General features: G+C 61.3%; 97 protein-coding genes, 1 tRNA gene and 3 pseudogenes (1 of these 101 running past the window's edge). 56 read left to right on the top strand and 45 right to left on the bottom strand.

Annotated elements, in window-relative coordinates:
- Positions 1-77: transfer RNA gene (locus OE747_RS14095), tRNA-Met, on the top strand.
- A gap of 244 nt (positions 78-321) precedes the next feature.
- Here OE747_RS14095 and OE747_RS14090 read toward each other — a convergent pair.
- Positions 322-924, bottom strand: a complete 603-nt coding sequence (locus OE747_RS14090; protein ID WP_263829209.1) for a helix-turn-helix domain-containing protein — start codon at positions 922-924, stop codon at positions 322-324.
- Between the two features lie 99 nt (positions 925-1023).
- Between OE747_RS14090 and OE747_RS14085 the strand changes: the two genes are divergently transcribed.
- From OE747_RS14085 to cls, 10 genes are all read left to right on the top strand, one after another.
- Positions 1024-2166, top strand: coding sequence for an NAD(P)/FAD-dependent oxidoreductase (locus OE747_RS14085; protein ID WP_234164026.1), 1143 nt, complete (start codon positions 1024-1026; stop codon positions 2164-2166).
- The gene (locus OE747_RS14080; RefSeq protein ID WP_234164024.1) at positions 2163-3446 is read left to right on the top strand and encodes a TRAP transporter large permease; all 1284 of its coding nucleotides are present in this window, start codon (positions 2163-2165) and stop codon (positions 3444-3446) included. The genes OE747_RS14085 and OE747_RS14080 overlap by 4 nt, the downstream gene beginning before the upstream one ends.
- Before the next feature lie 45 nt (positions 3447-3491).
- Positions 3492-4466: a TRAP transporter substrate-binding protein gene (locus tag OE747_RS14075; protein ID WP_234164023.1), complete on the top strand. Its 975-nt coding sequence runs from the start codon at positions 3492-3494 to the stop codon at positions 4464-4466.
- Between the two features lie 4 nt (positions 4467-4470).
- A complete protein-coding gene (locus OE747_RS14070) occupies positions 4471-4992 on the top strand; it encodes a TRAP transporter small permease (RefSeq protein ID WP_234164020.1) in 522 nt (173 codons plus the stop codon).
- A 1-nt stretch (position 4993) separates the two neighbouring features.
- The gene (locus OE747_RS14065; RefSeq protein ID WP_263829208.1) at positions 4994-6442 is read left to right on the top strand and encodes a M81 family metallopeptidase; all 1449 of its coding nucleotides are present in this window, start codon (positions 4994-4996) and stop codon (positions 6440-6442) included.
- 31 nt (positions 6443-6473) lie between these two features.
- Positions 6474-7922, top strand: coding sequence for a M81 family metallopeptidase (locus OE747_RS14060; RefSeq protein ID WP_263829207.1), 1449 nt, complete (start codon positions 6474-6476; stop codon positions 7920-7922).
- A gap of 11 nt (positions 7923-7933) precedes the next feature.
- Positions 7934-8338, top strand: coding sequence for a RidA family protein (locus tag OE747_RS14055; protein WP_263829206.1), 405 nt, complete (start codon positions 7934-7936; stop codon positions 8336-8338).
- A gap of 3 nt (positions 8339-8341) precedes the next feature.
- Positions 8342-9727 carry an FAD-binding oxidoreductase gene (locus tag OE747_RS14050; RefSeq protein ID WP_263829205.1) on the top strand — a complete coding sequence of 462 codons (1386 nt, stop codon included), beginning with the start codon at positions 8342-8344 and terminating at the stop codon, positions 9725-9727.
- 151 nt (positions 9728-9878) lie between these two features.
- Positions 9879-13334, top strand: a complete 3456-nt coding sequence (locus tag OE747_RS14045; protein WP_263829204.1) for an indolepyruvate ferredoxin oxidoreductase family protein — start codon at positions 9879-9881, stop codon at positions 13332-13334.
- A gap of 205 nt (positions 13335-13539) precedes the next feature.
- Entirely contained in the window at positions 13540-14970 is a 1431-nt protein-coding gene (gene cls / locus OE747_RS14040) for a cardiolipin synthase (protein WP_263829203.1), read from the top strand.
- Between the two features lie 435 nt (positions 14971-15405).
- Here cls and OE747_RS14035 read toward each other — a convergent pair whose 3' ends face one another.
- Entirely contained in the window at positions 15406-16407 is a 1002-nt protein-coding gene (locus OE747_RS14035) for an AraC family transcriptional regulator (protein WP_263829202.1), read from the bottom strand.
- A gap of 199 nt (positions 16408-16606) precedes the next feature.
- Here OE747_RS14035 and OE747_RS14030 point away from each other — a divergent pair, with 199 nt between their 5' ends.
- The 10 genes from OE747_RS14030 to OE747_RS13985 all read left to right on the top strand — a co-directional run bounded on the left by OE747_RS14030 (position 16607) and on the right by OE747_RS13985 (position 27137).
- Positions 16607-18160, top strand: a complete 1554-nt coding sequence (locus tag OE747_RS14030) for an amidohydrolase family protein (protein WP_263829201.1) — start codon at positions 16607-16609, stop codon at positions 18158-18160.
- Entirely contained in the window at positions 18157-19512 is a 1356-nt protein-coding gene (locus OE747_RS14025; protein ID WP_263829200.1) for a metal-dependent hydrolase family protein, read from the top strand. Before OE747_RS14030 ends, OE747_RS14025 begins: the two co-directional genes overlap by 4 nt.
- Positions 19513-19588: 76 nt before the next feature.
- A complete protein-coding gene (locus OE747_RS14020; RefSeq protein ID WP_263829199.1) occupies positions 19589-19768 on the top strand; it encodes a hypothetical protein in 180 nt (59 codons plus the stop codon).
- Positions 19765-20643 (top strand): hypothetical protein, encoded by an 879-nt coding sequence (locus OE747_RS14015; protein WP_263829198.1) that lies wholly within the window; start codon positions 19765-19767, stop codon positions 20641-20643. Before OE747_RS14020 ends, OE747_RS14015 begins: the two co-directional genes overlap by 4 nt.
- A gap of 5 nt (positions 20644-20648) precedes the next feature.
- Positions 20649-22349 (top strand): amidohydrolase family protein, encoded by a 1701-nt coding sequence (locus OE747_RS14010; protein WP_263829197.1) that lies wholly within the window; start codon positions 20649-20651, stop codon positions 22347-22349.
- Between the two features lie 29 nt (positions 22350-22378).
- The gene (locus tag OE747_RS14005; RefSeq protein ID WP_263829196.1) at positions 22379-23113 is read left to right on the top strand and encodes a DUF3299 domain-containing protein; all 735 of its coding nucleotides are present in this window, start codon (positions 22379-22381) and stop codon (positions 23111-23113) included.
- Positions 23110-24429 carry a carbohydrate porin gene (locus tag OE747_RS14000; protein WP_263829195.1) on the top strand — a complete coding sequence of 440 codons (1320 nt, stop codon included), beginning with the start codon at positions 23110-23112 and terminating at the stop codon, positions 24427-24429. The genes OE747_RS14005 and OE747_RS14000 overlap by 4 nt, the downstream gene beginning before the upstream one ends.
- 40 nt (positions 24430-24469) lie before the next feature.
- On the top strand, positions 24470-25156 hold the full coding sequence (locus OE747_RS13995) for an ABC transporter ATP-binding protein (protein ID WP_234221938.1): 687 nt from the start codon (positions 24470-24472) through the stop codon (positions 25154-25156).
- On the top strand, positions 25156-26460 hold the full coding sequence (locus OE747_RS13990; protein ID WP_263829194.1) for an ABC transporter permease: 1305 nt from the start codon (positions 25156-25158) through the stop codon (positions 26458-26460). The genes OE747_RS13995 and OE747_RS13990 overlap by 1 nt, the downstream gene beginning before the upstream one ends.
- 20 nt (positions 26461-26480) lie before the next feature.
- Positions 26481-27137, top strand: a complete 657-nt coding sequence (locus OE747_RS13985; protein ID WP_263829193.1) for a DUF3299 domain-containing protein — start codon at positions 26481-26483, stop codon at positions 27135-27137.
- A 164-nt stretch (positions 27138-27301) separates the two neighbouring features.
- Here the strand turns inward: OE747_RS13985 and OE747_RS13975 are convergent, their stop codons facing one another.
- On the bottom strand, positions 27302-27793 hold the full coding sequence (locus OE747_RS13975) for a hypothetical protein (RefSeq protein WP_263829192.1): 492 nt from the start codon (positions 27791-27793) through the stop codon (positions 27302-27304).
- Positions 27794-27910: 117 nt separating this feature from the next.
- Between OE747_RS13975 and OE747_RS13970 the strand changes: the two genes are divergently transcribed.
- Both OE747_RS13970 and OE747_RS13965 read left to right on the top strand, forming a co-directional pair.
- Positions 27911-28141: a hypothetical protein gene (locus OE747_RS13970; protein ID WP_263829214.1), complete on the top strand. Its 231-nt coding sequence runs from the start codon at positions 27911-27913 to the stop codon at positions 28139-28141.
- 91 nt (positions 28142-28232) lie between these two features.
- Positions 28233-28802 (top strand): DUF3489 domain-containing protein, encoded by a 570-nt coding sequence (locus OE747_RS13965; protein ID WP_263829191.1) that lies wholly within the window; start codon positions 28233-28235, stop codon positions 28800-28802.
- A gap of 56 nt (positions 28803-28858) precedes the next feature.
- On the opposite strand, the gene OE747_RS13960 is transcribed toward OE747_RS13965, so the two are convergent.
- On the bottom strand, positions 28859-30130 hold the full coding sequence (locus OE747_RS13960) for a site-specific DNA-methyltransferase (RefSeq protein WP_263829190.1): 1272 nt from the start codon (positions 30128-30130) through the stop codon (positions 28859-28861).
- A 673-nt stretch (positions 30131-30803) separates the two neighbouring features.
- On the opposite strand from OE747_RS13960, the gene OE747_RS13955 reads away from it, so the two are divergent.
- Complete coding sequence (locus tag OE747_RS13955) at positions 30804-32180, top strand: MvaI/BcnI family restriction endonuclease (RefSeq protein ID WP_263829189.1); 1377 nt, start codon at positions 30804-30806, stop codon at positions 32178-32180.
- 5 nt (positions 32181-32185) lie between these two features.
- Here the strand turns inward: OE747_RS13955 and OE747_RS13950 are convergent, their stop codons facing one another.
- From OE747_RS13950 to OE747_RS13920, 7 genes are all read right to left on the bottom strand, one after another.
- On the bottom strand, positions 32186-32713 hold the full coding sequence (locus OE747_RS13950) for a very short patch repair endonuclease (protein WP_263829188.1): 528 nt from the start codon (positions 32711-32713) through the stop codon (positions 32186-32188).
- Positions 32706-33950, bottom strand: a complete 1245-nt coding sequence (gene dcm, locus OE747_RS13945; RefSeq protein WP_263829187.1) for a DNA (cytosine-5-)-methyltransferase — start codon at positions 33948-33950, stop codon at positions 32706-32708. Before dcm ends, OE747_RS13950 begins: the two co-directional genes overlap by 8 nt.
- 86 nt (positions 33951-34036) lie before the next feature.
- Positions 34037-34699, bottom strand: coding sequence for a hypothetical protein (locus OE747_RS13940; protein WP_263829186.1), 663 nt, complete (start codon positions 34697-34699; stop codon positions 34037-34039).
- Positions 34700-34725: 26 nt separating this feature from the next.
- Complete coding sequence (locus OE747_RS13935) at positions 34726-35736, bottom strand: helix-turn-helix domain-containing protein (RefSeq protein ID WP_263829185.1); 1011 nt, start codon at positions 35734-35736, stop codon at positions 34726-34728.
- Positions 35733-36128 carry a VRR-NUC domain-containing protein gene (locus tag OE747_RS13930; protein WP_263829184.1) on the bottom strand — a complete coding sequence of 132 codons (396 nt, stop codon included), beginning with the start codon at positions 36126-36128 and terminating at the stop codon, positions 35733-35735. Before OE747_RS13930 ends, OE747_RS13935 begins: the two co-directional genes overlap by 4 nt.
- Entirely contained in the window at positions 36125-36364 is a 240-nt protein-coding gene (locus tag OE747_RS13925) for a hypothetical protein (protein WP_263829183.1), read from the bottom strand. The genes OE747_RS13930 and OE747_RS13925 overlap by 4 nt, the downstream gene beginning before the upstream one ends.
- Positions 36361-36609, bottom strand: coding sequence for a helix-turn-helix transcriptional regulator (locus OE747_RS13920; protein WP_263829182.1), 249 nt, complete (start codon positions 36607-36609; stop codon positions 36361-36363). The genes OE747_RS13925 and OE747_RS13920 overlap by 4 nt, the downstream gene beginning before the upstream one ends.
- Positions 36610-37235: 626 nt before the next feature.
- Between OE747_RS13920 and OE747_RS13915 the strand changes: the two genes are divergently transcribed.
- A complete protein-coding gene (locus OE747_RS13915; RefSeq protein WP_263829181.1) occupies positions 37236-37838 on the top strand; it encodes a hypothetical protein in 603 nt (200 codons plus the stop codon).
- A gap of 3 nt (positions 37839-37841) precedes the next feature.
- Here OE747_RS13915 and OE747_RS13910 read toward each other — a convergent pair whose 3' ends face one another.
- From OE747_RS13910 to OE747_RS13900, 3 genes are all read right to left on the bottom strand, one after another.
- The gene (locus OE747_RS13910) at positions 37842-39113 is read right to left on the bottom strand and encodes a tyrosine-type recombinase/integrase (protein WP_263829180.1); all 1272 of its coding nucleotides are present in this window, start codon (positions 39111-39113) and stop codon (positions 37842-37844) included.
- Between the two features lie 293 nt (positions 39114-39406).
- Positions 39407-40012, bottom strand: a complete 606-nt coding sequence (locus OE747_RS13905; protein ID WP_263829179.1) for an MAE_28990/MAE_18760 family HEPN-like nuclease — start codon at positions 40010-40012, stop codon at positions 39407-39409.
- Positions 40013-40058: 46 nt separating this feature from the next.
- On the bottom strand, positions 40059-41165 hold the full coding sequence (locus OE747_RS13900) for a DUF262 domain-containing protein (RefSeq protein WP_263829178.1): 1107 nt from the start codon (positions 41163-41165) through the stop codon (positions 40059-40061).
- A 732-nt stretch (positions 41166-41897) separates the two neighbouring features.
- Between OE747_RS13900 and OE747_RS13895 the strand changes: the two genes are divergently transcribed.
- The 3 genes from OE747_RS13895 to OE747_RS13885 all read left to right on the top strand — a co-directional run bounded on the left by OE747_RS13895 (position 41898) and on the right by OE747_RS13885 (position 45402).
- A complete protein-coding gene (locus tag OE747_RS13895; protein WP_234142299.1) occupies positions 41898-42080 on the top strand; it encodes a hypothetical protein in 183 nt (60 codons plus the stop codon).
- Positions 42081-42253: 173 nt separating this feature from the next.
- The gene (locus tag OE747_RS13890) at positions 42254-44695 is read left to right on the top strand and encodes a Lon protease family protein (RefSeq protein WP_263829177.1); all 2442 of its coding nucleotides are present in this window, start codon (positions 42254-42256) and stop codon (positions 44693-44695) included.
- A 41-nt stretch (positions 44696-44736) separates the two neighbouring features.
- A complete protein-coding gene (locus OE747_RS13885; RefSeq protein WP_263829176.1) occupies positions 44737-45402 on the top strand; it encodes a hypothetical protein in 666 nt (221 codons plus the stop codon).
- Positions 45403-45445: 43 nt separating this feature from the next.
- Here OE747_RS13885 and OE747_RS13880 read toward each other — a convergent pair whose 3' ends face one another.
- Positions 45446-47023: an oleate hydratase gene (locus tag OE747_RS13880; RefSeq protein WP_263829175.1), complete on the bottom strand. Its 1578-nt coding sequence runs from the start codon at positions 47021-47023 to the stop codon at positions 45446-45448.
- Between the two features lie 126 nt (positions 47024-47149).
- On the opposite strand from OE747_RS13880, the gene OE747_RS13875 reads away from it, so the two are divergent.
- Positions 47150-49834 carry a cation-translocating P-type ATPase gene (locus OE747_RS13875; RefSeq protein WP_263829174.1) on the top strand — a complete coding sequence of 895 codons (2685 nt, stop codon included), beginning with the start codon at positions 47150-47152 and terminating at the stop codon, positions 49832-49834.
- A 23-nt stretch (positions 49835-49857) separates the two neighbouring features.
- On the opposite strand, the gene OE747_RS13870 is transcribed toward OE747_RS13875, so the two are convergent.
- From OE747_RS13870 to acsA, 4 genes are read right to left on the bottom strand one after another with little or no spacing between them, the layout of a single operon-like run.
- On the bottom strand, positions 49858-50112 hold the full coding sequence (locus OE747_RS13870) for a phosphopantetheine-binding protein (protein WP_263829173.1): 255 nt from the start codon (positions 50110-50112) through the stop codon (positions 49858-49860).
- Positions 50109-51305, bottom strand: coding sequence for a dihydrolipoamide acetyltransferase family protein (locus tag OE747_RS13865; RefSeq protein WP_263829172.1), 1197 nt, complete (start codon positions 51303-51305; stop codon positions 50109-50111). Before OE747_RS13865 ends, OE747_RS13870 begins: the two co-directional genes overlap by 4 nt.
- A gap of 1 nt (position 51306) precedes the next feature.
- Positions 51307-53304 (bottom strand): pyruvate dehydrogenase (acetyl-transferring) E1 component subunit alpha, encoded by a 1998-nt coding sequence (pdhA, locus tag OE747_RS13860; RefSeq protein ID WP_263829171.1) that lies wholly within the window; start codon positions 53302-53304, stop codon positions 51307-51309.
- Positions 53301-55046, bottom strand: a complete 1746-nt coding sequence (gene acsA, locus OE747_RS13855; RefSeq protein ID WP_263829170.1) for an acetate--CoA ligase — start codon at positions 55044-55046, stop codon at positions 53301-53303. Before acsA ends, pdhA begins: the two co-directional genes overlap by 4 nt.
- A 46-nt stretch (positions 55047-55092) precedes the next feature.
- Between acsA and OE747_RS13850 the strand changes: the two genes are divergently transcribed.
- Positions 55093-55437 carry a DDE-type integrase/transposase/recombinase gene (locus tag OE747_RS13850; RefSeq protein WP_263829169.1) on the top strand — a complete coding sequence of 115 codons (345 nt, stop codon included), beginning with the start codon at positions 55093-55095 and terminating at the stop codon, positions 55435-55437.
- Positions 55438-55852: 415 nt separating this feature from the next.
- Complete coding sequence (locus OE747_RS13845) at positions 55853-56833, top strand: ribose-phosphate diphosphokinase (protein WP_263829168.1); 981 nt, start codon at positions 55853-55855, stop codon at positions 56831-56833.
- Here the strand turns inward: OE747_RS13845 and OE747_RS13840 are convergent.
- Entirely contained in the window at positions 56775-57851 is a 1077-nt protein-coding gene (locus OE747_RS13840; protein ID WP_263829167.1) for a hypothetical protein, read from the bottom strand. The two genes, OE747_RS13845 and OE747_RS13840, sit on opposite strands and share 59 nt — an antisense overlap.
- Positions 57852-58389: 538 nt before the next feature.
- On the opposite strand from OE747_RS13840, the gene OE747_RS13830 reads away from it, so the two are divergent.
- A complete protein-coding gene (locus tag OE747_RS13830) occupies positions 58390-58803 on the top strand; it encodes a GtrA family protein (protein ID WP_263829166.1) in 414 nt (137 codons plus the stop codon).
- Here the strand turns inward: OE747_RS13830 and OE747_RS13825 are convergent.
- Positions 58789-60222 (bottom strand): UbiA family prenyltransferase, encoded by a 1434-nt coding sequence (locus tag OE747_RS13825; protein WP_263829165.1) that lies wholly within the window; start codon positions 60220-60222, stop codon positions 58789-58791. The two genes, OE747_RS13830 and OE747_RS13825, sit on opposite strands and share 15 nt — an antisense overlap.
- A 212-nt stretch (positions 60223-60434) precedes the next feature.
- Between OE747_RS13825 and OE747_RS13820 the strand changes: the two genes are divergently transcribed.
- Genes OE747_RS13820 through OE747_RS13810 form a run of 3 tightly spaced genes read left to right on the top strand, consistent with a single transcriptional unit; the run spans position 60435 to position 64233 of the window.
- Positions 60435-61469, top strand: coding sequence for an NAD-dependent epimerase/dehydratase family protein (locus tag OE747_RS13820; protein WP_263829164.1), 1035 nt, complete (start codon positions 60435-60437; stop codon positions 61467-61469).
- 23 nt (positions 61470-61492) lie between these two features.
- Positions 61493-63253, top strand: coding sequence for a hypothetical protein (locus OE747_RS13815; protein WP_263829163.1), 1761 nt, complete (start codon positions 61493-61495; stop codon positions 63251-63253).
- A complete protein-coding gene (locus tag OE747_RS13810) occupies positions 63250-64233 on the top strand; it encodes a formylglycine-generating enzyme family protein (RefSeq protein WP_263829162.1) in 984 nt (327 codons plus the stop codon). Before OE747_RS13815 ends, OE747_RS13810 begins: the two co-directional genes overlap by 4 nt.
- Positions 64234-64238: 5 nt before the next feature.
- On the opposite strand, the gene OE747_RS13805 is transcribed toward OE747_RS13810, so the two are convergent.
- The 13 genes and pseudogenes from OE747_RS13805 to OE747_RS13745 all read right to left on the bottom strand — a co-directional run bounded on the left by OE747_RS13805 (position 64239) and on the right by OE747_RS13745 (position 72333).
- Positions 64239-64976 carry a hypothetical protein gene (locus tag OE747_RS13805; protein WP_263829161.1) on the bottom strand — a complete coding sequence of 246 codons (738 nt, stop codon included), beginning with the start codon at positions 64974-64976 and terminating at the stop codon, positions 64239-64241.
- Between the two features lie 273 nt (positions 64977-65249).
- Positions 65250-65780, bottom strand: a pseudogene (locus OE747_RS13800) (phage terminase large subunit family protein); the annotation flags it as partial.
- Positions 65728-66015: pseudogene (locus tag OE747_RS13795) on the bottom strand (hypothetical protein); the annotation flags it as partial. The pseudogenes OE747_RS13795 and OE747_RS13800, both read right to left, overlap by 53 nt.
- Positions 66014-66250 (bottom strand): annotated as a pseudogene (locus OE747_RS13790) (transposase); the annotation flags it as partial. The pseudogenes OE747_RS13790 and OE747_RS13795, both read right to left, overlap by 2 nt.
- Positions 66251-66307: 57 nt before the next feature.
- Positions 66308-66586: an AfsR/SARP family transcriptional regulator gene (locus tag OE747_RS13785; RefSeq protein ID WP_263829160.1), complete on the bottom strand. Its 279-nt coding sequence runs from the start codon at positions 66584-66586 to the stop codon at positions 66308-66310.
- Between the two features lie 469 nt (positions 66587-67055).
- Entirely contained in the window at positions 67056-67529 is a 474-nt protein-coding gene (locus OE747_RS13780) for a YHS domain-containing (seleno)protein (RefSeq protein ID WP_263829213.1), read from the bottom strand.
- 194 nt (positions 67530-67723) lie between these two features.
- Entirely contained in the window at positions 67724-67981 is a 258-nt protein-coding gene (locus OE747_RS13775; RefSeq protein ID WP_404818319.1) for a hypothetical protein, read from the bottom strand.
- Positions 67978-68589, bottom strand: coding sequence for a glycerol-3-phosphate 1-O-acyltransferase PlsY (gene plsY / locus OE747_RS13770; RefSeq protein ID WP_263829159.1), 612 nt, complete (start codon positions 68587-68589; stop codon positions 67978-67980). The genes OE747_RS13775 and plsY overlap by 4 nt, the downstream gene beginning before the upstream one ends.
- Positions 68589-69869 (bottom strand): dihydroorotase, encoded by a 1281-nt coding sequence (gene pyrC / locus OE747_RS13765; RefSeq protein ID WP_263829158.1) that lies wholly within the window; start codon positions 69867-69869, stop codon positions 68589-68591. Before pyrC ends, plsY begins: the two co-directional genes overlap by 1 nt.
- Complete coding sequence (locus OE747_RS13760) at positions 69866-70252, bottom strand: hypothetical protein (protein WP_263829157.1); 387 nt, start codon at positions 70250-70252, stop codon at positions 69866-69868. The genes pyrC and OE747_RS13760 overlap by 4 nt, the downstream gene beginning before the upstream one ends.
- Positions 70253-70370: 118 nt before the next feature.
- Complete coding sequence (locus OE747_RS13755) at positions 70371-70895, bottom strand: hypothetical protein (protein WP_263829156.1); 525 nt, start codon at positions 70893-70895, stop codon at positions 70371-70373.
- The gene (locus OE747_RS13750; RefSeq protein ID WP_263829155.1) at positions 70892-71827 is read right to left on the bottom strand and encodes an aspartate carbamoyltransferase catalytic subunit; all 936 of its coding nucleotides are present in this window, start codon (positions 71825-71827) and stop codon (positions 70892-70894) included. Before OE747_RS13750 ends, OE747_RS13755 begins: the two co-directional genes overlap by 4 nt.
- 71 nt (positions 71828-71898) lie before the next feature.
- The gene (locus OE747_RS13745) at positions 71899-72333 is read right to left on the bottom strand and encodes a hypothetical protein (RefSeq protein WP_263829154.1); all 435 of its coding nucleotides are present in this window, start codon (positions 72331-72333) and stop codon (positions 71899-71901) included.
- 231 nt (positions 72334-72564) lie between these two features.
- Between OE747_RS13745 and OE747_RS13740 the strand changes: the two genes are divergently transcribed.
- The 6 genes from OE747_RS13740 (at position 72565) to OE747_RS13715 (ending at position 80066) form a co-directional block, all read left to right on the top strand.
- Positions 72565-73341 (top strand): uracil-DNA glycosylase, encoded by a 777-nt coding sequence (locus OE747_RS13740; protein WP_263829153.1) that lies wholly within the window; start codon positions 72565-72567, stop codon positions 73339-73341.
- A complete protein-coding gene (locus OE747_RS13735; protein WP_263829152.1) occupies positions 73341-73940 on the top strand; it encodes a metallophosphoesterase family protein in 600 nt (199 codons plus the stop codon). The genes OE747_RS13740 and OE747_RS13735 overlap by 1 nt, the downstream gene beginning before the upstream one ends.
- Positions 73937-74557 carry a LysE family translocator gene (locus OE747_RS13730; RefSeq protein WP_263829151.1) on the top strand — a complete coding sequence of 207 codons (621 nt, stop codon included), beginning with the start codon at positions 73937-73939 and terminating at the stop codon, positions 74555-74557. Before OE747_RS13735 ends, OE747_RS13730 begins: the two co-directional genes overlap by 4 nt.
- Positions 74558-74563: 6 nt before the next feature.
- Entirely contained in the window at positions 74564-75106 is a 543-nt protein-coding gene (moaB, locus tag OE747_RS13725) for a molybdenum cofactor biosynthesis protein B (RefSeq protein ID WP_263829150.1), read from the top strand.
- Between the two features lie 95 nt (positions 75107-75201).
- Positions 75202-76659, top strand: a complete 1458-nt coding sequence (locus tag OE747_RS13720; protein ID WP_263829149.1) for an efflux RND transporter periplasmic adaptor subunit — start codon at positions 75202-75204, stop codon at positions 76657-76659.
- A 5-nt stretch (positions 76660-76664) separates the two neighbouring features.
- Positions 76665-80066 carry an efflux RND transporter permease subunit gene (locus OE747_RS13715; RefSeq protein WP_263829148.1) on the top strand — a complete coding sequence of 1134 codons (3402 nt, stop codon included), beginning with the start codon at positions 76665-76667 and terminating at the stop codon, positions 80064-80066.
- Positions 80067-80076: 10 nt separating this feature from the next.
- On the opposite strand, the gene OE747_RS13710 is transcribed toward OE747_RS13715, so the two are convergent.
- Complete coding sequence (locus OE747_RS13710) at positions 80077-80496, bottom strand: NUDIX hydrolase (protein WP_263829147.1); 420 nt, start codon at positions 80494-80496, stop codon at positions 80077-80079.
- A 3-nt stretch (positions 80497-80499) separates the two neighbouring features.
- Positions 80500-81312 carry a protein-disulfide reductase DsbD domain-containing protein gene (locus tag OE747_RS13705; RefSeq protein WP_263829146.1) on the bottom strand — a complete coding sequence of 271 codons (813 nt, stop codon included), beginning with the start codon at positions 81310-81312 and terminating at the stop codon, positions 80500-80502.
- A gap of 144 nt (positions 81313-81456) precedes the next feature.
- Here OE747_RS13705 and OE747_RS13700 point away from each other — a divergent pair, with 144 nt between their 5' ends.
- Positions 81457-82011 carry a YqgE/AlgH family protein gene (locus OE747_RS13700; protein ID WP_263829211.1) on the top strand — a complete coding sequence of 185 codons (555 nt, stop codon included), beginning with the start codon at positions 81457-81459 and terminating at the stop codon, positions 82009-82011.
- A gap of 4 nt (positions 82012-82015) precedes the next feature.
- Here OE747_RS13700 and OE747_RS13695 read toward each other — a convergent pair whose 3' ends face one another.
- Positions 82016-82762 carry an aspartate/glutamate racemase family protein gene (locus OE747_RS13695; protein ID WP_263829145.1) on the bottom strand — a complete coding sequence of 249 codons (747 nt, stop codon included), beginning with the start codon at positions 82760-82762 and terminating at the stop codon, positions 82016-82018.
- A gap of 70 nt (positions 82763-82832) precedes the next feature.
- Positions 82833-83414 (bottom strand): FMN-dependent NADH-azoreductase, encoded by a 582-nt coding sequence (locus tag OE747_RS13690; RefSeq protein WP_263829144.1) that lies wholly within the window; start codon positions 83412-83414, stop codon positions 82833-82835.
- Between the two features lie 116 nt (positions 83415-83530).
- Between OE747_RS13690 and OE747_RS13685 the strand changes: the two genes are divergently transcribed.
- Both OE747_RS13685 and OE747_RS13680 read left to right on the top strand, forming a co-directional pair.
- A complete protein-coding gene (locus OE747_RS13685) occupies positions 83531-84409 on the top strand; it encodes a LysR family transcriptional regulator (protein WP_263829143.1) in 879 nt (292 codons plus the stop codon).
- Complete coding sequence (locus tag OE747_RS13680; protein WP_263829142.1) at positions 84397-85302, top strand: DMT family transporter; 906 nt, start codon at positions 84397-84399, stop codon at positions 85300-85302. Before OE747_RS13685 ends, OE747_RS13680 begins: the two co-directional genes overlap by 13 nt.
- A gap of 12 nt (positions 85303-85314) precedes the next feature.
- Here OE747_RS13680 and OE747_RS13675 read toward each other — a convergent pair whose 3' ends face one another.
- Positions 85315-85656: an ArsR/SmtB family transcription factor gene (locus tag OE747_RS13675; protein ID WP_164127497.1), complete on the bottom strand. Its 342-nt coding sequence runs from the start codon at positions 85654-85656 to the stop codon at positions 85315-85317.
- Positions 85657-85885: 229 nt separating this feature from the next.
- On the opposite strand from OE747_RS13675, the gene OE747_RS13670 reads away from it, so the two are divergent.
- From OE747_RS13670 to OE747_RS13650, 5 genes are all read left to right on the top strand, one after another.
- On the top strand, positions 85886-86230 hold the full coding sequence (locus OE747_RS13670) for an AtpZ/AtpI family protein (RefSeq protein ID WP_263829141.1): 345 nt from the start codon (positions 85886-85888) through the stop codon (positions 86228-86230).
- A 77-nt stretch (positions 86231-86307) separates the two neighbouring features.
- Entirely contained in the window at positions 86308-87015 is a 708-nt protein-coding gene (locus OE747_RS13665; RefSeq protein ID WP_235776025.1) for a F0F1 ATP synthase subunit A, read from the top strand.
- A gap of 77 nt (positions 87016-87092) precedes the next feature.
- Positions 87093-87317 (top strand): F0F1 ATP synthase subunit C, encoded by a 225-nt coding sequence (locus OE747_RS13660; protein WP_011048925.1) that lies wholly within the window; start codon positions 87093-87095, stop codon positions 87315-87317.
- 86 nt (positions 87318-87403) lie between these two features.
- Complete coding sequence (locus tag OE747_RS13655) at positions 87404-87949, top strand: F0F1 ATP synthase subunit B' (protein WP_263829140.1); 546 nt, start codon at positions 87404-87406, stop codon at positions 87947-87949.
- Between the two features lie 5 nt (positions 87950-87954).
- Positions 87955-88515, top strand: coding sequence for a F0F1 ATP synthase subunit B (locus OE747_RS13650; protein ID WP_263829139.1), 561 nt, complete (start codon positions 87955-87957; stop codon positions 88513-88515).
- A gap of 67 nt (positions 88516-88582) precedes the next feature.
- On the opposite strand, the gene OE747_RS13645 is transcribed toward OE747_RS13650, so the two are convergent.
- Entirely contained in the window at positions 88583-89353 is a 771-nt protein-coding gene (locus tag OE747_RS13645; RefSeq protein ID WP_263829138.1) for a FadR/GntR family transcriptional regulator, read from the bottom strand.
- Positions 89354-89498: 145 nt separating this feature from the next.
- Here OE747_RS13645 and OE747_RS13640 point away from each other — a divergent pair, with 145 nt between their 5' ends.
- From OE747_RS13640 to OE747_RS13630, 3 genes are all read left to right on the top strand, one after another.
- Positions 89499-90719: an aminotransferase-like domain-containing protein gene (locus OE747_RS13640; RefSeq protein WP_263829137.1), complete on the top strand. Its 1221-nt coding sequence runs from the start codon at positions 89499-89501 to the stop codon at positions 90717-90719.
- A gap of 171 nt (positions 90720-90890) precedes the next feature.
- Positions 90891-94346, top strand: coding sequence for a chromosome segregation SMC family protein (locus OE747_RS13635; protein WP_263829136.1), 3456 nt, complete (start codon positions 90891-90893; stop codon positions 94344-94346).
- A 56-nt stretch (positions 94347-94402) separates the two neighbouring features.
- On the top strand, positions 94403-94765 hold the full coding sequence (locus tag OE747_RS13630) for a hypothetical protein (protein WP_263829135.1): 363 nt from the start codon (positions 94403-94405) through the stop codon (positions 94763-94765).
- Positions 94766-94774: 9 nt separating this feature from the next.
- Here the strand turns inward: OE747_RS13630 and OE747_RS13625 are convergent, their stop codons facing one another.
- From OE747_RS13625 to cobD, 3 genes are read right to left on the bottom strand one after another with little or no spacing between them, the layout of a single operon-like run.
- Complete coding sequence (locus OE747_RS13625; RefSeq protein WP_263829134.1) at positions 94775-95938, bottom strand: lytic murein transglycosylase; 1164 nt, start codon at positions 95936-95938, stop codon at positions 94775-94777.
- 31 nt (positions 95939-95969) lie between these two features.
- Positions 95970-96890: an adenosylcobinamide-phosphate synthase CbiB gene (gene cbiB, locus OE747_RS13620; RefSeq protein WP_263829133.1), complete on the bottom strand. Its 921-nt coding sequence runs from the start codon at positions 96888-96890 to the stop codon at positions 95970-95972.
- The gene (gene cobD / locus OE747_RS13615; protein ID WP_263829132.1) at positions 96887-97876 is read right to left on the bottom strand and encodes a threonine-phosphate decarboxylase CobD; all 990 of its coding nucleotides are present in this window, start codon (positions 97874-97876) and stop codon (positions 96887-96889) included. Before cobD ends, cbiB begins: the two co-directional genes overlap by 4 nt.
- A gap of 181 nt (positions 97877-98057) precedes the next feature.
- Between cobD and OE747_RS13610 the strand changes: the two genes are divergently transcribed.
- A complete protein-coding gene (locus OE747_RS13610) occupies positions 98058-98420 on the top strand; it encodes a response regulator transcription factor (protein ID WP_263829210.1) in 363 nt (120 codons plus the stop codon).
- Here OE747_RS13610 and OE747_RS13605 read toward each other — a convergent pair.
- Complete coding sequence (locus OE747_RS13605) at positions 98402-99391, bottom strand: glutathione S-transferase family protein (RefSeq protein ID WP_263829131.1); 990 nt, start codon at positions 99389-99391, stop codon at positions 98402-98404. The genes OE747_RS13610 and OE747_RS13605 overlap by 19 nt on opposite strands.
- 204 nt (positions 99392-99595) lie before the next feature.
- On the opposite strand from OE747_RS13605, the gene OE747_RS13600 reads away from it, so the two are divergent.
- Complete coding sequence (locus tag OE747_RS13600) at positions 99596-99946, top strand: hypothetical protein (protein ID WP_263829130.1); 351 nt, start codon at positions 99596-99598, stop codon at positions 99944-99946.
- 50 nt (positions 99947-99996) lie between these two features.
- On the opposite strand, the gene OE747_RS13595 is transcribed toward OE747_RS13600, so the two are convergent.
- Entirely contained in the window at positions 99997-101169 is a 1173-nt protein-coding gene (locus OE747_RS13595; protein ID WP_263829129.1) for a MalY/PatB family protein, read from the bottom strand.
- 99 nt (positions 101170-101268) lie between these two features.
- Here OE747_RS13595 and def (OE747_RS13590) point away from each other — a divergent pair, with 99 nt between their 5' ends.
- Together def (OE747_RS13590) and def (OE747_RS13585) are read left to right on the top strand one after the other, a co-directional pair.
- Positions 101269-101787, top strand: coding sequence for a peptide deformylase (def, locus tag OE747_RS13590; protein ID WP_263829128.1), 519 nt, complete (start codon positions 101269-101271; stop codon positions 101785-101787).
- Positions 101784-102093 carry the 5' portion of a peptide deformylase gene (gene def / locus OE747_RS13585; protein ID WP_263829127.1) on the top strand. The gene runs 188 nt beyond the window's last position, so only the first 310 of its 498 coding nucleotides appear in the window; its start codon is at positions 101784-101786; its stop codon lies beyond the right edge, outside the window. The genes def (OE747_RS13590) and def (OE747_RS13585) overlap by 4 nt, the downstream gene beginning before the upstream one ends.

Below are 102093 nucleotides of genomic sequence, written 5' to 3'. Positions count from 1 at the left end.
CGCGGGATGGAGCAGCCAGGTAGCTCGTCAGGCTCATAACCTGAAGGTCGCAGGTTCAAATCCTGCTCCCGCAACCAAATCACAAAATTTATCAATGCGTTACGAGGCGATCAACCGTTCAGCCTCCACCATCACCAATTCTTGTCAACGCTCAGTCAACATTCGGCGAGGCCGCCCTTCGGGCTCGCGGCGACGAAATATCGGGCCGCACAAGAAAGCCGGTTATCCGTCAGCAATCGTGATCGCCGAACCAGACCCAATCAGGCAATTGCGATCAGGCGGGGGCTATATTCGTCCGCAAGTGACACCTTTCCCGTTGGTTCACGTCGGCTTCCAACACACCCCCAAAACCATCGCATCCTGATCTCCGGCCGAGACATAGGCATGGCCGATACCGCTGTCGAAATAGATGCTGTCGCCTCGCCCGAGGGTAATCGCATCGCGCCCCTTGAGGAAAACGGTGACCTCTCCTGCGAGTACATAGATGAACTCTTCGCCTGGGTGAGAGATGAAGTCTTCGAAGGCCGCGAAACTATGCGCCTTGATTCGCCCGACCATGGGCACCATGTGCTTGCCGCTCACGTCCGACGCCAGCATGTCATAGTCGTAAGTGGCGGAACGATGGATCGGTGCTTCGCCCGCGCGTGTGACCGTGATTGTCCCATGTGCGAAACCTTCCGCCTCGGCATCGAAAAGCTCGCCCACGTCCAGCCCGAGCCCTTGGGCGAGCCGCATGAAGCGATCATAAGTCAATGAAATCTCGCCACGTTCCATCTTGGAAATCGTCGAAATCGCAAGGCCGGTTCGATCGGACAGTTCTTTCAAGGTCCACTTCCGCGTCTTCCTGATTTGCCGGACACGCGCTCCCAGACTGGTTTCGGTCGCGGTGGGACTGGGCTCGAGATCGTTCAGAATTTTCTGCATTTTTTCCTATTGGAAAATTTCCGTTGTTTTCCTATTGGAAAATATTGTAGCGTCTTGATACCGAAATTGAAAATGAAACCGACCCTGGGACTGTGAAGCGTGCCGAATTCGTCATCAGATTGTGATTTTGCCGTCATTGGCGCGGGCATCGCCGGGGCCTCGGTCGCGGCGGAACTCGCCGCATCGGGGCGGGTCGTTCTTATCGAACAGGAAAGCCAGCCGGGGTACCACACGACCGGCCGATCCGCGGCGGTCTACGCGCCCATCTATGGTCCGCAGCCGATCCGCGCGCTGACGCGGGCATCGCTGGATTTTTTCCAGAACCCGCCGCAGGGGTTCACCGACCAGGACCTTCTCAAGCCGATCGCCGCGGCCTTTGTGGCACGCGAAGATCAGAAGAACAGTCTCGACGCGATGCAGCACGAACTGGTCGATGCATCCACCGTCACGCGCATCGACGCCGAGGACCTTCAAGCCCGCCTTCCGCTTCTGCGCGAAGGTTACGCAATAGGGGCCTTGTGGGACCACGGGACCTCAGAGATCGACGTGGCCGCATTACATCAGGGCTACCTGCGGCGCTTCAAGGCCAGCGGAGGCACCTTGCTGACCCGTGCTCCGGTCACTGCGCTTGGGAAAACCGGGGACGGCTGGAAGATCCAGACCGGGAGCTCCGAAGTAACGGCGCGTGTCGTCATCAATGCCGCCGGGGCATGGGTCGACGAAGTGGGCAGGCTGGCCGGGGCCGAGCGTATCGGCCTTGTCCCCAAACGTCGCTCGGCCTTGATGATCGCGGCACCCCAAGGGTGCGACGTGCATGGATTGCCCCTTGTGGTTGATGTCGACGAGCAGTTCTACCTGAAACCGGACGCAGGCAAACTTCTGGTTTCGCCTGCGAACGAAGACCCCGAACCGCCTTGCGATGTGCAGCCTGACGAGATGGACATCGCGATCTGCGTCGACCGGATCGAACGCGCCTTTGAAATTTCGGTGCGACGGATCGAGAACTCCTGGGCCGGGTTGCGCAGCTTCGTGGCGGACAAATGCCCGGTCGTCGGTTTTTCGCGCCAGGTCGACGGCTTCTACTGGCTGGCCGGGCAGGGCGGATATGGGATCCAGTCCGCTCCCGCCCTGGCGCAACTGGCCGCGGCCGAGGTTATGGGGCTGGAAATTCCCGGACACATTCAAGCTGAAAACCTGAAACCGGATAGCATCCGGCCCGGGCGCAAAGGGATCGGAGCATGATCTGGTTGGTTCCGATATTGCTTGCAGTCCTGCTCGCATCGGGATTGGGGCTGGCCTATGTGGTCGGGGCCACGGCGGTCGTCTCGTTCCTGATGACCGAAAACGCCCGCTACCTTGCCATTCTGCCGCAAAAGGTCTTTTCGCAGATCAGCGTTTTCGCATTGTTGTCGATGCCACTTTTCATCCTCGCAGGCGAGTTGATGAACCGAGGCGGCGTGACCAAGGCGCTGATCGATGTCTCCATGGCCATGGTCGGGCGCATTCGCGGGGGACTGGGGCACGTAAACATCATGACCTCGGTATTCTTTGCCGGGATCAGCGGTTCGGCGGTTGCCGACGCCGCCTCGCTGTCGAACACCCTTGTGCCTGCAATGGAACAACGCGGCTATACACGCCTCTATGCCGGGGCGATCACCGCGGCCTCTTCGATCATTGGCCCGATCGTTCCCCCGTCGATCATCCTGATCTTCTATGGCGCGATCATGCAGACCTCGGTGGCCGCCCTGTTCGTGGCCGGCATCCTTCCCGGCCTTTTGCTTGCCTGCGCTCTGTTTGCCCTCAACGGGTACTACGCGGTGCGCGATGACCATCCCCGTATCGAAAAGGGAGAGGCGCCGCCGATCCTGCCTGCAATCGCCCGGGCCTTGCCCGCGCTCTTGCTGCCCCTGATCATCGTGGGCGGGATCGTTCTGGGCTGGATGACGCCGACAGAGGCCGCCGCCGTCGCCGTCATCGTCGCTGCCCTGGCCGCCATCTTCTACGAGGGGCTGAAACTCGAGGACGTGGTCGAAAGTCTTCGCCGCACCGCGATGCTGACCGGCTCCATTTTTGTGGTTCTGTGCGCCATCGCCGCTTTTGGCCATCTGGCATCGCTGGAAAAGGTGCCGCAGGCGATCTCGGCCCTGATCACCGATCTGGGACTGGGACCTGTCGGCTTCATGCTGGCGATGAATCTGCTCTTCATCTTGGCGGGCATGTTTCTGGACATCCCCATGGCGCTGGCCCTGCTGGTTCCACTTGTAGCGCCGGTCGCCTTGGCCAACGGGGCAGACCCGGTGCACTTGGGTATCGTGATCTGCTTCAACCTGACCATTGGCCTGGTGTCGCCACCGATGGGCGGCTGCCTGCTGATCGTCTCGACGGTCACGGGGCTGAACTACTGGACCCTGGCCCGCGCTGTCATCCCGTTCGTGCTGGTCGAAATTCTGGTGCTGGGGGTGTTGGTCTTCGTCCCCGAGATCAGCCTCTACCTGCCGCGCGCGTTTGGATTGTGGAACTGAAAACAAATTCCCCGAAAGCAGGGGGAAAAAAGAGGAGGAACTAGAATGTCGTTCATGAAGCTTGTGGGGCCCGCCTGCCTCACGCTGACCCTGGCAATCGCCGGCCCCGTATCGGCAGAGATCAAGATCGCGCTCGATTCAGCCAAGGACCTGGAAAACTCCGGATCCTATGTCTGGGCGAATGCGTTCTCGGAATACCTCAATGCCAACGGCATGGAAGCCGTGGAATACGAACGCGGCGCGCTAGGTGGCGAGGCCGAGAAGATGGACCAGGTGCAGCAAGGGCTGCTCGAAGTGTCCCTGTCCGACACCAAGGGCGTCGGCGCCCTGGACGGGCACCTCATTCCGACCACGCTGCCCTATCTCTTCCCGGATTGGCAAAGCCTGGATCGCGGTCTTGCCAACGGCATGATGGACAAGATCAACGCAGGCACAGTTCCGCAAGGCGTGCGCGTCATCGGCATGGCCGCGCTGGGGTCTGCCGCCGGGATCTTCAACACCAAGCACCCTGTCGAAAAAGCGGCTGATCTCGCCGATCTGCGGATGCGGGCTCTGGATGAAAACCAGATCGGCGTCTACAAGCTCTGGGGCACCAACGGCACCATCGTGGCATGGGACGAAGTGCCCAACGCTCTTCAGACCGGCATCGCGGATGGCTACATCAACCCTCCGATGGTTCCGATCATGTTCGGGCATACCGGGTTCATCAAGTATTTCACCAACGCCAAGGTCGGATTGGGAAGCCGCACCATCATCGTGTCCGAGGACTGGTACCAGGGGCTTTCGGCCGAACAGCAGGCGATCGTAATGGACGCTGCCAAGGCCGCCACCGAGGCTAACCGCGCGTGGCTCGCGACCCGGTCGGCCGAGATGGACAAGCTGCGCGAAGCCGGCATCGAGGTGACCGAACTGACCCCTGAAGCCTGGGCCGAATTCAAGGCACTGAGCGCGCCCCTGCACAACATGGTGCCCCTGCCCGAAGGCGCGTTGGCCGCCTGGCAGGCTGCGATCGGAGAATAATACGATGCGCGCGGCGGTTTCCTGGCTTGATCGCTTTTCGGCTTTCCTGAACCGCGTTGCCCTTTGGGGCGCGGTGCTGGCGGTGGCTTCGCTGGTGCTGATCGCGGGATGGCAGGCCGCCGCGCGCTATCTTCTCGATCAACCGCCGGCCTGGACAGAGGAGCTTGCACGCTACCTCATGGTCTGGGCCGGATTGCTCGGCGCATCCTGTGCCTTCCGGTTCCGGGTCGATCCGTCGCTGTTCCCCGCCGCGCGCGAGCGTACTGACGGGGTGGGCCGCGTCTATGCGGTGGTGCGTGCGATCGGCGCGTTCATCTTTGTCGCGCCGATCCTTTGGTACAGCCTCTACGGGCTGAACGGAAAGATTGCCTCAGGGTATATCGCCCGAAACGCGCGGGTCACGGCGGAAACCCTCGACGTACCGATGTCCGTTTTCGCAATGGCCATTCCAATCGGCTTTGGCCTGATCATGCTTCACTTGCTGGCAAATCTTTCGACAGCACTGATGCAGCCGAAAGAGACATGACATGAAGCTGATGATTGCGGCGCTGACCACGGAAACCAACAGTTTCTCGCCGATCCCGACCGGACGGCTTGCCTTCGAAGCACAGCTTCTTACGCGGGAGGGAAGCACGGCAGAGCCACGCATGCACAATGTGTCGCTGCATGTCTGGCGCCGCATGGCGCAGGAACGGGGCTGGGACGTCGCCGAAAGTCTGACCGCGGCGGCGCAGCCCGCGGGGCTGACGACCCGCGCGGTCTACGAAGAGTTTCGCGACGAGATTCTGCGCGACCTCGAAGCGCAAAGACCGGACATCTTCCTGATCAACATGCACGGGGCGATGATCGCGGACGGCTATGACGATTGCGAAGGTGACATGATGCAGCGCGCGCGGACCATCATGGGCAGGGACAAGGTGATCGGGCTTGAACTCGATCCGCACAACCACCTGACCCAGGCCATGCTCGACAACGCGACCCTGATCGTCAACTACAAGGAATATCCCCATATCGACCCTGCGGACCGCGCGGTCGAACTGTTCAACATGGCTGCTGACGCCGCCGAAGGACAGACGCGTCCGGTGATGCGCGCGCATGACTGTCGAATGCTGACCATCATCCGAACCCTGACGGAACCGGGCAAATCCTTTGTGCAGGCGATGAAAGACGCCGAGGGTAAGGGTGGCATCCTGTCGGTTTCCCTCACGCATGGATTTCCCTGGGGGGACGTGGCCGATGTCGGGGCCAAGACACTGGTGATCGCCGACGGTGATGCGGACAAGGCGGCAAGTGTCGCCGAAGAATTCGCCGCCCGGCTTTGGGATATCCGCGATGGCTTGCGTCTGGACTACCCTGATGTTTCCACCGCGCTCGACATGGCCGAAGCAGCCAACGAGTTTCCCGTCACATTGGCGGACATGGGTGACAATGCCGGAGGCGGCGCGCCCTCGGATTCCACCTATTTTCTTAAGGAAATTCTCAGGCGCGGGATAAAGGATGTCGGCCTCGCACAGTTCTGGGATCCCGTGCTTGTGGCCATGTGCCAGGACGCGGGCGTCGGCGCCCAAATGCGGGTTCGGATCGGTGGCAAGATATGCGCCGAGTCGGGCGAGGCGATAGATCTCGACGTTACCGTGCGCGGCATTCGCGAGAACATGTTTCAGACGGTAAATGAAATGTCGATGTCGATGGGCACGGGCGTTTGGCTGGAGGCCGATGGTGTTCACCTGATCCTGTCGTCCAAGCGCGCACAGTGTTATTCGCCATCGGTCTTCTCAGATCTCGGGTTGGATATCGGGCGCCTGCGGATCATGATCCCGAAGTCCACGAACCATTTCTACCAGAATTTCGACCGCGTCAGCGCGCAGGTAATCCATGTCGGATCGCCCGGAGCAGTTACGCCGGACATCCCGAATATTCCTTTCACCAAGCGTGACGGAAACTTCTGGCCCAGGGTCGAAAACCCCTTCGCCTGATCGCATCGCATAAGACCGAGGACCGACTGCCGTGAAACTGCTCATTGCCTGCCTGGCAACCGAAACCAATACGTTTTCACCGATGCCGACTGGCCTGCTCGCTTTCGAGGCCGGCATGGTCTCGCGCGAGGCGACGCGCCAGCCCGCCATGCTGTTCAGCGCGCCCCTGCACGAATGGTGCCGTATGGCAGAGGAAAAAGGCTGGGAGGTCATCGAAAGCCTGACCGCTGCGGCGCAGCCGGCGGGCCCGACTGTGCGCGCGGTCTACGAAGGTTTCCGCGACGAGATCCTCGCCGATATTGAACGGTATCAACCCGATGTCCTGTTGATGTCGATGCACGGCGCTATGGTCGCCGACGGTTATGACGATTGCGAAGGAGACATGATGGCGCGCGCCCGCGCGATCATGGGGCCGGACAAGGTGATCGGGCTGGAGCTTGACCCGCACAACCACCTGACTCAGACGATGCTGGACAACGCGACGTTGATCATCAACTTCAAGGAATACCCGCATGTCGATGCGCCCGAGCGCGCGCGCGAGCTGTTCGTGATGGCCGCCGACGCCGCCGAGGGCAAGACCAAGCCGGTGATGCGGGCGCAGGACTGCCGGATGCTGACGATCATCGAGACCATGAAAGAGCCTGCCAAGACCTATGTGCAGGCCATGAAGGACGCCGAGGGCAAGGATGGTATCCTATCGGTCTCACTGACCCATGGGTTTCCCTGGGCCGATGTGGCAGACGTCGGTGCAAAAACGCTGGTTATCGCAGATGGAGATGCAGACAAGGCCGCGCGCGTTGCCAAGGAGTTTGCGGACAAGCTTTGGAATATCCGCGATGGGTTGCGGATGAACTATCCCGATATTTCGGCGGCGCTCGATATCGTATCTGCGGCAAATCACGGCCCGATCGCGCTGGCGGACATGGGGGACAATGCCGGCGGTGGCGCGCCTGCGGATTCCACCTTCTTCCTGCAAGAGATCCTCCGGCGCGGGATGAAGGATATTGCCCACGGCATCTTCTGGGATCCTGTGCTGGTGACCATGTGCCAGGATGCCGGTGTCGGTGCGCGCTTGCGGGTGCGCCTTGGCGGCAAGATCTGCAAGGAATCGGGTGATGCGGTGGATCTGGATGTGACCGTCCGCGCCATCCGCGAGAACATGACACAGAAACTGGGCGAAACCGATATGCCCATGGGCACCGGTGTCTGGCTTGATGCCGACGGCGTGCACCTGATCGTGTCCTCGCTGCGCACGCAGAATTTCTCGCCCTCGGTCTATACCGATCTGGGCATCGACATCACCCAGATGCGCGCCCTGATCCCGAAATCGACCAACCATTTCTATCAGAATTTCGAGCGGATCAGCCCGCAGGTGGTCCATGTGCGCACCCCCGGCACCGTGACACCCGACATGACCATCATTCCCTTTACCAAGCGCGATGGCAACTTCTGGCCCAAGGTCGAAAACCCGTTCAACTGAAGGATCAAGCAATGACAGTTCACCGCATCGGTCTCCCCCCCGTCCTGCAGAACGGAGCCAAGGTTCCACTGGTTCCGGCAACCCGCGTCGGAAACCTGATCTTCTGCTCGGGTGCGCTGGGTGTTGATGCCAGTTTCAAACCTGTCGATGGCGGCGTCGGGGCGCAGACCCGCCAAGCCATCGCCAATCTCAAAGCCGTTCTGGCCGAGGCAGGAGCGACCCTGGCCGACGTCGCCAAGACAACCGTCTGGCTGACCGACCTAGCAAACTTCGCGGAATTCAACACGGCCTATGCCGAAGCGTTCGGAGATGCCTTCCCCGCGCGTTCGACAGTGACTTCTGCCCTGGCTATCCCCGGTGCATTGGTCGAGATCGAAGCTGTCGCAGCGATCCCAGAGACTGACAAGAAAAGCTGACCCATGTGGACAACGGTTTGCGAAACCATTTCGAAACAAATTGGCAAAGACCGCATAGTTAGGCCTGAAGATGCGGAGGGTCGTCTGATCTCGGTCACTGGCGAGGCAATGCCACCTGTCCCTATCCTGCGTCCGCGCGATACCGAGGAATTGGCCAAGGCCCTCGAAATCTGCTCGGCCCACAAGACGCCTGTCATCCCGATGGGCGGCAGCACGGGGCTGGTCGGCGGCCTTCGCCATACGGGCAAGGAATTGTACCTGTCGCTGGAACTGATGAACCAGATCGAAAGCATCGATCCCGTCAACCGCGTGGCGACGGTTCAGGCCGGGGTGGTTTTGCAGAACCTGCAACAGGCCGCAGAAGACGCAGGCCTCTCTTTCCCGATGGACCTTGGTTCCCGAGGCAGCGCAACGGTCGGCGGGTTGATCTCGACCGATGCCGGGGGAGAAAAAGCGTTTCGCTTTGGCATGATGCGCGAGCAGGTCCTGGGCTTGGAGGTTGTCACCGCCTCGGGTCAGATCCTCGATCTGTCCAACGCCATGATCAAGAACAATACCGGCTACGACCTCAAGCATCTGTTCATCGGTGCCGAAGGGACGCTTGGCATCGTTACCCGCGCTCAATTGCGGCTTCGCCCGCAACTGCCGAATGTCAACACCGCTTTTGCACTGGTTCCCGATTTTGCCTCGGCCCTTGAGGTGCGGCATCGGGTCGAAGCGGCGTTGGGCAACGATCTGACCGCGTTCGAGGTGATGTGGCCGGAATTCTATGAAATAGCGACACGTCACAGGACCGGGCGGCTTCCGCTCCCGGTTGCCTCTGGCATCTATCTTCTGTTCGAAAGCGAAGCAGGGACCGCCCGCGATCCGGAAGCCTTTGAAACCGCGATGGCCGCGCTGTATCAAGATGGCCTTGTCGAGGATATGGCCATCGCCGCGTCCGAAGCGGATCGACGGGACATGTGGGCAATCCGCAACGACATAGATGCTATCATTCGAAACTTGTCTCCTTTTCTGGCTTTTGATGTTTCGCTGCCGGTTTCAAAGATGGAGCTTTGTGTCCAGGAACTGGAGACGACACTGACCACTCGATGGCCGAAAACCCGATTTGCGCGCTTCGGGCACATGGGCGACAACAACCTGCATATCGTCGTGAGTATCGGTCAGGATACGATCTCCCATAAGGCCGACATCAGTAATATCGTCTATAATAGGGTCACGGTGATGAATGGAAGCATCTCGGCTGAGCACGGCATAGGGATGGACAAGTTGCCCTGGTTCGAAATGGGGAAAACCTCGTCGGCCATCTCCCTCATGCAAACCATCCGCAACGTGCTGGATCCGGATAGTATCCTGAACCCGGGCAAGACGATTGAACCGGTCGGATGAGATGGCTCGGAATGGTATTCTGGAACCCTGAAAAACTGAGACACACGGTCAAATGGTTTGGCCCAATCTGAAGCCGTGGATGAATCTTCCGGTTCGTCGAATTGCTATCACGGAACTTGTCACGTGACCCGGCTGCGAAAGGAACGCACCAATGAACAAGCACCTCTCCGTAAAACGCCTTGAAATGACGCTGGAGGACCGGCTGCATCAGGAGGAGGGTTGGGTTTACATGACCGGCATGCAGGCCCTGGTGCGGTTGCCGATCCAGCAGCGAAAGCGGGATGTGGCCGCGGGCCTGAACACGGGCGGCTACATTTCGGGCTATCGCGGCTCTCCGGTTGGCACTTATGACATGAGCCTCTGGCAGGCGGCCAAGGTGCTGAAGGAAAACAACATCTACTTCCAACCCGGTGTGAACGAAGACCTTGCCGCCACGGCGACATGGGGGTCCCAGATGGTCGGGCTGTTCCCCGGAGCCAAGGTCGATGGGGTCTTTTCGATCTGGTACGGCAAGGCGCCGGGTATGGATCGTTCGATGGATCCGTTGCGACACGCCAACCTGGCCGGAACCAACCCGAAGGGTGGCTCGCTCTTGCTGGTGGGGGATGACCACGGGGCCAAGTCTTCGACGGTGGCCTGCTATTCGGACATGAATTTCGCCTCGCTCGGCATGCCGCTGCTGGCGCCGGCGAATGCGCAGGATGTGCTGGATTTCGGCCTGCACGGGATCGCGATGAGCCGGTTCAGCTCGACCATCGTGGGCATGAAGCTGGTGACCGACGTGGTCGAGGGCGGTGGTTCGGTTCATGTGGCGCCCGACAGCCCGAAGATCACCTTGCCCGAAGACAGCGGCCCGGATACCGCGATCAAGCCCTTCGTGCCGATTCTCGATCAGGAGCGGCTTCTGTGGGACGTCAAGCTGGGCAAGGTGCTGGCCTATGCCCGGGCCAATGGCCTGAACCGGCATGATGGTCCGGCGACGGCGCGGATCGGGATCGTGGCGGCGGGCAAGGCCTGGCAGGATCTGAACCAGGCGCTGGCAGGGCTTGGCTACCGCAATGGCAAGATTGGCAACATGGAAGTGCGCCGGTTGAAACTGGGCATGGTCTGGCCACTGGATGACGCGGAAATCCGCCAGTTTGCCGAAGGGCTGCAAACCATCCTCGTCGTCGAGGAAAAGCGCCCGCTGCTCGAAGACCAGATCCGGTCGATCCTATACGGTTCGGGCCTGAACCCGCGCATCGTGGGCAAGACCTTCCATGGCCATGCCTACACGGCGGCGGTAGAGGATTGCGCCTTTCCAAAGACCGGTGAAATCGATCCCAACCTTGTGACGCGGGTTCTGGTGCGCGTCGCCAATGAAGCCGACCCCGAATGCGGCATCTCGATGCCGAACCGCCCGGATGCGCCACCCGCCCTTGGCGGCGGCACGATCCGCCCGCCTTCCTTCTGCGCGGGTTGCCCGCATGGACGCTCGACCCAGGTCGTGGCGGGAAGCCGGGCGCTGGCAGGGATCGGCTGTCATACGATGGCGGTCATGCGCGATCCGACGACCACCAACTCAATTAGCCACATGGGCGGCGAAGGCGCGCTCTGGCTGGGACAATTCCCGTTCACCGACGAGCAGCATGTCTTTGCCAACATGGGCGACGGCACCTATTTCCACTCCGGGATGATGGCGATCCGGGCGGCCGTCGCGGCCAAGGCCACGATGACCTACAAGCTCTTGCACAACGGGTTCGTGTCGATGACCGGCGGGCAGCCGCATGATGGCGACCTCTCGCCCCTGCAGATGATCGATCAGGTCCGCGCCGAAGGAGTGGAGCGCATCGCGCTGGTCACCGACGAGCCCGAGAAATATGAAGGCAAGTCGCTGGGCGTCGGGGTCACGCTGCATCCGCGCGCCGAACTGGAGATGGTTCAGAAGGACATCCGCACCCACAAGGGCGTTTCGGTGATCATCTACGATCAGCCCTGCGCCACCGAGCGCCGCCGCCTGCGCAGGCGCGGCAAATGGGTGGACCCGGACAAGCGGGTGTTCATCAACCCCGAAGTCTGCGAGGGATGCGGCGACTGTTCGACCGTGTCGGGCTGCATGGCGATCGAACCGCTGGAAACCGAGTTCGGGCGCAAGCGCGTGATCAACCAGTCCTCGTGCAACAAGGACTTCTCCTGCGTCGAGGGGTTCTGCCCGTCCTTCGTGACGGTCTCAGGGGCCACGCCGCGCAAGGCGAAAAAGGCCGACTTCGCGATTGATGTGAGCCACCTGCCGATGCCCGCCCAGCGTGATATCGACGGGTCCTGGTCGATCCTCGTTTCCGGTATCGGCGGGGCAGGGGTGGTGACCATCGGTCAGACGCTGGCCGTGGCCGCCCATGCGGATGGCTATTTCTCGTCCAATCTCGACATCACCGGGCTGGCGCAGAAATACGGCGCGGTGCACAGCCATATCAAGCTGGCGGTCAGCCCCGACCAGATGCGCGCGACTCGGATCGCGATGGGCGAAGCGGATGCGCTGATCGGCTGTGACCTCGTGGTCGCGGCGGGGGACGAGGCCCTCTCCAAGCTGACGCCGGGCAAGTCCGTGGCGGTAACGGATGCCAGCCTGGTGCCGACGGCCGAGTTCTCCAGGAACCCTGACTGGCATCTGAACGGCAGCGAGCAGTTCGAGCGGCTGCACCGGGTTCTGGGCGAGCGAGCGCACGGGATGAACGCACAGGACCTCGCCGAACGGGTCGTGGGCGACCGGGTGTTTGCCAACATGCTGCTGATGGGCGCCTCGTGGCAGCAGGGTGGCATCCCGCTGTCGCTGGCCGCAATTCACCGGGCAATCGAACTCAACGGTGTCTCAGTCGCGCGCAACAAGCAGGCGTTCGACCTTGGCCGCCTTGCCTTTGCCGATCCGGAGGCGGTGCGCGCCCTTGCCGGCGAGACCGCGCCGATCCTGCTGGAGGCACACCGGGCGCCGACGTTGCAGGAGGTTGTGGTCCGACGTGTCGAAGAATTGACCGCTTACAAGGATGCGGAATTCGCCCGCAGTTACAGCGATACGGTCGAAAAGGTCAGGGCAGCGGGCCTTGGCGACACGGCGGTTATGGCGGTTGCGCGCGGTCTTTACAAGCTGATGGCGGTAAAGGACGAGTGGGAGGTCGCGCGCCTCTACGGCAAGCCTTCGTTCAAGAACGCCCTGTCGCAGACCTTTGATGGCGATCTGGACCTGACCTTCTACTTTGGCGCCTGGCCCTATGGCGGGCGCGACGAGAAGACCGGAAAGATGGTCAAGGGCGCGGTCAGGGGCAAGACGGCCATACGCTTCTTCAACCTGATGAACCGGATGCGCGGACTGCGCGGCACGCTTCTGGATCCCTTCCGCAACTCGGAAGAGGCGCGGCTTGCCCGCAGGCTGCTGGCCGACTACCGCGAAGATATCGAATTCGCGTTGGCCAATTCCTCACCGGCTTCGGCTGACCAGATCACCGAATTGCTGGACCTGCCCGAGCATATCCGAGGTTACGGCCACGTGCGCGAGCGCCACGCCGCCGCGGCCAGGAAGCGCCGCACCGCGTTGAAGGCCGCGGTCACCAACCCGACCGCAAATGCAGCGTGACAATAACACTGTATGCAACGTAGGTTAGACAAGGTCACACCCGGCAAGACAAACATCGGTGCGCGGGCGTTGCGGTCGGCTACCGGCACCCAACCGGAAGAGTTCGGCCACTGGCAGCGTCAGACTGATTTCGGCTGGGAGAAGTTTCGCATTCGCGCACGGGCGGCATTTGCAGCATCTGGCGCAAGCGAGGAGGCACGAGCCTATGATCTGGATCGCCCTGCACTATGCCATGGTACTTGCCTGCGCGGCGCGCGTTCTTCTGCGGCCGCACCGTGACCCGTCTGCGCGCGTCGCATGGTTGGCGGTGCTTTTCGCGCTGCCGGTCGCGGGCGTTGTCGCTTACCTGCTCCTTGGCGAAACGAGCATTGGCCGAAAGCGTGTAGAGCGACTGAGACAAGTTCTTCGGGAACTTCCGAAGCCACCGGGACCCGAACCGGCGCAAAACGAGGTTCTCGCGACCCCTGTCCCGGACCGATACGCGCAGCTATTCAACATTGGCCGCTCGATCAGCGGATACGACCCTGTTGGCGGAAACCGGGCGAGGTTGATGAAAGATTCCGATGCTGCGATCGACGAGATGATCGCCGATATCGACGGGGCTCAGGACCACGTCCATCTGATGTTCTACATCTGGCTACCTGACGGTAACGGCGGCAAGATGGTCGAGGCCCTGAAGCGCGCGGCGGCGCGCGGTGTGACCTGCCGCGCCATGGTTGACGATCTCGGCTCGCGGGACCTGATCCGAAGTCCGCATTGGGAGGCGATGGGCTATGCGGGTGTGAAGTTGGCCCGTGCCTTGAAGATAGGCAATCCGCTCTGGCGGGTTTTCGACGGCCGGGTCGATCTTCGAGACCATCGCAAGATCCTGGTGATCGACAACCGCGTCACCTACTGCGGCAGCCAGAACTGCGCCGACCCCGCCTTTCGCCCCAAGGCGAAATACGCGCCTTGGGTTGATGCGGTCATGCGGTTCGAGGGGCCAGTGGTGCGACAGGCGCAGCACCTCTTCGCCAGCGACTGGATGGCCAACTTCGACGAGGATATCAGCGATGTCCTCGACGCGCCGTTGGGCCCGCAAACGCCTGGCTTCACCGCACAGGTGGTGGCGACGGGGCCGACAGTACGAAATTCTGCGATGCCCGAGATGTTCGAGAGCATCATGTACACGGCACGGCGACAGCTTGTCATCACGACGCCCTACTATGTGCCGACCGAGGCAATTCAGGCGGCTCTCTGTGCCGCGGCCAACCGGGGTGTCGATGTCACCATCGTGTTCCCGGCACGCAACGACGATTTCGCGGTTGGCGCGACGAGCCGGTCCTATTACGAGGATCTGCTGACCGCAGGCGTAAAGATCTACGAATTTCAACCCGGCCTTCTGCACACGAAATCCATGACCGTGGACGGCGAGATAACGCTGATCGGGTCGGCGAACATGGACCGGCGCAGCTTCGACCTGAACTACGAAAACAACATCCTTTTCCATGACACTAGGCTGACCGCTGACATGCTTGCGCGCCAGAAGCTATACATAGCCGCAAGCATGGCGGTCACCCTGGAGCAGGTACAGGGCTGGCCTTGGCACGAACGGCTTTGGAACAACGCTTTGGCAACCGTCGGGCCAGTTCTTTGACCACCGACCCTTAACTGCCGCGGGTTGAGAGATCAGGTCACCGATCTGCAACGCGAAGCTTCCTTCGGGCATCGGAAACTGAGCGGACTGTAGATCAACCGTTTGGCGGTCATGATCTACATCCGTTGGTGTTGTGAGAACAAATCGGCCTGCCACGCTCCTCAATCGTTATCTCAGCGCCGGTCGCCTTCGCCTGCTTGGATTGAGCCAAGGTCAGGAAGGCTCGTGCAGCAGTATTGCAGATCGGGGCAAAGGAATAATCGTGTCCTATTTGCTGTGACAGGGGCTTAGAAAGCCATCGGGGCTCGCAGCGAGAATGTATCAGGCCGCGCCTAGAAGGCGGATATACGTTGGCAAGCTTGATCACCGAACCAAGTCCAACCAGGCCGTTGCAATCAGGCGGGGTCCATATACGTCTTCAAATGGCAGCTCCGATCACAGCTTTAACCGAAACTCGGTAGGTGTGACGCCGGTCCATCTCTTGAATGCTCTAGAAAAACCTGCAGCGTTGGAAAAACCGAGCATTTCGGCGATTTCCTCGTTTTTCATGGATCGCTCGCGGCCAAGGACCTCTAGTGCCTTCTGTTTTCGAACATTGTCTCGAACCTTCTGGAACGACGTCCCCAGCCAAGTGAAGGTGCGCTGCAAACTCTTTGGATGCACATCGAGGCGATGGGCAAGGTCTTCCATGCCAAAGGATCCTTCGCTGATCCCTTTGTGACAAACGATTTCCAACCAAACTTTTATGGCCTCGCGTCGCGATTTATCATCGAACTCTCCACGCCTGGTAGACGGGATTTTCCAGTTCAATTCCAATGGCAGCTGTAACCATTCCGTGGGAAATCGGATCTTTACGCCGTTCCATTTTTGTTTGACGATCGAATGCTTTGGTACGAGGTCTGGTGGAATGCCGGCGTCTTCCTGCACTACGATCAAGATCCGCGAGGAGTCGAACTCTTGGGCGACCGCCAATCTCAGTAAGGTTACCCAACTACTCACGAATGCGGCATCGGCCTGAATGATCGGTGCCGACGGATTGAAAGTTCTCTTGCCCAAGATCACGGTGGAATCGGCATTAATCTTAAGGGAATAGCGGATATTACTGATCTGCCGATCGATTTCGAGGATTGCACGAGGAAGGAACTCGGCCAGCGTGCGTGATGCTTTGAAGCTTTCTCGAACAAAAACTGGACCAGCCTCGACGAACATCGCTGCGGCGCGGGCCGCGAAGTAAGGATCACCGAGCGCATCAGCCATTTCCTGCTCCGCACGGTAAAGCGCATTGCCTGTAATGAGCGTCGCGGGGTCCGAGAGGTCGAAGCTTTCGAGGTGTGCGGCCCTGAGCACTCGATCGGTGTTGCCGCCTAGCCGCTCGAATAGTTCAAGAAACGGCTGCAGCTGCAGTGCACGGTTGAAGGCGATCCCGTCATTGATCATTCGGCTGTCTTCCGTTCGAAAACTCGACCCGGTGATACGCAAGCTTTTGCATTGCTTCTATGTACTTATCTCTTGAGGACAGAAATCAACTGCAACTGTCCATCAGCGGTACGCTTTTTTGTGTCGGCGATATGTATGGTCTAACGCGAGCACCACGACTCCTGAAGCCCATCAACAGTGTCAGATATCGCTTATGTTCTTGAAAAACGCACTCCACTCTAGCTGCACCTTTGCCATCTTGGTCGCCACTGCCAGCGCGGCTCTGGCCAACGACATCGTCATCATGAACGGTCGTGTGATCGACCCTGAGACGGGCTTGGATGCAATTCGCAATGTAGCGATCCAAGATGGCCGTATCTCGGCGATCAGCGAATTCCCGCTTGAGGGCAATATCGTGGTCGATGCCACGGGTCATGTCGTATCTCCCGGTTTCATCGACCTGCATGCACATGGGCAGAGCATTGGCGACTACCGCATGCAGGCCATGCAGGGTGTGACGACAGCGCTCGAGCTTGAATCCGGCGTGTTGCCAATCGGCGACTGGTACGACGGACAGGCTTCCAAGAAACTGCCGATCAACTACGGTGCGGCGGCGGGCTGGACCTATGGCCGGATTGCCACCTTCGACAACACTGATCCGCTTGCAACCGTCGAGTTCTTCCAACAGGCGCAGGCAGAAAACAACTGGAAGATGGACGTCGCCGACCCGGCCCAGTCCCAGAGAATCCTGTCCTTGGTCGAACAGGGGTTGAAGGAGGGCGGACTGGGTATCGGGGTCAACGCGGGCTATGCGCCGGGATACGGGCAAAAAGAATATTTCGCGTTGGCCGAACTGGCCAATGAATATGGTGTCGCGACCTACACCCATGTCCGCTATGCCAGCGTCATTGAACCGCAAAGCTCCTTCGAGGCACTCAAGGAACTGATCTCGAATGCCGCAATAACCGGCGCCCACATGCACATCTGCCACATCAACAGCACCTCGATGGCCGATATCGAGGCCACGCTCGCCCTTGTTGAAGAGGCGATGGCCAGGGGCATCAACATCACGGTCGAGGCCTATCCCTACGGCGCAGCCAGCACCGTTGTCGGGGCTGCCATGTTCACCGGCCCGGACTGGCGCGACCGGATGCAGTCGACATCCGAGAACTTTCAACTCGGCCAGGATCGGATGACGGAAGACCAACTGGCGGATTACCAGAAGAACAAGCCCGGTACCTTCATCACCTGGCATTTCCTCGACGAGGAGAAGTCCGAAGACCTGGCGATGCTCGACCGGTCGGTTACCCACCCCGCGACGCTGATCGCCTCGGACGCGACCTTCTGGTCCTATTTTGACGATAGCGGCAATATCCAGACATATACCGGGGACGAATGGCCGCTGCCCGACAACGTGTTTGCGCATCCTCGCTCGGCCGGGTCCTACGCCAAGATCCTGCGCTCCTACGTGCGCGAGCGCGGCGTTCTTTCGATGAGCGAGGCGATCCGCAAGATGTCGCTGATGCCGGCGCAGACGCTGGAGGATTTCGTGCCCCAGATGAAGAAGAAGGGCCGGATCCAGGTGGGAATGGACGCCGACATTGTGGTTTTCGATCCACAGACCGTGTCCGACAAGGCGACTTATGACAACGCCAACCAGCCAGCGGTCGGAGTACAAACGGTTCTGGTGAACGGCGGATTCGTCGTTCGGGACGGTGCACTTGTTTTAGATGCCCCTCACGGCCAGCCGATCCGGCGGGAGCAAATGCAATGAGCAACAGAACACTCAGACCTTTCGCTCTTGCTGCATGGGTCGTCGCAGCGTCCGTGACAGCCCCCGCGGTTCAGGCGCAGGACGCCGATCCGAAGGTGATTTTGTTCACCAACGTCAACGTGTTCGACGGCATCAACGAAGCGTTGATCGAAAACGCCAATGTGGTCGTGACCGACAACCTGATCACCGCCGTCTCGACAGAGCCGTTGATGGTGGCCGGTGGCCGAGTCATCGACGGCGGCGGGCGCACCATGATCCCCGGCCTGATCGACGTACACTGGCATTCCACCTACTGCTGCGTGTCGCAGAACGTATTGTTCACGGGCGATATGTCCGAAGTGGCCATCAGGGGAGCACTTGGAGCCGAATCGACATTGCTACGCGGTTTTACCACTGTGCGTGACATGGGCGGCAACCCGTTCTCTATAAAGAAGATGATCGACGGCGGCGACATCTTGGGGCCTCGCATCCTGCCCTCGGGCCCGCCGATGAGCCAGACTTCGGGGCATTTCGACTATCGTGCGCTTCAGGCCGTCCCGTCAAACCCGGCTGATCCCCTGGACTACTGGAACCGGAACGGGCTGCTCATGCTGGCTGACGGTGTTCCGGAGGTGACCAAGCGCACGCGTGAAATCCTTCGGATGGGGGCTACGCAGATCAAGATCGCGGGCGGAGGTGGCGTTTCGTCCGTATTCGACCCACTGGACGTGCAGGAGTACACATTCGAGGAGATGAAAGCGGTCGTGGATGTTGCCGAAACCTGGAACACCTATGTGGCGGCGCACATCTTCACCGACAAGGCCACCAGAACCGCTCTCGAAGCGGGTGTGAAGTCGATCGAGCACGGCAATCTTCTGAGCCGGGAAACGATCGAACTCATGGCCGAGAAAGGCGCCTGGCTATCGGTGCAGCCGCTGATCGACGACGAGGACGCCTTTACCTTTAATAATCCAGCCAGCGCCGCGAAATGGATCGAGGCGACCGACGGAACCGACAGGGTCATCCCGTTGGCCAAGGAGATCGGCGTCAAGATGGCATTCGGGACCGACATGCTTTTCGACCCGGCGACCGCGGCCAAACAGGGTAAGTTCCTCGCCAAGATGACACGCTGGTTCACCCCTTACGAGGCTCTGAAGATGGCGACGTCAGATAATGCAGAACTGCTCATGCTGGCCGGCCCACGCCACCCGTACCAGGAAGGTGCATTGGGCGTGATCGCGGAAGGGGCCTACGCCGATCTGATCCTGGTCGATGGCAACCCCTTGGAGGACCTGGGTCTTGTCGCCGACCCGAACGCGAATTTCGACGTCATCATGAAGAATGGCGTGATCTACAAGAATTCCCTGGATTGAGCTGATGCCAGGACCTCTGCACAATCGAACCTTGAAAGAACAACTTGTTATGCAACGATATAGGACGTTTGCAACAATGCGTGTCACGGCGACGGTTTTTCTCGCTTCCGGCGCCAGTGCCCAAGACTATGACCTGGTAATTTCAAACGGTCGCCTGATGGATCCGGAAACGCTTTACGGTGCCGTTACCAACGTCGGCGTCACCGATGGCCGCATCGTCGTTATTTCAACCGCGAAGCCGAGGGACATCTCATGAAGGTCAAGCAGACTTTAACGCTAGCAGCCTGCGTAATCACGATGACCACAGCTGTTTTCGCGCAGGATGGGTCCACATACGGAACGCCAACCACCGAACATGAATCCAGTTCGGCAGATGATCTGGCCAAGGAGTTGTCCAATCCGAACACCCCCTTGTCGAGCCTCGTGTTCAAGCAGACCTACACAGCTTTTGACGGCACTCTGCCGGGGGCGGGCGATCAATCCAGCGTTTCGACACTGTTCCAGCCGGTTTTTCCCTTTCCGCTTCAAGAAGGCGGCTCCACAAACCTGTTCGTGCGCCCCGCATTCGCTTATGTGACCCGGCAACCTGTGTTCAACACAGTCACCGGCCAGTTCGAGAAAAAGAGCGGCTGGGCAGATATCGGTTTTGATGTGGCCATCGGGAAGACATACGAATCCGGATTGGTCACCATCGCAGGTATCCAAGGCACGATTCCGACCAATAGCGATGTTTCCGGCGGACAATGGCGCCTCGGGCCAGAAGCTCTGATCGCGCGTATCTACAAGAAAGGATACTGGGCGATCTTTCCATCACACCAATGGGATGTTGGCGGTCGCAACTACGACTACTCGACCACGCAGTTGGAAATTTTCGGTGGGTTCTATCTGCCCAATGCCTGGACAATATATACCGACTCCAAGTTGAGCTATGACTGGGTCAACGATCAGGCCACCATTCCGATCAACCTTTCGGTCAGCAAGGTCACCAAGATCAGCAACCTGCCTGTCAAGTTCAGCGCGGGCGTCGATTACTATGCCAAGTCGAATGACGCCTTTGGCCAGGACTGGTCTATCAACTTTTCGATATCACCGGTTGTGAAGAATTTCATTTACAGCTGGATCCAGGGGTAATCGCGTTGGCCAAGGAAGTCGGCGTCAAGATGATGCCAGCAACTCTGCACAATCCAACCTTGAAAGGGCAAGCTGTTATGCAACGACAAACGAAGTTTGCAACACTGGTGGTCACGGCGACGTTTTTCCTCGCCTCTGGCGCCATTGCCCAAGACTATGATCTGGTAATTTCAAACGGTCGCGTGATGGACCCCGAAACGCTGTATGACAGCGTCGCTAATGTTGGCATCAAGGACGGTCGCATTGTCGAGATTTCCAAGGACGCGCTGACCGGGGCCGAGGAAATCGACGCCACGGGTCACATCGTAGCACCAGGATTCATCGACACGCATTTCCACTGGCAACAACCGATGGGCTATGCGCTTGGCCTTCGTGACGGACTGACGTCGAGCATGGACCTCGAGGAGGGCTGCGCAGGAACATTCATCGCGCGGTGGTACGAAGAACGCGAAGGCAAGAACCAGGCGAATTTCGGGTGCGCTTCCAGCCACGAACAAGCCCGCGCCATCGTGCTCGACGGTTTCGACGACGAGGAAACCCTTCTGCTGGGGCCGGCGGCGGCGCTTACCTCCCGCAAGGGATCGGGTTGGAGTTTGGACAAGGCTGATTACGACGCTGGTAACAAGATTCTGCAGATCATCGATGAAGGCCTTCAGGCTGGCGCGCTCGGTATCGGATCGACATTGGGATACATGCGCGATGGTGTCACCACGCGTGAGTTGTTCGAGGTGCAGAAGGTTGGCGCGCGATATGGTCGCCAAACTGCCGTTCATACGCGTTTCACACCCGATGGCGACGTGTTGGAAAACGTCGGTGCGCAAGAAGTCATTGCCAATGCATTGGCTCTGAACGCGCCCGCAATACTGCAGCACTTCAACAATCCCGGCTGGCGACTCACGCATGAACTCATCGCGCGGCTTCAGGAAAACGGCCATAATATCTGGGGCGAGATCTACCCCTATTCCGCCGGATCTACCACGGTGAACGCTGTCTTCCTCAAGCCCGAAAACTGGGTTGAAAGACAGGGGCATCGCTACGAAGACACGATGCAGGATCCGATTACAGGTGATTTCTATACGCAGGAAAAATACGATCAGGTCCTGAAGGATAATCCGACCCAGGAAATTCTGTTGTTCAAGACTCCGCCAGAGGACTCAGTCAAATGGTTGACTCTCAGGGGGACAACAATGGCCAGCGATGCGATGTTCGCAGAGCCTCTTATGGCGCCTTGGAATACTCCATTTGAGAAGTTGGGCAACATGCATCCGCGCGGCGCCGGGGCGCGCGCTGCAACACTGCGCCTTGGGCGGGAAAACGACATACCGATGATGCAGCTTTTGTCGATCCTCAGCTACAACGCAGCGCACCACCTGGGCCGTACGGGGCTGAAGGCCATGCAGGAGCGGGGCCGAATGCAGGAGGGCATGGTTGCCGATATCGTGGTGTTCGACCCCGAAACCGTTGCCGACAATGCGACCTATGATCAGGGCTCGATCCCCTCGACCGGATTCAAGGCCGTGATCGTAAACGGTGCTGTGACGGTGCGAGATGACGAGCTGCTAGAGGTTTTCGCCGGTCAACCGATCCGCTTCGAGCCTGAAGACAAGCCGCGTTTCGAGCCGGTTTCGGAAGAGGGCTGGAACCGCGATTTCTCGACCGGCATGCCGGATGTGGCGCCCGGCATACCTGCAAAGGGCGGCAATTGAGACTGCCTTTTGCGTTTGAGAGGTGTGGAATGCGGTTCTTTTTGACAACTGTGGCGGCCATTCTGGCCGCCACGCCGATGTTGGCCGATCCTCGCGTCATCGATTTCGACCAACTGCCGGATCCTGCCGCGTTGGCATTTGACGATCCATTCCTCGAGATGGAACTGAAGGACCTCGAAGATCTACGCACTGTCGTGCGCTTGCAAGAGCGACTGGACAGCGAGACGTTTGACGCCAACACGCGAAACAGGCTTGCTGCTCAGGTCAATGAGGCCCGCAAATCGCTGGCGCAAGAAGGCCATGACATTGAGGAACTGCTGGCGGCCCGTTGGGAGGTGGCAATTCAACGAAAACGCGCCAAGCTCGCAACCAATCCTGCTTATGACAGTGCCGAAGTTGTCCTGGATGGGTTCCTGATACCCGCTCAAACCGGCCCGGATGGTGCTTCGGTAGGTTATCTAGTGTCCGAGATCGGGCTATGCAGTCACAAACCGTCACCGCCGCCGAACCAGTTGGTGCGCGTCCGTTATGAGGGAAGTTTTCCAACCAGAAACCTGTATGTGCCAGTCCGCGTTATGGGCACCTTGTCTACGGACCCGAAAGATCAGACAATATTCATGTTGGACGGCACCGTGCGCATGACCAGCATGTGGAATTTGTCTGCTTACAGGATCACCGTGCAGGGACCAGTCGCGGAGACCCAGATCGGCCAAGGCGCGCAGGGCGGTATCGATCCTTTGGCCGTCGTGCAGGGTTCGGAATGAACAGCCTGAAACGAAGCCTTGATGTGTTTCACCAGCTTAATTCCTTTGGGCGCTCACAGATGATCTTTGCGCAACCTGGGTCTTTGCTCGGCCCTCGTCCTTGCCGGAGCAAGGCGGGACTGGTGATTTTCTCCCTTTTGTTGCTTTTCACATATCCGGAGCAGTCGCATGCACAAAGCTTGGACAATCTCGGATTCGAGTCACGCCTCAGTGTAGCTGGAACACTCGCGGCTGAGGCCGAGGGTCAGAGAACTGGTCTCCTTGAGGGGGCAATCGCCCAGAGAAAGAACTTCGAAGCTCGAACCGGCGTCTCCTTCGGTATCGACAATCAAATCCAATACTTGGGCACGAATTCCGGCAAAAAACCTTCTGACGCATCTTCGAATGCGTTTCGCATCTATGGCACATGGAGAGCCGTGGGTCAGAACACGTCGAACGACGGTACATTGGTTTTCAAGGTCGAGAACCGATCCGCCATCGGAAACAGGATGTCCACACAGGCGCTTGGGCCGTCTCTTGGGTATGCCGGTCTGTTCTCATCCACCTTCAGCGATGCGGGCTGGGTCTTGACCAATTTCTATTGGCGCCAGCGCTTTGCGAGCGGTCGCGGCAGTTTCGTGATCGGACAGGTCGATGTCACCGACTATGTGAATGTCGATGGGTTGGCGAACCCCTGGACGGCGTTTACAAATCTTGAGTTTCAGCAGCAATCAACCTTTCCGGCCCCCAGTCAGGGTTTGGGCGCTGCACTCAGGTGGCGGGTCGATAGTAATTGGGTCATTCTGGCTGGTTTCGCACATGCAAATGGTGATCCATCTGACCCAGGTCGAAGCGCAAAAGACCTTTTCGAGACCGGCGAAACCTTCAAGCATTTCGCAATCGGCTGGACCCCTGATTGGGGGGCACTCTTTGATCGGCTCTTGCAGCTTACAGTCTGGCAGGTTGATGAACGCACTGCAGCCGGCGTTCCGGAGGGTCATGGTATCTCATTTGCCGTAAGCGGTCGTTCCGGTTCCTGGCATCGTACGTTCCGCCTCGGATATGCAAACGGTGGTGGTACTGCACTGGATCGTTCGATCAGCTTTGCGACTGCATACGAGGCACGCGGTGGTAAGGACTTAGCCGGCCTTGGATTGAATTGGGGACGTGCACCTGGAAGTTCGCTGAATCAGTACACGCTGGAAGCGTTTTATCGTTATGATCTGAACGATTTCTTCCAGATTACGCCTCAGGTTCAATATGTTGTGAATCCGATCGGCGATCCGAGCGCTGACGCCATCGCGGTCTTCGGAGTACGTTTGAGAGCAGTATTCTAACCCTGTTGGGCTGTGTCAAAATAACCGAGGGGTGTATCGAATGAGGGCGTTGCACGTCGAAAACCTGACTTTCAATTGGCCAGGGTCGGAAAATGCGACGCTGCGCATACCAAACCTGTCGCTAGCTCAGGGTGAGCGGAATTTCTTGTTTGGCCCCAGCGGGTGCGGAAAATCCACGCTCCTCTCAGCTATCGCAGGCGTGGTGGATGTTTCACCGGGGGCTATCCTGGTCGCGAACAACGACATAGGCGCGTTGAATGGCGGTGCGCGGGATCGGTTCCGGGTGGACCATATCGGCATGATCTTTCAGGTGTTCAACCTCATTCCGTGGCTGAGCGCGCTCGAGAACGTCCTTCTGCCCTGTAGATTCTCCAAGCGTCGGCTCGCGCGTGCGGGTGAGGATCCTGCGGGAGCGGCCCGACATCTGCTCGGCGAACTAGGGCTGTCGGATACGTCCCTGGTATCCAAGCCGGCTAGCGAACTCAGCGTGGGCCAGCAACAACGGGTTGCCGCCGCGCGCGCGCTGATCGGCAAGCCGGACCTGATCCTGGCGGACGAGCCGACCTCGGCGCTCGATGAGGCGGCCAAGGCAGCCTTTGTCGACCTGCTGGCAAGGGAATGCGCCGAAGCGGGCAGTGCGCTGCTCTTCGTCAGTCATGACCGCAGCCTGGAGCATCATTTCGACCGCAGTGTTGATTTCCTGGCCCTCAACGGGGGCGCGGCCTGATGCTGGTGTTCAGCCTGCGCAGCCTGTGGAACCGCCGCTTCGTGGCCGGCCTGACCGTGCTGGCCATCAGCCTCAGCGTCGCGCTGATCCTCGGTGTCGAGCGGCTCAGGGACGGCGCGCGCGACAGCTTTGCCAACTCCGCGTCCGGGATCGACCTGATCGTGGCGCCGCGCGGCAATCCGGTGCAGATCCTCATGGCTACCGTCTTCGGCGTCGGCGGCACCGGGACGGGCATGACATGGGACAGCTTCGAGTGGCTGGAAGATCGGCCCGAGGTGGCCTGGGCGGTTCCGATCCAGATGGGCGACAATCATCGCGGCTATCCGGTGATCGGGACGGATGCATCGTATTTTGAGCATTTCCGGCACTCTGGCGGTCAGCCTCTGACCCTCGCCGCAGGCACGATTCTTACCGGTGACGGGGCGGATGCCGCCGTGGTCGGGGCCGAGGTCGCGGCGCGGTTCGACTATGCCCCCGGTGCGTTGATCGTCAACGCCCACGGCTCGGGCGAGGTTTCCTTCGAGCTGCACGACGACGCGCCCTTCACGATATCGGGTGTACTCGAGCCGACGGGTACCGCCGTCGACCGGATGGTCTTTGTCACGCTCGAAGGGTTCGACGCCCTGCATGCGGAAGAAGACGCGCCTGCTGCCGACCCTCTCGATCCGGCCGCCATGCCCACCGACGATCATGACGGGCATGACGATCATGGCGAACACGAGGGCACGGAGGCCAAACACAGTCACGAACCGGACCGGATCAATGCCGTCTACGTTGGGCTGATCGATCGGACGAATGTCCTCGGTCTGCAGCGGGCCGTCAACGAACGCCCCTCCGATGCGTTGAGCGCAGTCCTCCCGGCGGTCGCGCTCGCCGAGCTCTGGGGGATTACCGGGACAGCGGAGCGCGCGATGCAACTGATGGCGTGGGCCGTGGCTTTGGCGGGAATGATCGGTATGGTGGTCATGCTCTCTGCGACCCTCGACACCCGCCGCCGCGAATTCGCGATACTGCGGTCTGTTGGTGCCACGCCCAACCGTATCGTTGCGCTAATCGTTGCCGAGGCCGCCATTCTCACCGCGGCGGGTTTGATCCTTGGCCTTGTTCTGCTCACGGCGGCCACGTTCGTGATTGACCCGATCCTGTCTGCCCGCTTCGGCCTGAGGTCGGGATTGAATGTTTTCGGTATGCGCGAATTGGCCACCCTTTTCCTCATCTTCTGGGCCGGGCTCTTCGCCTCGCTTATCCCGGCGGTCCGGGTCTACCGCATGACGCTAGCCGACGGGCTGTCGGTTCGGCTATGACAAATGAAGGGGATTTCTCCATGACCATGTTCGCCCGTTTCGTCTTGATATTCTCGCTTGCCGTTTCTCCGGGCCTTGCACGGGCGACCGAACCTCAGGAAATCTCGTGGGATACGCTTGCACCTCCCGCCACCGTGATTGAAAACCCGTTCGAAACCCTCACCGATGATCAGATGGACAGCTTGCGCCAGATCCTGCGGTTCGAGGCAGGGGCCGAGCGGAGCGATGACGCTGAAGCCCGCGCCGAAGCGCAAGCTTTACGAGAACAGCTGGCCAAGGACGGCCTCGATGTCGACGGATTGTTCGCCGCGCGTCTGGCGATCATGGAGAAACGCGAAGCGGCGGCCTCGGCGGTGAACGAGGACCTCGTTGGCATGAGCGTCCGCCTGCCGGGCTATGTTCTGCCCCTGGAATTCAAGGACCGCAAGGTCGTCGAGTTTCTTCTCGTGCCGACGGTGGGCGCCTGTATCCACACCCCGCCACCCCCCGCCAACCAGATCGTCCATGTCGTGTATCCCAAGGGCATCGAGGTGAACGGCCTCTTCACCCCCGTATGGATCACCGGGACCATGGTCGCCCAGAGTTCGGTTCAGACGGTTAGCTATGTCGACGGACAGGCCCCGGTTTCTGTCAGCTATTCGATGCAGCCGCTGCTGGTCGAGGACTATAGCAGCTGAGGATCTTGTCGGCTCCAGACGGTGGTGTCAGAAGGAATCTGGTTCAGACGGCCAGGGCGGTCTCGTGGTTTCTCGGCGCACCGAAACCTGATCTGTTCAAATATTTCCACATCAGCCCAGAGATCATTCGTCTGGTGGTGATGTTGTACGTCAGATTTCCCCTGTCACTGCGCAATGTCGAGGATCTGCCTCATGAGCGCGGTTTCGATCGTCACCGATATCCCGGTCTGTCGTTCCACCTCCGCCGAGATCTGCGCTGCCATCAGGGCCGCCACCCGTCCGGGCCAGGTGACCCAGACATCCCGTTCCTGCCGTGCGAACCGAAACACCAGCGTTTCCGCCCGCGCCCGTTCGACCAGTGCGCCTTTCTTCTTCTGGATCGCAATCTGTCGTTCCTGCGCCTGGTAGATCGTCAGCGCCGTACGTGCCTTCAGATAAGACGAGGTCTCTCCCGGTCCGCTGATCAATCCGTCCCCGCCCAGGGACCGGCGTTGCTGGTCGGGATCGGTCATTTCCGCCCGCCGCGCATCGGAGCCGTCTGCATCGATCGAGCCATCGTCGAAGAGCACCAGCCGCCCGTTCCGGCGGGCCTTCTGCACGCCGCCGCGCGACAGTTCGGCATGGGCGGCATACTCCCGCTCGCTCATTCCTTGCATGGCCAGAATACTCCACTCAAGCCGATGATATCATTTGGATTTGAGTTGATAGATCGGCGGGACAGAGCGACTCTGATCGCAAGAAAACGATGCAACTCACCCAAGGATCACCCTGCTATGACCCCCCGCCGCAAGACCCGGAACAACGACGAGGCCCTGAGTGCTTTCATTGCCGCCAAGGCCGAAATCGACGTGATTCTGGATCGCCTGAAGGCCCTCAGCGACGACCACTTCGCGTTCGACCCGGACGCCATCAACTGGGGTGCCGTTGGATCGCTCAACACCGTCGCCGCCGATCTGCGCAAGATCACCGACTTCCTTTTTGGCGAGGGTGAACACGCCTCCTGAGGCACCCAAAGCCGCAACGGCCGACCCGCTGTTGCGGGGCTTGCCTCCGTAGAAGGTGCGCGAGGCGCGCGCCGGAACGCCGGAGGTCCCAATGTCAAATCTCACCAATACCCAATCCACCATTCTGTCCCGTGCCGCGGCCCGGCCGGGGAACCTGGCCCTGCCGCTGCCTGACGGGCTGCACGGCGCTGCCGCCAGGACAGTCGTCGGCAAGATGATGTCCCGTGGTTGGCTCGAGGAGGTCGACGCCAACCTGCGCCGGGGCGAACCCCTGTGGCGCGAGACGGGCGATGGTCACGGTACGACGCTCATTGTCACCGAAGCCGGGCTCGCGGCCATCGGGATCGAGCCGGTGGTGGCGGGTGTAGTCGCCCGGGCGCGGAGGGCGAAGGTAGAGACGGGCGTGACGTCCGAGGTTCCCTCCCGGCCCAAGAGTCGCGCAGGAACAAAGCAGGCGCAGGTCATTGCGTTGTTGCAGAGGCAAGAGGGCGCGACCATCGCGGAGATCGCCGCTGCGACCGGATGGTTGCCCCACACTGCGAGGGGGATGATCTCGGGCGCGCTCAAGAAGAAACTGGGCCTGCCTATCATCGCTGAGAAGGTTGAGGGCAGGGGGATGGTCTATCGGATTGATCTCCTGTCCAAGGCATCCACAGTCTGACTTATCGGTATCTTTCCGGAAGCTCCGGAAACTTGATCCCCTGGAATGGCGGAAAGTCAGCTTGCCGGGGAGCGCGCTCTGCTGTTCTTGAGAGCTGAAAAACTCTCGCCGGTTTCCGCCAGCACAGCTTCTTCCCCGGTGAAGAATTGCCAGCGCTCGATGGCAACATCGACATAGGCCGGGTTCAGTTCCACGCCAAAGCAGACCCGGCCGGTGGTCTCGGCCGCGATCAGCGTGGTGCCAGATCCCATGAACGGCTCATAGACCGCCTGGCCGGGGCTCGAGTTGTGCAGGATCGGCCGGCGCATGCAGTCTACCGGCTTCTGGGTGCCGTGCACCGTATCGACATCCTGATCGCGGTTGGCGATCTGCCAAAGGGTGGTCTGTTTGCGATCGCCAGCCCAGTGGCCCTTGCCCTTGGCCCGTACAGCATACCAGCAGGGTTCGTGCTGCCAGTGGTAATCACCGCGGCTCAAGACCAGACGATCCTTCGCCCAGATGATCTGAGACCGGATGGCGAAGCCCGCGGCCACCAGGCTCTCGGCCACCGTCGTGGCATGCAGCGCCCCGTGCCAGACATAGGCGACATCGCCGGGAAACAGCGCCCACGCCTCGCGCCAGTCGGCGCGGTCGTCGTTCAGCACCTTTCCCGTTCGCTTGGTCTTCGCCGCGCCGGCCTGGTTGCGCCAGGACGGGTCATATTCCACGCCATAGGGTGGGTCGGTGACCATCAGCAACGGCCGCACATCGCCCAGCAGTCGCCCGACCACATCCGCGCTGGTGCTGTCGCCACAAATCAGGCGATGCGGCCCGAGCTGCCAGATATCGCCCGGCGCTGACACGGGCGAAACGGGCAAATCGGGTACATCGTTCTCACCCTCGACCGGGCCATCACCGCCCAGCGCCTCGGGGTCGCGCAGCAGGGCGTCCAGTTCATCGTCACTGATGCCGAGAACATCCAGGTCGAAATCCTCGGCCAGCAGTCCCGCGATCTCGTCACGCAGCAGAGCTTCGTCCCAGTCGCCGAGTTCGGTCAGCTTGTTGTCGGCGATCCGGTAGGCCCGGCGCTCGGCATCGTCGAGATGGCTGAGCCGGATTACGGGCACCTCGGTCAGCCCCAGCACCGTGGCGGCCAGCACCCGACCGTGACCGGCGATCAGTTCGCCATCTTCGGCCACCATGCAGGGAACCGTCCAGCCGAACCTGGCCATGCTGGCGGCGATCTTCGCCACCTGGTCCTCGCCGTGCATCTTGGCATTGCGGGCATAGGGGCGCAGCCGCTCGATCGGCCAGGTTTCGATCTGGCTCGGCGCGAAGACGAGGTCCATGGGGCAGGTCTCGGATGTAGGGGAAAACGAAAGCGCCCGCGAGGGGTGTCCTCCGGGCGCTATTCTTCGATGATCAATGGGTAGGTCAAGGGGGGCAGCTTTGTCGATCTGAAAAGTGGAGTAGATTCAAAGCCTTCCCAACAGGGTGGCTTCCGTCCGGGGTGGATTCCCTGGATTCCGGCCGGGAATCCACCCTGGCCAGTTCATGATTTCGTAAGCCTTTGATTTGGAGTCGAATTTCCGGTCGGCACCTTCAGGGTGGATTCCAGGTGGATTCCCCGGTGAGGAATCCAGTCGCTAGCGAACCTCTGCGCTGAGCCCCCCCGCATACGTTTGGCAACGGGGAGGAACCAGAGGAGGGGGGTGGCTGACTCATTGGGTTGATTTGCGGAACAGCGAAAAGAAGCTCGATTGCGACTTTCTGCGGCGGGAAGTGCGACTTTGCAACGTTTCAGGACGCTGGCAATCTTGTCCCACTATGGGCTATCACCGGCGCCCGGTCAAAGAGAACACAGAGGGAAAAGTCTTTGTTAAGTCGCTGGCAAAAAAATTAAACCGATAAAAATCAATATGATATAGAAATATTACTGGTTTTAGCCGTGATACTGGGATTGTAATCCCAACTCCGCTTCTATAGATCCTTCAGGTACTCACCCAAAAAAGAGGTATCTGAATGTTTTTTGAACGGTCGCCAGCTTCACTGAAAGAGGTCGAAACCTTGCTCGCTTCCCACGGCGCGCACGAGGCACTCATCAAACCTCTCAGTAAAAACCACAACGACAAGAACCAGATCTACTCCGGTTCAGACTTCCGCCCGTTGTTTCCCACGTTTGATATGAAGTTCAGCTTCAGGGGTGCGTCGACCAGCCGGAAAAAGGGTTCAAAGACTAAGGGCCAGGCTATTCCCGAAGCTGTCTTCCGGCGGTTTGTCTGGGTAGACGCTTCCGGTCGGGAAATACCGGCCCGCAACGTCAAAATGATCATTTACGCTCAGTACCCGGAAACCAGGCTGAGCGGTTTCCAGACCGTCGATAACACTATGCCCGAAGCAATGTCGGTGGAATTCACCAAGCGCTATCCAGACGTCCCACGTTATCTTGTACTTGGCCGGCGGGGGAGTGGTGAAGCCGTTGCCGTCATGGTTGCAGACCCAGCCAACACCTTCATGGATGAGGTTGCGGAGCTGCCGAATGCCACCGGATCGCGCGTCTGGAAACACCTCCGGCTCCGCGCTACAGCGCCTGCCCGGCTCATTTCAATGCTTGCCGGAGCTGCCGGAAGGCCTATGCCGGGATGTAGGCTGGATTCAGCTGGCCGGACGTTACCATTCAACGGAACGCAGGTTTGTGGCTACACACTCGAGCATGCTTTGGGCATTGTCCCGAACAGCGACAAGCACGGCGATTTTGAGGGGATTGAACTCAAAACCCATACCCAGAAAAAGGTTACTCTCTTCACACCTGAGCCTGATATGGGTCTCTATTCGGAAAACTTCGACAGGTTCATGGAAAAACATGGGTATCTGGATGGTAGCGGTCACTACCGTTTGACCGGGATACACCGTGTAGGTATCCGCTGCGACAAGAGTGGCCTGACGCTTGAGGTCAAAAATCACGATCGGGGCACAACACTTGCGTCAAGTGCCGACAAGGGCGTCCACCTTGCTCTGACCGATGACAATGACGAACTTGCTGCCGGATGGTCGCTGGACCGGATCCTCAACTGCTGGACTTCAAAACACAACGAAGCCGTTTACATTCCGGCTACGAAGTCGAAATGCACCGACAAAGATCTCAAGGCGGAAGGCTACGGGCATCTTGTCGAATTCTCGGATCAGGTGATGTGGTGCCGCGAAACATCTGCCGAGCAATTGTTCGAGGCGCTGTACAATGGGACGCTTTTTCTTGATCCTGCGCCGAAGTTCTGCCCGGGAAACCCAAAGCTGAATAAGCGCCGTTCACAGTGGAGGGTAAATGACATCGCAGCGGCTGCACACGACCTCTACACCGATGTCCGGATCATTGCTCTTTCCGACGAATTGGCTGGCTGACCAATTCAGGCAGACTGGGATGCGCGACGCAAAATGTTCGGGTCTCCTCGCAACTCATCATGCCCGCGGAGACCTAAATTAACGCTCCCCTGAACCCAGAGTGACTGTTCCGTCCCTGTCAGAAAAACAGCAACTTTTTTGTCTAGGTTTTCAGGGGGAAGACGGCCGGGACCTTTTATGGCGCATTCCCATACAATACCTACTCGCCAGCCCAGCTGGCCAAGTGCCTTCTCATTCCGCAAATCGCGGCCCACGTTGCTGCAGATCTTCGCATGCCAGAATTCCGGGCTGGTTTTCGGCCAGCGAAACCGATCGCAATCATGCCCATGCCAGAAACAGCCGTTGACGAACAGGGCGGCCCGGTACATCGGGAAAACCAGATCGGGGCGGCCAGGCAGCTTCCTGTCGTGCAGGCGATACCGAAACCCAAGCGCATGCAGCCGCCGCCTGATCTCCAGTTCAGGTTTCGTGTCGGCACCTCGTATTGCCGCCATGTTGCGGCGGCGGGTTTCGCTGTCGTGTACGTCAGCCAACCTGGCGCGCCGGTTCCGGTATTTGCTCAGTTCCGGACCGCCCAAGGATCTCCAGGATGTGCGGTTTCATGATCCGGGCCACCTCAGCGAAAACCGGCACCGCGACCGAGTTTCCGAACTGTTTGTAGGCCTGCGTGTCGGAAACCGGAATCCGGAACTCTTCACCGTATCCCATCAGGCGCGCGCATTCGCGCGGCGTCAGGCGGCGGGGGTTGTTCCCGGCGCCCCGGCTGACGAGTATCTCGGAGCCGTCTTTGAAATACCGGGCCGACAGGGTCCGCGCGATGCTTTCTCCGTCAACCAGCCCGAACCCGAATCCGTTGCCCTTGGCCTTGTGTTTGGCGGCGTAGTCCTGAAGGTACTTCCAGAGTTTGTCGGTCAGCGTGTACTTGTCGTTCACCCGGGCTTCATCACCTAATGTGTAATGCCCCTCCGAGACTTCGGTTCCGTTTTCGGGGTGCAGAATGTCCCGCATGCGGCGGTGACCGCGCACAGGTAACTCGAGGTCATCCCAGCAAAATCCCGTCTGTTCACGGAAGCCGACCATAACGATACGCTCACGGTGCTGTGGCACAAAGTGCGCGGCGTCGATGATCATCGTGTGCAAAGTGTAGCCGAGCTCTTCGGTCAGCTTTCGCTTTATGACCTCAAAAGTCCTGCCTTTGTCATGGCTTTTCAGGTTCTTGACGTTTTCCAGCAGGAACGCTGCAGGGCGATGGGCCTTCAGGATGCGAAGGACATCAAAAAACAGAGTTCCCTGCGTTTCGTCCTGAAACCCGTGCAGCCTGCCCAGCGCGTTTTTCTTGGAGACGCCGGCAATCGAGAATGGCTGGCAGGGGAAACCGGCTACTAGTACATCATGGCCAGGAATGTCATCGGCAGTTACCTCCCGGATGTCACCGGCGATTGGTCGGTTGTCGGGAAAATTTGCGAGGTAGGTCTGTTGCGCAAAACGGTCCCATTCGGAGGTGAATACACATCTTCCGTCGTTGGATTCCATAGCCTTCCGAAGCCCGCCTATTCCGGCAAAAAGATCAACGAAAGTAAACGACGCAGGCTCGCCGGAACCCGCAGAACGCGCAGCAACCTTCATGCGGAGTAATTCGAGAACGCTTTCCCGTGGTGTATCTTCCCCTCGTTTGAACCGGTAGATATGACCTTCTGAGTAACCGAGCGCTTTTGCCGCTTCCGGCACCGTGTATCCTGCCTTCATCAGCAGTTCTTCAAACTCAGTCATTTCTGCTCTGTCCCTGGGCATTTTTCTGACACTGTGTTGAATTGATTTCCCGAAAGCAAGAACATTCCACTAACTCCCGAGCTTTTTTACCTGCAGCGAACCCAAGGATCGGGCCTGGGCATATCTGGTTTTAGTTCCAGATCCTTCAGGCACCCTCCTTCACACAACCCATCCCGCACCCAGCCCAGCGCCTGCCACCAATCCGCGTAGGCACGCCGCGCGGCTTCGATCTGCTGCGGGTGCGGAACGTAGGTCACCGGGCATGCCAGCACATCCACTGTGCGCCACTTGCCACGAGACAGCACACGCTCGGTACCAACCACGACTGTGATTGCCCGCTCCCCATGCTGATTGCGCTTCACCTCCACCGGGACGCAGCGCGGGACAGCACCAGGCATCCAGTCGGGCGTTAGTCCGGCCCGCGCCAGCTCCGCCACGCGGATGGCCATTCGCTTGCCGCCGAGACTGTCCGGCATCCCGGCCACGGTTGCGGCGATCACTTCTGCGTCCTCATGGGTGTATGTACCGATCTTGTGCTGACCGCCGTCGATCTTGCAGCCCAGCGCCGCGCGGTGCAGCAGGACATATTCGAGGCCGAAGCCAAATCCCTCTTCGTTTGCGTCCTGTGGCGCCGGCAGCTCAAGCTGCGCCTTCTCGACCCGGAAGGCCCATTCCAGCGCCGCCTGCACGCCCAGCGCCCGTTTCACTCTCGTGCCGCCCGTGCGGTTGATCCGTCCCTGGTAACTCATGGTTTTGGTCCCTTGAGTTTGGTCATTCACAGCACCCCGCGGTCCCGCATCCGGTCCGCGGTCACGAGGCCGCGGTCCAGCATGGTGTTGCGCATGGAGCTGCTGATGGCGCAGGCCGGCAGGTGGCTGTCGGAGTTCACCCAAGCCGCGTAAAAGGCCGGCACATCGGCGCTGGGCGTTGCCGCCGGAACCGAGTCGTCGGGTTTCCCTCGTCGGCGTTTCCGTCCGGCATCATCTGACTTGCGCTGGGCGGCGCGCTGCATGGCGCGGTCGAGCGCTTTCGGCCCATCGGGTGGTTCGGGATGGTCCTGGCGGGTGGCCTGGGCCGTGGCGATGATCTCGGCCTCTGTGAGGCCCAGCTCGTCTCGCCAGCGCTGAACGTGTTGCCGGGGCGGCCAGCCTTGCCACCAGCCGGGCAGGGCGGCAGGGTCGAGGCGCAATGCTGCGAGCAGCTCCCCAAAAAATTGATCAGAGATCGCCGCGCGCGCTTGCGCGCCCTCCTCCTCCTTTACTGGTTTACTTAGTGGTTCTCTTACAAGGTTAGTGTCCGGATTTCGGACACGGGATTCCCGATTTTCCGGACACGGCTTTGGAAAAAAACCGGACACGGCTTTTGCCTCAATTCTATGTCCGAATTCCGGACACGGCAGGGCATCGACATCCTCGGCGAAGGGCATGCAAGTTGCATCATCCATGACGTCCACGGGCGTCGTTTCACCGTGTCCGGTTTTCGGACGCGGGGTCCCATCCGACGGCGTAAAGCCCGGCTCAAACCCCAGGATGTAGCGGGTGGGCAGCTGGCGCTTTGTCGCCGGGTCGATCCGCGGCACACGGCGCAACAGCCCGGCCGCTTCAAGCCGGCCGAGATGATCGTTCAGGGTGGAGCGGCTGATCTCGCAGTCATGTGCCAGCCGGGCCTGTGATGGAAAACACCCATAGTCCGGGTTGAACCGGTCGCAGAGATGCCAGAGCACGATCTTGGTGGTGGGTTTGAGTCCGCGCTGCCGGATTGCCCAGTTCGTCGCCTCATGACTCATGGAAACGGACTCCGGGCAGGTGCTGCAATACGGGTGGTGAATCCATGATCAGCCAGTGCGCCCAGCGCATCGTCAAGACTGCGGACCAGCGCCCAGCCAAAGCCCTGCGCCAGCACCGCATCGCGGAACGCCACCTGCGCCGGGCTGAGCTTGCCCTTGACCGACTTCAGTTCCAGGAACAGCACGCGCCCGTCGCAGAGCACCACCAGATCGGCAAAGCCGGCATGGACACCCATGCCGACCAGGATGGCCTGGCGCTTTGCTCCGCGGGGACCGGCCTTGGTCACCTCGTTGGCGCAGTGATGGATAATGGCGGTGCGGGGCAGGGCGAAGCGCAGCGCCTGCACGACCGCCCGCTGTAGATCAGCCTCAGGTGTGCCACGGCGCTTCATGAGCGCACCCTCCCGGCATCCTCGCGCTGGGCGCGCTGAACCGGCCGCCGGGCATCGACGACCACGAGGAGCCGCTGTGCAGCTTCACGCTCGTCCGCGGTTTCGCCATGCCGGATCAGCACGCCACAGGCGAGCCGGATCAGGGGGTCGGAATGATGGGCGACATCGGCCAGGACGGCGCGGGCCTCGGTAAGGCGCTCGGCCGGCCAGGTGGGGCCATTGGGCCGGGCCGTCATGCCCGCCCCCGTGATTTGCGGACCGGATGCGCCTGTTCCTGTGCCCGGATCCAGTCCTGCACGGCGGCCCGGCGATAGTAGACCTTTCTGCCTATGCGGGTGCAGGGCGGCCCCTTGCGACGTGCCTCCCATCGGGAGAGCGTATCCGTGGTGAGACCGAGCGCGTAGGCCAGCTGCTCGCGACTGATCCAGTCGGCCAGAAGGTCGGGGATATCCTCTGGGGTATCCGGAAGGGGGTCGTTCATGATCTGCTCCGTTCAACATCCGCCCCGATACTCGGGGCGCGGGGCCAGCGAAGCAGAGCCTTGGGGGCGGAAGACAGGCGGAAGGTGGAATTGAACACCGCCTCTCAATTCCGCCCCATGTTTCATTGGGGTTTCGTGGCGCGGGGCAGGGTTAGACGAGAGAGGTCACCGCAAATATCGGCGCCGGGCTGGGTCGTTTCAGAGCGCCGATACTGGCGCGATTGGCGCCGCCTCATCAAAGTTGGGCCGATTGGCCGGTATTCAGACGGATCGGCGGGATTTACAGGGACCGGAATTGCCGGAAAGGGTTATTCCGGTCGTGTTCCGCCGACATTCGGCGGCGTAGCGCTGGGTTGGAGTTGACCGCGCGGCACGTCACTACCTGCAGTCTTGAGGCGCATCCTGAAGTTGCGTAGCGTCCCGGCGAGCAGTCGAACAGAATCAAAAACACGAACCATGCCAGCAGCTTGCACTCCCGTTGGTGGGATGGTCTGGTTTGGCGATGGGTATCCTCGAACACCAGCTCTGCACCCCAAATCCGCCCGCGTGCCTGGCACAGCGGGTTTTGTAATCTGCATGCCGACGGCTCTGGCCGCGGGATGCCGCATGCCAAATGGAGTTTCCGCATGCCCCTACCGCCCATTGCCTTCTATTCCATTTACGAGATCGCTGTTCGCTGGGGATGCCATCCGGCCGATGTTGCAGGCTGGGCGGCGGCAGGGCATTTGCAGGTTCTGGCCGGTATCCCTCCGGTCAGCTGCGGCGAGGAGACAATCGCCGGGCTGGTTGCAGTGCCGATCGCCGAGCTGATGCCGATGTTCCGAAGAATTGGTCCCAGCGACGAGCAGGCCAGGCTCAGGCGGGTCATGCCGCTGGGCTCCAATACCTGGCTCAGGGTCACGGACCCCGCCGATGGTGTACTGGTCCGGTCCTCAGACCTACTGGTCGATGCCGGGACATTGCAGCAGTTCGAAGAAGAGCGGGACCTGTTGCGTCGCCCGGCCATGAGTACCGGAGCCAGCCCGCGCTATGAATGGGATGCGATGTATGCCTGGCTGACCTGGTTCCTCTACGAGAAGGGGATTCCCGATACAAAGACCGCTCTGATCGTTCTGGTTCAGGACTGGTTCGTGCAGAACTCGAAGTCCGGCGAGGTTCCGGATGAAAGCACCATCCGCAAGCGCCTGACCTCGCTCTGGCACCGGTTGCGGGGCGAGGAGCCGGCCTGACAGTCAGGCCGATTTCGGGAGATCGGCTTCGTCCAGCGCGGCGTCATGCACGAGGCGCGGCCGCGGGCGCAGGAGGCTGGCCACCGTATCAACCCCTGCGCGCAATGGGGAATCCATCAGATGCGCATAGCGCTGCGTCGTCTGCATCTGGCTGTGACCCAAGAGCTTGCCGATCATTTCCAGGGAAGAGCCACCGCTTACCAGCAGCGAGGCGAAGGTATGGCGCAGGTCATGGATACGGACATCGGCCAGACTGGCATCTTTCTGGACCCTCGCCCAGAACCGCCGGATTTCCCGCACCGGCTGGCCGACAATATCGCCGGGGAAGAGCCAGGGATTGCCCCTCGGCACGACAAGCTGGCGCTGACGCACGATGGCCACGACTTCCTGCGAGACCGGCACGCGATGGATCTTGCGTTGTTTCGTGGTCGAGGCAGGTTTCGACCAGATGGCATAGTCGAGGTTGAACTGTTCGAACCGTGCTGTCCGGACCTCTCCGACCCGGGCGCCGGTCAGCATGCACATGCGGATGATCGCGGCTGCCCGCTGATCCTCGGCGCCGTCGAGTACGGTTGCCAGACGGATCAGTTCTTCGGGGGAGAGGAAGCGTTCACGGGCATGCTCGATGCGCCGGTGAAAACCTTGTGCCGGATTATCCTGCCGCCACTCCCATTCCATCGCCAGTGTGAACATCTTGCGCAGCACCTCGCCCATTCGGTTGGCGCGGATCGGGGTGGGTTTGTGGCCCTGCAGCTTGCGCGCCCGGTTGTTGGGTTTTTGCTTGCAGGGGCGGGGACGGCCTTCGGCCACGACATCCAGGAACCGCGCCACGTCGGGTTTGGTGATCTCCGTCACGAGCTTGGTGCCCCAGGCAGGTTCGACCATTTTCTTCAGCATCGAGATCTGATCGCCCGCGTTGGTCTTGGACAGCTTCGGCAGATGCTCGGCGATGTAGCGGTCGATCATGTCCGTGACGCGCGGGGCGCCGCGGATCTCTTCCCGAGCCGCCAGCGGATCCTGTCCGTCATCGATTGCGCGGCGCAGCTCCTTGGCGCGTTCGCGCGCGGCTGTCACGCTCCATTCGGGCCAGCGACCGATGGTCATCCGCCGCTGCCGTCCGGCATGGCGATAGTCGATGGTGAAGGTCCGCGCGCCGGAGGCCTGGACCCGGGCGGCGAAACCGATCACCTCGGTGTCGAAGATCTGATAGCTGGCGCCCGCCCTCGGCTCGGCCTCGCGCAGGGTTTTCTCATTCAGTTTCAGCCTCTTGACCATGCAACTCACCTCCTTGTCCTCCGACACAGGCCTAGACCCGCGCCACGATCAAGTCGGATCACAAGGCTGGGACCGGAATACAGGCGGAAGGTGGAATTGGGTCGGGGAGGGCAATTCCGGTCAATCGGGTCATAGGGTTGTCCCGCTGGAGCACCGTTCAAACAGGTTTATTATGATAGCTTGTGACCCAGAGCGGTCATTCGCGCCTAGGCCAATGAATGTCCAGGTCAGCCGAAAGCAGGCCTTCAGGCCCAGTGTAGCCTGCATCGACTCAGGAATTCTCCGACACACTGCTAGGCGGTTTTCTTGTATGCCTCGGTCGCGGCGGCATTGAGCAAATCGTTCTTAAACGAACGCATGAGGTTCAAGACTTCGTCGACAAGTGGGCCAAAGTCGCCGGATTTCAGATCGAGATACTCTCCGTGGGCTATCTTGTTTCGTCGATCTACGAGACTTGAATCAATCAGATTGAATTTTGTTTTGTAGGGGGCGGTGGACACTCCGACAGAGTTGGCAATGTTTTCGAAGACGCTCGAAGAGAGATTAGACTCTGTGTTTACTGCACCCGCTAATTTCAAGGCGGCTACCTCGCCAAGAGAACTGCGGATGAACTCGATAGCTTCGATATTTGGCGCCGATTTTCGCGAGTCGACAAGGGTGTTCAACTTTCCTTTAAGTCCAAAGAGGACGAAACAAGTTGTGAGTTCTTCGTATTTGAGACCTCGGTTCGAAACGTATTCAAGGTAGAGCTCTGCCGATCGTTTTACGAAACCTTCCCAGTGGGCGTACAGCAGGGCGACGCCAGCGCGAGTGAACGCCTTGCTCTTTTGCCCGCCCTTTGCAGATTCAACGCGGAAGGTGCTAATCTCTTTGATGCGCCAAGACAATTCTTGGTCCATGGCGTCCTGCAACTGATCCAACGTTCGTGTAGCGGCCATACCAACCTCACGGCTTGATTAGAGCTTCCGCCACTGGGAGCAGTTTGGACAAGCGCGTGGTGCCCCTTATTCCTGCACCAGAATTTTCGACGAAAACCGGTATGCCGTTTAGTGATTGCGCCTTTGTCTCAATTGAATGATTTCGTTCGACTTCCCCCATCGCCTCGTAAGATGCGAGGTTCTTGGAGAGCCCGATCGCAAGTACTTCGAAAATCGACATCAGGAACTTTCCAGAGAAATTCTGGCCGTCCCAACGTTGAAATGCCTTGTCACCAAGCGCTGCATTCAAAAACTCGAACGTCCTATTGAAATTTTCCTCTTCAGCATCCTTGTCGAAGTTCTCGTCGCTGGCGAGATTGATCAAAGCGTCATCCAGATACTCATGAACATCCATTCCGCTTTGATATGGAATGTTGCGGAAGGCGATGAAGCGTAGAGCAAGTTCGACACCTGCTTGAGACTCTAGAGCGGCCTGAGTCTGGCGTGTGGTCGCCACGAAAGACGGGCTGCTTGCGAGCTGAACGAGCCAATTGAAGAAGTCGTTATTGATCGAGACGGCGATGCTGTTCCGGACCTCTTGGGGACTCAGGTCGGCGCCACCAGTGTTTAATCGTTGAAACAACTCGTACTTAGCGGTCTTAGAGCTTCCAGCTTGCAGGATTTCAACTCTTACTCGGGAGCGCTTGATAGCGAGTTGGATGGACGTTCCCAGACCGTCGCCTGCACCTTCAGCCGATTCAGTCCAGCGTTTTCCGCTCAGGCTAGGGAGAAACTTTGTACCATTTAGTACCAGCGGGCCTAGTTGATCGGCACGTTCACCTTGAAGGTCTCCTGTCAGTTGGAGAATCGTGGAGACCCTCTGGAGACCGTCGATAAGTTCCCACACCCCTTCGGAATCTTGATGAACAAATATTGGGGGGAAGGGGATACCAAGAATAATGGACTCGATAAAACGAGTTTTGCGTTCGTCGTCCCAGCGGAAGAGCCGCTGGAATGCGGGTGCGATCACGAGCTCTTCATTTTTGTAAAGATTGATGACCTCGCCGATAGACATGTCGTAGCCGTCGGTAACGACGGTTTGTCGCGCTTCTTTGATTTCCGATTCTAGGCTCATGAGAATACGTCCCCTCAGGCAGCTTTGCGGCCTTTATCAAGCATTTGAACACCCATTTCTACCCTTGAGCGGCATACCCCCAAAAGCGCAACGGTTGATGGAGTGACGCTCATGCTCTTCGCAGCAAAGGCCCGGCTTCCGCCCTTCGTGTGGGTGAATGCGCAGTTACCGAAACGCACGTGATCGTAGTCGTGAGTTTGGCGCCCTTCTTCTTGTCAACGTCTGGTCAACCCGTGAATGCGGTTTCGAGAAGGATCTGCTCCGGCGAAAGACGGCGAAAACGGTTAGGAGCAGGTCAAAGAATGCGCCATTTCAAAGGCTTGCGATATAAGTCATTGAAATTATTGGGATGGCGAAATGCAGAGGCTTCGGCTCATAACCTGAAGGTCGCAGGTTCAAATCCTGCTCCCGCAACCATTTTGTCAAACAAGATCAAACGCATAGGCCGATGGTATTCCCATACCACACGCTCTCCCGCGTTTACATCAACGCCAAATCCCAAAACCAGCAACCGTGGGTAAAATCACGAAAACGCAGGCAGCGGCAGGTCACCGACGAAAGCAATTGCCTGAATTCATGGCCCGCAGGTGCCCGAGGTGAGATCAGTTCGAGTCTGTTTTACAGCACCCCTGGGTCTTTCTTTCTGAGTTTATGTAGACCGGTTATTGTCTGTCTGGCTGCGGGCCTGGGTCGCGCGAACGAGAAGAAAGCTTAGGTTATGAAATGTTGCAGATGATCGAAATCATAGATGAGGAACTCACCGGACATGTAGTCAATGTCCAGCACATTGTTGCAATCACTGGCAACAACTCCGGCGACCGAGTTCTGCTGCTTTCGACCGGTCGGGAAATTAAACTGCACGAAAGCGAAGACATCGATATGTTGCTCGGCAAGATCCAAGGGCTGGAGGAGTAGGGATACTGCAGCATCCCGGCTTGATTTCGCTTGCCAGCATATGGAGCCCTCGGCCGCATGATTGGCGGGACAAAGGACCAGTATAGAGAAGCCGCAAACGCTTGATAGAGATCAACGCGCGCTTTTCCTCGATGCCTAGATTGGAGGCAACTGGAGCACGCGAGGTGGCTATCATGCCGACACGATCGGAGCGTGAACTGTCGGTCGAACAGTTGAGGCGAAAATGTGATCCCGCGATACTTATAAGTGCAGGAACCTGGGAAACCGGCAACGGTGGGTTGATCGGTCAAGAACGCGCGCTTCGCGCCCTCAGTCTGGCAGTGGAAATTCGCCACGAAGACTTCAACCTTTTCGTTCTCGGCCCACATGGCACGGGGCGCCATTCCACGGTCGAACAGGTTCTGCGTGCTCACGCAGCCACGCGCGAAACACCCTGCGATTGGGTATATGTGAACAATTTCGATGCGCCCCATAAGCCGGTCGCGCTGAGGTTGCCCATTGGTATGGCTGATCGGCTGAAGGTCGAGATGGAGGACATCATAGACGACCTGGCTGGCGACATGCCGGCGCTTTTCGAGTCTGAGGAATATCAGGCGCAGATGCGCGCAATCGAAGAGAACTTCAGCGAGCGGCACGAACAGGCAATGGCCGATTTCGCCGAGCGCGCCCATGCGGAAGACACGACACTGATCAGGACCCCGATGGGATTCATGGTCGCCGCCACCAAGGAGGGGAATGTTCTCAAGAGCGAGGAGTTCAAGAAGCTGTCGGAAGACGAAAGGACGGCGATCGAGGAGAAGATCGAGCGCTTTCAGAGCCAACTCTCCGATATCCTCGGTGAAGCCTCGAAAATGGAGCGTGAGCATAGGTCACGGGTCGAGGCCCTGAATGCCGAGATGGCAGAGCGCGCGGTGTCCAGCCGGATCGGCGAGGCGGAATCAGCCTTTGCCGCTGTCGATGGGGTGTCCGACTATCTCGATCGTGTCCGAAAAGACATGATCGAGAACCCCGAGATCTTTCTCCAGGCGGCAGCCCAGCGACAGAATGGGCCGTTTCCAGAAGCAGTGGCCAAATCGCATCTGGACCCGATCTTTCAGCGCTACAAGGTCAACGTGATCGTGTCCCATGACCCGGCGGCGACCCCTGCGGCGCCTGTCATTGTCGAGGATCTTCCTTCTTTGGAACGGTTGGCCGGGCGGATCGAGCATATCTCCCAAATGGGTTCGTTGGTGACCGACTTTTCCCTCATTCGCCCTGGCGCGCTGCATCTTGCAAATGGCGGATACCTTCTCGTCGATGCACGGCGCATTCTCGGAGAACCATACGCATGGGATGCTCTGAAACGTTGCCTCAAGAAACGGTCGATCACCATCACCTCACTGGTTGATCGCATGAGCCTGTTCTCGACCACTTCGCTGGAGCCCGAACCAATTCCGCTCGACGTCAGGGTGGTTCTGGTTGGCGACCGCAGGCTGCACAGCCTGCTTGTCATGCTGGATCCGGAGTTCTCGGAATTGTTCAAGGTGCAGGCCGATTTCGAAGGCACCGTGGCCCGCAGCGATGAAACGCTGATCGATCTCGCTTCGGTCATTCACGACTTCACGCGCAAGCAGGGCCTGCTTGCGCTGACCGACTCCGGCGTGGCAAGGCTCTTGGACGAGGCCACGCGGATTGCCGGCGATGCGCGCAAGCTGACGCTGCAACTCGGCCAATTGACCGACCTGCTTTGCGAGGCGGAACACTATGCGCGATCGGACGGGAATTCGATCGTGAGCGAAACCGACATCAATCGCGCGGTGGGCGAGCGCGAGCGGCGTGCATCGCGCGTACAGGAACGTTTTCAGGAGGCCATTTCAAGACAGATCGTCCTGGTCGATACAGAGGGGGCGAGGGTTGGTCAGATCAATGGTCTTTCCGTCATCGAAACAGGGTCGTATCGCTTCGGTCGCCCTTCGCGCATCACCGCGCGTGTCCGGATGGGAACCGGCAAGCTGATCGACATCGAACGCGAGGTGGAGCTTGGCGGCGCCCTGCATTCCAAGGGTGTCATGATCCTTGGGGGCTATCTGACATCGACCTATGCGCTTGACGCCCCTTTCTCGCTGCATGCCAGCCTCGTCTTCGAGCAGAGCTATGGCGGCGTCGACGGCGACAGCGCGTCTTGCGCCGAACTGATCGCGCTGCTGTCAGCGCTTTCGGGCAGGCCGGTTCGACAGGATCTCGCGATCACCGGTTCGGTCAATCAACTTGGAGAGGTTCAGGCCATCGGCGGCGTCAATGAAAAGATCGAGGGATTCTTCGACGTCTGCGCTGAACGGGGGTTGACCGGGACTCAGGGCGTGATCATCCCGGCCTCGAACATTGAACATCTCATGCTGCGCGACCGGGTCGTCGACGCGGTCGCTCAGGGGCGTTTCCGGATCATCCCGATCCGGTCTGTCGATGAAGGTGTGGAGATCATGACCGGCCGCATCGCAGGGGCGCGGGCGGAAACGGGAGAGTTCCCGGATGGCAGCGTCAATGCAGAGGTCGAAGCAAGGCTCCGTGCCTTTGCCAGGGATCGCAGGGCATTCTCTGCGCGCACCGAACCGACAAGCGAGGGTGATCGGTCATGAGCCGGGCCCCGCGTCCTGAACCTCATTTGCTGGTCGTTGGCATGAGCAGTTCCGATGTCAAGGCCACGCTGTCATATGCGCGTATCCTGCTCGACACGCTGTCAGCCGTCCCGAAGGGGCTGCTGGTGGATACGCGGATTTCGGGTCTGGCTATTGGTGCGGGGCACAGGATCGTCGCCAGCAACGGGACGCTTCGGGAGATACCAACTGACGCGCAGTTGCAGCGGACCATGAAAAGGGAGGCAAGCGCGCTGGGGACGCTCATCGCCGAATTGGCATCAGGACGATCTAAGCTCTGGAGTTGCGAGGTGGCCGAAGGTGACCTGGTCACATGTGCATGCGCCGCCGCTGCCGACGAAGATATCTTGTTGCTCTGCCAACGTCCTTTGTTTGGGTTCCATGGCAATGTGCTATTGATCGGCTCGGCCAACTTACACTCGACCGCGGTCCGGACCATGGTGCGCGCGCTTTCAGATGCGGTCTTGGCAAGGATATTCGAAGTGCAATCCACCGAAGAAGTTGCAGCGGTTTTCAAACGGGTTGATCGCAGTCGCGTCACGGCGATTGTCGTCGATCTCAACCTGGGCCCATTGAGAAGCGAAGCGGACCTGAGGCACCTTTTCTCGGCAGCGCGCTGTCCGGTGATCGTGATTGGGGCCAAGAATCTCAAGCGGACTGGTGATCAAGGGGACCGGCCCGTTACCTGACTGCCGGGGGCGTTGGTTTCGGCAACCAGAACGGCGGAAGGAGTTAAATTCCCAGCAATACTCTGGCCGCTCGGCCCAATACAATCGGATCAAGATCGGTACGTACCACAGGTGGTGGCTCGTCGACAAGGCCAGTCAATTGCGATACCGCGCTACGAGCAGATCGCACGGAATACTCCACTGTGAAGACGCAATCGCGGGGCAACTCGCAATATTGCCCGATGATCGCAAAGTTTCGCGCACCGGGTGGGCGTACATCGGGACGATCACCGGGTTTGCGCGGCATGAACTGGCTGGTGATGAAGGGCATCCGGCAGGGAACGATACGCGCCGAGGCAAACCAGGTTCTCTGTTCTTCGGTCAGGCGCAGCTGCCCGCACAGTTCCTCGACGATCTCTGCGCCTGTGGCCTCCCACATCGGCTTTTTCACGAAATCGCCCGCCCGGTCTCCCCGCAGCCCGTAGCCCCAGAAGGTATAGGTTCCGTGCCTTTGTGAGCGGAAATGCGGCTGGTGGAACATCACGAGCGAAAGCGTCCAGCCAGAACCAGCAAAGGTCACAAGTCCGCCGGTTCCGGTGCGGTTGTTGGTGAAATCCTCCATGAACTCGAAGAAATCCGGGCCATCCATCGTGACCGTAAAGGACGTCCACGCGGTATGGCGTGAATGGTCCACGAAAACGTCGGGATTTCCGAGACCCTCATGCGCTTTTGCCAGTTTGCGCCAAAGGCTCCAGCTTGCCCCGAAGCTGGTCCCGCAGTCAGGTGCACGGTCGCGGGAGCCCAGAGTGGAACCCTCGGTCATCGACCCAAGGGTCAGATAGACAAAATCGCTTGCTCCGACTACTACCGTCTTGCCGTTGCTCAGACCAAGAGCGGTGACCCGACGATCCAGTTTCGTGCCATTTATCGTGACCTCCTCGACATGTGTTTTGGTTTCGAGCCGGACGCCGCGGTCTTTCAGCCATGCCAGGATCGGAGCGACAATTGAATCGTACTGGTTATGGCGCGTCCGCAATATGCCGGCGATCCGGGTGAAGCCGGGGAACAGGTGAATGAAACGCCACAGGTAGCGCTGCATTTCGGTCAGCGAATGCCACGGCTGGAACGAGAACATCGTAGACCACATCAGCCAGAAATTGCTGTCAAAGAAAGTAGGACGAAACCAGTCTTCGATGGATTCGCCACCAAGACCCCGTTCGCCATGCAGAAACAGCCTGTTGATGTCGACGATGTCGCGTGCGCTTAGCGTCAGGTCACTGCGGTCCTCGGCTGGCTTGCCATCCCGGACCAGCCTGCAATTGGACGATCCCGGGACCATTAGGTTGAAGGCAAACAGATCATCCTTGAGAGACACCGCCGGATCGCTCGGCAATGGAATGCTGTCGAGCAGGTCCAGCGTGCAGAGAAACTGTTCCTCGAACATGCGCCCGCCCCGGACCACGTATCCGGTCTCGGCGCTGCCGGCCCCGTCAAGCGAACCACCGGCTGATTCAGAGGCTTCGTAGATATGGATGTTCCGCCCCGAAAATCCTGTATCACGGCACAGATACACTGCCGTCGCCAGCCCCGCGATGCCGGCCCCGACAATATGATGAGTTTCTGACCGCGTAACAGTTGGCATGGCGTGACCTTTCACCAGATTGTATCACAATTCCAGCATGTATAAATCACTGGACACAACGCGCGACGGGGATGCGACCAGAGATTTTCAGGTGGGCGTCCCCCTGCCTACAGATCGCGAATGCCCATGTCTGATAGCGGTGCAGAGTACGAGAAACGATCACAGCTCCACGCGCGCAGCGCCGAGGAGGTGCTCCGCCTTCTCGGCGTTCATGTGGAAACCGGGCTGAACTCGGATGAAGCCGCTCTGCGGCAACAGATCTATGGGGAAAACCGGCTTGACCGGGTCAAGAGTACCTCTCCCTTTGCCCTTCTGCTCGACCAGTTTCGCAGCGTAATCGTCTGGCTGCTGAGCGCCGCTGCATTGTTGTCGGTAGCGGTGGGCGACTACCGCGAGGCGGTTGCGATCCTCTTTGTGCTGGCCATCAATACAGCCATCGGCTTCTTCACCAGCTGGAAGGCCCTGCGCTCGATGGAGGCGCTGTTCAGCCTTACCGTTGCAACGGCACGGATTCGGCGCGACGGGCATTCGGTCATGTTGCCGGTAAACGAGATCACGCCGGGTGACATCGTTGTCGTCGAGGCTGGCGATGTCGTGCCGGCAGACTTGCGGCTGATCCAAGTCGAGAACCTGCAGTGCAATGAGTCCGCGCTCACCGGTGAATCGGCCCCCGTCTCGAAGAGTGCCGCAGCCCTTCCTGCGGCAACCGCCGTTGCGGACAGGACCAACATGGCCTTCAAGGGCACAGGCGTGACGCGCGGCGCCGGTGTCGGTATGGTGACGATGATCGGATCGGAAACGGAGCTGGGCCGGATATCGACATTGGTCCAGACCGCCGAGGCCGCCGCGCATCCCCTGGAAAAACGGCTGGACAGGTTGGGGCGCACCCTGGTTTTGCTCACCATCGCTTTGTCCACCCTGATCGCCGCTATCGGGTTCGCGCGCGGCCTTGTGCTGGTAGACATGATAGAGACCGCAATCGCGCTGGCCGTTGCGGCGGTACCCGAGGGGTTGCCGGTCGTCGCTACCCTTGCGCTTGCCCGCGGCATGTTGCGGATGGCGCGGCGGAACACGCTGATTGAGCGGCTTTCCGCAGTCGAGACCCTGGGCGCGACGACGTTGATCCTGACGGACAAGACCGGTACCCTGACCGAGAACCGGATGACCGTCGCCGGTTTCCTGCTGGACGGGCGCGATGTGGCGGCTGCCGACTTGCTGGAGGCAGGGGCGGCGTTATCCGAGCCCGATCTGCGCCTCGCTCTGGAAATCGGAGTGCTGTGCAATACCGCGGAGATCGGCCAGGCCGGCACGCAACACGGTGTCGGCGACCCGATGGAAATCGCGTTGCTGCATTTTGCCGAACTGCTTGGCGTTCGTCCCGACCTCGACGCCGAGGACCGGCCGGAAATCGCCAAGCATCCCTATGATCCGGAGTTCAAGATGATGGCGACACTGCATTCCGCAGGCCGCGACGTCTTCACAGCGGTAAAGGGGGCGCCCGAAGCGGTCATCGAAGCCTCGGATCGGGTGTTGACGGCCGAAGGCGTCCGAGAGTTGTCGGAGGCACAGCGGCAGGAATGGCTGAAACGGGTCGAGGATGCCGCAGGCATGGGCTATCGCCTGATCGGGCTGGCCTATAAGCAGAAGAACACCGATGGCGCGCCGTTCTATCAGTCGCTGATCCTTGTCGGGTTCGTCATGCTTCTGGATCCGCTGCGCCCGGATGTGCCCACCGCGATAGCAGAGTGCCGTGGCGCCGGTGTGCGCGTTGTCATGATGACCGGTGACCATATCGCGACCGCCAAGCAAATCGCGTTTCAGGCCGGTCTCGGGGAGGATGGCCGTATCGTCGCGCTTTCAGAAAATTCTCTCGAAGGTCTGAAAACGGGGGGCAACGATGCCGAGATGCGGGATCAGCTGGAACAGGTCGATGTTTTCGCCCGCGTTGCTCCGGAAACCAAGCTGAAGCTGGTCGCCCACTACCAGGACGCCGGTCATATCGTTGCGATGACCGGTGACGGTGTGAACGATGCGCCCGCTCTGAAGAAATCCGATATCGGTATCGCCATGGGTCAGCGCGGCACTCAGGTCGCACGCGATGCGGCGGATGTCATTCTCAAGGATGATGCTTTCTCATCGATCGTTGCGGCAATGTGGCAGGGGCGTGTCATCTTTAGCAATATCCGACGCTTTGTCATCTACCTCATGTCCTGCAATTTCAGTGAGATACTGATCGTCGGGCTGGCCATTGCCGCGGGGCTGCCCGCGCCGCTGCTGCCACTTCAGATCCTGTTCCTGAACATCGTGACGGATGTCTTTCCCGCCTTTGCACTGGGTCTGGGCGAGGGGGATCGCAGCGTCATGAAACGCCCGCCGCGCAACCCGAAAGAGCCGATCGTCGGAATGCTGCAATGGGTTGATATCGTCGTCTTCGGCCTTGCCATCACCATTGCCACGCTGGGGGCGTTCTGGATTGCGCTAGCCCGGCTGGACATGGATGCTCGTGATGCCGTGTCCGTCGCGTTTCTGACCCTTGCTCTTGCGCAGCTGTGGCACGTGTTCAACATGCGTGACCGGGGCGAACGTGGCTTGGTCAACAGCATCACCAGAAACCCTTGGGTCTATGCCGCGTTGGCGTTCTGCATGGGTTTGCTGGTGGCCGCGTTCCAGATCCCGGCCGTTTCAGAGGCGTTGCAACTGACGCCGCTGGGCTGGCGGCAAATGGCGCTGGCGGTCGGTGCGAGCCTGTTTCCCATTGTGGTCGGGGGCGTGTGGTTGCGCGCAGGCCGAAGCACCACGCAAGCGGATTGATGACGCGCTGGCAGCAGCGCCCGTTACTCCGGCTCGCGCAGCCGTCTGGCAAGATATCCGCTGGCTTTCCGTGGCGTTTCAATCTCCTTGTAGTCGGACTCGGGGATTGAAACGTCGAGACGCGCATGCAGCGCCGTCACGAGATTGAGGATATCCATGGAATCCAGGTCCAGATCATCCTGAAGATGGTCTGTGTCCCTTACCGTTGCCGGGTCTATGTCGGGCGCGACCCGGTTGAGCTCCTCCAGAAAGATCGCCCTCGTTTCGGTTTCGTTCATAGCTCCTCCGGTCTGGCAAGGCAGTCTTGGATGGCGACGAGAAACCGGGACGCCTGCCGCCCGTCGCAAACACGGTGGTCGGCGGACAGAACAAGGGTCGTGACCTGGCGCGGTTCCACCCCGGCCCCGGTTACCCATGGTCGTATCTGTGGCGCGCCCACGGCAAGAAGCCCGACCTGCGGGGGAAAGATCACTCCGGTCATGCCCTCTGCGCCATCCTCGCCCAGGCTCGACACGGTCAGGGTGCCGCGTGTCAGCTCGGAACCGCGCAAGCGTCCGGAACGCGCCCGCGTGACCATGTCGCGCAGCCCGGCCATGACATCCGACAAGCTCATCTTGTCGACATCGGCCAGCGCAGGGGCCACCAACCCGCCACCGCGCAGGGAAATGACCACGCCGATGTTCGCCGTTTCCGAGGGGACAAAACCACCCTCTGTGAAATGACCGTTGAGAGCCGCGACCTGCCGGGCCGCCATGGCCGCCGCCTTGACAAGGACGGCTCCCAGCAAAATTCGTTCGGCTGGCGGTCGCTCGGCGTTCTGCTGCGCGAGCCATTCCGAAACCGGTTGGGTTTCGACCGTGTGCGAGACATAGAAATGCGGTATCTCGCGCTTGGACCGGCTCATCGCGGCGGCGACGGCCTGGCGCATGTCCGACAGGCCTTCTCCGGCTGGCCGGCTGGTGGGCGTGGCCTGTCCCATTTGCGCCTCGACATCAGCCAGAACAATTGCGCCTTGGGGGCCCGAGCCCTTGACCTGGACGAGGTCGATCCCGGCCTCTTGCGCAGCGCGGCGGGCCGCCGGGCTTGCACCGGCGGCGGACGCTGGTGGCTCTTGCCGGGGCTGCGCGGGCTTTTCCGAGGGCGCTTCGGCTTCTGCTGGCGGGGTAGGGGCGCTCCGCTCCTTCGGCGCCGGTCGTGTTTCCTCTTCCGGCGGCTTTGGCTCCGCACCCGTTTCTTCGTCGTCGCCGATCCGGGCCATGGGGGCACCAACCGGCAGGGTCTGCCCGATCTCCGCCAAGAGTTCCGTGACCGTACCTGCCTCGAAAACCTCGATCTCGATCGCGCCCTTCTGGGTCTCGACCACGGCGACCACATCACCGCGCGCGACCGTGTCACCGGGGTTCACCAGCCATTCGACCAGTGTCCCGGCCTCCATGTCGGCCCCCAGCGATGGCATTCGGAAAACACCCATCTCAGCCGCGCCCCAATGCCGTTTTGGCGGCGGCGACAATGGTCGAAACCTGCGGGATCGCGGCATCTTCCAGATGTTTCGGATAGGGGATCGGCACCTCTGCCGAACAGACCCGCCCGACCGGTGCGTCGAGTGTCCAGAACACCTGTTCCATGATGCGCGCCGATAGCTCTGCCGCCAGCGAGCCGCTGCGCCAGCCCTCGTCGACGATGACCGCCCTCCGTGTCCGCGCGACCGAGGCCATGATGGTTTCATCGTCAAGTGGTCGCAACACGCGCAGATCGATCACTTCGGCCGCGATCCCGTCGCCGGCCAGCGCTTCGGCGGCCTCCAGCGTCTTGTAGAGCGAGCCGCCATAGGTGATCAGGGTGATGTCTCCGCCCTCGCGCCGGATCGCCGCGCGCGAGATGTCGACGGCACCTACGCCCGCGTCGATCTCGCCGCTGCGATTGTAGAGCATCACGTTTTCGAAGATCAGCACCGGGTCGGGATCTTCCAGCGCCGTCCACAGCATGCCGCGCGCATCCTCCAGCGTGGCGGGGGCGAGCACCCTGAGCCCCGGAATATGCGCGTACCAGCCTTCGAGGCTGTGGGAATGCTGCGCGGCCAATTGCTTGCCCGCGCCAGTTGCCATGCGGATCACCACGGGCACGTTGAACTGCCCGCCGGACATATGCCTGAGCGTCGCTGCGGTGTTCAGGATCTGGTCCAGAGCGAGCAGGCTGAAATTCACCGTCATCAGCTCTACGATGGGGCGCATGCCGGCGCAGGCTGCCCCGATCCCGGCGCCGGTAAAGCCGGATTCCGACAGCGGGGTATCGCGCACGCGGGCCTCGCCGAATTCGTCCATCAACCCCTTGGACACCGCATAGCAGCCCCCATAGGCGCCCACGTCCTCTCCCATCAGGAACACCCGTTCATCGCGTCGCATCGCTTCGGAAATCGCCGCGCGAATGGCTTCTCGATAGGTGGTCTCGATCTTCTCCCCGGTGGGTTGGGATGCTGCGACCGGTGGCGTCTCGGCGGCCACCACGTCGCGGGTCAGGCTTTCGACCGGCTCCCAGGTGCCTGCCTCGGCGAACTGTACCGCCTCGGCGATCTCGGCCTCGGCACGGGCCTCGATCGCCATGATCTCCTCGTCATGGATCAGACCGTTGTCCAAGAGCCAGGACTGGAATCGCAGGATCGGCCCTTTTTGCCTCCACGCTTCAACCTCGGCCTTGTCGCGATAGAGCTGGGCGTCGAACATCGAATGCGCCCGGAACCGATAGGTCCGGCATTCAAGGAACACAGGGCCTTCGCCCGCGCGTATCCGGCGCAGCGCCTTCGCTGCGGCCACCTCGACAGCAACGACATCCATGCCGTCGACAACCTGCGTTTCGATGCCAAAGACGGCAGCCTTGCGGCCGATATCTGTTTCCGACTCGGACCGGTCCAACGCGGTTCCCATGGCATAGCCATTGTTCTCGCAGACGAACAGAACTGGCAGGGTCCAGAGCGCGGCAAGGTTCATCGCCTCGTGAAACTCGCCTTCGGCCACCGCGCCTTCGCCAAAGAAACAGGCGGTGACCGTGTCGTCGCCCCGCATCCTGTCAGCCAGCGCAAGTCCGGCGGCCAGCGGCAGGCCGCCGCCCACGATGGCGTTTCCCCCGTAGAAGTTGCGCGTGTCATCGAACAGGTGCATGGAGCCGCCGCGACCGCCGGAGCAGCCCTCGGCCTTGCCATACATCTCGGCCATGACAGTTGTCATCGGCACACCGCGCATCAGGGCGTGGCCATGTTCGCGATAGGTGGCGACAACCCGGTCCTTCTCGTCCAGCAGCGGGATTATCCCGGCGGCAATCGCCTCTTCACCATCGTAGAGATGCAGGAACCCCCGGATCTTTTCCTCGGTATAGAGTTCCGCGCATTTTTCTTCGAAGCGCCTGATCCGGATCATGTCCCCGAGAAGCCGCCGGACAGCGTCGCGACCGAGTTTCGGTTTTTCCTCCGCGCTCATGTCTCCTCCGTCTCCAGTGTCGAGGTGTCTCCTTCGGGCAACCCCAGTTCGCGCGCCTTCAACAGGCGGCGCATGATCTTGCCCGATCTCGTTTTCGGCAGCGTGTTGCGGAACACGATCTCGCGCGGGGCCACGGCGGCCCCCAGGCGTTTGCGGGCAAAACCGCGAATGTCGCGTTCAAGTTCGGGGCCGGGTTCCGCACCGCGATTGAGCGTGACGAAAGCCTTGACCACCTCGCCGGCGGTTTCGTCGGGAACGCCGATCACCGCCGCTTCGGCCACGGCATCATGTTCGATCAGCGCGCTTTCCACCTCGAATGGTCCGATCAGGTGGCCCGAGGACTTGATCAGGTCGTCGGCCCGCCCGACGAACCAGTAATACCCGTCGGCATCGCGCATGGCCAGGTCGCCGGACAGGTACCAGCCATCGGCAAAGCATTTGTCATAGCGCGCCTGCTCATTCAGATAGGCCCGCATCATCGACGGCCAGCCCGGCCGCAGCGCCAGTTCGCCGATCTCGCCATCCGGCAGTTCACGCAGGCCATCGCCCGTGTTTTCGACGATCCCGGCGATGATCCCCGGCAGCGGCTTGCCCATCGAACCGGGCTTGATGTCCGCGTCCTGCGTGTTGGCGATCATGATCCCGCCGGTTTCGGTCTGCCACCAGTTGTCGTGGAACGGCAGCCCGAACACCTCGTTCGACCAGATCACCGCCTCGGGGTTCAGCGGCTCGCCAACACTGGCCAGAAACTCGAGGGAGGAAAAATCAAAGGGTTCCGCGGCGTCCTTGCCTGCTCTCATCATCATCCGTATCGCGGTCGGGGCGGAATACCAGATCTGGACCTTTTCCCGCTGAATCGTCCCGTACCAGCGGTCAAGATCGAACTCCGCCTCGTCAACGATCATCGTGGCCCGGTTCACCAGCGGGGCGATGATGCCATAGGTCGTCCCCGTGACCCAGCCGGGATCGGCGGTGCACCAGTAGCGAATGCCGGGTCGCAACCCCAGCGCATGGCGCCCGGACAGGGCGTGGTAGAGAACCGCCTGGTGAACATGCAAGGCACCCTTGGGCTTGCCGGTGGTGCCCGAGGTGAAATGGATCAGAGCCGGGTCTTCGGGCCGGGTGTGGAGCGTCTCGTATTCCGGCGAGGCTGCGCGCAACGCCGGACCCAGCGCGACACATCCCTCGGGCGCCTCATCGCCAACGATCAACACAAGACGCAGCGTCGGGATGTCCTCCCGCCAGGCGACGATCTTGCGTTCATAGAGTGACCGGCTGGTGACCAGAACGTTCGCCTCTCCGATCTCCATCCGGGTTCTGAACGGCTCGGGTCCGAAGGCGGCGAAGAGCGGCGTGAACACCATGCCCGCCTTCCAGGTGCCCAGCGCCGCCGCGTACAGTTCTGGTTCGCGGCTCATGGCGGAAAAGACGCGGGCTCCTTGCTCTATGCCATGCGATTTCAGCACATTGGCAAATCGGGAGGAAAGTTCGGCAAGGTACCGATAGCTGATGACCTCGCGCCGACCATCTTTTGACAACCAGATTATCGCTGTTTGATTGCCATGCCCCTGCGCCACATGCCGGTCCACCGCTTCGAACCCGATGTTTAGCGCCCCATCCGGCAGACCCGTAACCAGCACGCGTCCCATCTCGTAGGCATCCAACCGAACGGCCCCGACGTCGGGCGTCGACTTCGAGTTTCCCAAATGCTGCGGGCGCTTTCTGATGATGTTCTGCATCATGGCCCCCTCCCACGTTGACCTTGCTGGAGCGGTTGACTGGCACGCAATGATCCATATCAAAACGGGCCCGAATCTGGTGGCCGCGTTTCGGCCCGATCTTCACCTCCGAGGTCCGCAAGAAACGCGCCGATCTGCGTCGGCCCTGGTCGCAGTGGCGTCGGCACCTGGCCGCAGTGTCATAAATATCAATGGAGTACGGTGCTATCCTTGGCGCGACGCCTATCGCGAAGGTGAGGTCGTGGAAAGCTTCGTGGCGAAGACGAGAGACAAATTGGCCGTATTGAAATTCCTCGGAAAATCAGTGAAACGCCACGGTCGATCTCTTGTCCAGGTTACCGACACGCTCCGCTCCTACGGCGCGGCGATGAAAGATATCGGCAATGCCGACTGACAGAAATCCGGCCAATGGTTCAACAACTGCACAGAGAATCCACCCTTGCCGTTCCGACTGCAAGATCGGGGGATGCTGCGCTAAAGGCAGATGTGAAGTTTGCAGAAAATCGTCGCTGTTTATTCGTCGGTCTACAAACATTTAAGTCAAGGCGCGCGGCCTTTACACCCCAGCAAATTTCAAGCCCAACCGCGCCGATGCTTTTTCTGTGGTGCGTTAGCTGTTTTCCGACTGGGTTGTCTCAGTGATTGGGAAACTGAAACTGGTCAGAAGCTGTCCGACGCCTCTCAAAAGACACAGCCTGGCTAACACCTCCGTCTCGAAAAAAATCCTCGAACGGTGACACAGCATTAGATTCGCGGGTAGGTTTGGCGCACGCCTGATCATGGATAATCCATCAAGGAGTGACCTATCATTGGAACTCAAGATTTTTGCTCTCAATGCTACTCGGCCCTTTGGCCTCGCCGTGGCAAAGGAGGCGGGTACGTCACTGGCCACCATGGAAGAGCGCAACTTTGAAGACGGGGAACACAAGGCGCGCCCTCTAGAAGAGGTGCGCGGCGCGGACGTTTACGTGATCCAGGGGCTTCATGGCGGACCGGATGAAAGTCCAAACGACAAGCTGTGCAAACTGCTGTTTTTCATCGGAGCACTTCGTGCAAGTGGTGCGGGCCGCGTGACGGCGGTACTGCCTTATCTCGCCTACGCGCGAAAAGATCGGCAGACAAAGCCGCGCGATCCGGTGACGGCGCGCTATGTCGCGCAACTGACTGAGGCGGTCGGGACGGATCGTGTTGTGGCGATGGAACTTCACAACATCGCTGCATTCCAGAATTCCTTCCGCTGCGAGACCGTTGCGCTTGATACGCGTGGGGTCTTGTTGGACCGCTCAATCGAACTGGCCTCGGACGCACCAATCTGCGTCGCTTCGCCAGATCCCGGCGGAGTAAAACGTGCTCAGCTGTTTCGAGAGGCGCTTGAAGAAAAACTTCAGCGCGAGGTCGGTTTTGCTCTCATGGAAAAACGACGCAGCGCGGGAGTGGTCACAGGAGAGCTTTTTGCAGGGCAGGTCGAGGGCGCGCGCGTTCTGATAGTCGATGACCTGATCGCCTCTGGCGGGACCATGGTTCGCGCTGCCCGAGAAATCATGCGTCGCGGAGCCCGCGACGTGTGGGCTTTGGCTGCCCACGGATTGTTCACCAGCGGCGCAACCGAGGCTTTGTCGGACCCCGCTATCAAAGGTTGGGTGATTACCGACACGGTGCCGCCGTTCCGCCTGACCAGTGATGTTGCGAGCCGGATAGAGATCGTATCCGCAGCTCCGTTGTTCGGACAGGCTATCCAGTGCCTGCACAACTGTCGTCCGATTGTAGACCTCCCGGCTGCCGGCGCATGAGGTCTGGTCTGGTCGACAAAGCAACATAAGCCCCCGCCAGTGGTCGCCATTTTTCAGGAGTGCGGCCGGGCTGAAGAACCAAGTGCAAAAGCGCCAGTCTCGCGCGCAAAAGTGCGCGGTAGCGCCAGTAGAAGTCGGCTAGATCGGCCGACGGTTCGCCAATCACCGAGTTCAACCTTCGCACAAGCTTTCCCGCAACCCAACTTGCACCGAGATGCGCACATTCCATGCCCAGAAAGACGATCTCGTCCAGGGGATCGACAAGACGAAGGCGAAGGTTGAACTCGATACAGTCAATGATGACCGGTGGCTCGCTCATAAAAACATGCTGCGGGCGCAGGTCCCCGTGCCCCTCGACGATACAACCCTTCTGGACCCGGTGACGCAGCAGTGGAGTCGCCGTTTCGAAGGCGCGCCGGAAACCATCGAGAGCGGATGCCAGCAACGGTTCGTCCAGCTTGAGTGTGCGGTCGGTGAGGACATTCTCGGTCAATTGGGCCTCGTCGGCGAACTGAGAGCAATAGGTGTCCTGATCGATATCTGCGGGCGGAAGCCCTAGATAGAACTCGGCAAGAAGATCCGTCAAACGGGAAAGGTCGACTTGCCTCGGACCACCAGATGCAATCACGTGTTCGAGATCTTGTTCTTGCGCCAACCTTCGCATTTCCACCATCCAGTCGATGGCCTGCCCGTACCCGTTCAGCGTAAGTCTTCCATCGGTGCCAATCCGTAGGGGACGCTCTGAAAGGTAAACATCACTGGCAAGTCGACGGTTGAGGCGAACTTCGTCGGCGACAGCGGCGCAGCGTTTTTCAACCGTGCTGAAATCGAGAAAATCGTATCTTACCGGCTTCTTCAGCTTGTAGACCAATTCATCTGCGAGAAAGACCCATGACATGTGCGTTTCAATCACTTCCACGGATTTCGGCCCATGAGGATATGCGGCAACCCCGGATAGGAACCGAACTTTCTCCGAAATCGGAAAACGATTCTGCTCGGAGCGGGGATGTGTTGACATGAAGCCTTCCGTTGTGTCTGCGCACTTGTGACGACACTACTATGGCATCACCGGCGTACCGTCGCCAACCGGGAACACGGTGGCAGAGGGGCTTGTCAGAGCAAGCTCACTTGCGGTGGAGCACCGACCTGAATGGCGTTGCCGAACTTGCTATGTGTGGACGCAAATGGAACCCGCCAGATTGCAACGGTCTTATTGGGTCCGGTTCGATGATCACTATTGCTGACGGATACCCGGCTTTCAAGAGCGGCCTGATACGTCGTCGTAGCGAGCCCCGGTTGGTTTCCGCGTGCCACTCCCTCGATGGCTCCAAGGCATAGCAACAATCCCCGATCCGCTATTTGACCTTGGGCAGGCTGCTCGGCAAAGCCCGCCCACTGATGTCGCCGCTGACTTGCCCGGCGGCGACGAACCGGCTGAGCGTGCGCCCTTGAACCTGGGACCGGAGCTTCTCGCGCGATCAGGGTTGGCATTTGCGGGTCGTCGGGCCCATTATCTCAGGATCGGCCGTTTCAGATAACCGGAAGAGAGGGAACGTTTGGCAGTCAGGGCAATTAGCTACGCTATTTTTGCGATTGTCGCGGTGCTGGTCAACCTCGGTATTCAGCGTTTGGTGCTGACAGAATTCGTAGGTGTGTCCGGGTATGTTCTGGCTCTGGTCTTGGGAACCGGAGCCGGGCTTGTCGTGAAATACATGCTTGACAAGAAGTGGATATTTTTCGACCAGCCGCAAGATTTCCGCAGAGAGGTAGGGAAATTCTCGCTTTATACCCTGACTGGCGTCGCCACGACGCTATTGTTCTGGGGCACCGAAACGTTGTTCCTGATTGTCTGGCAGACCGAGCGGATGCGCGAGGTCGGAGCGATTTTGGGGCTCGTTCTAGGGTATTCGATAAAGTACCGGTTGGACCTTGCCTACGTGTTCCAGGTCGAGACCTCAAAGAGAAATTAGAACGATGAGTATTGAGAGGGCCAGCATGCCCAATCCGACCCTGTCGTGGGTGACGAAGACCACAGGATCATAGTCTTCGCGGCCCTGGAAACTGAGCCAGATTATCCGGACAAGCCAAACACCGAACGGTAGCATGGAGAGTGACATCAACAGTGGTGTGCTGACATCCGGCACTGCTCCTGCTGGCAAGGTGGCCAAAAGAAAAAGGACAATGGAAAAAAGGGCACTGCCGTAAGCGAGGATCTGCAGGTTGCGCGCGTCCGCCGGCCGATACCCGCGGCCGGGCAGACGCTCTTTGCTCCGACTTCGAGCAAGTGCGGTCAGTCGTTTGACGCAGGCAAGCGATAGAAAGACTGCGAACACGAAGCCAAGAAACAGCGGGGGAACAACTACATCGGCGGCAATTGCGCCCGTCAAAAAGCGGATCAGAAAGAACGCTGCCAGCACGACGACGTCGATCCAGCGCTTCCTTTTCAGGGACAGGGAATAGGCCAGGTTGAGCACCATGTAGAGGACGATCGTGGCCCAGACCCATGGACCCACCGCAAGCGCCAGGCTCCAAGACAGGACAACCAAGACGATGCCGAGCCCCATTGCCACGGAGATCGGCAATCGCCCCGAGGCTATTGGACGTTCCTTTTTTTCCGGATGACGGCGATCGGAGTCCAGATCGGTCAGATCATTGAAGATGTAAATTGCAGAGGCCGCCAAGCCAAAGCTCAGGGTCGCGGCAAGTACCTTTAGAACGACATGTGGACTTGCCGGCAGGCTGGCCAGCATCGGAAGCAAAACAAGCAGGTTCTTGATCCACTGCAACAATCGCATTTCGCCAAGCGCGTCCCGCAGAGTCCAACCGTCCACCAAAATCTGAATTGGCTTGCCTATCCGGTCGATTTCGGCCTTCAACCGCGCGCCGGGCGCAACCGCGATGATCCGCCTCGCGGATTTCCAGGACGGCAGGTCGGCCCAGGAGTTTCCCGCATAATCATACCCTTCGGGACCAAGCCTGTCGCAAATCAGTGCCGCCTTTTCTTCGAGTGTCAGGTTTCGTTCCGGGGTCGTCCCCCAGTTGGGTCCCTGAATGTCGAAACGTTCTGCGACGGCGTCGACCAATTCCTTGTCCGCTCCCGAGGCCAGGTGCACCGTGCCTCCCTGCGATTTCACCGCTTGCGCCATGTCCAGAACCTCCTGCCTTGCGGGCAAAAGGGCGATGTCCGGGCGGGCAATGGTCAGGAGCTCCCTTTTCAACAACTGGGGTTTTGCAAGGTTCCGGAAGATGATCCGCAAGGCAGCAACGGTGTTGTGCGCCAGCGCGGCCCAGATTGTCTCGAGCAGCAGGTCGGTGCGCAGGAGCGTTCCATCGACATCCAGTACAAGCGGAGTCGTCTCGGAGTTCTGGTCCTTGATCTGTCCTTCCATTGACCGCTGTTTCTCCCCGAATGTTTCCTGTCGCTGGCCTCGCGGTATCTTTCGCTTCCCTTCCTTAATTGACACCATCTTCGGATATTCTCGTCCTGTTCTTGATTCAGATCATGTTTTCAAGATGGGTGCGTGCGTCAGGCTTGACGACGAAAACGAGCGTTGCTGTTGCAGATCGGTTTTTCGGATAGGGCCGGTCGAAAAGGGAAAAGATGAACTTTCTCGTCACCGGCGGTGCCGGTTTCATGGGTATCAATCTAGTTCGCCACCTACTGGCTGGCGGGCATCGGGTGCGCAGCTACGACATTGCCCCCTTCAACTACCCCGAAGCGGATCGGATCTGCGTCTTGCAAGCCGACATTCGTGATCAAGGCCGTCACGACGAAGCTTTCGAAGATGTGGACGTGGTTGTCCACTGCGCCGCGGCCTTGCCGCTGAGCATACCATCAGAGATACGTTCTACCAATGTCGATGGAACCCGCATGCTTCTGGAAACGGCGATTCAGAAAGGCATCAGTCGCTTTATTCACATCTCCAGCACGGCTGTCTATGGGGTCCCTGACCATCATCCATTGACCGAGGATGACCCGATGCACGGGGTCGGGCCTTATGGTGAGTCCAAGGTTCTGGCCGAAAAAGCGTGCTCCGAGTTCCGAAAAAGGGGGCTGTGTCTGCCGGTGCTGCGGCCCAAATCCTTTGTCGGTCCCGAGCGACTGGGCGCCTTCGAGCTCCTTTATGATTTCGCCTATGGGGGGCATGGCTTTCCGGTTCTGGGATCGGGCAACAATCTGTATCAACTGCTGGATGTCGAAGACCTGAATCAGGCGGTGCTCCTGTGCGCCACGGCAGACGAGGATCGCGTCAACGACACGTTCAACGTAGGTGCCGCGCGCTATGGCAGCCTGCGCGAAAGCTTTCAGGCGGTACTCGACCGTGCGGGGCATGGCAAGCGGATCGTCGGCCTACCTTCCGCTCCGGCCATCTGGACGTTGCGGGCGCTCGAAGCCGTGGGCCTGTCGCCGCTCTACAAGTGGATCTACGAGACCGCCGGCAAGGACAGTTTCGTCAGCATCGACAAGATCACCGACCGGTTGGGCTATGCACCGCGCTACTCGAACGAAGAGGCGCTGATCCGCAACTACGACTGGTACGTGGAAAACCATGACAGGATATCTACGACATCGGGCGTGACCCACCGCGTCCCGTGGAAGCGCGGCGCTCTGAAGCTGCTTCGTTTGGTGCTCTAGATTCAAGCGGGAAAGGAGGCTTGATGACCCTGTTTCTCAGATCCGACCCCAAAAGGCTGTTGGCAATGGCTGCGCTTTTGGCGTTGGCCTGGGATGCGGTACCCGTCTTTGCCCAATCCCCCCCCGAGGCGCTCGCCAGGCAGCGTGCGGACTACGAAGCGGTAGCGCCCAAGACAGTGCTTGATTTGCAGCCCTTCCGCGAAACCAGGTCTGTCTCCTTGCCGGACGGCGCAGGCAGCCTTGTACTGGTATCGCTCAACCCCGCGATCGGCGCTTGGTACCTGTTGCAGAAGGTCGATGCCAAGGGCACTCCGCTTCAGAGCTACCACATTGAAATCCCCGTGCCGGACGACATGTCCCTGTCTTTGAACAACCAAGGACATGCACTGGTTCTGGCCGGACCAGAGGGGGCCGTGTCCTGCAATTTCGGGCTGGCCGAGCTGGAAGCCGCAAGACGGACCGGGTTGCCCTATGCTCCGGTCTGTGGGGGAGCGGCGTTCCTTCGGGTCAAGTCGACCGGAGCCCGCACCAGTCTGGAAGCGACGGCAGAGTTCCTGCGCGACAATATCTGGGGCGGCGAAACCATTGTCGGTTTCGTGCGCGGAACCTTCTTCAAGGATTCCGAGCTCGAGGTCAGCCCGGTCGAGGCCGGAAACGGTGGCTCGGTGAACCCTGTCGGCCCACCGCCGATGCTGATCGAAGCCCCCGAGGATCAGAGACCGGTGATAGGTACACTTCTGGACATAGCCGTGACCGGGGCCGAGAACGGCCGCATGGCAGTTGGCGCTTGGTATCCGGTGACCGGCCTGCACGGCGTGTTTGCCAGCGCGTTCCAACCGGGCGCCATAGCGCGTTCGGTTTTGAGTGGCCCGGGAAAGGTGAATCGGCTCGATGCAGTCGAAGCCAACGCTACGGGGTACATGGTCGCCTTTGACTTGTCGGCCTTCGACATCGGTTTTGCGCTGGGCACGGATCATCCGGGCGTTGGCTGGTCGCCCCGTCCCTCTGCATCGGCGCGTCCGCGCGGCCTGCCGGGGCCTGACGGGATATCCTCTACAGCCCCTCTGGTGCGTCTGGGCATGGTCAACCCGGTCGCGGCGAACCGGACCATCGCCACCTTCACCGGTGGCTTCAAGCGGCAGCATGGCGCCTTCAAGTTCGGAGAGATGGCCACCTACAACATGGGCCACCACTATGGCTTCATCGAGAACGGTGTGATCTTCAGCAAGTTGCAGCCCGATCTCTCGACGATTATCGTGCTGAATGACGGCACGGTTCACATGAAGACCTGGCAGGAGGCGGACAATGCTCTGCTGCCGCTGATCCGGTTTGCCCGCCAGAACGGCGTACCACTTGTGGAGTTCGATGCGGCAACGGGGCAGGGCGTGCCCGGAAACCTCGTGACGCAATGGGGGGGCGGCAACTGGTCGGGGTCGGCCGATGCCCAGTTGCGCACGCTGCGCGCAGGGGGGTGCCTCGTCGAGACCGGGCAGACGCAATACCTCTTGTACGGCTATTTTTCAACGGCGACGCCTTCAGCCATGACGCGTACATTTCAGGCCTATGGGTGCCGCTATGCCATGTTGCTGGACATGAATGCGCTGGAGCATACCTATCTCGGCCTCTACGTGCCGCGCGGAGGCAAGATCCATGTCGCTCACATCGTGCCCGGTATGGGATTGATCGACAAGAAGATGCCCGGCGGAAAGGTCCTGCCACGGTTCATCGGATATCCCGACAACAGGGACCTGTTCTACGTAATGAAGAAGGAGGCCGTGAAATGAAACCGCGCAGGCTGTCTCTCGTCGCGGCGGGCTTTCTGTTCTCGCTTGCGTCTGTGATGAATGGCGAGACATTGCAGGAGGCCAACGAGACACTGTTCAGCCAGCTGGCAAATGTGCACCGATTGACTTCCGCGCAGATGCAGGAGGTTCGGGCGATCTTTCAAAGATCCGGTTACATCGGTCAGGGAAATCCCCGGATCACGAAGCACCCGATGACACCACAGGACTGTCAGGCGCGGGTACCCGGAGGAGCATCGGGATACGAGAATGCACAGAACCGCCGCATCTGCGGCGACCGCTACATGGCACCGCTCTATGATCCGCGGCGAGAGAAACCGTCTGACGCAAAGGTCTGCATCGACCAGTTCGAATTTCCCAACATCCCCTGCACCTATCCCGTGGTCTGGGTCAAGGCGCGGGAAGCGGCAGAGATCTGCGCGGCGGTCGGCAAGCGGCTATGCGATGCGCATGAATGGGAGGGGGCTTGTGCAGGGGCGCTCGAACCCCCTGACTACCGGTTCGGACTGGGGTCCGTGGCGGCGATGCAAAAGGCGCATAATGCCCAATATGGCGCCAGCAAGAACTGGGCCTATGGCAACGCCTATCAACGGGGCATCTGTGCTGCCGCAAGCCAGAAAAGCGCGTCTTGCGGCGGGGGCGGGTTCAACAGTTGCGGATCGAATACTTATCCGACAGGCAGTTTCCCGGGCTGCAAGAGTCCCTTGGGGGTCTATGACCAACATGGCAACGCGGCCGAACACATGAACCTGCCGTTGTCGCCGGACCAGATGGCCAGTGCCGGCAGCCGTACCTTGGGCGTGACCGAGATGAAAGGCAGCTGGTTTATCTTCGATCGCTACTATGCCCATCCCGATTGGTGTCGTTGGCGCGCACCCTACTGGCATGGGACGCGGGTCATGAGCCCTTCAAGCCACGCGAACTATCACCTCGGATTCAGATGCTGCAAGACGATCGACTAGCAGGTCTAGTTTGCCGCGATCCGTGCGTAGCTTTGCATCAGGGCCACGATGTCTTCGATAGGTCCTTCGTTGCTGATCAGTTGTGAAAGTTCTCGATCACGCATGATTTCGCTCAGCAAAACGGGGCGACCATCCACGTAGGCCATTTTGCTAATCAGCCGGACGCCGTGGCTGTAATCGGCATATTCTGCTCCATGTACCGTACTGAGCGGCTGGATAGGCTTGCCGTTCTTTCGGTGCCAACCATAAATTGCCACACTCCCCGGCTTGGATTTGAGCCGGTTGGACAGCACCAGATCCTTCTTGTGCCCAGCCGAAAGCACGTGCATCGATCCCCTTACTTCGGACAGTTGTTTTTCAATTGTCCGGTTGTGGTCGACGAAGTACGACGTCGTCGTCATCTGCGATGTCGGGTTCATGGGACTGGGCGAAACACGCGCCGCTGCCTGCTGGTAAATCGCATCGACAATCTTGGTTGTGGGAAGCACATATCCCATTTCCATGGCAAGATGTGCGGCTGCAGGCAACCCCAGTGGAACCCGAATGAAGTCCCGGTCGTTGCCAACGGCGAGGTATTCAGGTGTGACGCACAAGGTGACTGAGATCTTCTTGCCGGTCGATCCAATACCTGTGAGCGTCAAAGGCACCAGATCCTTTATGAAACTGGGAAAGTTTCCCTTCAGGATTTCCTTGACGATCGCCCGATCCCGGCTCGGTCCGGCGGCTTCGCCAATCTTGGGCATGACGCTGCTGGCTGGCATTGCGTGGGCTGTATGAACAGACGATCCCTGCACAAGTGACGCATTGCAGGAGACAGCTGCCATAGTGGTTGCACCGGAGATCCAAAGGCAGACAAGCGCCAAGCATAGCGCGCGAACTATGCGAATGCGTGTATTTTGGTTATCCATTCAGGACAAATCCAATTTTAACTTCGTTCGTTCCTGAATACGAAACGAGGGTGTAGGATCAACCCGCTCGGTCCGAAATGAGCGGGAAACCGCACAATCGACAATACCCTTCGACAGCATCGAATTGCCCGCGTCACGCGACCGGGCCGGGTTGACCCGGTCTCGCAGCGCCGGGCTGTCAGCGATGAGCGGATCAATCCGACCGCGCGAGGAGCGCTTGGCCATCTCGACCATCGGCAGCACAGCCAGCATCGGGCCGGGTGCATGATGGATGACAAAGCCGATCCAGTTGTTGCCAGCCTCTGTGGCCCCGACCTGTGCGGCCTTCATGAAGCTGATGCGCTGCGCCGGATGGCCCGGGCTCAGCGCATCCATGATGGCCCGCAGATAGGGCGTGCGGGCGGTCCGGTACCGTCCCGGCTCGGCCGAAGCGCGGGAACTGAGCCAGCGGTGCTGATCTGCCCATTCCGACACCGTCAGGTTCGGGTCGGGCCGCAAACCCCTGGACCAGGCGCGCAGAATGTCCGCGGCGCCATCGAAGCTGAGGTCGAGACCTTTGGTCAGGTCGGTGTCGGTCAGATCACCATCATCCGAGGGAGACCCGGAGATCTGCGAGGGCGTCGAGCTGGTCTCGGACATGGGCTTCCAGCACCCTCTGCAGGATCGCGGTTTCGATCGTGACCGATGCCCCGGTCTGTCGTTCCACCTCTGCCGAGATCTGCGCCGCCAACAGGGCCGCCACCCGTCCGGGCCGGGTGACCCAGACATCCCGCTCCTGCCGCGCGAGCCGAAACACCAGCGTTCCCGCCCGCGCCCGATCGACCAGCGTGCCTTTCTTCTTCTGGATCGCAAGCTGACGTTCCTGCGGCTGGTAGGGTCAGGTCCGACACGGCTTTCCGAAGCCGTTCATTCTCTTTCTGGAGCCGTTTGAGTTCCTTGAGTTTGTCGCTTCCCATACCGCCATACTGCTTGCGCCATCGGTAATAGGTCTGCTCGGTAATGTGCACTTCGCGGATCGCATCCACACGCTGCATCCCCTGGCCGACAAGCACATCAACCTGACGTAACTTCTGAACTATCTCCTCGGGCTTGTGCCGCTTGTTTGCCATTCTTTGTCCTCCGTTCCCTAGACATAACGGTGGACCTAGTCAGCTGGGGCATTCCACTCAGCACAACAAGCGCCTGACGCAGGCTGCGCGCGAATGGTCGTCGTCACGATCCGACCATAACAGCCCGACCAGCCGGTCGCGGCTCGCCGTCAGACCCGGCGACAAGGCAAGGATGGAAAGAAGCCCCTGGATCTTGCGCCCGGAGATCGCCACAGGAACCCCATCGGGCGCAGTCATCTCGAAGCCGCCCAACAAACGTATCCGCGCTTTGACCTTTCCTGGGTCAGCCACCTCGCCACGTTCCCAGTCGTCGAATTGACGTTGTCCTTGGGACAATAAGCGCTTTTTTCACGGCGCGTTATCGATTTCCACAATCGCCCTGATGTTCGGTAAGCGATCCTTTCGCGGCGCAAACGCAAACTGGGAGCATCCGGCCCGATCCCGGATGAATGGCAACAACTCCAGGGAATGTTCAGATGGCTCGCTTCGATTTGTTGAATGAACATACCAATGCATATGTCCCACGTGTTTCAGAGCCCTCCGAAAGATTAAAAATCACGCGGCGCAGGCGGCTTCCATATTTGGCAGTCCTCGCCACAATTGTGCCCGCCGCCCTCGTGGTTTGTGTCTTTTGCTGACAGTTTGACAGGCATTCGGTGTGCGATGGGAATCCCGGTATCCGGCGCCGCATTTCCCCGCACAGCAAATCCAACACAGGGCCGAAACGTATCTCTGCTCACCACCGTTCCAAAAAGAAAACCGGCGGCAGATCGCTCTGCCGCCGGTTTCCCGAGTGTCAATCGGCTTACTTCTGCAGTTCCGCCGGGGCCTTGTCGGCGATGTCGGTCCAGTTGGCGTCGGCCTTCACGATATAGCCGGGGACGTCCTCTTCCCACTTGGCCTGGATCTCGTCCGACAGGTTCAGGTACAGCTGGTTGTCGACGATTTTCCAGTTGTTCGGGTCGCCATCGAACTTGAAGCCCAGCGCCGCGCCAAAGGCGCAATAGCCGCCATAGGCCGGCAGGTAGGCTTCCGGGTTGGCCTCGAACGCGGCCTTGTGCTCTTCGGATGCAAAGCGGTACAGCGCCTCGTTGTGAAGCGTGGTGATCTTGTAGCTGCCTTTGACCGGGTGACCGTCGGTGAAATAGGCCACCGGGTCATAGCCCTGCATCGCCAGGCCGGTCGAGCTTGCGTTCAGCTCGACACCGGCGGCCAGGGCCGAGGTGGCCAGCGCGACGGACAGGGCGACGCCGCCCAGGAAGGTCTTGAAGGTGTTCATTGTCATGCCTTTCGTTTTTGGCTGACCCGTCGGCGCAATTTCCGGCCGGGCCTGTTGGATCCTGCACGGCGCAATCTCGCCGCGGTGATCCCCAGATGGGCAGCCACCCGATCACGTTCAAAGCAACTCAAGTTGATCGTGCGCAGGTCCAGAGCGCCTGTGCGAAAATTCCGGGTTGACAGATCGGTAAATGATCAGTCTTCCACCAGATCGGCGAGAAAGGCCACGACCTTTGCAACCGGCATCTCGCAGGGAAACAGCCGCGCGCCGCCGCTCAGGTCATACAGGTTGAGGCTGATGTAATCGCGGCCGCCCAGCTCGGTCGCCACCAGCTTGACCGACCGCCCCCCGGCAAACACGGATTTGGACACGGAATACCGCCGCCCGCCGGACCGGCCAGTATTCGTGCCAATGGGCCAGGCGCGCAACCGCGCCAGCGCCTGATCCCTCACGCCGATTTCTGGCCGATCTTCGGCTCGGTCCCGGCCCTCAGCCGCGCGATATTGGCCCGGTGCCGCCAGAACACCATCAGCGTCAGTACGACGCCCAGAGCAAATCCGCTGCCATGACCCAGAGCCACCAGCCAGAAGGTCGAGCTGGCCGCCGCCACCAGCGCCCCCATGGACGAGATCCGCGTCACCGCCGCCCCTGCCAGCCAGCTCAGGCAGCAGGCGATGCCGACCGGCCAGGCCAGCGCCAGCCATAACCCCAGAAAGGTCGCAACCCCCTTGCCGCCCTTGAACCCCAGCCAGACCGGATAGCAATGGCCGATGAACGCCGCCAGCGCCGCCACCTGTGCCGCGTCCTCGCCCGCGAACAGCCGCGCCAGCAGCACCGCCACCGCCCCCTTGCCACCATCCAAAAGCAGGGTCAGCGCCGCCGCCCCCTTGTTGCCGGTGCGCAGCACATTGGTGGTGCCGATATTGCCCGAGCCGATCTTGCGCAGATCGCCCAACCCCATGGCGCGGGTCAGAATCAGGCCAAACGGTACCGAGCCCAGACCGTAGCCGACCGCGGCCCACAGGATCAGCAACATCACGGGCGTGTCGAAAGCGGGCATCAGTCTCTCCGGTAGACGGCCTGTCCGGCCACATAGGTCGCCAGCACCCTACCTTGCATCCGCTGGCCGTCAAACGGGGTGTTCTGCGATTTTGACCTGAGCGTGAACCGGTCCAGCACAAAGGGCACATCCGGGTCGAACAGCACCAGATCGGCGGGCGCCCCCGCGCTCAGCCGCCCCGAGGCCAGCCCCAACCGCCGCGCCGGGTTCAGCGCCATGGCGCGGAACAGGGTGGGCAGGTCGAGCTGGCCTGCATGATAAAGCCGCAGCGCCGCCGGAAGCAGCGTTTCCAGCGCCACCGCCCCGCTCGCGGCCTCCTCGAACGGCAGCCGCTTGCTTTCCTCGTCCTGTGGCGTGTGCATGGAACTGATCGTGTCGATCAGGCCCGTGCGCACGGCCTCGATCACCGCCTGCCGGTCATCCTCAGACCGCAAGGGAGGCTTGACCTTGAAAAAGGTGCGATAGCCCGACACATCCAGCTCGTTCAGGGTCAGATGGTGGATCGAGGTACCGGCGGTAATGTCCAGCCCATTGCGCTTGGCGCGTTCCAGCGCAGGCAGGGCGCGCGCGGTGGTGATCTGGTCGGCGTGATACTTCGCCCCGGTCATTTCCAGCAACGCGATATCGCGGTCCAGACCCATCCGCTCGGCCATGGGCGACACGGCGGGCAGGCCATAGAGCGCTGCGAACTTGCCGCTGGTGGCCGCCGCCCCCTCGCTCAGCCCCGGCTCCTGCGGATGCGCGATGACCAGCGCGCCCAACGACCGGGCATAGGTCAGCGCGCGGGAAAACACCTTGGTATTGGCAACCACATGGTCGCAATCGGTAAACGCCACCGCGCCCGCATCCAGCAGGAAGCCGATCTCGGTCATCTCGCGCCCCTGCCGCCCCTTGGTCAGCGCCGCCATAGGCAGCACGTTGACCGGCGTATCGGCCTGCGCCCGGCGGGTGACAAACTCCAGCGCCTCGGGCGTGTCGATGGCGGGGTTGGTGTCGGGCCGGGTGACGATGGTGGTGACACCGCCCGCCGCCGCAGCCTGTCCTGCGGATTTATAGCTCTCCTTGTGGCGCTCGCCCGGCTCGCCCACCTTGACGCCGATATCGACGATACCGGGGGCCAGGCATTTGCCGCCGCAATCGACCACCTCGACATTGTCGGGCACGCCGATCTCGTGGCCCTGCGCCACGATCCGCCCGCCTTCGACCAGCAGCGCGCCGCGTTCATCGGTGCCCGCCTCGGGGTCGATCAGCCGGGCATTGGTGAAAAGGATGTTACTCATGTCATCGCCCTTTCGATGGCGGCCTTGGTGGCGGCCGGGTCCGCCTGGTACTTGATCAGGTGCTTGTCACCACCCCTGGTGATCACCTGCACATAGCTGCCCATGGTCCGCACCATCTCGATCTGGCCGAGCGGCACCCGGTGACCCGGGCCGCTCAGAATGCCGTCCGAGATTTCCCAGACCACCGCCAGTTCCTCCGACGCCAGGTACCAGCCCCTCAGCGCAATCGCGGCGAGGCCCGCCGGCGCACCGGTCCAGACATAGGGGTTGTCCATCGCCCAGAGCACCGCCATGGCGCCGCCCATGGCAATCGCCGCCATCCAGGTGTGGTTGCGGATATAGGCCCCACGGTCGGCGGGAAAGCGGAGTGTCGCGCCGCTCATGTCCGTGCCCCCCGGACGGCGGTCAGGCCGCCGAAGCCGTTAACAGATGATGAAATTGCCGTTGTACAAAACGGCACATTCGCCGTCTGGGGCCGGTACAAAACGGTCAATTCGCGGGTCAAAAGATCAGCCATGCCAGCCCCCCGATGATCAGCGACATGACGACGGCAAAAAGCGTAAACCCGATATTACGCGCCTTGCGCCTCGCCTCGCGCGGCGGCAGACGCGGCGCGGAATGGGGCAGGGCGCTCGCCGTCTCGATCGGTGTCCCGCTCCAATCGGTGTCTTCTTCGCGATATTCTCCCACCGGCTCCAGCGTTTCGGGCAAGGTAATTTCGACCGGGTTCCCGCCGAACGCCCGGCTTCTCAAAAGCAGTATCCAGCCCTTGTGCGCGGCCAGTTCTGCGCGGTCCAGATGGTCCTCGGATATCCCGCAACCCTCTGTAAGATAAACATAAAGACCGAGGTCTTCGAGGTCGGAGACCGGGAAGACCTCGACATGATCCATGTCGAGCGCATCGAGCCCCAGGAGTTGCGCCACCGCCCCCGGCTCGCGCAGGAACCGCGCCTCCTCGGGCCGCATGTTCAGGGCGTAGAGGCGGATCAGGCCGCTCTCGTTCCGGGGGACGCTCAGCCGGGTCATGCCGCCCCGCGCAGGTTGCGCGCCAACAGCTCCATCGCCGCCATGCGCACGGCGACACCCATCTCCACCTGCTCCTGGATCACCGACCGGTTGATGTCATCCGCCAGGGTCCCATCAATCTCGACCCCCCGATTCATCGGCCCCGGATGCATCACAATCGCATCCGCCTTGGCCAGTCCCAGCTTCTCGCGGTCCAGCCCGTAGCGGTGGTAATACTCGCGCTCGGACGGGATGAAACCGCCATCCATCCGCTCTTTCTGAAGCCGCAGCATCATCACCACATCGACGTCTTTCAGACCCTCTCGCATGTCGTCATAGACCTCGGCGCCGAACGCGGCGAACTGCGCGGGAACCAGCGTCGGCGGCCCGATCAGGCGGATGCGGTTTTCCATTTTTCCTAGCAGAATCAAATTGGAACGCGCCACGCGGCTGTGCGCGATGTCGCCGCAGATGGCGATGTTCAGCCGGTGCAGCCGCCCTTTCGCCCGGCGGATCGTCAGCGCATCCAAAAGCGCCTGGGTCGGGTGTTCGTGCCGCCCGTCGCCCGCATTCAGCACCGCGCAATTGACCTTCTGCGCCAGCAGGTCCACCGCGCCCGAATGGGGGTGCCGTACCACGAGCAGGTCGGGATGCATGGCGTTCAGCGTCATCGCGGTGTCGATCAGGGTCTCGCCCTTCTTGATCGAGCTGGCCTGCATCGACATGTTCATCACATCCGCGCCCAGCCGCTTGCCCGCCAGTTCGAAACTGGCCTGTGTGCGGGTCGAGTTTTCAAAGAACATGTTGATCTGGGTCAGCCCCGACAGCACGTCGGAATGCTTGGCCGATTGCCGGTTCAGATCCACATAGGTCTCGGCCAGGTCCAGAATGGCGGTGATATCGGCGGGAGACAGCTGTTCGATGCCAAGCAGGTGTCGGTGGGCAAATGACATGGGCGGCTCCGGTCAGGCGATTGCGCCGCTTATAGAAAGCGCGCGGGCCGGGGGCAATACGGCCCGTCGCCTCAGTTGGCTGGGGCGCAGCCGCCTTCGGGCAGGCAGGTCTCGCCGGGCTTGCACCAGGCGCCGCGTCCGCAATCGACCGCCAGTTGCGGCACGCAGCCCCGTTCGGCCGAACATTTGAAGCCGGGCCTGCATTGCGATCCGGTCTCTTCGCACAGGTACCAGCCGACGCGGCTGCACCCTCCCCCGGGCAGGCACTGAGTCCCCGCCGGACAGACCCGCCCGTCCTTGCAGGGTGGGCTCTGGGGCAGGGTCAGCTCCGGTTTCGGCAGGGGGATACAATCGCCGGAAACCGAACAGGTCATCCCGGGCCCGCAGGTCAGGCCTGTCTGGCATTTGCCCACGCCCTTGGGCGCGCATCGGGTGCCCCCGGCGACGCAATCCTCGAATGGCCCGCAGGACCGGCCGCCGCCGCAATAGATGCCACCCAAGGGCACGCAATACCCGTCCCAGCTGCAACTCTGCGACAGGCCGCAGCAGTTTGACGCCCCACATTGGGCGGTACCTGCCGGACATTCTGCTGCCCGAGCGTCATGAAACGCGGCGACAAACAAGATGATCAGGCATAGTGGTAACAGGCGAAACATGTTGCCATGCTCGGCTGCGCGTCGCGCGCTGTCCAGCGGCAATCCGCTTTCCCTTGCCGCGCAGACGGTTAGATTGGGGGCATGGAATCGGCACTTGATCCTCATGCGGCGCTGGCCCTGCTGGAATGGCAGGTGGAACTGGGCGTGACCGAAGCGATCGGCGACGCGCCGGTGGATCGCTATGCCTTGGCCGATACCGCGCCGCGCCTGGACCGCGCTGCTGTCGTGGCGTCTACCGCCCCAGCCGTGCCGCAAAAGGCGCCTGCAATGGATCCGGTGCAAGAGGCGCGCAAGGCTGCGGCCAGCGCGACCGCGCTGCCGTCGCTGCGCCAGGCACTGGCGGAGTTCGACGATTGCGAGTTGAAGAAGGGCGCGCGCAACCTTGTCTTTGCCGACGGGATGCCGGGATCGCGGGTGATGATCATTGGCGAGGCGCCGGGCCGGGACGAGGACCGCGAGGGCCGGCCCTTTGTCGGCCGGGCCGGGCAACTTCTGGACCGGATGCTGGCGGCCATTGGCCTCGACCGGCAGAAAAACGTCTATATCACCAATGTCCTGCCCTGGCGGCCGCCGCAGAACCGCGACCCGCTGCCGCTCGAGATCGGCATGATGAAACCGTTCCTGGAACGGCATGTGGCGCTGGCACAGCCACAGGTTCTGGTGCTGATGGGCAATATCAGCTGTGACGCGGTGCTGGGAAAACGGGGCATAACCCGGCTCAGGGGCCAATGGACCCAGGCGATGAACCTGCCGGTCATGCCGATGTTCCATCCCGCCTATCTGCTGCGCCAGCCGCAGATGAAGCGGCAGGCCTGGGCCGATCTTCTGGAACTCAAGGCAAAATTGAGGGAGCAGTGATGCGCATACTGGCCTTTTCCGATCTGCACATGGCGCGCGCCCGGGCCGCCGCCTTGGTTGAGGCCAGCCTGGAAGCCGATATCGTGATCGGGGCAGGGGATTTCTGCAACGGCAGACAGGGGTTGGATCAGGCGATGGCGATGCTGGCCGGGATCATGGTGCCGCTGGTCCTGGTTCCGGGAAACGCCGAAAGCGCTGCCGAACTGGAGGCCGCCGCACCCGAAGGCGTGCATGTGCTGCACGGCACTTCGGCCACGGTGGACGGAATACGGATGTTCGGGCTGGGCTATGGCGTGCCGCCCACGCCCTTTGGCGCCTGGTCCTGCGACATGACCGAGGGCGAGGCCTCGGAGATGCTGGCGCGCTGCACCGCTGCCGATATCCTGATCACCCATTCGCCGCCAAAGGGGTTCGGGGATGTCACCTCGGATGGCAAGTCGGTCGGGTCGACCGCGATCCGCGACGCGATCGAACGGGTGCAGCCGCAACTGGCGCTGTGTGGTCATATCCATGACAGCTGGGGCGCGCGGGGCAGCATGGGGCGGACGCGGCTTGCAAACCTGGGTCCCACCGTGAACTGGTTCGAGTGGCCGCAATGATCGACCCTATCACGCTCTTGACGTTTTTGCCTGCCGCGCTGGCGCTGAACCTGACGCCGGGTGCCGACATGATGTTCTGCCTCGGCCAAGGGTTGCGATCTGGTCCGCGTGCCGCCTGGGCGGCCAGCGCCGGTATCTCGGCGGGCGGCATGGTGCATGTCGCGGTGGCCGGGCTGGGTCTGGGGGCTGCCGTGCAGGCGATGCCCTGGCTGTTCGACGCCATCCGCTGGGTCGGCGTGGCCTATCTGCTGTGGCTGGCCTGGGGGGCGCTGCGGCAAGGGGCCGTTGCCGCCGATACCCCGCCGCGTGCCGCGCGGCATGCCTTTCGCGACGGGATGCTGGTGAACCTGACCAACCCCAAGGTGATCCTGTTTGTGCTGGCCTTTATCCCTCAATTCGTATCGCCCGAGGCGGACCCGATCCTGCCACAGTTTCTGGTCTTCGGTGCCATCATCGGGGTCGGCGGGTTTGTCATCAACGGGTTGGTGGGGCTTTTTGCGGGCGGCCTCGGGCGCCAGCTAACAGGCAATCCGCGCCTGGCCCGCATCCTGGGCCGGGTGACGGCGGGCATCTTTGCCGCGCTGGCGCTGCGGCTCGCCATTCTTGAAAGGACCTGATCCGCCATGCCGCGCATCGACGAAAGCCTCGAATTCATTCCTGTCCGCATCGCGGTGCTGACCGTGTCCGATACCCGCTCGCTGGAAGAGGACCGTTCGGGCCAGACCCTGGTCGACCGGATTGCGCGGGCGGGGCATGTGCTGGCCGACCGGCGCATCATTCGCGACGAACGCGCCCAGATCGCCGACCAGCTGCGTGCCTGGGTCGCCGATCCGGGTGTCGATGTCATCATATCGACCGGCGGCACCGGCCTGACCGGGCGCGACGTGACGGTCGAGGCGCATCGCGATGTCTATGAAAAAGAGATCGAGGCATTCGCCACCGTCTTTACCCTGATCTCGATGGAAAAGATCGGAACGTCGGCGGTTCAGTCGCGCGCCACGGGCGGGGTTGCGGGGGGCACTTACCTGTTTGCGCTGCCCGGCAGCCCGGGCGCCTGCAAGGATGCCTGGGACGCGATCCTGGAAAAACAGCTCGATTACCGCCATCGTCCCTGCAACTTTGTCGAGATCATGCCACGATTGGATGAGCATCTGCGACGGAAATAGGTCAGGATCACGTTCAAGCATGTGAGGCTTGGCAATTTTCCCGGGCCTCCTAGCTTGTTATGATACTGTCACTTGCGACCGGAACCCGGTAAACGATGCGATTTCTTCGGCAAAGCCTGCTTGGTGTCTTTCTTGCCTCGATCGCCCTGGCCCTGCTGATCTGGGCTGGGCAATTGGTGTCGGACGCCGTGCAATCCCGGATGAACGCCGACAAGAAACCGCCCGCAGCCCGTGAACGGGTGTTTGCGGTCAATGTACAAACCGCACAAACCGGCACTGTCACGCCGGTTCTGGAAGCATTTGGCAAGGTACAAAGCCGCCGAACGCTTGAATTGCGCAGCGCCATGGGCGGGCGGGTCGTCAGCCTATCCGACAATTTTGTCGAGGGCGGCGCGGTTCGTGCGGGCGAGGTTCTGATGCAGATAGACCCGGCCAAGGCGCAGACCGAACTGGACCGGGCACGCTCGGATCTGATGGATGCCGAGGCCGAGGCGCGCGATGCCGCCCGGGCCCTGGTCCTTGCAGGCCACGAGTTACAGGCGGCCGAGGATCAGGCCGCCCTGCGCGCGCAGGCGATGAAGCGTCAGCAGGATCTGGTCGAGCGCGGGGTGGGCAGTGCCGCCACGGCGGAATCCGCCGAACTGGCGGATGCCCAGGCACGTCAGGCGGTTCTGTCCCGCCGGATCGCGGTGGCCCAGGCCGAGGCGCGGGTGGATCAGGCCGCGACCCGGCTGGCGCGGGCGCGGCTGGCGCTGGATATGGCCGGGCGCGATCTGGCTGAAACCGAAGTGTTCGCGAGCTTTGACGGCACGCTCAGCGGAGTAACGCTGGTCAAGGGGAGGTTGGTCTCGGTGAACGAGAAACTGGCCGAACTGATCGACCCGACCGCATTGGAAGTGGCCTTTCGGATTTCGACGGCGCAATATGCGCGCTTGCTTGACGTTTCCGGCAGGTTGATCGGTGCCCCCGTCACCGTCGAGTTGGATGTAACCGGCGCCGATCTGGTCGCCAAGGGCAGCATCAGTCGTGACAGCGCGGCGGCGGGCGAAGGCCAGTCGGGTCGCGTCATCTATGCCGGGCTGGATGCGGCGCCGGGGTTCAAGCCGGGCGATTTCGTAACGGTTCGGGTCGAAGAACCCCCGCTTGCCAATGTCGTGCAACTGCCCGCCTCGGCGCTGGATGCATCGGGGACAGTGCTGGTGCTGGGTGCCGAAGACCGTCTGGAGGTTCTGTCAGTGACGTTGCTGCGGCGCCAGGGCGACCATGTTCTGGTCCGGGGCGAAGGGCTGGAGGGGCGCGAGGTGGTGATCGGCCGCACGCCATTGCTGGGGCCGGGAATCAAGGTTCGCCCGCTGCGGGTCGAAGCGGAGGTCGGTGAACCGGATGTCTCGCTGCTGGAACTGTCCGACGAACGCCGGGCGCGCCTGGTCGCGTTTGTCGAAGGAAATGACCGGATGCCGGCGGATGTGAAACAGCGGCTGCTGGGCCAGCTTGGCGAAACCCACGTGCCCGCACGCCTGGTGCAGCGGCTGGAAGAGCGGGCTGGGGGCTGACCGGCATGGTCCGCGATATCCCCAAAGCCGCTGGCGGGCTTCTGAGCTACTTCACGCGCCATCGGACTGCCGCGAATCTGCTGCTTATGGTCCTTCTGGTGCTGGGCGCCGCGGCCATTCCGAACATGCGGGCGCAGTTCTTTCCCGATGTGATCGTGCAGAACGTGACGGTCAATGTCGAATGGGAAGGGGCCGGGCCCGAAGATGTGGACAGCGCCATCGTGCAGGTTCTGGAACCTGCCTTGCTGGCGGTCGACGGCGTGGAAAGCTCGACAGCCACCTCGCGTGAGGGGCGCGCCGATGTCACGCTGGAATTCGAACCCGGCTGGGACATGGCGCAGGCCGCCGATGACGTGCAGGCGGCGGTGGATGCAATAACGACATTGCCGGAGGATGCCGAGGAGCCCTCGGTGCGTCGTGGGGTCTGGCGGGATCGGGTAACCGATGTTGTCATCACCGGGCCCGTCTCGCCCGAGCAGTTGGCGCGATTTACCGATGAACTGATCGTCCGGCTGTTCGAGATCGGGGTGACGCGGACCACGATCCGGGGTCTGGCCGCGCCGCGCACGGTCGTCGAAGTGCCATCGGCCAAGCTGATCGCCAATGATGTGTCCATGTCCGAAATCGCGACGGCGATTGAGGCCGAGGTCACGGGTGATCCGGCGGGCGATGTGGCCGGAGCAAACGCGCGCATCCGCACCGGGGTGGAAAAACGCAGCCCCGAAGAGATCGGCGGGATCGTCCTGCGCTCGAACCCCGATGGGTCCAAGCTGCGTGTTTCGGATGTGGCGACGATCCGGGTCGAAGGGGTCACGCGCAACCGGAGCTATTGGGTCGGGGACCAGCCCGCGATGTCGGTCCGGGTGGATCGGTCGGATCAGGGCGATGCGATCAAGGTTCAGCATCAGGTCGAAGAGCTGGTCGAGGTGATGGAGGCAGGTCTGCCGCAGGGCGTGACCATGGATCTGATCCGGACCCGGGCCGAAGCGATCACCGACCGTCTGAACATTCTGGTCGACAACGGGCTTGTCGGGTTGGGACTGGTCGTTCTGCTGCTGTTCTTGTTCCTGAACGCGCGGACGGCGTTCTGGGTGGCGGCGGGTATCCCGGCCTCGATGTTCGCGGCGGTGGCCCTGATGTATGCAGCCGGGCTCACGATCAACATGGTGTCGCTGTTCGGGCTGATCATCACGCTGGGTATCGTGGTGGATGATGCCATCGTGGTCGGGGAGCATGCCGATTTCCGGGCGCGGAGGCTGGGGGAGCATCCGGTCGTGGCCGCGGAAACCGCCGCAAGACGCATGGCGATGCCGGTCTTTGCCGCGACGCTGACCACGATCATCGCGTTTTTCGGCCTCGTGTTCATCGGAGGGCGGTTCGGCGATCTGATAAAGGATATCCCCTTTACCGTGATCGCCGTGCTGGCCGCGTCGCTGGTTGAATGTTTCCTGATCCTGCCCAACCACATGTCCCATGCCATTGCGCATTCAGCCAAGGAGCACTGGTACGACTGGCCGAACCGGGTGGTGAACAGGGGGTTTCGCTGGCTGCGCGACCATCTGTTCCGCCGTTTCGTGGGCTGGGTCGTGCGGGCGCGCTATGTCGTTCTGGCGGGCACGGTGACGGTTCTTGCCAGCCAGGCGGCGCTGTTCATCACCGGCGATGTGCAATGGCGGTTTTTCAATGCGCCCGAACGCGGCTCGGTCACCGGTAATTTCAGCATGGTTGAAGGCGCCACCCGCGACGACACGATGGCGATGATGCGCGAGTTGCAGCGCGCCACCGAGGAACTTGGCCGCATCTACGAAGAGCGCCACGGCCGCAACCCGATAGACTTTGTGATGGCCGAGATCGGCGGCAATGCGGGGCCCGGGCTGGCCGGTGCCGACACCAAGGATGCGGATCTGCTGGGCGGGATCTCGATCGAATTGATCGACGCCGATGAGCGCCCCTATTCCAGCTTTGCTTTTGTCGGAGAGTTGCAGGATTTCGTGAACCGCCACCCCAAGGTCGAGACGCTGAGCTTTCGTGGCTGGCGTTCGGGGCCGGGTGGCGATGCGCTTGACGTGCAGTTCTATGGCGCCTCGGCGCAGGTGCTGAAATCGGCCGCTGAGGATCTGCAAACCGCGCTGTCGCGGTACCCGGAGGTTTCGGCGGTCGAGGACGATCTGAGCTATGACAAGGAAGAGATCGTATTGGACCTGACGGCGCAGGGTCAGGCGCTGGGCTTTACCGTCGATGCGCTGGGCCGGGCGCTGAGGGCGCGGCTGAACGGGATCGAGGCGGCAACCTATCCCGACGGGCCACGCAGCGCGCAGATCCGGGTCGAGCTGCCAGAGAACGAGCTGACCGCCGATTTCCTGGAGCGGACTTTGATGCGGACGCCGCAAGGTACCTATGTTCCGTTGGCCGATATCGTTTCGGTCACTCAGCGCACCGGGTTTTCCACCGTGAAACGGGAAAACGGCATTCGGGTTGTCTCGGTAACCGGGGATGTTTCCGAAGACGATCCGGCGCGGGCGGCCGAGATCTCGACGGCGCTGGAAACCGAGATCCTGCCACGGATCGCCAGCGAACGTCAGGTCGAGTGGCGGCTGGCGGGGTTGAGCGAACAAGAGGATACCTTCCTGACCGAGGCGGCCTCGGGCCTGATCCTGTGCCTGACCGGCATCTACCTGGTACTGGCCTGGGTCTTTGCCAGCTGGACCCGGCCACTGGTGGTGATGGCGATCATTCCCTTCGGGCTGGTCGGCACGATCTGGGGTCATTACATCTGGGAGGTTCCGCTCAGCATGTTCACGGTGGTAGGGTTGTTGGGGATGACCGGGATCATCATCAACGACTCGATCGTTCTGGTGACGACGATTGACGAATATGCCGAAACGCGCGGACTGATCCCCTCGATCATCGACGGTACCGCGGATCGGTTGCGGCCGGTTCTGCTGACCTCGCTCACGACGGTGCTGGGCCTTGCGCCGCTGCTGTATGAGAGCTCGCAACAGGCGCAATTCCTGAAACCGACCGTGATCACTCTGGTCTACGGGCTGGGGTTTGGTGTGCTGCTCGTGCTGCTGGTTGTGCCGGCCCTGCTGGCAATTCAGCGCGATGTGGTCCGGCCCCTGACCGCGCTGAAGCGTGCGCTGCGCGGACCGGACAGGTTGGCGCGCTGGGCGGTTGTCGCCTGCGGCGGCGCGACGCTTGGCTGGCTTGGCGCAACCGTTGTTTGGCCGGTGGTCTTTGGCACCCTGCCTCAGCGCCTTGTCGAATCGCTGCCGCAAATCGCGGACCGGCCCCCCATGGTGGCAGGCATGGCCCTGTTCGTGACGGGTGCATTTGCCTTGATGCTGTTGACGATGGCGGTCTCGAGCGCATTGTTCGCCCGTCGGCGCGGTCGCCAGCCGCAATAGACCGCCGAACTTATCCTTCGCGCTGGGCGATGCTCAACAGTTCTGCGACCCGGTCCAGCAAGGGCAATGTCCCTTGCCGGACATCTTCGACATGCACCCATCTGGCATCCAGCGCGTCGTCGCCGCCGCGCGGGTCGCCCTCGACATAACGGCATAGAACACTGACCAACAGGTAGTGCACCAACGTCTCTCCACTGTCACCGCGCCGGATCAGGTCGAAATGCGTAAGGTAGCGCTGTGGGCGGGCGCTGATACCTGTCTCCTCGAACAGCTCGCGAATGGCGGCGTCGCGCACGGTCTCGCCCCATTCCACATGGCCGCCGGGGAAGCCCCACAGGCCACGGCCCGGATCCTTGCCGCGCTGGGCGAGCAGAACATGATCGTCATGAAGAACAACGGCGAGGGCGCCGATCAGCGGCCGTTGCTGCATAGGTTACCCCGGCTGACAGCCGATGATGTCGACCGCATGTTTGCTGCCAAGCACGGTGATCCGCATCTGCGACCGGTCAAGCGCGAAGGCGCCGCCGGTGGCGTTCAGAATCTCGGACCGGGCATAGAGCGTGTTTCCCTGACGGCGCGTCTCGGCCTCGGTGGCCCAAAGGGAGGGATCGCTGGGTTCGAAAACGGCCAGTTCGCTGCCGCCGGTATCGGGCAAGGCGATCTCGGCCTCGATCTGCATGCCATTGCCGGTGGGCACCAGCCGACAGGTTGCAGAGCGGACACCGGCCTCGCTGGCCGAGTAGGGTCGTTGCGCGAGCGCCGCGGCAATCGCCGGGTTGCGCGGCGCCTCGGCATCAAGCGTGTGGTCAATGCCCCGGCTTGCGGGCACGCAAATGTCCTTGCAGACACCAAACTCCATCTCACCCTTGAGACGCACCGGTTGCCCCGCTTTCCGGGGGGTGATCTCGATCGGCAGGACCACCTGATCCTTGTACCCGATCGACCGCAGCCCGCTTTGCTCGAACACATGCGGCGCAGGCCAAGTGATCGTCAACTCCCCGACATTGCGCGACCCGCGCCAGTTGAAACTGGGCGGAATGCCCGCCTCGCCCGGCGCGCGCCAATAGGTTTTCCAGCCGTCCGCAAGGGTAAGCCGGATCGCGCCCAGAACGGTACCGCGCGCGGTCATGCCGCCGTCGAGGATTTCGACCTGCACAAGATCGTCAAGGCTGGTCGCCCTGGAGGTACCAGCCACCGAAAAGCTGAGCGAGGCAAGCGCGAGCGCGCCGAACAAGATGCGGTTCATGCGGCAAAGATGGCCCCGTAACCGACGTTTGCCAAGTCACGATCGGTTCAGGCTGTGCAATTTCCGCGCGGCTGTCAGGCAACGGCTTGCGCCGCGCGCGCCCGGACCCCATTGTTGACAGGCAAGGAGACACGACTATCGATGCTGGATCTGACCGGAAAACTGCTGATCGCCATGCCGGGTATGGGCGACCCTCGATTTGACCGCTCGGTCATCTTCATGTGCAGCCATGACACGGATGGCGCAATGGGTCTGATTGTCAACAAACCCGCTGATCTGCGCCTGGCCGAACTCTTGGAACAGATGGACCTGGCCTGCAAGGACCCCGCCGTCGCCAAGTCTCCGGTGCGGTTCGGTGGCCCGGTCGAGACCGGGCGGGGTTTTGTGTTGCACTCGTCCGACTACGCGGCAAACCTGCATTCTCTGAAGGTTTCGGACGGGTTCAGCATGACTGCGACGCTCGACATTCTGGAAGACATTGCAAACGGGCGGGGCCCGGCGCGAAAGGCGCTGATGCTTGGCTATTCCGGTTGGGGTCCGGGGCAGTTGGAGGCGGAAATCTCTGACAATGGGTGGCTTACTGCCGATGCCGACAGCGATCTGGTTTTCAACACGCCGGACGGGGATAAATGGGAGGCTGCGCTGAAGACGCTGGGAATAGATGCGCTGCTGCTCTCGGCCAGCGCCGGGCATGCCTGAACCATCAGGCTTCGTCTTCAAGAGCTAGTTGCAACGCGGCGGCAACATGTGCCGCCGAGGGGTTGACGAACAGATGCCCTCCAGCGCTGAAGGTCACATCGTCTGTGTGTTCGGGAAAAGCCAGCGGCAATTCGGTACAGGCCAGCAGGATCGCGGTGCCCGGAGCGGCATTGCGGTCGCAAAAGGCAAGCAGCCTGTCGCGCGCACGCGGTGAAACACCGGCATAGAGGTCTTCGTCGATCAGGGCCTGCATCTCGGAAATCTCGGCGTCATCCAACGGGTCATTGGCCACGATGCCGAAGCGGGCCAAGGTATTTGCATAGTCACGGGCCTGCATGGTCACGGTCGTTCCCAGAACCAGCGCGCGGGTCAGACCGGTTTGGGCCGTGGCCTCGGCAGTTGCGTCGAGTATCGACAGGATCGGCATAGAGACCCCCAGCCGGATCGCGTGCAGCCGGGCGTGCGGCGTGTTCGAGGCGATGATGGCGAAATCGCAGCCGGCAGTCTGGAGGGTCAGCAAGGCATCGCGGAACACCGCGTCAAAGCCGGACCAGCTGCGCTCGTCACCGGCGCGGCCGCGCAGGGCGCGTGTCTGGGATTGCGTGACCGATTCGATGGTCATGCGCGGGATAGGCAGGGGCGCGGTGTGCCCCCGGTTGGCAAAGAACCGTCCGGCACCTTCGGCGATGGCGCGATAATAGTCGATGGTCGAGGGCCAGCCGACGCCACCCAGGATTCCTATCTTCTTCATGCCCGTTCCCTCTCGGATCATCTGCGCCGCACGCGATCATTGCGCGCGGCGCCGACAATTGCCAGAGCGGTCAGGCGGCGAGCTGACCGATCTTGGTCCGGGCTGCGGTCAGCGCGGCCTCGGGATCCACGGCCATGCGATCCGCGGCGACTACACTAACATCGGTGATGCCGATGAACCCCAGCACATGGCGGACATAGCCCGTGGCAAAGTCGATGTCGGAGTCTACCTGAGTTCCGCCGGACGCTACCGCCAGGATCACCCGTTTCCCGGTCAAGAGACCCTTGGGGCCGTTTTCGGAGTAGGCAAAGGTCACACCTGCGCGCGCGACAAGGTCGATCCAGGCCTTGAACGCGGCCGGAACCGAGAAGTTGTAGATAGGCAGGCCGATGACGATCGTGTCGGCGTCTTTCAACTCCTGTACCAGCTGATCGGACAGCGCCAGTGTCTTGCGCTGCTCTTCGGTCCGGCTGTCAGCAGGGGTAAAGTTGGCGTTCACCCAAGCTTCGGTCAGCAGGGGGAGGGGGGTGGACAAGTCGCGGCGGATAATGCGCGCCGGGGTAAGCCGCCTGACGATGTCTCCCGAGAGCTCTCGGGTTGTCGATCCCTGGCGGCGGGCGGATGCGTCGATATGCAGAACAGTCTGTGTCATGAGAACCCCTTCGAGGTTTAGATGCGATAGGGGGAAATTGGTTATTGCAAATGTGAACGCAACGCGTGAAAAATCACATCACATGTTGATGTGCGCACAGATGGATAAATTGTCGAATGGAAAATTGGGACGAGGTTCGAACCGCTTATCAGGTGGCCCGGATGGGGACGGTAAGCGGTGCGGCAGAGGTGTTGGGGGTGCATCACGCCACCGTCATCCGCCATATCGACGCGCTTGAGGCGCGGCTGGGCGTAAAGCTGTTCCAGCGGCATGCCCGGGGCTACACGCCGACAGAGGCCGGTCAGGATCTGTTGCGGGTGGCGCAGGCCACGGATGACCAGTTCAACCAGCTGGTTGGCCGCCTGAAGGGAGTCGGAGACGATGTCTCGGGTGAACTGGTCGTGACATCGCTCGAGTCGCTGGCGCCATTGGTGGTGCCGGTGCTGACCGCGTTTCAGCGCCAGCATCCCGGATTGATCGTGCGGTTTCTGACGGGGGCCAGACTGTTCCGTCTGGAATATGGCGAGGCGCATGTGGCGATCCGGGCCGGAAAGGTGCCGGACCAACCGGACAATGTGGTTCAGCCATTTGTGTCTCAGGAAGCGGGATTTTATGCCAGCAAGGATTATGTCGAGCGCCACGGCAGCCTTGGAGGAGCGGAAGACATGAAGAACCATGTCTTTGTCGGAACCGATGATGAAAACAGCCGGGCGCCGTTCCATATCTGGCTTAGGCAGAACGCTCCGGCGGACAAGATCGTGTTCCGGTGTTCGGACAATGCCGCGATCCAGCAGGCCGTTCTTGCCGGGGCTGGTATAGGCTTTGTGTCGCGCTGGGAGGCGCTGCGGCATCCCGATTTGATAGAGATGATGCCGCCCCAGGACGAATGGGCGGGCAAGCTTTGGCTGGTGACGCATGTCGACCTGCATCGGACGCCCAAGGTTCAGAGCTTTCTCAAGTTTCTTAAGCAGGAGGCGCAATCTTGGGTGGGTTAAGCCCCGAAGGGCGCGGGCATCTTGCGATGTTGTGCTTTTCGGCGCTGGTCGCGGGCAGCTTTTCCCTCGGTTCCATGGTCGCCAACGAGATTGCGCCAGCGGCCCTGAACGCAGCCCGGTTTGCCCTGGCCGCGATGGTGATCGCGGCGGTTGCTTCGCTCACCACCGGCGTGCCACGCGGCGCGCTGCGCGCGCCTTGGCGCTACTTCGTTCTGGGGGGCCTCTTTGCCGCCTATTTCGTGATGATGTTCGAAGGCTTGAAGACCGCACCTCCGGTCAGCGCGGCGGCGGTCTTTACCCTGACCCCGATCCTTTCGGCGCTGGCGGGGTGGTTTCTGCTGCAACAGGTCACCACCGCCCGTATGGCGCTGGCGCTTGCCATCGGCGCAACCGGGGCGCTTTGGGTGATCTTTCGCGCCGATTGGGCCGCCTTTCGTGCCTTTGAGATCGGTCAGGGAGAAATCATCTATTTCTGGGGCTGCGTCGCACATGCAGTCTACACGCCGATGGTGCGCAAGCTGAACCGTGGTGAGCCAGCGGTCGTCTTCACGCTGGGGATGCTGGTCGCAGGCTGCGTGATCCTGACGGTCTATGGATGGCAGGACATCCGTGCGACCGATTGGATGCATTTGCCCCCGATCGTTTGGATTGGGCTTCTCTATGTGTCGATCTGCGCCAGCGCCATGACATTTGTGCTGTTGCAATACGCAACGCTCCGGCTGCCTTCGGCCAAGGTGATGGCCTACACCTATCTGACGCCAAGCTGGGTGATCTGCTGGGAGACCGCGCTGGGCAATGGTGTGCCGACGGGTCTGGTTCTGATCGGTATCGCCATGACGGTGGTCGCGCTGATCATGCTGCTGGAAAGCCCGGTCCGCAAGGCGGCGGTCTGACCGGGTTGGCACCTAGCTGTCGGGCTGGGCGTCTTCGCCCAGCTCGGTTTCCAGGAACCTTTCGAACGCATCCAGGTTGACCGGTTCGAACTGGCCGAATCCTTGCATCCAGACGCTGGCCGCGCGCAGCGAGTCCGGCTCCAGCTTGCACCATTTCACCCGGCCCCGCTTCTCCTGGCTGATCAGCCCGGCGCGGGTCAGGATGACTAGATGCTTCGAGATCGCGGCCAGAGACATCTCAAAGGGTTCGGCGACATCGGTCACGGCCATGTCATCCTCGAGCAGCATCGCGAGGATGGCGCGCCTTGTAGGGTCGGCAAGGGCAGCAAAGACGTCGTCAAGCGGTTCCGGCATGTCTTGCCAGAACCATATGGCGAAACGATCGTCAACCATTTGGTTGAATATGCCTTTTGGCCCGTTTGGCGCTAACAGCGGATGCGGCGCATTCGCGCGGCAAGTTTGAAGATGTATAATTTACAATAAAAACAAACTCTTATATGATTTTTGAAGGTCGGTGGTGCGGCGTTGACTCTGAGGCGCTTGCCCCTTAGCAGAGTGCCAACACTGCGTGGGAGCTCCGCCCGTGACCGAAGACGACCAAAAGCAGCGGCTGACGCAGCTGGAGGCGCGGATCGCGGCGGCCAAGAAGGCCGGAAGCAAGGCCGAAAAACGCGCGGATGCAAGCCATGCCCAAGGCGAATTGGCCTGGCGGATGGTGATCGAGATGGTTTCCGGTCTGGGGATCGGATTTGGCATCGGGTACGGGCTGGACAGCCTGTTCGGGACAATCCCGATCTTCCTGGTGCTGTTCACATTGCTGGGTCTTGCCGCCGGGGTGAATGTCATGCTCCGCAGCGCGCGCGAGATACAGGCGAAGACAGAGGCCGAAGCCGCAAAGGCAACGGTCGAGAGAGACGAGAGGGACTAGACGTGGCAAGCGAAGCACACGCCGCAGACAAGGCAGCAGAACACGCGGCAGAGGGTGGTAGCCTGGTCTTCCACCCGATGGATCAGTTCATCGTCAAGCCGCTGTTCGGCGACGGCGCGGTGGGCATGTTCACCATCACCAACTCGACCCTGTGGATGGGTCTGGCGGTGCTGGCGATCATCGGCCTGCTGGTGCTGAGTACCTCGAAACGCGCCATCGTTCCGGGCCGCATGCAGTCGATCGCGGAACTTGCCTATGGTTTCATCTACAAGATGGTCGAGGACATCTGCGGCAAGGACGGGGTGAAGTACTTCCCTTATGTCATGACCCTGTTCATGTTCATCGTGACCGCCAACTTCCTGGGCCTGCTGCCCAAGTCCTTCACCACCACCTCGCATTTCGCGGTGACCATGGTGCTGGCGCTGGCGGTGTTCCTGACCGTGACCATCCTGGGCTTCGTCAAGAACGGCGCCGGGTTCCTGAGCCTGTTCTGGGTGTCGAGCGCGCCGCTGGCGCTGCGCCCCATCCTGGCGATCATCGAACTGATCTCCTACTTCGTGCGTCCGGTCAGCCACTCCATCCGTCTTGCCGGCAACGTCATGGCGGGCCACGCGGTGATCAAGGTGTTCGCAGGCTTTGCCGCCATCGCCGCGATCAGCCCGGTGTCGGTTCTGGCGATTACCGCGATGTACGGTCTCGAGGTGCTGGTCGCCTTTATCCAGGCCTACGTGTTCACCATCCTGACCTGCGTCTACCTCAAGGACGCACTGCATCCGCATCACTAATGCAGCGGTGGGCAAACTGCCCACCCTACGCACCTGATAACCCTGACATTCAACTTCCAATCGTAAGGAGACACATCATGGAAGGCGATCTCGCACATATCGGCGCAGGCCTGGCAGCAATCGGTTCCGGCGCAGCCGCAATCGGTGTGGGCAACGTGGCCGGCAACTTCCTGGCCGGCGCCCTGCGCAACCCCTCGGCCGCCGCGTCGCAAACCGCGACCCTGTTCATCGGCATCGCATTTGCAGAAGCTCTGGGGATCTTCGCATTCCTCGTCGCTCTGCTGCTGATGTTCGCCGTCTAATTCGCGGAACCTGATCCTTACGCGCAGGTGGGCCCAGGCCATAGCGGCCCACCTGTTGTAAAGACAACGTTCCGACGGAGGACAACATGGCGACTGAAACAACTGGAGCTGTCAGCACCTGCGTCGATTCCCATGGCTCTGCCATCGGTATGCCGCAGCTCTGTTTCGACTGGTTCCCGAACCAGATCTTCTGGCTTGTCATCACGCTGGTCGTCGTCTTTCTGGTCCTGTCGCGCGTGGCCCTGCCGCGTATCGCGGCAATCCTGGCCGAACGGCAGGGGACCATCACAAACGACCTCGCCGCTGCCGAAGACCTTAAGGCCAAGGCGCTTGCAGCGGAAGAAGCCTATACCAAAGCATTGGCCGAAGCCCGCGCCGAAGCACAGCGCATCGCCGGTGAAGCCCGGGCCGAGATTCAGGCCGAACTGAACGACGCCATCGCCAAGGCAGACGCGGAAATCGCCGCCAAAGCCGCTGAATCGGAGAAGGCTATTGCCGAGATCCGGGCAGGGGCGCTGGAAAGCATCGAGGCGGTTGCCAAAGATACCGCTGGCGAATTGGTGAATGTGCTGGGTGGCCAGGCCGATGACGCGACCGTTGCCGGCGCCGTCGAAGCCCGGATGAAAGGATAAGCGACATGCGTAACATTCTCGCCCTTGTCCTGACCACAGGCTTCGCCAGCCCGGCGCTCGCCGCAAGCGGTCCGTTCTTTTCTCTGAAGAACACCGATTTCGTGGTGACCATCGCGTTCCTCGTGTTTGTTGCGGTGCTGTTCTACTTCAAGGTGCCTTCGATGATCGGCGGCGCGCTGGACAAGCGCTCTGACGGCATCAAGTCGGATCTGGAAGAGGCCCGTAAACTGCGGGAAGAGGCACAGGCTCTTCTGGCGTCGTACGAGCGCAAGCAGAAGGAAGTCCAGGGACAGGCCAATGCCATCGTTGCCGCGGCCAAGGACGAAGCTGTGCGCGCGGCCGAACAGGCCAAAGTGGACCTCGAAGCGTCGATCGCCCGCCGGTTGGCTGCAGCCCAGGACCAGATCGCGTCGGCCGAGGCGGCCGCGATCCGCGACGTGCGAGACCGGGCCATCGCGGTGGCCGTCGCCGCAGCAGGTGACGTCATCGCCAAGCAGATGACCGCCGCCGAAGCGAACAAGCTGATTGAGTCTTCGATCGCTGACGTTGGCGCGAAGCTGCACTGAACGCAGTAATGATCGGCATTGAAGAAACCCGGCTCATCGAGCCGGGTTTCTTTTTGTGACAGCAGGATCAGAGCCTTGCGTTTTCGTGTTCCAGGCGCTGGCGGGCAATGGCCTCGTTCTTTTCCGCCTTTTTCTGGTCGGAGAGACACGTCTCGACATAGCTCAGATGCGCCTCGACCGCGGCCCGGGCGCCGGCGGGATCACGCTCTTGAAGTGCGTTGTTGATCATCCGGTGCTGATCCAGGATCGCCTCGCGCGTGGTGCGCTGGTGGAACATGATCTGCCTGTTGTAGAAAACCCCCTGGCGGAGCAGATCGAACATCGAGCGCAACATGTGCAACATCACCACGTTGTGGCTGGCTTCGATGATCGCCATGTGAAACTCGGCATCCAGGCGCGCTTCCTCGTCGCCCTTGTTGCGGTTATGGGCCTCGACCATCTTGTCAAAGATGGTCTGGATCACCTTCATGTCACTTTCCGATCCCAGCCGGGCGGCGCGCTCTGCTGCCAGCCCTTCCATATCCCGGCGGAACGAGAGGTAGTCGAACATCGCCTCGTCATGAGAGGCAAAGAGGCGGGTCAGCGCGGGAGAAAACGCATTCCCGAGCACCTCGGCAACATAGACCCCCGAGCCTGCCTTGGTCGTCAGGAGACCTTCGCATTGCAGTTCCGCCACCGCGTCGCGCAACGAGGGTCGTGAGACCCCCAACCGCTCGGCCAGGTCACGCTCGGCAGGCAGGCGTTCGCCCGGCCGCAGGATGCCGCGAAGGATCAACTGTTCGATCTGGCGCACCACCGAGGTCGAGAGTTTCTCGGACTGGACCTTTTGAAACGGCATTTACGTCGAATGTCCCTTTGTCTTTGCCCGAAAACATATTGATGGCGGATGACCGACGCAAGTTCACGTCTCTTGTAATAATGGTCAGCAATATTGACTTTGTTTTGCGCTGTCTTACGCTCGCGGCGATGGTGGAGGAGTGACCATGACCCTTGAACAGATATTCGCAACCCGCGCCGCGCGGCTGAAAGCATCAGAGATACGCGAGTTGCTGAAACTGCTGGACCAGCCCGACATCCTGTCCTTTGCCGGTGGCATTCCTGACCCGTCGCTGTTTCCCGCCGAAGCTTTTGCACAGGCCTTCTCTGATGCACTGACACCGGCCCGGCAGGCACAGGCGCTGCAATATTCGGTCAGCGAGGGATACCTGCCGTTGCGCCGCTGGCTTGTCAATCACATGGAAACCATCGGTGTGCCATGTACAGTGGACAATATCCTGATCACCTCTGGCTCTCAGCAGGCGCTGGACTACCTGGGCAAGTTGTTCCTCTCGCCTGGCGATACGGCGCTCGTTGGCTGGCCGACCTATCTGGGGGCTTTGGCGGCGTTCAACGCGTATGAGCCGGTCTATGACCGCCTGCGGATCGGTACAAATCGTGCCCCGGCCGATTACATCGCGGCGGCCGAAGCCGCGGGCGGGCGTGTCAAGTTCGCCTATCTCTCGGCTGATTTCTCCAACCCGACCGGTGAAACGGTCGACCGGGCCGGGCGTGAACACCTGCTGGATCAGGCCGAAGCGATGGGATGCGCGGTCATAGAAGACGCTGCCTATCAGGCGCTGCGCTATGATGGGGAGGCGGTACCCCCCATTCTATCATTGGAGATCGCGCGCAAGGGAACGATCGAGGCCTGCAGGACGATCTATTGCGGCTCGTTCTCCAAGACCTTGTCACCCGGCCTCCGGGTGGGGTGGGTGGTCGCCCCCCAAGCGGTGATCCGGCAACTGGTGCTGATGAAACAGGCGGCGGACCTGCATTCGTCCAGCATCAACCAGATCGCCATTCATACCGTGGCAGAGCGCCTGTTCGACAGCCATGTCGCCGAACTACGCGCCGTCTACCAGCGCAGGCGGGATGCCATGCTGGATGCGCTGGCGCGCCATATGCCGGTTGGCGTCACCTGGACCCGACCCGAAGGCGGCATGTTCGTCTGGCTGACCTTACCAGAGGGGCAGGACGGCGCAGCGCTGTTGGCGCGCTCGCTGGAAACGGTGAAGGTCGCCTTTGTTCCGGGCCGCGCCTTTTTCGCCGACGGGTCCGGGGCGAACAGCTTGCGTCTCAGTTTCTCGTGCGCATCCGAGCCGATGATCGAGGAGGGGATGAAGCGTCTGGGTGTTCTGTTGCGGGCAAATCAAAGTGCTGACTGAAAAACGCATTCAACGTTCTGTTTCGGCTTCGAATACCCGCCGTATCGAGCAGTGAACCGCCAGATATTGTGGATAACCTCTGAGATTCATCCACATGCAGGGCTCTGGCGTTGACAGAGGGCAACCGGGGCATGCAGTCTGATCCGACACAGGAATCACGAAAGCACGCCCTTGCGTTTCACGCGCCTCAAACTGAACGGCTTCAAGAGCTTTGTTGACCCGACCGATCTGATCATAGCGGACGGGTTGACTGGTGTCGTGGGGCCGAATGGGTGCGGGAAATCCAACCTGCTGGAGGCGCTGCGCTGGGTGATGGGCGAGAACCGCCCCAAGGCGATGCGTGGCGGCGGTATGGAGGACGTGATCTTTGCCGGGGCATCTTCGCGCCCGGCGCGCAACTTTGCCGAGGTCACGCTGCTCTTGGACAATTCCGAGCGCTTGGCGCCCTCGGGGTTCAACGATGCCGACCAGCTGGAAATCGTGCGCCGTATCACCCGCGATGTGGGCAGCGCCTACAAGGCCAACGGCAAGGACGTGCGCGCCCGCGACATCCAGATCCTGTTCGCCGATGCCTCGACCGGGGCGCATTCCCCGGCGCTGGTGCGCCAGGGCCAGATCGCCGAGCTGATCAACGCCAAACCCACCTCGCGCCGCCGCATCCTGGAAGAGGCGGCGGGGATTTCCGGGCTTTACCAGCGGCGGCACGAGGCCGAGTTGAAGCTGAAGGGCACCGAGACCAACCTGACCCGTGTTGATGACGTGCTGGAGCAACTGGGCACCCAACTGGCGCAACTGGCGCGTCAGGCCCGGCAGGCGGCGCGCTATCGCGAGATCGGTGAGCAGTTGCGGTTGGCCGAAGGGCAGTTGCTCTATCGCCGTTGGCGCGATGCCGACGAGGCGCGCGCCAAGGCCGAAGAGGTGTTGCGCCATCGCACGCTTGATGCCTCGCGGGCCGAGGCGGCCGCGCGGCAGGCCGAGACATTGCGCGCCGAGACCGAGGCGGCGCTGCCTGCACTGCGCGAGGAAGAGGCAATTGCCGGTGCCGTGCTCCAGCGTTTGCATGTGCAGCGCGACGCGCTCAACGATCAGGAACAGCGCGCCCGCCAGCAGATCGAGGTTCTGACCGCGCGCATTGCGCAATTGGGCCGCGATATCGAGCGCGAGACCGGGCTGAACCGCGACGCGGGCGACACGATCGAGCGGCTGGAATGGGAGGCGCGCGAGCTGTCCAAGGCCGGTGCCGGCCATGCCGACCGTCTGGCCGAGGCGGGGGAACTGGCCCGAGAGGCGGCTGCCGTCCTGCAAGAGCGCGAGGATCATCTGAGCCAGGTGACCGAGGACGTGGCGCGGCTGGCGGCCCGCCACCAATCGGCCCAGCGTCTGGTCGAGGACAGCCGCAAGACGCTGGCCCGCTCCGAGGCCGAGGAGACCCGCGCCCGGGGCGCGGTCGAGGAGGCCCACTCGGCGCTGGGCCGCGCGGGCGAGGCCTATGAGGGTGCCGAGAGTGCCGCCGAAGAGGCTGCCGAGGCTGCCGAGGCTGCCGAAGAGGCGCTGGCCGCCGCTGACGAGTTGCGCGGCGAGACACAGGCGCGCGAGGCCGAAGCCCGCGCGCAGCTCTCCGAGGCCGAGGGCGAGCTGGGTGCCATCCGCGCCGAAACCGGCGCTCTGTCCAAACTGGTCGAACGCGATACCGCCGAGGGCGGGCATGTGCTCGACCTGATGCGGGTGCAGCCGGGTTATGAAAAGGCGCTGGGCGCGGCGCTGGCCGACGACCTGCGCGCACCGCTGGTCGAGGGCGAGGGGCCCTCGGGCTGGCTCGACCTTCCCGATTACGACCACGGCCAGCCATTGCCCGAGGGCGCCGAGCCGCTGGCGCTGCATGTCTCCGGCCCCGACCGGCTGAGCCGCCGCATCGCGCAGATCGGTCTGGTCGATGCCGCCACCGGGGCCCGCTTACAGGCGGCGCTGAAACCCGGTCAGCGGCTGGTCAGTCTCGAAGGCGATCTGTGGCGCTGGGACGGGTTCCGCGCCTGGGCGCAGGACGCCCCCAGTGCGGCGGCGATGCGGCTGGAACAGCTCAACCGGCTGGAGGCGCTGAAACAGGAAATGGCGCAGGTCAGTGCCCGCGCCGAAGGCGCGCGCGCCGCCCATAACCGCCTGTTGCAGCGCCTGCGTGAGGTGACCGAGGCCGACCGTCAGGCCCGCGATGCCCGCCGCGCCGCCGACCAGCGGATGGCCGAAGCCGCCCGCGCCCAAAGCCGGGCCGAGGCTGAGCGCAACCTGGCCCAGGGCCGGCTGGAAACGCTTGGCCTGGCCGTCACCCGCCACAAGGAAGACGCGATGGCCGCCCGCGCGCAGCTGCGCGAGGCCGAGGCGGGGTTGGCCGACCTGGGTGATCTCGACACCGCGCGCGCCTCGGTCGAGGATATCCGCCACGCGGTCGAGGCGGCGCGGATCACCATGCTGACGCATCGTTCCAACCATGACGAGGTGCGCCGCGAGGGCGAGGCCCGCACCAAGCGCGCGCAGGAGGTGACCAAGGACCTCAGCGGCTGGCGCCACCGGCTGGAGACCGCGGGCAAGCGCATCGCCGAACTGGAAGAACGTAAGGCCGCTTCGGAAGAGGAACTGACCGAAGCGATCCAGGTGCCCGGCGAAATCGCCGAGGCGCGGGAGGAGCTGGCGGAACAGACGGAAACGGCCGAGGCCCGCAGGGCCGAGGCCGCGGATCGGCTCGCCGCAGGCGAGACGAAACACCGCGAGGCCGCTTTGGCCGAGCGCGAGGCTGCCCGCCTCGCCTCTGAGGCGCGCGAGGGCCGGGCGGCTGCCGAGGCCCGGGCCGAGGCCGCCCGCGAGACCATGCAGGCCGCCGCCGAACGTATCGCCGAGGAACAGCAGGTGACGCCGAACCAGTTGTTGTCCAAGCTGGGCGTGGAACCCGATGCCATGCCCGACAGCGATGCGCTCGAGGCCGAGGTCAACCGCCACAAGCGCCAGCGCGACGCGATGGGCGCGGTCAACCTGCGCGCCGAAGAGGATGCACGCGAGGTGCAGGAAGAGTTCGACTCGCTGTCCAAGGAAAAGAGCGACCTGGAAGAGGCGGTCAAGACCTTGCGCAGCGGCATTGCCAGCCTCAACCGCGAGGGGCGCGAGCGGCTGCTTACCGCGTTTGAGCAGGTCAACTCGAACTTTGCCATGCTGTTCCGCCACCTGTTTGGCGGCGGCGAGGCCAATCTGGTCATGGTCGAAAGCGACGACCCGCTGGATGCGGGCCTCGAAATCATGTGCCAACCGCCGGGCAAGAAACTGTCGACCCTGTCGCTTTTGTCGGGCGGCGAGCAGACGCTGACTGCGATGGCGCTAATCTTTGCCGTGTTCCTGGCCAACCCTGCGCCGATCTGCGTGCTCGACGAGGTGGACGCGCCGCTTGACGATGCCAACGTGACCCGGTTCTGCGACCTCTTGGACGAGATGTGCCGCCAGACCGACACAAGGTTCCTGATCATCACCCACCACGCGGTGACTATGGCGCGGATGGACAGGCTGTTTGGCGTGACCATGCAGGAAAAGGGCGTCAGCCAGCTGGTCTCGGTCGACCTGAAGAAGGCCGAGGCGCTGGTCGCCTGATCCGCCTCACTGCAACGTGACTGGGGGCGCGGGCGATGCCGGGCTAGGTTTGGCCCATGATCCTGCGCCTTGCCCTTGCCTGCACCCTTGTCGCGACACCGTTGATGGCCACCGAATGGCGCCTGAAAGAGGGCGACCGCCCCCTGAATGCTGCCGAGTTGGCGGGGCTGGCCGGGCGCACGCTGACCTTCTACGACGATGGCCGCTCGACCTATTCGGCGGGGGGGTCGTTTTCCTATACCTATTCCCTGGCCAATGGCGGCGGTACCGTATTCGGCACCTATCATATCGCCGAGGATGGCAGCATCTGCACCCGCTTCCGCAACGGTCTGGGTCGCTGCGACCTCTATGTGCTGAACGGCACCCGGATGCTGCTGATCACCGAGAAAGGTGAGAGGTATCCGGTCCGGCCAGAGTGAGCTATCCTCTCACAAGCGGTTCAGCAGTTCCGCCGTGGGCCAGGCATCGGCGGGCAGGCCCAGCCGGGCCTGTTCGGCCTGGACCGCAGCCCGTGTGCCCGCGCCCAGGATGCCGTCGATCTTGCCCACGTCATGGCCGCGCGCTTGCAGCTTCTGCTGCAGCGCCTTCATTCCCGCGCCGTCCAGCCCGGACGCGGGGGTACCTGCGTCATAGACCTGCCCGCCCTCCAGCCGTGTGGCGAAATAGGCCGCTGTCAGCACGTAGACAAAGCTCTGGTTCCATTCGAAATAGACGTCGAAATTCGGATAGGCGAGGAAGGCCGGCCCCTTGTGACCCTGCGGCAGGATCAGCGAGGCGGGCAGGTCGGCGAGGTCGCCCGCGCGCGGGCGCACGCCCATCGCCTGCCACTCTGCCGCTGAACGCGGCTTGCCCGGCCCGCTCAGCGACCAGTCCATTTGTGCGGGCACATTTACCTCTTGCAGCCAGGGTTCGCCCGCGCGCCAGCCCAGATGAGACAGCATCCGCGCGCCCGACAATAGCGCATCCGGCGCCGAGGTCTTGAGGGTCACGTGCCCGTCGCCATCGCCATCGACACCGTTTTCAAGGATATCGCGCGGCAGCATCTGCACCATGCCGATCTCGCCCGCCCATGCACCGGTGGTGCGGGCGGGGTCGAAATCGCCATGGCTGTAAAGCTCGATCGCAGCAAAGATCTGCGGTCGGAACAACTCGGGCCGGCGGCAATCATGCGCCAGCGTGACCAGCGCGTTGCGGGTGTTGAAATCGCCCTGATAGCCGCCGAAATCGGTCTCGAACGCCCAGAACGCCAAAAGCACGCCCCGCGACACGCCGTATTCCGCCTCGATCCGGTCGAACACCGCATCATATTTGCGGCCCATCGCCTTGCCGGTATCGAGCCGGTTTTGCGAGATCAGACGGCGCGAGAATTCGACAAAGGGTTTCTGGAACACGCCCTGCGCGCGGTCGGCCTTGAGCACCTTGGCGTCCTGCGCCGCGCCCTGAAAGAAGCGGTCGACCAGCGCCGGGTCATGGCCCATCGAAACAGCTTCGGCCTTGAGACCATCGACAAAGCTTGAAAAACCGCCCCCACATTGTGCCAGCGCCGGAGAGGCCAGCACAATAGCGGCCATGATCTGGGGAAGAATGCGCATGATGTCCTGTTGGTTTGGTCCTTGAATACGATCAGAAGATCGCCGCCAGCGCCACCAGCGTCAAGGTCAGACCCAAGGCCAGTGCCCAGACCTGCCATAGCAGCGTCACCGCGCGCTCGATCTCACGCGGGCCGATTTCCTTGCGCCCGTCCTCGTTGACCCAGGCGAGATGGCGGATTTGCCCATGATAACTGCGCGGACCTGCAAGGGCCACCCCCAGGGCGCGCGCCATGGCGGCTTCGGGCCAGCCCGCGTTTGGCGAGACGTGGCGTTCGGCATCCTCGACGATCCCGCGCCATTGGCGCCAGTTGTTTGACAATCCCATGATCATCAGGCAGGTCAGGCGAGCCGGGATCAGGTTCAGCAGATCGTCGAGTTTTGCAGCAGCCCAGCCGAATTGGATGTATTTCTCGTTCATGTAGCCGATCATGCTGTCGGCGGTGTTGATGGTCTTGTAGAGCAGAAGACCCGGCAAACCACCGATCAGAAACCAGAATGCGGGCGCTATCACACCGTCACTGAGGTTTTCGGCGGCGCTTTCAATAGCCGAACGCGCGACTTGCGGTTCGGTCATTGCCGCGGTGTCCCGGGATACGATGCGCGCGACGCTGCGGCGAGCTTCGGGCAGGGACAGGCGCAATGCATCGGCAACGTCGGCCACATGTGTCGCCAACGATCGCTGTGCCAGCAGTATGGCGCAGGCCAGGACCTCGGCTAAGGGTCCCAACAGCGACAGGATCGCGCCGACCGACAATGCACCCAGCGACAGAATGATGGTGAGGGCTAGGCCCTTCAGGCGCTTGTGCTCTCCCTCGTTCAATTCCTGATCGAGGGTCGAGACGATGTTGCCGATCAGGACGGCCGGGTGTTTGATTCGTGACCATAGCCACTCGGGTTCACCGAACGCGGCGTCCAGCAGCATGGCAAAACCGAGGAGCATCGGGGTTGTCACAATGCGCTCTCCAGCTGTCGCCAACCGTTGGCCGGAGGCAGGCCAAGGCGCAGAAAATGGTCGGAATAGGGAAAGATCCGGCTCCAGATCTGGACCCGGGCCAGCCGTTCCTGCCACTCTGCGGCGTTGTCGACATGGTACAGCCGAAAGAGGCTGGTTCCGCCGATCAGGGCCGCGCCACGTGCGGTCATCACCGCGTCAAGACGGTTGGCGTCACGGGTCAGTCGCTGCCGGGTTTCCTTTGCCCAATCCAGATCGTCCAGCGCGCGCGCACCGATGCGCAAGGCCGGGCCAGAGACAGCCCAAGGCCCGGTCATGTCGTTCAGCCTTGCGATGGTGTCGGGCCGGGCAATGGCAAAACCCAGCCGCAATCCGGCCAACCCCCAGAACTTTCCGAAGCTTTTTAGCACGATCGTGCCGGGGCGTTCTGCCAGGTGGATCATGGTCGCCTCCGGCACGACATCACAGAAACTTTCATCGATCACGCTGAGCGGCGCATCCGTGTCTGCGGGAGTCCACCAGCGGCCGTCCGGATTGTTCGGGTGAACAACGACCCGTGCGTCGGCCTTGCCGCTCTCCGTGACCTGCCAGCCATGTGCCGAGAATGCTGCGGCATGTTCATTGTAGGTTGGTGTCGTGATGTGCACCTTTCCGGGTTTCATCAGAGCCGGAATGCGTGCGATCAGCGCCGAGGCTCCGGGCGCTGGCAGGATCGCGGCACCATCGGGAACGCCCCAGAACCTGCGGGCGGCGGCTGTCAGTTGGGAAAATGCACCGTGGTCAGGCAGCGCGGCCCAATCTTCAGCCGCAAGCGCGCCCAAAGGGTAGGGAACGGGATTGATTCCGGTGGAAAGGTCGATCCATTGTTGGCGCGCGCCTCCGAACCGCCGGATGGCGTGATCCAACCCGCCGCCATGGTCACGGCGGGCGCGCGGATCGGTTAACTCTTCACCCGTTTGTGGCGATGCAGCAAGTTCGGATTTCATTCTTCACATTGTCCCGGCTTGGCATTCAGCTTGAAGCGGATTTCTAGGCAAAGCTCAAGATGGTTGCATGTCTTCCAAGCTGGCTTGCCGAGTGTTAACAATTTGTAAAACATTTGATCAGATCACGGTGCTTGGGGACGGCACCATGTATGACACCAAAATACGTGCCAGGTTAGCTGTTATGAATGTGCTGATTGTAGAAAGTAACCCGGAGTTGGGAGAGCTCTGGCAACGCCACTTGCAGCGGCAAGGGGCCGAGGTCGCGCTTGTCCAGTCACAAGAAGACGCAATCCTGGCGTTGTACCGTAGCGAGTTCGAGATCATCGTTCTGGATCTGGTTCTTGCGCAGGGCAGCGCCTTGGCGGTTGCGGATTTTGCGAGCTATCGTCAACCACAGGCGCGCGTTATCTTCGTGACCAACACGACCTTCTTTTCCGATGGCTCGATATTCGCTCACAGCCCCAACGCATGCGCATATATCCATGGCGATACCCCGCCCGAGGATTTGGCAGCGATGGTCGAACATTATGCGACGGGACGCTGATCGCGGCCATGCGGCGCGAGATAGTCGAGTTGCGGGTTGATCGGAATGATCCGGTGTGGATTGATGCTGTCGTGGCTGAAATGATAGTGGCGCACGATGTGGTCCAGGTTGACCGTCTCCGAGACGCCGGGCCATTGATAGAGTTCACGGGTATAGGCCCACAGGTTGGGATAGTCGGTCAACCGGCGGCGGTTGCATTTGAAATGCAGGTGATACACCGGGTCAAACCGGATCAAGGTTGTGAACAGCCGCCAATCAGCTTCGGTCACGCGGTCGCCCATCAGATACCGATTTTGCGACAGCCGCGTTTCTAGCCAGTCGAGCGTGTCGAACAACGGATGAACGGCGGCGTCATATGCCGCCTGAGTCGTGGAAAATCCACATTTGTAGACGCCATTGTTGACCGTATCGTAGATCCGCGCATTGATCTCCTCGATCTCGTCACGGGCGGCCTCGGGCCAGTAATCGTCGGTGTTCCCGGTGATCCTGTCGAAGGCAGAGTTGAACATCCGGATGATTTCAGAGCTCTCGTTGGACACGATGGTCTGACGCTCGGTATCCCACAGGATCGGGACCGTCACCCGGCCTGAATAGGTCGGGTCGACGCGCGTATAGAGTTGATGCGCAAATTCAAGCCCATAGAGCTGGTCGCCGGTTGCCCCATCGCGGTCCTTGTCAAAGGACCAGCCGTTTTCCAGCATGTCCGGATGAACAACCGAGACCCCGATATGATTATGCAACCCCTTGATTGCGCGAAAGATCAACGTCCTATGAGCCCAGGGGCAAGCAAGGCTGACATAGAGGTGATAGCGCCCCGAGGCGGCGGCAAAACCGCCTGAACCTGTCGGGCCGACCGAGCCGTCGGGGGTGATCCAGTTGCGGAATCCGGCCTCGCTCCGGCGGAAGGATCCACCAGTGGACTTGGTGTCGTACCAGACATCCTGCCACACTCCGTCAACCAGCTGTCCCATGTCGGCCTCCGCTTTTTGCTACCTGAAACCTAGGGTCGAGCCGGTGGATTGGCCACGCCAAAGACGCGCAGGCTCTATGCACTGACGCACATCCCCTGATGCCCCGCCGCCACTCACAACAGAAAACAACATCTTGGCAGCAAAAACTTTGCTTGTTTTTTACAATTGCCGAGACACCCTTGTGGCACGCGCGAGGAGGATCCAATGAGTACCTACGTTTCCAAGGAGATCAGCGAAGGTCTGGCTGCGGCCCGGATATCCGGGCTCAAGAGGATCAGCCGCCTGCGCGTCGAACAGGATGGGATGCTGTATACGGTGTTGCGCCTGTGGCGCGACGGGTTTGCAGTCGAGGCAGAGAGCACGCCGCCCTTGCGCGGGTTGGTCGATATCTATGAGGGGCCGAACCTGCTCTATCAATGCCTGATCGTGGCCTCGGGCGCCGAGGGCGGCGAGATGATCTACGAGTTCAAGCGGCACACGCTGGCAATGGACCGGGCGCCGCTCGACTTCGCCCGATCGCCTGACGCGCCTGCCGGTCTTATTGGCAAGGGGTGAGTGCACCCTTCGCCGCGCTGGGTAAAACGCGGCGAAGAGCCACGTCATTGCTATTGTAAATCGCCAAAGGCTTGGTTCAGCCGGTCGATCGCCTCTTCGATCCGGGCCCGTTGGGTGCCCAGGTTGAAACGCAAGAAGCTTTCACCACCGGTGCCAAAGCTGGTGCCGTGGTTCACCGCGATCCTGGCCTGCTGTTCGACCCGTTCGGTGAACTCGGCCCGCTCCATGCCGGTGCCGGAGAAATCCACCCAGGCGAGATAGGTCGCCTCGAGCGGCATCGAGCGCAGACCGGGGATCGCCGCGATGGCGTTGTCGAACAGGCGCCGGTTCTCGTCCAGATAGGCCAGCAGCCCGTCGACCCATTCCGCCCCCTCGGGCGAATAGGCGGTCAGCGTCGCCATCTGCCCGGTCGAGTTCGGTGCCAGAGAGAGCGCGGCCATCCGCTTGGCGAAACGTCCACGCAGTTCGGGGTCGGGGATGATCACCTGCCCGGTATGCAGGCCCGCGATGTTGAAGGTCTTGGAGGGTGCGGTCAGCATCAACAACCGGTCGACGACATCGGGGGCCGCATTCGGCATCGGGATATGGGTGTGTCCCGGATAGACCAGGTCATGGTGGATTTCGTCTGACAGCAGCAAAAGGTCGTGCCGCTTGGCGAAATCGGCTACGGCGCGCAGCTCCTCCTGTGTCCAGACCCGGCCGCCGGGATTGTGCGGCGAGCAGAGGATCAACATGCGCTCGTTGCCGGTCATCTGCGCGTCATAGGCCGCGAAATCCATCTCGTACCGGCCATCGGTGTTGACCATCTGGCATTCCACCACCTGCCGGCCCGCATTGCGGATCACCTTGGCAAAGGCGTGATAGACCGGAGTGAACAGCACGATCCCGTCGCCCGGCTGGGTATAGGTGTCAAGGCACATGCCGACCCCGTTCACCAGCCCGGTGGTGGTAAATATCGCCTCGGGCGCCACATCCCAGTCGTGGCGGCTGCGCATCCACCAGCGGATCGCATCGGTATAAGGTTTGTCATAGTTGACGTAGCCCAGCACGCCATGGTCGGTCATCTCGCGCAGCTTGGCCAGCACGTGATCGGGTGCGCGGAAATCCATGTCGGCGACCCACATGGCCAGCCCGTCCTGGGCGGGCACGCCATAGATGGGCTCCATCATGTCCCATTTCGAACAAAAGGTTCCGCGGCGGTCGATCAGGTCGTCAAAGCTCATGTCTGTCTCCGGGGTCATCTGGTCGGCCAGAGGCTAGCCAGTTTGCCGCCATGCGCAAGGGGCGTTGCAGCAGGGCGGGCAATCGCCTAAATCGGGACCATGAAACGTGCTATTCTCATTCATCCCGATCCGCGCCTGAAAAAGGTCTGCGCGCCCGTGGCCGATATCTCGGACGAATTGCGGGCGCTGGCCGACGACATGCTGGAGACCATGTATGACGCGCCGGGCATCGGCCTGGCAGCGCCGCAGATCGGTGTGCTCGACCGCTTGATCGTGTTGGATTGCGTCAAGGAAGAGGGTGCTGCCGCCCGCCCGCTGGTGATGTTCAACCCGCGCGTGGTGGCCGCCTCGGACGAGACCAATGTTTACGAGGAAGGCTGCCTGTCGATCCCCGAGCAATATGCCGAGGTGACCCGCCCCAAGGTGGTGGATGTCGAATGGATCGACCGCGACGGCAAATTGCAAAGCGAGACCTTTGACGGGCTCTGGGCCACTTGCGTGCAGCATGAGATCGACCATCTGGATGGCAAGCTGTTCATCGACTACCTCAAGCCGCTGAAACGCCAGATGATCACCCGCAAGATGCAAAAGCTGAAGCGCGAGCGGGCCCGGGTGTGAGTGTCCTGCCGATCCTGACCTGGCCCGATGCGCGCTTGTCGCGGCGTTGTGCGCCGGTCGAGGGGATCGTGCCCGACGATCTGATCCGCGACATGTTCGACACCATGTATGCCGCCAAGGGGCGCGGGCTGGCCGCGCCGCAGGTGGGCGTGATGCAGCGGTTTTTCGTCATGGATGTCGGCTGGAAAGAGGGCGCGCCCAGCCCGATGGCGATGATCAACCCGGTGATCATGGCCGCCGAGCGGGTGCCGGTCGAGATGGAGGAGGCCTGCCTGTCGATCCCCGGCCTCTCGGTGCCCGTCACCC

Source organism: Ruegeria aquimaris (assembly GCF_025751555.1).
GTDB classification, from domain to species: domain Bacteria; phylum Pseudomonadota; class Alphaproteobacteria; order Rhodobacterales; family Rhodobacteraceae; genus Ruegeria_B; species Ruegeria_B aquimaris.
The sequence above is the reverse complement of the archived record's forward strand: the minus strand, read 5'-3'. Positions and strand labels throughout refer to the sequence as shown.

Coding starts and splice junctions, on each gene's coding strand:
- plsY (WP_263829159.1), bottom strand. CDS start 68,589: ATGCCCGCTTTCGACACGCCCGTGATGTTGCTGATCCTGTGGGCCGCG.
- OE747_RS13690 (WP_263829144.1), bottom strand. CDS start 83,414: ATGACACAGACTGTTCTGCATATCGACGCATCCGCCCGCCGCCAGGGA.
- OE747_RS14090 (WP_263829209.1), bottom strand. CDS start 924: ATGCAGAAAATTCTGAACGATCTCGAGCCCAGTCCCACCGCGACCGAA.
- OE747_RS13740 (WP_263829153.1), top strand. CDS start 72,565: ATGGAATCGGCACTTGATCCTCATGCGGCGCTGGCCCTGCTGGAATGG.
- OE747_RS13970 (WP_263829214.1), top strand. CDS start 27,911: ATGACCCCCCGCCGCAAGACCCGGAACAACGACGAGGCCCTGAGTGCT.
- OE747_RS13960 (WP_263829190.1), bottom strand. CDS start 30,130: ATGGACCTCGTCTTCGCGCCGAGCCAGATCGAAACCTGGCCGATCGAG.
- OE747_RS13760 (WP_263829157.1), bottom strand. CDS start 70,252: ATGAGCGGCGCGACACTCCGCTTTCCCGCCGACCGTGGGGCCTATATC.
- OE747_RS13920 (WP_263829182.1), bottom strand. CDS start 36,609: ATGAACGACCCCCTTCCGGATACCCCAGAGGATATCCCCGACCTTCTG.
- OE747_RS14070 (WP_234164020.1), top strand. CDS start 4,471: ATGCGCGCGGCGGTTTCCTGGCTTGATCGCTTTTCGGCTTTCCTGAAC.
- OE747_RS13850 (WP_263829169.1), top strand. CDS start 55,093: ATGATCCATATCAAAACGGGCCCGAATCTGGTGGCCGCGTTTCGGCCC.
- OE747_RS14015 (WP_263829198.1), top strand. CDS start 19,765: ATGAAGGTCAAGCAGACTTTAACGCTAGCAGCCTGCGTAATCACGATG.
- dcm (WP_263829187.1), bottom strand. CDS start 33,950: ATGACTGAGTTTGAAGAACTGCTGATGAAGGCAGGATACACGGTGCCG.
- OE747_RS13600 (WP_263829130.1), top strand. CDS start 99,596: ATGAGTACCTACGTTTCCAAGGAGATCAGCGAAGGTCTGGCTGCGGCC.
- OE747_RS14025 (WP_263829200.1), top strand. CDS start 18,157: ATGAGCAACAGAACACTCAGACCTTTCGCTCTTGCTGCATGGGTCGTC.
- OE747_RS13875 (WP_263829174.1), top strand. CDS start 47,150: ATGTCTGATAGCGGTGCAGAGTACGAGAAACGATCACAGCTCCACGCG.
- OE747_RS13660 (WP_011048925.1), top strand. CDS start 87,093: ATGGAAGGCGATCTCGCACATATCGGCGCAGGCCTGGCAGCAATCGGT.
- OE747_RS13750 (WP_263829155.1), bottom strand. CDS start 71,827: ATGTCATTTGCCCACCGACACCTGCTTGGCATCGAACAGCTGTCTCCC.
- OE747_RS14045 (WP_263829204.1), top strand. CDS start 9,879: ATGAACAAGCACCTCTCCGTAAAACGCCTTGAAATGACGCTGGAGGAC.
- OE747_RS13925 (WP_263829183.1), bottom strand. CDS start 36,364: ATGACGGCCCGGCCCAATGGCCCCACCTGGCCGGCCGAGCGCCTTACC.
- OE747_RS13880 (WP_263829175.1), bottom strand. CDS start 47,023: ATGCCAACTGTTACGCGGTCAGAAACTCATCATATTGTCGGGGCCGGC.
- OE747_RS13910 (WP_263829180.1), bottom strand. CDS start 39,113: ATGGTCAAGAGGCTGAAACTGAATGAGAAAACCCTGCGCGAGGCCGAG.
- OE747_RS13640 (WP_263829137.1), top strand. CDS start 89,499: ATGACCCTTGAACAGATATTCGCAACCCGCGCCGCGCGGCTGAAAGCA.
- OE747_RS13695 (WP_263829145.1), bottom strand. CDS start 82,762: ATGAAGAAGATAGGAATCCTGGGTGGCGTCGGCTGGCCCTCGACCATC.
- OE747_RS14000 (WP_263829195.1), top strand. CDS start 23,110: ATGAACAGCCTGAAACGAAGCCTTGATGTGTTTCACCAGCTTAATTCC.
- OE747_RS13985 (WP_263829193.1), top strand. CDS start 26,481: ATGACCATGTTCGCCCGTTTCGTCTTGATATTCTCGCTTGCCGTTTCT.
- OE747_RS13840 (WP_263829167.1), bottom strand. CDS start 57,851: ATGTCAACACATCCCCGCTCCGAGCAGAATCGTTTTCCGATTTCGGAG.
- OE747_RS13905 (WP_263829179.1), bottom strand. CDS start 40,012: ATGGACCAAGAATTGTCTTGGCGCATCAAAGAGATTAGCACCTTCCGC.
- OE747_RS13895 (WP_234142299.1), top strand. CDS start 41,898: ATGATCGAAATCATAGATGAGGAACTCACCGGACATGTAGTCAATGTC.
- OE747_RS13815 (WP_263829163.1), top strand. CDS start 61,493: ATGACCCTGTTTCTCAGATCCGACCCCAAAAGGCTGTTGGCAATGGCT.
- cls (WP_263829203.1), top strand. CDS start 13,540: ATGATCTGGATCGCCCTGCACTATGCCATGGTACTTGCCTGCGCGGCG.
- OE747_RS13975 (WP_263829192.1), bottom strand. CDS start 27,793: ATGCAAGGAATGAGCGAGCGGGAGTATGCCGCCCATGCCGAACTGTCG.
- OE747_RS13755 (WP_263829156.1), bottom strand. CDS start 70,895: ATGACCCGGCTGAGCGTCCCCCGGAACGAGAGCGGCCTGATCCGCCTC.
- OE747_RS13890 (WP_263829177.1), top strand. CDS start 42,254: ATGCCGACACGATCGGAGCGTGAACTGTCGGTCGAACAGTTGAGGCGA.
- OE747_RS13805 (WP_263829161.1), bottom strand. CDS start 64,976: ATGCCCAAGATTGGCGAAGCCGCCGGACCGAGCCGGGATCGGGCGATC.
- pdhA (WP_263829171.1), bottom strand. CDS start 53,304: ATGAGCGCGGAGGAAAAACCGAAACTCGGTCGCGACGCTGTCCGGCGG.
- OE747_RS13630 (WP_263829135.1), top strand. CDS start 94,403: ATGATCCTGCGCCTTGCCCTTGCCTGCACCCTTGTCGCGACACCGTTG.
- OE747_RS13595 (WP_263829129.1), bottom strand. CDS start 101,169: ATGAGCTTTGACGACCTGATCGACCGCCGCGGAACCTTTTGTTCGAAA.
- OE747_RS13865 (WP_263829172.1), bottom strand. CDS start 51,305: ATGGGTGTTTTCCGAATGCCATCGCTGGGGGCCGACATGGAGGCCGGG.
- OE747_RS13655 (WP_263829140.1), top strand. CDS start 87,404: ATGGCGACTGAAACAACTGGAGCTGTCAGCACCTGCGTCGATTCCCAT.
- OE747_RS13990 (WP_263829194.1), top strand. CDS start 25,156: ATGCTGGTGTTCAGCCTGCGCAGCCTGTGGAACCGCCGCTTCGTGGCC.
- OE747_RS13675 (WP_164127497.1), bottom strand. CDS start 85,656: ATGCCGGAACCGCTTGACGACGTCTTTGCTGCCCTTGCCGACCCTACA.
- OE747_RS13735 (WP_263829152.1), top strand. CDS start 73,341: ATGCGCATACTGGCCTTTTCCGATCTGCACATGGCGCGCGCCCGGGCC.
- OE747_RS13780 (WP_263829213.1), bottom strand. CDS start 67,529: ATGAACACCTTCAAGACCTTCCTGGGCGGCGTCGCCCTGTCCGTCGCG.
- OE747_RS13610 (WP_263829210.1), top strand. CDS start 98,058: ATGAATGTGCTGATTGTAGAAAGTAACCCGGAGTTGGGAGAGCTCTGG.
- OE747_RS13995 (WP_234221938.1), top strand. CDS start 24,470: ATGAGGGCGTTGCACGTCGAAAACCTGACTTTCAATTGGCCAGGGTCG.
- OE747_RS13935 (WP_263829185.1), bottom strand. CDS start 35,736: ATGAGTCATGAGGCGACGAACTGGGCAATCCGGCAGCGCGGACTCAAA.
- acsA (WP_263829170.1), bottom strand. CDS start 55,046: ATGATGCAGAACATCATCAGAAAGCGCCCGCAGCATTTGGGAAACTCG.
- OE747_RS13955 (WP_263829189.1), top strand. CDS start 30,804: ATGTTTTTTGAACGGTCGCCAGCTTCACTGAAAGAGGTCGAAACCTTG.
- OE747_RS13930 (WP_263829184.1), bottom strand. CDS start 36,128: ATGAAGCGCCGTGGCACACCTGAGGCTGATCTACAGCGGGCGGTCGTG.
- OE747_RS13625 (WP_263829134.1), bottom strand. CDS start 95,938: ATGCGCATTCTTCCCCAGATCATGGCCGCTATTGTGCTGGCCTCTCCG.
- OE747_RS13715 (WP_263829148.1), top strand. CDS start 76,665: ATGGTCCGCGATATCCCCAAAGCCGCTGGCGGGCTTCTGAGCTACTTC.
- OE747_RS14080 (WP_234164024.1), top strand. CDS start 2,163: ATGATCTGGTTGGTTCCGATATTGCTTGCAGTCCTGCTCGCATCGGGA.
- OE747_RS13810 (WP_263829162.1), top strand. CDS start 63,250: ATGAAACCGCGCAGGCTGTCTCTCGTCGCGGCGGGCTTTCTGTTCTCG.
- OE747_RS13710 (WP_263829147.1), bottom strand. CDS start 80,496: ATGCAGCAACGGCCGCTGATCGGCGCCCTCGCCGTTGTTCTTCATGAC.
- OE747_RS14050 (WP_263829205.1), top strand. CDS start 8,342: ATGTGGACAACGGTTTGCGAAACCATTTCGAAACAAATTGGCAAAGAC.
- OE747_RS13650 (WP_263829139.1), top strand. CDS start 87,955: ATGCGTAACATTCTCGCCCTTGTCCTGACCACAGGCTTCGCCAGCCCG.
- moaB (WP_263829150.1), top strand. CDS start 74,564: ATGCCGCGCATCGACGAAAGCCTCGAATTCATTCCTGTCCGCATCGCG.
- OE747_RS13820 (WP_263829164.1), top strand. CDS start 60,435: ATGAACTTTCTCGTCACCGGCGGTGCCGGTTTCATGGGTATCAATCTA.
- OE747_RS14035 (WP_263829202.1), bottom strand. CDS start 16,407: ATGATCAATGACGGGATCGCCTTCAACCGTGCACTGCAGCTGCAGCCG.
- OE747_RS13720 (WP_263829149.1), top strand. CDS start 75,202: ATGCGATTTCTTCGGCAAAGCCTGCTTGGTGTCTTTCTTGCCTCGATC.
- OE747_RS13915 (WP_263829181.1), top strand. CDS start 37,236: ATGCCCCTACCGCCCATTGCCTTCTATTCCATTTACGAGATCGCTGTT.
- OE747_RS13665 (WP_235776025.1), top strand. CDS start 86,308: ATGGATCAGTTCATCGTCAAGCCGCTGTTCGGCGACGGCGCGGTGGGC.
- OE747_RS14020 (WP_263829199.1), top strand. CDS start 19,589: ATGCGTGTCACGGCGACGGTTTTTCTCGCTTCCGGCGCCAGTGCCCAA.
- OE747_RS13730 (WP_263829151.1), top strand. CDS start 73,937: ATGATCGACCCTATCACGCTCTTGACGTTTTTGCCTGCCGCGCTGGCG.
- OE747_RS13900 (WP_263829178.1), bottom strand. CDS start 41,165: ATGAGCCTAGAATCGGAAATCAAAGAAGCGCGACAAACCGTCGTTACC.
- OE747_RS13605 (WP_263829131.1), bottom strand. CDS start 99,391: ATGGGACAGCTGGTTGACGGAGTGTGGCAGGATGTCTGGTACGACACC.
- OE747_RS13870 (WP_263829173.1), bottom strand. CDS start 50,112: ATGAACGAAACCGAAACGAGGGCGATCTTTCTGGAGGAGCTCAACCGG.
- OE747_RS13645 (WP_263829138.1), bottom strand. CDS start 89,353: ATGCCGTTTCAAAAGGTCCAGTCCGAGAAACTCTCGACCTCGGTGGTG.
- OE747_RS14065 (WP_263829208.1), top strand. CDS start 4,994: ATGAAGCTGATGATTGCGGCGCTGACCACGGAAACCAACAGTTTCTCG.
- OE747_RS13940 (WP_263829186.1), bottom strand. CDS start 34,699: ATGAGTTACCAGGGACGGATCAACCGCACGGGCGGCACGAGAGTGAAA.
- cobD (WP_263829132.1), bottom strand. CDS start 97,876: ATGAAATCCGAACTTGCTGCATCGCCACAAACGGGTGAAGAGTTAACC.
- OE747_RS13685 (WP_263829143.1), top strand. CDS start 83,531: ATGGAAAATTGGGACGAGGTTCGAACCGCTTATCAGGTGGCCCGGATG.
- pyrC (WP_263829158.1), bottom strand. CDS start 69,869: ATGAGTAACATCCTTTTCACCAATGCCCGGCTGATCGACCCCGAGGCG.
- OE747_RS13705 (WP_263829146.1), bottom strand. CDS start 81,312: ATGAACCGCATCTTGTTCGGCGCGCTCGCGCTTGCCTCGCTCAGCTTT.
- OE747_RS14075 (WP_234164023.1), top strand. CDS start 3,492: ATGTCGTTCATGAAGCTTGTGGGGCCCGCCTGCCTCACGCTGACCCTG.
- OE747_RS14005 (WP_263829196.1), top strand. CDS start 22,379: ATGCGGTTCTTTTTGACAACTGTGGCGGCCATTCTGGCCGCCACGCCG.
- OE747_RS14055 (WP_263829206.1), top strand. CDS start 7,934: ATGACAGTTCACCGCATCGGTCTCCCCCCCGTCCTGCAGAACGGAGCC.
- def (WP_263829128.1), top strand. CDS start 101,269: ATGAAACGTGCTATTCTCATTCATCCCGATCCGCGCCTGAAAAAGGTC.
- OE747_RS13965 (WP_263829191.1), top strand. CDS start 28,233: ATGTCAAATCTCACCAATACCCAATCCACCATTCTGTCCCGTGCCGCG.
- OE747_RS13885 (WP_263829176.1), top strand. CDS start 44,737: ATGAGCAGTTCCGATGTCAAGGCCACGCTGTCATATGCGCGTATCCTG.
- OE747_RS13825 (WP_263829165.1), bottom strand. CDS start 60,222: ATGGAAGGACAGATCAAGGACCAGAACTCCGAGACGACTCCGCTTGTA.